The sequence below is a fragment of the Catenulispora subtropica genome, assembly GCF_039531675.1.
Lineage (GTDB): Bacteria > Actinomycetota > Actinomycetes > Streptomycetales > Catenulisporaceae > Catenulispora > Catenulispora subtropica.
This window is the reverse complement of the sequence record NZ_BAAAQM010000021.1, coordinates 1-111,411: the sequence shown is the minus strand read 5'-3', so window position 1 is coordinate 111,411 and position 111,411 is coordinate 1. Positions and strand designations below refer to the sequence as shown.

General features: G+C 71.2%; 105 protein-coding genes and 2 tRNA genes (1 of these 107 only partly in view). 53 read left to right on the top strand and 54 right to left on the bottom strand.

Going from position 1 to position 111,411, the window contains the following annotated elements:
* On the bottom strand, nt 1-380 hold the 5' portion of the coding sequence (locus ABD466_RS19700) for a TetR/AcrR family transcriptional regulator (RefSeq protein ID WP_344658562.1). The gene continues 271 nt to the left of window position 1, outside the view; the window shows 380 of its 651 coding nt (coding positions 1-380); it begins with the start codon at nt 378-380; its stop codon lies off the left edge, out of view.
* An 82-nt stretch (nt 381-462) separates the two neighbouring features.
* On the opposite strand from ABD466_RS19700, the gene ABD466_RS19695 reads away from it, so the two are divergent.
* Nucleotides 463-1,257, top strand: coding sequence for an alpha/beta fold hydrolase (locus tag ABD466_RS19695; protein ID WP_344658561.1), 795 nt, complete (start codon nt 463-465; stop codon nt 1,255-1,257).
* A 53-nt stretch (nt 1,258-1,310) separates the two neighbouring features.
* Complete coding sequence (locus ABD466_RS19690; RefSeq protein WP_344658560.1) at nt 1,311-2,243, top strand: NADP-dependent oxidoreductase; 933 nt, start codon at nt 1,311-1,313, stop codon at nt 2,241-2,243.
* Between the two features lie 115 nt (nt 2,244-2,358).
* On the opposite strand, the gene ABD466_RS19685 is transcribed toward ABD466_RS19690, so the two are convergent.
* Nucleotides 2,359-2,429: transfer RNA gene (locus ABD466_RS19685), tRNA-Gly, on the bottom strand.
* 159 nt (nt 2,430-2,588) lie between these two features.
* Here ABD466_RS19685 and dcd point away from each other — a divergent pair.
* The 4 genes from dcd (at nt 2,589) to thpR (ending at nt 6,683) form a co-directional block, all read left to right on the top strand.
* Nucleotides 2,589-3,185: a dCTP deaminase gene (gene dcd, locus ABD466_RS19680; protein WP_344658596.1), complete on the top strand. Its 597-nt coding sequence runs from the start codon at nt 2,589-2,591 to the stop codon at nt 3,183-3,185.
* A 98-nt stretch (nt 3,186-3,283) separates the two neighbouring features.
* The gene (locus ABD466_RS19675; protein WP_344658559.1) at nt 3,284-4,366 is read left to right on the top strand and encodes a hypothetical protein; all 1,083 of its coding nucleotides are present in this window, start codon (nt 3,284-3,286) and stop codon (nt 4,364-4,366) included.
* A gap of 134 nt (nt 4,367-4,500) precedes the next feature.
* Entirely contained in the window at nt 4,501-5,763 is a 1,263-nt protein-coding gene (locus tag ABD466_RS19670) for an MFS transporter (protein WP_344658558.1), read from the top strand.
* Nucleotides 5,764-5,990: 227 nt separating this feature from the next.
* Complete coding sequence (gene thpR / locus ABD466_RS19665) at nt 5,991-6,683, top strand: RNA 2',3'-cyclic phosphodiesterase (protein ID WP_344658557.1); 693 nt, start codon at nt 5,991-5,993, stop codon at nt 6,681-6,683.
* 236 nt (nt 6,684-6,919) lie between these two features.
* Here thpR and serC read toward each other — a convergent pair whose 3' ends face one another.
* Nucleotides 6,920-8,041, bottom strand: coding sequence for a phosphoserine transaminase (serC, locus tag ABD466_RS19660; RefSeq protein ID WP_344658556.1), 1,122 nt, complete (start codon nt 8,039-8,041; stop codon nt 6,920-6,922).
* 422 nt (nt 8,042-8,463) lie between these two features.
* On the opposite strand from serC, the gene ABD466_RS19655 reads away from it, so the two are divergent.
* The gene (locus ABD466_RS19655) at nt 8,464-8,694 is read left to right on the top strand and encodes a hypothetical protein (RefSeq protein WP_344658555.1); all 231 of its coding nucleotides are present in this window, start codon (nt 8,464-8,466) and stop codon (nt 8,692-8,694) included.
* Nucleotides 8,695-9,147: 453 nt separating this feature from the next.
* Here the strand turns inward: ABD466_RS19655 and ABD466_RS19650 are convergent, their stop codons facing one another.
* The 5 genes from ABD466_RS19650 to ABD466_RS19630 form a co-directional block, all read right to left on the bottom strand.
* Nucleotides 9,148-9,825 (bottom strand): response regulator, encoded by a 678-nt coding sequence (locus ABD466_RS19650; protein ID WP_344658554.1) that lies wholly within the window; start codon nt 9,823-9,825, stop codon nt 9,148-9,150.
* Complete coding sequence (locus tag ABD466_RS19645) at nt 9,822-11,162, bottom strand: sensor histidine kinase (RefSeq protein ID WP_344658553.1); 1,341 nt, start codon at nt 11,160-11,162, stop codon at nt 9,822-9,824. Before ABD466_RS19645 ends, ABD466_RS19650 begins: the two co-directional genes overlap by 4 nt.
* A 12-nt stretch (nt 11,163-11,174) precedes the next feature.
* Nucleotides 11,175-11,753 (bottom strand): hypothetical protein, encoded by a 579-nt coding sequence (locus tag ABD466_RS19640; RefSeq protein ID WP_344658552.1) that lies wholly within the window; start codon nt 11,751-11,753, stop codon nt 11,175-11,177.
* Nucleotides 11,754-11,873: 120 nt separating this feature from the next.
* Nucleotides 11,874-12,920: a hypothetical protein gene (locus ABD466_RS19635; protein ID WP_344658551.1), complete on the bottom strand. Its 1,047-nt coding sequence runs from the start codon at nt 12,918-12,920 to the stop codon at nt 11,874-11,876.
* A gap of 129 nt (nt 12,921-13,049) precedes the next feature.
* A complete protein-coding gene (locus ABD466_RS19630) occupies nt 13,050-14,186 on the bottom strand; it encodes a citrate synthase 2 (protein ID WP_344658550.1) in 1,137 nt (378 codons plus the stop codon).
* A gap of 212 nt (nt 14,187-14,398) precedes the next feature.
* Between ABD466_RS19630 and pdxH the strand changes: the two genes are divergently transcribed.
* Nucleotides 14,399-15,055 (top strand): pyridoxamine 5'-phosphate oxidase, encoded by a 657-nt coding sequence (pdxH, locus tag ABD466_RS19625; RefSeq protein ID WP_344658549.1) that lies wholly within the window; start codon nt 14,399-14,401, stop codon nt 15,053-15,055.
* Here the strand turns inward: pdxH and ABD466_RS19620 are convergent.
* Both ABD466_RS19620 and ABD466_RS19615 read right to left on the bottom strand, forming a co-directional pair.
* Nucleotides 15,045-15,788 carry a hypothetical protein gene (locus tag ABD466_RS19620; protein ID WP_344658548.1) on the bottom strand — a complete coding sequence of 248 codons (744 nt, stop codon included), beginning with the start codon at nt 15,786-15,788 and terminating at the stop codon, nt 15,045-15,047. The two genes, pdxH and ABD466_RS19620, sit on opposite strands and share 11 nt — an antisense overlap.
* A 30-nt stretch (nt 15,789-15,818) precedes the next feature.
* Nucleotides 15,819-16,487 (bottom strand): UdgX family uracil-DNA binding protein, encoded by a 669-nt coding sequence (locus tag ABD466_RS19615; RefSeq protein ID WP_344658547.1) that lies wholly within the window; start codon nt 16,485-16,487, stop codon nt 15,819-15,821.
* A 155-nt stretch (nt 16,488-16,642) separates the two neighbouring features.
* Between ABD466_RS19615 and ABD466_RS19610 the strand changes: the two genes are divergently transcribed.
* Nucleotides 16,643-17,842, top strand: coding sequence for a M48 family metallopeptidase (locus tag ABD466_RS19610; protein WP_344658546.1), 1,200 nt, complete (start codon nt 16,643-16,645; stop codon nt 17,840-17,842).
* On the opposite strand, the gene ABD466_RS19605 is transcribed toward ABD466_RS19610, so the two are convergent.
* Nucleotides 17,839-19,104, bottom strand: a complete 1,266-nt coding sequence (locus tag ABD466_RS19605; RefSeq protein WP_344658545.1) for an MFS transporter — start codon at nt 19,102-19,104, stop codon at nt 17,839-17,841. The two genes, ABD466_RS19610 and ABD466_RS19605, sit on opposite strands and share 4 nt — an antisense overlap.
* 81 nt (nt 19,105-19,185) lie before the next feature.
* Here ABD466_RS19605 and ABD466_RS19600 point away from each other — a divergent pair, with 81 nt between their 5' ends.
* The 3 genes from ABD466_RS19600 to ABD466_RS19590 all read left to right on the top strand — a co-directional run bounded on the left by ABD466_RS19600 (nt 19,186) and on the right by ABD466_RS19590 (nt 22,397).
* A complete protein-coding gene (locus ABD466_RS19600; RefSeq protein ID WP_344658544.1) occupies nt 19,186-20,187 on the top strand; it encodes an ArsR/SmtB family transcription factor in 1,002 nt (333 codons plus the stop codon).
* Between the two features lie 218 nt (nt 20,188-20,405).
* A complete protein-coding gene (locus tag ABD466_RS19595; protein WP_425558685.1) occupies nt 20,406-21,092 on the top strand; it encodes an iron-dependent transcriptional repressor DtxR in 687 nt (228 codons plus the stop codon).
* Between the two features lie 198 nt (nt 21,093-21,290).
* Complete coding sequence (locus ABD466_RS19590) at nt 21,291-22,397, top strand: LPXTG cell wall anchor domain-containing protein (RefSeq protein ID WP_344658542.1); 1,107 nt, start codon at nt 21,291-21,293, stop codon at nt 22,395-22,397.
* 79 nt (nt 22,398-22,476) lie between these two features.
* On the opposite strand, the gene ABD466_RS19585 is transcribed toward ABD466_RS19590, so the two are convergent.
* Nucleotides 22,477-23,148, bottom strand: a complete 672-nt coding sequence (locus tag ABD466_RS19585; RefSeq protein WP_344658541.1) for a bifunctional DNA primase/polymerase — start codon at nt 23,146-23,148, stop codon at nt 22,477-22,479.
* A gap of 134 nt (nt 23,149-23,282) precedes the next feature.
* Here ABD466_RS19585 and ABD466_RS19580 point away from each other — a divergent pair, with 134 nt between their 5' ends.
* Both ABD466_RS19580 and ABD466_RS19575 read left to right on the top strand, forming a co-directional pair.
* On the top strand, nt 23,283-24,698 hold the full coding sequence (locus ABD466_RS19580) for an NsdA family TPR-like regulatory protein (protein ID WP_344658540.1): 1,416 nt from the start codon (nt 23,283-23,285) through the stop codon (nt 24,696-24,698).
* 71 nt (nt 24,699-24,769) lie between these two features.
* Nucleotides 24,770-26,146, top strand: coding sequence for a YML083C domain-containing protein (locus tag ABD466_RS19575; protein ID WP_344658539.1), 1,377 nt, complete (start codon nt 24,770-24,772; stop codon nt 26,144-26,146).
* A 65-nt stretch (nt 26,147-26,211) separates the two neighbouring features.
* On the opposite strand, the gene ABD466_RS19570 is transcribed toward ABD466_RS19575, so the two are convergent.
* The 3 genes from ABD466_RS19570 to ABD466_RS19560 form a co-directional block, all read right to left on the bottom strand.
* Entirely contained in the window at nt 26,212-27,063 is an 852-nt protein-coding gene (locus ABD466_RS19570) for a hypothetical protein (RefSeq protein ID WP_344658538.1), read from the bottom strand.
* A 131-nt stretch (nt 27,064-27,194) separates the two neighbouring features.
* Entirely contained in the window at nt 27,195-28,295 is a 1,101-nt protein-coding gene (locus ABD466_RS19565; protein WP_344658537.1) for a DUF1648 domain-containing protein, read from the bottom strand.
* 13 nt (nt 28,296-28,308) lie between these two features.
* On the bottom strand, nt 28,309-28,695 hold the full coding sequence (locus ABD466_RS19560; protein WP_344658536.1) for a GntR family transcriptional regulator: 387 nt from the start codon (nt 28,693-28,695) through the stop codon (nt 28,309-28,311).
* 188 nt (nt 28,696-28,883) lie between these two features.
* Between ABD466_RS19560 and ABD466_RS19555 the strand changes: the two genes are divergently transcribed.
* The 3 genes from ABD466_RS19555 to ABD466_RS19545 all read left to right on the top strand — a co-directional run bounded on the left by ABD466_RS19555 (nt 28,884) and on the right by ABD466_RS19545 (nt 32,117).
* A complete protein-coding gene (locus ABD466_RS19555; protein WP_344658535.1) occupies nt 28,884-29,669 on the top strand; it encodes an SDR family oxidoreductase in 786 nt (261 codons plus the stop codon).
* A 173-nt stretch (nt 29,670-29,842) separates the two neighbouring features.
* On the top strand, nt 29,843-30,511 hold the full coding sequence (locus tag ABD466_RS19550) for a hypothetical protein (protein WP_344658534.1): 669 nt from the start codon (nt 29,843-29,845) through the stop codon (nt 30,509-30,511).
* Nucleotides 30,504-32,117 (top strand): LCP family protein, encoded by a 1,614-nt coding sequence (locus tag ABD466_RS19545; protein WP_344658533.1) that lies wholly within the window; start codon nt 30,504-30,506, stop codon nt 32,115-32,117. The genes ABD466_RS19550 and ABD466_RS19545 overlap by 8 nt, the downstream gene beginning before the upstream one ends.
* Here the strand turns inward: ABD466_RS19545 and ABD466_RS19540 are convergent.
* On the bottom strand, nt 32,111-33,007 hold the full coding sequence (locus ABD466_RS19540; protein ID WP_344658532.1) for a TIGR03619 family F420-dependent LLM class oxidoreductase: 897 nt from the start codon (nt 33,005-33,007) through the stop codon (nt 32,111-32,113). The two genes, ABD466_RS19545 and ABD466_RS19540, sit on opposite strands and share 7 nt — an antisense overlap.
* Nucleotides 33,008-33,111: 104 nt before the next feature.
* Between ABD466_RS19540 and ABD466_RS19535 the strand changes: the two genes are divergently transcribed.
* Genes ABD466_RS19535 through ABD466_RS19520 form a run of 4 tightly spaced genes read left to right on the top strand, consistent with a single transcriptional unit; the run spans nt 33,112 to nt 38,499 of the window.
* On the top strand, nt 33,112-33,864 hold the full coding sequence (locus tag ABD466_RS19535) for an SDR family NAD(P)-dependent oxidoreductase (protein WP_344658531.1): 753 nt from the start codon (nt 33,112-33,114) through the stop codon (nt 33,862-33,864).
* Between the two features lie 38 nt (nt 33,865-33,902).
* Nucleotides 33,903-35,030, top strand: a complete 1,128-nt coding sequence (locus ABD466_RS19530; protein ID WP_344658530.1) for an LLM class flavin-dependent oxidoreductase — start codon at nt 33,903-33,905, stop codon at nt 35,028-35,030.
* Between the two features lie 14 nt (nt 35,031-35,044).
* Nucleotides 35,045-35,881, top strand: a complete 837-nt coding sequence (locus ABD466_RS19525) for an LLM class F420-dependent oxidoreductase (protein ID WP_344658529.1) — start codon at nt 35,045-35,047, stop codon at nt 35,879-35,881.
* A 29-nt stretch (nt 35,882-35,910) separates the two neighbouring features.
* Nucleotides 35,911-38,499 (top strand): bifunctional FO biosynthesis protein CofGH, encoded by a 2,589-nt coding sequence (locus ABD466_RS19520; RefSeq protein WP_425558682.1) that lies wholly within the window; start codon nt 35,911-35,913, stop codon nt 38,497-38,499.
* A gap of 119 nt (nt 38,500-38,618) precedes the next feature.
* Here ABD466_RS19520 and ABD466_RS19515 read toward each other — a convergent pair whose 3' ends face one another.
* A complete protein-coding gene (locus ABD466_RS19515; protein WP_344658528.1) occupies nt 38,619-39,248 on the bottom strand; it encodes a hypothetical protein in 630 nt (209 codons plus the stop codon).
* Nucleotides 39,249-39,356: 108 nt separating this feature from the next.
* On the opposite strand from ABD466_RS19515, the gene ABD466_RS19510 reads away from it, so the two are divergent.
* Together ABD466_RS19510 and ABD466_RS19505 are read left to right on the top strand one after the other, a co-directional pair.
* Nucleotides 39,357-39,881 carry a SigE family RNA polymerase sigma factor gene (locus ABD466_RS19510; protein WP_344658527.1) on the top strand — a complete coding sequence of 175 codons (525 nt, stop codon included), beginning with the start codon at nt 39,357-39,359 and terminating at the stop codon, nt 39,879-39,881.
* A complete protein-coding gene (locus ABD466_RS19505; protein WP_344658526.1) occupies nt 39,878-40,603 on the top strand; it encodes a hypothetical protein in 726 nt (241 codons plus the stop codon). The genes ABD466_RS19510 and ABD466_RS19505 overlap by 4 nt, the downstream gene beginning before the upstream one ends.
* Before the next feature lie 9 nt (nt 40,604-40,612).
* Here ABD466_RS19505 and ABD466_RS19500 read toward each other — a convergent pair whose 3' ends face one another.
* Nucleotides 40,613-42,151, bottom strand: a complete 1,539-nt coding sequence (locus ABD466_RS19500) for a FadD3 family acyl-CoA ligase (protein ID WP_344658525.1) — start codon at nt 42,149-42,151, stop codon at nt 40,613-40,615.
* Nucleotides 42,152-42,268: 117 nt separating this feature from the next.
* Between ABD466_RS19500 and ABD466_RS19495 the strand changes: the two genes are divergently transcribed.
* Genes ABD466_RS19495 through ABD466_RS19485 form a run of 3 tightly spaced genes read left to right on the top strand, consistent with a single transcriptional unit; the run spans nt 42,269 to nt 44,658 of the window.
* Nucleotides 42,269-43,426 (top strand): lipid-transfer protein, encoded by a 1,158-nt coding sequence (locus ABD466_RS19495; protein WP_344658524.1) that lies wholly within the window; start codon nt 42,269-42,271, stop codon nt 43,424-43,426.
* A 25-nt stretch (nt 43,427-43,451) separates the two neighbouring features.
* A complete protein-coding gene (locus ABD466_RS19490) occupies nt 43,452-43,874 on the top strand; it encodes a Zn-ribbon domain-containing OB-fold protein (protein ID WP_344658523.1) in 423 nt (140 codons plus the stop codon).
* Complete coding sequence (locus ABD466_RS19485; RefSeq protein WP_344658522.1) at nt 43,867-44,658, top strand: enoyl-CoA hydratase/isomerase family protein; 792 nt, start codon at nt 43,867-43,869, stop codon at nt 44,656-44,658. Before ABD466_RS19490 ends, ABD466_RS19485 begins: the two co-directional genes overlap by 8 nt.
* A gap of 283 nt (nt 44,659-44,941) precedes the next feature.
* Here ABD466_RS19485 and ABD466_RS19480 read toward each other — a convergent pair whose 3' ends face one another.
* Nucleotides 44,942-45,445, bottom strand: a complete 504-nt coding sequence (locus tag ABD466_RS19480; RefSeq protein WP_344658521.1) for a hypothetical protein — start codon at nt 45,443-45,445, stop codon at nt 44,942-44,944.
* A gap of 117 nt (nt 45,446-45,562) precedes the next feature.
* Here ABD466_RS19480 and ABD466_RS19475 point away from each other — a divergent pair, with 117 nt between their 5' ends.
* The 6 genes from ABD466_RS19475 (at nt 45,563) to ABD466_RS19450 (ending at nt 52,190) form a co-directional block, all read left to right on the top strand.
* Entirely contained in the window at nt 45,563-46,339 is a 777-nt protein-coding gene (locus tag ABD466_RS19475; RefSeq protein ID WP_344658520.1) for an SDR family oxidoreductase, read from the top strand.
* Nucleotides 46,340-46,421: 82 nt separating this feature from the next.
* Nucleotides 46,422-47,075: a TetR family transcriptional regulator gene (locus ABD466_RS19470; RefSeq protein WP_344658519.1), complete on the top strand. Its 654-nt coding sequence runs from the start codon at nt 46,422-46,424 to the stop codon at nt 47,073-47,075.
* 210 nt (nt 47,076-47,285) lie between these two features.
* Nucleotides 47,286-48,794, top strand: a complete 1,509-nt coding sequence (locus ABD466_RS19465; RefSeq protein ID WP_344658518.1) for a class I adenylate-forming enzyme family protein — start codon at nt 47,286-47,288, stop codon at nt 48,792-48,794.
* A gap of 118 nt (nt 48,795-48,912) precedes the next feature.
* The gene (locus ABD466_RS19460; RefSeq protein ID WP_344658517.1) at nt 48,913-50,598 is read left to right on the top strand and encodes an acetate--CoA ligase family protein; all 1,686 of its coding nucleotides are present in this window, start codon (nt 48,913-48,915) and stop codon (nt 50,596-50,598) included.
* Between the two features lie 66 nt (nt 50,599-50,664).
* Nucleotides 50,665-51,486, top strand: coding sequence for an enoyl-CoA hydratase/isomerase family protein (locus ABD466_RS19455; RefSeq protein WP_344658516.1), 822 nt, complete (start codon nt 50,665-50,667; stop codon nt 51,484-51,486).
* Nucleotides 51,487-51,689: 203 nt separating this feature from the next.
* Nucleotides 51,690-52,190, top strand: a complete 501-nt coding sequence (locus tag ABD466_RS19450) for a flavin reductase family protein (protein WP_344658515.1) — start codon at nt 51,690-51,692, stop codon at nt 52,188-52,190.
* A gap of 34 nt (nt 52,191-52,224) precedes the next feature.
* Here ABD466_RS19450 and ABD466_RS19445 read toward each other — a convergent pair whose 3' ends face one another.
* From ABD466_RS19445 to ABD466_RS19425, 5 genes are all read right to left on the bottom strand, one after another.
* Nucleotides 52,225-53,145 (bottom strand): hypothetical protein, encoded by a 921-nt coding sequence (locus tag ABD466_RS19445; protein ID WP_344658514.1) that lies wholly within the window; start codon nt 53,143-53,145, stop codon nt 52,225-52,227.
* Nucleotides 53,146-53,216: 71 nt separating this feature from the next.
* Entirely contained in the window at nt 53,217-53,792 is a 576-nt protein-coding gene (locus ABD466_RS19440) for an RNA polymerase sigma factor (protein ID WP_344658513.1), read from the bottom strand.
* Nucleotides 53,793-53,842: 50 nt separating this feature from the next.
* Nucleotides 53,843-55,897 (bottom strand): hypothetical protein, encoded by a 2,055-nt coding sequence (locus ABD466_RS19435; protein ID WP_344658512.1) that lies wholly within the window; start codon nt 55,895-55,897, stop codon nt 53,843-53,845.
* A gap of 19 nt (nt 55,898-55,916) precedes the next feature.
* Nucleotides 55,917-56,996 (bottom strand): Zn-dependent alcohol dehydrogenase, encoded by a 1,080-nt coding sequence (locus tag ABD466_RS19430; protein ID WP_344658511.1) that lies wholly within the window; start codon nt 56,994-56,996, stop codon nt 55,917-55,919.
* Complete coding sequence (locus tag ABD466_RS19425; RefSeq protein ID WP_344658510.1) at nt 56,993-57,913, bottom strand: SDR family oxidoreductase; 921 nt, start codon at nt 57,911-57,913, stop codon at nt 56,993-56,995. The genes ABD466_RS19430 and ABD466_RS19425 overlap by 4 nt, the downstream gene beginning before the upstream one ends.
* Before the next feature lie 124 nt (nt 57,914-58,037).
* Here ABD466_RS19425 and ABD466_RS19420 point away from each other — a divergent pair, with 124 nt between their 5' ends.
* Nucleotides 58,038-58,973 (top strand): cyclase family protein, encoded by a 936-nt coding sequence (locus ABD466_RS19420; protein ID WP_344658509.1) that lies wholly within the window; start codon nt 58,038-58,040, stop codon nt 58,971-58,973.
* A 4-nt stretch (nt 58,974-58,977) separates the two neighbouring features.
* Here ABD466_RS19420 and ABD466_RS19415 read toward each other — a convergent pair whose 3' ends face one another.
* The 14 genes from ABD466_RS19415 to ABD466_RS19350 all read right to left on the bottom strand — a co-directional run bounded on the left by ABD466_RS19415 (nt 58,978) and on the right by ABD466_RS19350 (nt 74,832).
* Nucleotides 58,978-59,673: a prepilin peptidase gene (locus tag ABD466_RS19415; protein WP_344658508.1), complete on the bottom strand. Its 696-nt coding sequence runs from the start codon at nt 59,671-59,673 to the stop codon at nt 58,978-58,980.
* Nucleotides 59,666-63,448, bottom strand: coding sequence for an AfsR/SARP family transcriptional regulator (locus ABD466_RS19410; RefSeq protein ID WP_344658507.1), 3,783 nt, complete (start codon nt 63,446-63,448; stop codon nt 59,666-59,668). Before ABD466_RS19410 ends, ABD466_RS19415 begins: the two co-directional genes overlap by 8 nt.
* 146 nt (nt 63,449-63,594) lie before the next feature.
* Nucleotides 63,595-63,984 (bottom strand): hypothetical protein, encoded by a 390-nt coding sequence (locus tag ABD466_RS19405; RefSeq protein ID WP_344658506.1) that lies wholly within the window; start codon nt 63,982-63,984, stop codon nt 63,595-63,597.
* Between the two features lie 65 nt (nt 63,985-64,049).
* On the bottom strand, nt 64,050-64,562 hold the full coding sequence (locus tag ABD466_RS19400) for a TadE family protein (protein WP_344658505.1): 513 nt from the start codon (nt 64,560-64,562) through the stop codon (nt 64,050-64,052).
* Between the two features lie 5 nt (nt 64,563-64,567).
* Nucleotides 64,568-64,960: a TadE/TadG family type IV pilus assembly protein gene (locus ABD466_RS19395; protein ID WP_344658504.1), complete on the bottom strand. Its 393-nt coding sequence runs from the start codon at nt 64,958-64,960 to the stop codon at nt 64,568-64,570.
* Nucleotides 64,961-65,036: 76 nt separating this feature from the next.
* Complete coding sequence (locus ABD466_RS19390; protein WP_344658503.1) at nt 65,037-65,258, bottom strand: hypothetical protein; 222 nt, start codon at nt 65,256-65,258, stop codon at nt 65,037-65,039.
* 53 nt (nt 65,259-65,311) lie between these two features.
* Nucleotides 65,312-66,226: a hypothetical protein gene (locus tag ABD466_RS19385; RefSeq protein ID WP_344658502.1), complete on the bottom strand. Its 915-nt coding sequence runs from the start codon at nt 66,224-66,226 to the stop codon at nt 65,312-65,314.
* The gene (locus tag ABD466_RS19380; protein WP_344658501.1) at nt 66,223-67,239 is read right to left on the bottom strand and encodes a type II secretion system F family protein; all 1,017 of its coding nucleotides are present in this window, start codon (nt 67,237-67,239) and stop codon (nt 66,223-66,225) included. Before ABD466_RS19380 ends, ABD466_RS19385 begins: the two co-directional genes overlap by 4 nt.
* A 131-nt stretch (nt 67,240-67,370) precedes the next feature.
* The gene (locus ABD466_RS19375; protein ID WP_344658500.1) at nt 67,371-69,713 is read right to left on the bottom strand and encodes a TadA family conjugal transfer-associated ATPase; all 2,343 of its coding nucleotides are present in this window, start codon (nt 69,711-69,713) and stop codon (nt 67,371-67,373) included.
* A complete protein-coding gene (locus ABD466_RS19370; RefSeq protein ID WP_344658499.1) occupies nt 69,703-70,545 on the bottom strand; it encodes a CpaE/TadZ family protein in 843 nt (280 codons plus the stop codon). The genes ABD466_RS19375 and ABD466_RS19370 overlap by 11 nt, the downstream gene beginning before the upstream one ends.
* A 23-nt stretch (nt 70,546-70,568) precedes the next feature.
* A complete protein-coding gene (locus ABD466_RS19365; protein ID WP_344658498.1) occupies nt 70,569-71,282 on the bottom strand; it encodes a CpaB family protein in 714 nt (237 codons plus the stop codon).
* A 206-nt stretch (nt 71,283-71,488) separates the two neighbouring features.
* Entirely contained in the window at nt 71,489-72,376 is an 888-nt protein-coding gene (locus ABD466_RS19360) for a hypothetical protein (RefSeq protein WP_344658497.1), read from the bottom strand.
* A 204-nt stretch (nt 72,377-72,580) separates the two neighbouring features.
* Nucleotides 72,581-73,609 (bottom strand): acyl-CoA dehydrogenase family protein, encoded by a 1,029-nt coding sequence (locus ABD466_RS19355; RefSeq protein WP_344658496.1) that lies wholly within the window; start codon nt 73,607-73,609, stop codon nt 72,581-72,583.
* The gene (locus ABD466_RS19350) at nt 73,609-74,832 is read right to left on the bottom strand and encodes an acyl-CoA dehydrogenase family protein (protein ID WP_344658495.1); all 1,224 of its coding nucleotides are present in this window, start codon (nt 74,830-74,832) and stop codon (nt 73,609-73,611) included. Before ABD466_RS19350 ends, ABD466_RS19355 begins: the two co-directional genes overlap by 1 nt.
* 106 nt (nt 74,833-74,938) lie before the next feature.
* On the opposite strand from ABD466_RS19350, the gene ABD466_RS19345 reads away from it, so the two are divergent.
* Complete coding sequence (locus ABD466_RS19345) at nt 74,939-75,583, top strand: cysteine hydrolase family protein (protein ID WP_344658494.1); 645 nt, start codon at nt 74,939-74,941, stop codon at nt 75,581-75,583.
* Here the strand turns inward: ABD466_RS19345 and ABD466_RS19340 are convergent.
* The gene (locus ABD466_RS19340; protein WP_344658493.1) at nt 75,568-76,686 is read right to left on the bottom strand and encodes an LLM class flavin-dependent oxidoreductase; all 1,119 of its coding nucleotides are present in this window, start codon (nt 76,684-76,686) and stop codon (nt 75,568-75,570) included. The two genes, ABD466_RS19345 and ABD466_RS19340, sit on opposite strands and share 16 nt — an antisense overlap.
* Before the next feature lie 165 nt (nt 76,687-76,851).
* On the opposite strand from ABD466_RS19340, the gene ABD466_RS19335 reads away from it, so the two are divergent.
* Nucleotides 76,852-78,390 (top strand): class I adenylate-forming enzyme family protein, encoded by a 1,539-nt coding sequence (locus ABD466_RS19335; RefSeq protein WP_344658492.1) that lies wholly within the window; start codon nt 76,852-76,854, stop codon nt 78,388-78,390.
* Nucleotides 78,391-78,393: 3 nt separating this feature from the next.
* On the opposite strand, the gene ABD466_RS19330 is transcribed toward ABD466_RS19335, so the two are convergent.
* Both ABD466_RS19330 and ABD466_RS19325 read right to left on the bottom strand, forming a co-directional pair.
* Nucleotides 78,394-80,388, bottom strand: a complete 1,995-nt coding sequence (locus ABD466_RS19330) for a hypothetical protein (protein ID WP_344658491.1) — start codon at nt 80,386-80,388, stop codon at nt 78,394-78,396.
* A 207-nt stretch (nt 80,389-80,595) separates the two neighbouring features.
* Nucleotides 80,596-81,687 carry an FAD-dependent oxidoreductase gene (locus tag ABD466_RS19325; RefSeq protein ID WP_344658490.1) on the bottom strand — a complete coding sequence of 364 codons (1,092 nt, stop codon included), beginning with the start codon at nt 81,685-81,687 and terminating at the stop codon, nt 80,596-80,598.
* Between the two features lie 175 nt (nt 81,688-81,862).
* Between ABD466_RS19325 and ABD466_RS19320 the strand changes: the two genes are divergently transcribed.
* The 3 genes from ABD466_RS19320 (at nt 81,863) to purU (ending at nt 84,324) form a co-directional block, all read left to right on the top strand.
* Nucleotides 81,863-82,174, top strand: a complete 312-nt coding sequence (locus tag ABD466_RS19320; protein ID WP_344658489.1) for a hypothetical protein — start codon at nt 81,863-81,865, stop codon at nt 82,172-82,174.
* Nucleotides 82,174-83,355: a glutathionylspermidine synthase family protein gene (locus ABD466_RS19315; RefSeq protein WP_344658488.1), complete on the top strand. Its 1,182-nt coding sequence runs from the start codon at nt 82,174-82,176 to the stop codon at nt 83,353-83,355. The genes ABD466_RS19320 and ABD466_RS19315 overlap by 1 nt, the downstream gene beginning before the upstream one ends.
* An 84-nt stretch (nt 83,356-83,439) precedes the next feature.
* Entirely contained in the window at nt 83,440-84,324 is an 885-nt protein-coding gene (purU, locus tag ABD466_RS19310) for a formyltetrahydrofolate deformylase (protein WP_344658487.1), read from the top strand.
* Between the two features lie 71 nt (nt 84,325-84,395).
* On the opposite strand, the gene ABD466_RS19305 is transcribed toward purU, so the two are convergent.
* The 3 genes from ABD466_RS19305 to ABD466_RS19295 are packed head-to-tail and all read right to left on the bottom strand — an operon-like array spanning nt 84,396 to nt 86,627.
* Nucleotides 84,396-85,370 carry a hypothetical protein gene (locus tag ABD466_RS19305; RefSeq protein WP_344658486.1) on the bottom strand — a complete coding sequence of 325 codons (975 nt, stop codon included), beginning with the start codon at nt 85,368-85,370 and terminating at the stop codon, nt 84,396-84,398.
* A 23-nt stretch (nt 85,371-85,393) separates the two neighbouring features.
* Nucleotides 85,394-85,927: a SigE family RNA polymerase sigma factor gene (locus tag ABD466_RS19300; protein WP_344658485.1), complete on the bottom strand. Its 534-nt coding sequence runs from the start codon at nt 85,925-85,927 to the stop codon at nt 85,394-85,396.
* A 49-nt stretch (nt 85,928-85,976) separates the two neighbouring features.
* Nucleotides 85,977-86,627 carry a TetR/AcrR family transcriptional regulator gene (locus ABD466_RS19295; RefSeq protein WP_344658484.1) on the bottom strand — a complete coding sequence of 217 codons (651 nt, stop codon included), beginning with the start codon at nt 86,625-86,627 and terminating at the stop codon, nt 85,977-85,979.
* A gap of 171 nt (nt 86,628-86,798) precedes the next feature.
* Between ABD466_RS19295 and ABD466_RS19290 the strand changes: the two genes are divergently transcribed.
* The 6 genes from ABD466_RS19290 to ABD466_RS19265 all read left to right on the top strand — a co-directional run bounded on the left by ABD466_RS19290 (nt 86,799) and on the right by ABD466_RS19265 (nt 93,965).
* Nucleotides 86,799-87,644, top strand: a complete 846-nt coding sequence (locus tag ABD466_RS19290; protein WP_344658483.1) for a M24 family metallopeptidase — start codon at nt 86,799-86,801, stop codon at nt 87,642-87,644.
* Nucleotides 87,641-89,413, top strand: coding sequence for an SDR family oxidoreductase (locus ABD466_RS19285; RefSeq protein ID WP_344658482.1), 1,773 nt, complete (start codon nt 87,641-87,643; stop codon nt 89,411-89,413). Before ABD466_RS19290 ends, ABD466_RS19285 begins: the two co-directional genes overlap by 4 nt.
* A gap of 11 nt (nt 89,414-89,424) precedes the next feature.
* Nucleotides 89,425-90,372, top strand: coding sequence for a metal-dependent hydrolase (locus tag ABD466_RS19280; RefSeq protein ID WP_344658481.1), 948 nt, complete (start codon nt 89,425-89,427; stop codon nt 90,370-90,372).
* 115 nt (nt 90,373-90,487) lie between these two features.
* A complete protein-coding gene (gene cds1, locus ABD466_RS19275) occupies nt 90,488-91,615 on the top strand; it encodes an L-cysteine desulfhydrase Cds1 (protein WP_344658480.1) in 1,128 nt (375 codons plus the stop codon).
* 189 nt (nt 91,616-91,804) lie between these two features.
* Nucleotides 91,805-91,981, top strand: coding sequence for a hypothetical protein (locus ABD466_RS19270; protein ID WP_344658479.1), 177 nt, complete (start codon nt 91,805-91,807; stop codon nt 91,979-91,981).
* 136 nt (nt 91,982-92,117) lie between these two features.
* Nucleotides 92,118-93,965, top strand: coding sequence for a cell wall-binding repeat-containing protein (locus ABD466_RS19265; protein ID WP_344658478.1), 1,848 nt, complete (start codon nt 92,118-92,120; stop codon nt 93,963-93,965).
* 83 nt (nt 93,966-94,048) lie between these two features.
* Here the strand turns inward: ABD466_RS19265 and ABD466_RS19260 are convergent, their stop codons facing one another.
* Complete coding sequence (locus tag ABD466_RS19260; RefSeq protein WP_344658477.1) at nt 94,049-95,233, bottom strand: polysaccharide deacetylase family protein; 1,185 nt, start codon at nt 95,231-95,233, stop codon at nt 94,049-94,051.
* 135 nt (nt 95,234-95,368) lie between these two features.
* Here ABD466_RS19260 and ABD466_RS19255 point away from each other — a divergent pair, with 135 nt between their 5' ends.
* The gene (locus ABD466_RS19255) at nt 95,369-96,748 is read left to right on the top strand and encodes a threonine/serine exporter family protein (protein WP_344658476.1); all 1,380 of its coding nucleotides are present in this window, start codon (nt 95,369-95,371) and stop codon (nt 96,746-96,748) included.
* 141 nt (nt 96,749-96,889) lie between these two features.
* Nucleotides 96,890-97,489: a hypothetical protein gene (locus tag ABD466_RS19250; protein WP_344658475.1), complete on the top strand. Its 600-nt coding sequence runs from the start codon at nt 96,890-96,892 to the stop codon at nt 97,487-97,489.
* 109 nt (nt 97,490-97,598) lie between these two features.
* On the opposite strand, the gene ABD466_RS19245 is transcribed toward ABD466_RS19250, so the two are convergent.
* On the bottom strand, nt 97,599-97,823 hold the full coding sequence (locus ABD466_RS19245) for a DUF5302 domain-containing protein (protein WP_344658474.1): 225 nt from the start codon (nt 97,821-97,823) through the stop codon (nt 97,599-97,601).
* A gap of 133 nt (nt 97,824-97,956) precedes the next feature.
* Here ABD466_RS19245 and ABD466_RS19240 point away from each other — a divergent pair.
* The 4 genes from ABD466_RS19240 to ABD466_RS19225 all read left to right on the top strand — a co-directional run bounded on the left by ABD466_RS19240 (nt 97,957) and on the right by ABD466_RS19225 (nt 102,103).
* A tRNA-Arg gene (locus ABD466_RS19240) sits at nt 97,957-98,029 on the top strand.
* Between the two features lie 73 nt (nt 98,030-98,102).
* Entirely contained in the window at nt 98,103-98,633 is a 531-nt protein-coding gene (locus ABD466_RS19235; RefSeq protein WP_344658473.1) for a SigE family RNA polymerase sigma factor, read from the top strand.
* Nucleotides 98,633-99,799: a hypothetical protein gene (locus ABD466_RS19230; protein ID WP_344658472.1), complete on the top strand. Its 1,167-nt coding sequence runs from the start codon at nt 98,633-98,635 to the stop codon at nt 99,797-99,799. The genes ABD466_RS19235 and ABD466_RS19230 overlap by 1 nt, the downstream gene beginning before the upstream one ends.
* Nucleotides 99,800-99,844: 45 nt before the next feature.
* Nucleotides 99,845-102,103 carry a protein kinase domain-containing protein gene (locus ABD466_RS19225; RefSeq protein WP_344658471.1) on the top strand — a complete coding sequence of 753 codons (2,259 nt, stop codon included), beginning with the start codon at nt 99,845-99,847 and terminating at the stop codon, nt 102,101-102,103.
* 6 nt (nt 102,104-102,109) lie between these two features.
* On the opposite strand, the gene ABD466_RS19220 is transcribed toward ABD466_RS19225, so the two are convergent.
* Nucleotides 102,110-102,658, bottom strand: a complete 549-nt coding sequence (locus ABD466_RS19220; protein ID WP_344658470.1) for a hypothetical protein — start codon at nt 102,656-102,658, stop codon at nt 102,110-102,112.
* Nucleotides 102,659-102,836: 178 nt separating this feature from the next.
* Here ABD466_RS19220 and ABD466_RS19215 point away from each other — a divergent pair, with 178 nt between their 5' ends.
* Complete coding sequence (locus ABD466_RS19215; protein WP_344658469.1) at nt 102,837-103,337, top strand: universal stress protein; 501 nt, start codon at nt 102,837-102,839, stop codon at nt 103,335-103,337.
* A 94-nt stretch (nt 103,338-103,431) separates the two neighbouring features.
* Here ABD466_RS19215 and ABD466_RS19210 read toward each other — a convergent pair whose 3' ends face one another.
* The 3 genes from ABD466_RS19210 to ABD466_RS19200 form a co-directional block, all read right to left on the bottom strand.
* Nucleotides 103,432-103,956 (bottom strand): RNA polymerase sigma factor, encoded by a 525-nt coding sequence (locus tag ABD466_RS19210; RefSeq protein ID WP_344658468.1) that lies wholly within the window; start codon nt 103,954-103,956, stop codon nt 103,432-103,434.
* A gap of 48 nt (nt 103,957-104,004) precedes the next feature.
* Complete coding sequence (locus ABD466_RS19205; RefSeq protein ID WP_344658467.1) at nt 104,005-104,679, bottom strand: rhomboid-like protein; 675 nt, start codon at nt 104,677-104,679, stop codon at nt 104,005-104,007.
* 94 nt (nt 104,680-104,773) lie between these two features.
* Entirely contained in the window at nt 104,774-105,532 is a 759-nt protein-coding gene (locus ABD466_RS19200) for an SDR family oxidoreductase (protein ID WP_344658466.1), read from the bottom strand.
* A 91-nt stretch (nt 105,533-105,623) separates the two neighbouring features.
* On the opposite strand from ABD466_RS19200, the gene ABD466_RS19195 reads away from it, so the two are divergent.
* Complete coding sequence (locus ABD466_RS19195) at nt 105,624-106,508, top strand: sigma-70 family RNA polymerase sigma factor (protein ID WP_344658465.1); 885 nt, start codon at nt 105,624-105,626, stop codon at nt 106,506-106,508.
* Nucleotides 106,509-106,585: 77 nt separating this feature from the next.
* Here the strand turns inward: ABD466_RS19195 and ABD466_RS19190 are convergent, their stop codons facing one another.
* The 4 genes from ABD466_RS19190 to ABD466_RS19175 all read right to left on the bottom strand — a co-directional run bounded on the left by ABD466_RS19190 (nt 106,586) and on the right by ABD466_RS19175 (nt 110,380).
* Nucleotides 106,586-108,826 (bottom strand): MMPL family transporter, encoded by a 2,241-nt coding sequence (locus tag ABD466_RS19190; protein ID WP_344658464.1) that lies wholly within the window; start codon nt 108,824-108,826, stop codon nt 106,586-106,588.
* A gap of 164 nt (nt 108,827-108,990) precedes the next feature.
* Nucleotides 108,991-109,794: a sensor domain-containing protein gene (locus ABD466_RS19185; protein ID WP_344658463.1), complete on the bottom strand. Its 804-nt coding sequence runs from the start codon at nt 109,792-109,794 to the stop codon at nt 108,991-108,993.
* The gene (locus ABD466_RS19180) at nt 109,791-110,060 is read right to left on the bottom strand and encodes a hypothetical protein (RefSeq protein WP_344658462.1); all 270 of its coding nucleotides are present in this window, start codon (nt 110,058-110,060) and stop codon (nt 109,791-109,793) included. Before ABD466_RS19180 ends, ABD466_RS19185 begins: the two co-directional genes overlap by 4 nt.
* Nucleotides 110,057-110,380, bottom strand: coding sequence for an ArsR/SmtB family transcription factor (locus ABD466_RS19175; protein ID WP_425558681.1), 324 nt, complete (start codon nt 110,378-110,380; stop codon nt 110,057-110,059). Before ABD466_RS19175 ends, ABD466_RS19180 begins: the two co-directional genes overlap by 4 nt.
* 152 nt (nt 110,381-110,532) lie before the next feature.
* Here ABD466_RS19175 and ABD466_RS19170 point away from each other — a divergent pair, with 152 nt between their 5' ends.
* Nucleotides 110,533-110,721, top strand: a complete 189-nt coding sequence (locus tag ABD466_RS19170; RefSeq protein ID WP_344658461.1) for a hypothetical protein — start codon at nt 110,533-110,535, stop codon at nt 110,719-110,721.
* The last annotated feature ends 690 nt before the right edge of the window (nt 110,722-111,411 follow it).

The following is a 111,411-nucleotide window of genomic DNA, read 5'->3' as shown; positions in this document are numbered from 1 at the left end:
GCGCGCAGTTCCTGCTTGACGTCGTCGGAGGCCTCCGCGGTGTTGGTCGCCCCGTCGACGACGAGGCATCCCGGAGGGTGGCCGGGGCCTGCGTACTCTGCGGCGGCCAGGTGGAGCATCGTCTCGACGACGTCGTACGACGTGGTCTGCTCCAAGGCCTTCGCCCCGTAACTCCCGTGCGTCTCGGCATAGCGCCGTACGGCTTCGCTGAACAGTCTCCGCTTGTCGCCGAACGCCGCGTACATGCTCGGCGGGTTGATGCCCATCGCCTTGGTGAGAGCGGCCACGGACGTCGCCTCGTAACCGTGGCGCCAGAACAGGGTCATCGCGATGTCCAAGGCGGCGTCCCGGTCGAAGCTGCGCGGCCCTCGAGTCGTCATGCGAACCAGTCTATAGCGATCGCTACAAGTCAGTGATACCGTTCATCTGTAGCGATCGCTACAGACTTTGGAGGAGGCCCTCATGCCCGTCATCGCCATGCCCGGAGGCGCCCTCGCGCGCACCGTCCACGGGTCCGGCCCCGGCCTGGTGCTGGCGCACGGCGCCGGCGGAAGCACCGCCCTGAACTACGGCCCGATCCTGGAGGCTCTGGCGGCGGGACACACCGTCGTCGGCGTCGACTGGCCCGGCGCCGGCGACTCGCCGCGCCCGGCCGCGCCGCTGGACCCCGACCAGCTGGCCGACCAGCTGGTCGCCGCCGCCGACGCCGAGGGCCTGGGCACGTTCGCGCTGGCCGGATTCTCCCTCGGCGGCCCGATCGCGATCAGGGCCGCCGCCCGGCACCCGGAGCGCATCAGCGCTTTGATCCTGACGGCCACGTTCGCCTATCGCGACGCACGTTTGGACCTCGCGGCCAAACTGTGGGCCGACCTGTACGAAGCGGGCGACCGTCAGCGTCTGGCCGAGTTCCTGAGCCTGGTCGCCTTCAGTACCGAAGCCCTCCAGGCCGCGGGGCCTGAGGCGCTGCGCGCCGGGATCGACGCCCTGGCCGGCGTCATCCCGCCGGGCACACCCGAGCACGTCGACCTCGTCCGGCGCATCGACGTCCGCGGCGACCTCGCCCGGATCGCCGTCCCGACCCTGGTCGTCTCCACCACCGCCGACCCGCTCGTCTCCCCGGCCCTGCAGCGGGAGCTCGCCGAGGGGATCCCCGGCGCCCGCCTCGCCCCGATCGACACCGGTCATCTGCCGTTCGCCGAGCGGCCCGAGGAGTGGTCCGCGCTGATCACGTCCTTCCTCGCCGACAACGCGATCTGAGCGCCCACCCGCGCCATCGCCGCCACCGCATCGCAGAATCCAGGAGCCCGACCATGCGCGCTGTCATCCAGAACTCCTTCGGCGACCCGAACGTCCTGCACGTCGCCGAGGTGTCCCGTCCCGAACCGATTCCCTCAGAAGTGCTGGTCCGCGTCCACGCCGCAGCGGTGAACCCGGTCGACGCCATGGTCCGCTCCGGGGCTTTCCCGCTCCTCGGCGAACCGCCGTTCATCCTCGGCTGGGACATCTCAGGAGTCGTGGAGCAGGTGGTCCCCGGAGTGACGAGGTTCGAAGTCGGCGACGAAGTGTTCGGCATGCCGTTCTTCCCCCGAGCCGGACGGGGCTACGCCGAATACGTCGCCGTCCCCTCCCGGCAACTGGCCCGCAAGCCCGCCGCCCTGGGTCACGAGCACGCCGCCGCTCTTCCGCTGGCCGGACTGACCGCCTGGCAGGCGCTGGTCGACACCGCTGACGTCCGCCCCGGACAACGGGTCCTGATCCACGCCGGAGGCGGTGGGGTCGGGCATCTGGCGGTTCAGATCGCCAAGGCACGTGGAGCGCACATCATCGCCACCGCCAGCGCGGCCAAGCACGACTTCGTCAGAGCCCTCGGCGCCGACGAGGTCGTCGACCACCGCCACCCCGACGCGACCACCGCGGTCCGGGAGGCGGATGTCGTCCTGGACACCGTCGGCGGCGCCGTCGGCCACCGGTCGATCCGACAGCTGCGGCCCGGCGGCCTGCTGGTCACCATCGTCGACCGTGCGGACACCGCTCTGCGCGCCGCGACGATCGCGAGCGGACGACGCTTCGCGGGGGTCACCGTCGAGCCCGACCACGTCGGGCTCGAAGCTCTCGCGGACCTGGCCGACAGCGGTCGGTTGCGGCCCCACATCGAGCACTCGTTTCAGTTGGAGGACGCCGCCAAGGCTCACGAGCTCATCGAGTCGGGCCGCACACGAGGGAAGATCGTGCTGACGGTGTGAAGGCAGTCGGTGGACCCGGACCTGACCGGCGGCGGGCACGAACTGGAGAAACGGGTCGCAAGACGTTGCGAGCCCAGGTACCGGATAGCCGAACTACCTGGGCTCCACCTGTAAGAGCGGGCGACGAGAATCGAACTCGCGCTCTGAGCTTGGGAAGCTCATGTTCTACCATTAAACTACGCCCGCGCGTCGGCGCCCCGGCCGGTCGTCCCGAGCCGTGTGCCGTCGTTCGAGCGCCCACTGTACCCGATCGCGGGCCGATCGTGCGCGGGTGTGGTGTCGAACGTGGTCGCGCCGGGGCCGGGGGCGGGGCGGAGATCGGCCGGCAGGGTAGGTTTTATTTCTGTGTTGCTCTCAGACAAGGACATTCGGGCCGAGATCGGGTCCGGGCGGGTGGTTCTGGAACCGTTCGACGATGTGATGGTGCAGCCGTCCAGTGTGGATGTGCGGTTGGACCGGTACTTCCGGGTGTTCGAGAACCATCGGTATCCGTTCATCGATCCCGCTGAGGAGCAGCCGGAGCTGACGCGGGAGGTGGAGTCGGACGGGGATGAGCCGTTCATCCTGCATCCCGGGGAGTTCGTGCTGGCGTCCACGTACGAGGTGGTGCGCCTGCCCGACGACCTCGCCGCGCGGCTGGAGGGGAAGTCGAGTCTGGGGCGGTTGGGATTGCTGACGCACTCGACCGCCGGGTTCATCGATCCGGGGTTCTCGGGGCATGTCACGTTGGAGTTGTCCAATGTCGCGACGCTGCCGATCAAGTTGTGGCCCGGTATGAAGATCGGGCAGATGTGTTTCTTCCGGTTGTCGTCGGCGGCGGAGAATCCGTACGGGTCGGCGGTCAACCAGTCGCGGTACCAGGATCAGCGGGGGCCGACGCCGTCGCGGAGCTACCTGAACTTCCACCGGACGGACATCGGCGCCTCCGAGCGCGTGGGCTGACGCATCGCGGGGGTTCCCGGCACCCGCCGACCGGGTGAATCTGCCCCCGGACGCGAGTACCGGGCCCCTGCCGCTGACACAGTGACGATGTGGTCGCCTTGTCAGCCCGTTGGCCCTTCACGCGGATCGCGGATCCGTCCGCCGCTGCGCGCCCGGACCGCCTGCTCCGGGACAATCCCGCGCTGCTGCTCTCGGCGCTGCAAGCGCCGGACATCGTCGCGGGCCTGGTCGCGGAGTGGAATCCGGCGTGGGCGGGCGGGTGCGAGGTGACCGACGGCTTCGCCTCCGACACCGTGCCCACTCACGTCGGTGACGGCATCCGCTGGCACGGTCCCCTCCGTCTCACCCCCATGCTCCGTGCCGACGCCGGCCTCCCCACCACCGGCCCCGCGGCCTCCCTGGGCCTCGCCTACGTCGCCGAGGTCCGCCGGGAGCGCGCCAAGATCGGCGACAGCCGCCACGCCGACCACCTCCGCCGCCGCTACCCGCACGGCCTCCCGGTCGGTGCCGAGGCCGACGCCTGGCATCTGGTCCGCGGTCTCGCCAAGCGGCTGCGCGGCGTCGCCCGCCTTCCCGACGGCCCGGTGCACGCCCCGTACGAGGACCCGCCGCTGCCCGGTGACACCGACCAGTCCGTCTTCAGCCACGAGATGCTGCCGTGGGTCGTGCTGCGCGAGATCCTTCGGCCCATCGCCCCGGCCCTGGCCCGCGAGGTGGTCCCGGACGGCGGCGGCTACATCCTGCGGCACCGCGATCTGGTCGAGATCCGGGTGCGGCCGACGTGTCCTACCGGTCCGACGAGCACGACGAGTACGACGAGTACGACGAGCACGACGAGCCCGATGGGCACGACGAGCACGACGAGCCCGATGAGCCCGGGACGGCCGGCGGGCCCGACGACTCCGGCGCCCCCGGACCCCGCCGCTGCCGCTGCCGTTGCCCGAGCGACCCCCGCCCCCCGCCTCCCCCACGCCCTCCGCGACCGCGCGGACGAAGCCTGGCCCCGCAGCGTCTACGAGTTCTGTGATCTCTCCACGCCGGCCCCCGGCGCGCCGCCCGGCAGTACGCCGGCGGCTGCCGCGGTCCGTTCCGCCGCCGCCCTGATCGCCGAGGTCACCGGCGGTGTCCTGCTGGACGCGGACGGTTTCCCCCAGGAAACCCGGACGTTCACCACCAGATGAGCGGGAGTCGGCGGTAATCCCCGCGACGGGGGGATTGGGGGTTACCGGAAACCGCGATACTGAGGTAGGCTAAGTTTCGCGCCCGAGGCGTTCGGCCCGGGGGACGCTACGCCTTCAGGGGGGCCTGCCCAGCCGTGAAGTCAGCCACTTTCTCCTCGCTGTCGATCCGCAACTACCGACTCTTCGCCAGCGGGATGGTGGTCTCGAACACCGGCATCTGGATGCAGCGAATAGCCCAGGACTGGCTCGTCGTCTCGCTCACCGGCTCCGGCACCGACCTCGGCGTCGTCACCGCCCTGCAGTTCGGCCCGGCCCTCACCTTCAGCCTCTGGGGCGGCGCTCTGGCCGACCGCTACCGCAAGAACCGTCTGCTGATGCTCACCGCGACGCTCACCGGGCTGTGCGCGCTGACCCTCGGGCTGCTCATCGTCTCCGGCGCCGTCGAGCTCTGGCACGTCTACCTGATCGCCCTCGTCGGCGGCACGGTCACCGCCTTCGACAACCCGGCCCGCCAGTCCTTCGTCGTGGAGCTCGTCGGCCCCGAGGCGCTGCCCAACGCGGTCGCCCTGAACGCCGCCACCTTCAACCTGGCCCGGATGCTGGGCCCGGCGCTGGCCAGTCTGGCGCTGGCGGTGATGGACGTCGGCTGGGTGTTCATCGCCAACGCCATGGCCGGCGTCGCGATCATCACCGGTCTGGCGCTGATCCGCGCCGACGAGCTCCACGCGCCGATCCCGATCGTCCGCGCCAAGGGCCAGTACCGCGAGGCCTTCGTCTACCTGCGTACCCGGCCGGACCTGCTGGCCGTGCTGTTCTGCATGTTCTTCCTGGCCACCTTCGGCCTGAACTTCCAGATCACCAGCACCCTGATGGCGGTGCAGACCTTCCATCTCGGCAAGGGCACCTTCGGCCTGCTGAACATCCTGCTCGCGCTCGGCGCGCTGTCCGGAGCCCTGGTCACCGCCCGCCGGCGCCGGGTCGGCGTGGCGCTGGTGCTGCTCAGCGCCTGCGGTTTCGGCGTGGCCGCCATGGTGGTGTCGGTGATGCCGGACCCGGTGCTCTACGGGGCGCTGATGCTGCCCGTCGGCGTCATGATCATCATGGTCACCACCTCGGCCAACGCCACCATGCAGACCGGCGTCGAGCCGGAGATGCGCGGCCGGGTGATGAGCGTCTACATGGTGGTCTTCCTCGGCGGCACCCCGATCGGCTCCCCGCTGGTCGGCTGGATCGGCCAGCACTTCGGCGCCCGGTACGCGGTCGGCGGCGGCGGGCTGATATCGATCGTGGCCGCGGTGGCCGCCGCCTATGCGCTGGCCCGCGTGAAGGGCGTGTCGGTCCGCGAGCGCCTGGCCGCGCACACCCCGCCGCGGCTCGCCGAGCGCCTGGCCGCCTGACGGCCCCCGGTTCCCCATCGTTCCCACCGCTCCCGTCAGCCCCGTCGTCCCGGCGCTCCCGCAGCGCCAGGGCGGCGCGGGACGGCGAAGAAAAACCATGGTTGCGTATCGACACCACGCCGGTCACACGCCGTATTGTGGGTGCTCTCACAAGGTGTGAAGCGCGCTGAGCACTTGCGGGCGTCCGTGTGCGGTGCCGGTGCGCTGGGGGAACCTCAAGGAGACGCATGCGCTTGTTCGTGGCGATCACGCCACCCCGTGCGGTCCTGCTGGAGGTGCGGACCGCGGTGGACGCGCTGAAGCGGGGCAACACCCCCGGAGTCAACGCCCTGCTGCGCTGGACCCGGCCCGAGACCTGGCACATCACCGTCGCGTTCTACGGCGAGGTGCCCGAGGACAAGACCGACGACCTGGCCGAGCGGCTGGGCCGGGTCGCGGCCCGCACCACCCCGATGGAGCTGTCCCTGGCCGGCGCCGGCCGCTTCGGGCCGCGCGCGCTGTGGTTCGGCGTGCAGGGCCAGTGCGACCGGCTGGGCCGGCTGGCCGAGGCGGCCGGCGCCGCGGCGCGCCGCTGCCACCTGCGGGTCGAGGACCGCCCTTACCGGCCGCACCTGACGCTGGCCCGGGTCAGCGGCGTGCCGCGCGGCGCCGGCCAGGACGACCGCACCGGACCGGTGGACCTGGTCCCGCTGGTGGAACGGCTGCGCACGTTCCGGTCGCCGGGCTGGCTGGCCGGTGAGATGGAGCTGTTCACGGTGCTCGACGCCGGGGAGGCCGCGCACGTCGGCTCGTCGCCGGGCAGCGCGGCGGCCGCGGGGTCCCACGGGACGCAGGGATCGTACGGCGGCAACGGCGGCAACGGCGGCCCGCCCGGCAAACGCTACGAACGCGTCGCGCACTGGGCGCTGACGGGGCGCTGACGGGGCACTGACCGGGCACTGGCGCCGATCGGGCACTGGCGCCGATCGGGTGTGGACGGGCCCCGGCCGGGCCCCGACCGGCTGCCGTCAAGGCACCGTCCCGGTCGCATTACCCTGGAGCGGTGAACACACGTACCCGCTCCAGGGTCGTCACTTTCGTGTTGGTGGCGATCCTCGCCGTGGTGGTGGCCGCCTCCGTGCTGCGCTGAAGACGGCCTCCGGGCCTCGCCCGCCGGTCAGGCCAGGCGCTCCACGACGTAGTCGATGCTCGCGGTCAGCTTGTCGATGTCGTCCGGCTCCACCGCCGGGAACATCGCGATCCGCAGCTGGTTGCGGCCGAGCTTGCGGTAGGCGTCGGTGTCGACGATCCCGTTCTCCCGCAGCGCCGCCGACACCTTGTCCGCGCTGATCCCCTCGGCCAGGTCGATGGTGCCGACGACCTGCGACCGCTGCGCCGGGTCGGCCACGAAGGGCGTCGTGTACGCGGTGCGCTCGGCCCACGCGTACAGCCGCGCCGAGCTGTCGGCGGTGCGCGCGGTGGCCCAGGCCAGGCCGCCGTTGCCGTTCAGCCAGTCCAGCTGCTCGGCCATCAGGAACAGCGTGGCCACCGACGGGGTGTTGTAGGTCTGGTTCTTCGTGGAGTTGTCGATCGCCGTCGGCAGGCTGAAGAACGGCGGGACGTACCGGTCCGAGGCGCCGATCTCGGCGGCGCGCTCCAGGGCGGCCGGGGAGAACAGGCCGATCCACAGGCCGCCGTCGGAGGCGAAGTTCTTCTGCGGGGCGAAGTAGTAGACGTCGGTCTCGCTGACGTCCACCGGCAGGCCGCCGGCTCCCGACGTCGCGTCCACCAGCACCAGCGCGCCCTCGTCGGCGCCTTCCGGCCGCGCGATGGGCATCGCGACGCCGGTGGAGGTCTCGTTGTGGGTCAGCGCGTAGACGTCGACGCCGGCTTCGGCGACGGCCTGCGGGTGCGTCCCGGGTTCCGAGGCGATGATCGACGGCGCCTGCAGCCACGGCGCGGCCTTGACCGAGGAGGCGAACTTCGAGGAGAACTCGCCGAAGCTCAGGTGCTGTGACTTGGCCCGCACCAGGCCGAAGGCGGCGATGTCCCAGAACGCGGTCGAGCCGCCGTTGCCGAGCACCACCTCGTAGCCCTCGGGCAGGCCGAACAGCTCGCTCACGCCGGCGCGCACCCGCCCGACCAGGTTCTTCACCGGCGCCTGCCGGTGCGAGGTGCCCAGCAGCTGGGCGCCCTCGGTCGCCAGTTTGGCCACGGCCTCGGGCCGCACCTTGGACGGGCCGCAGCCGAACCGGCCGTCGGAGGGAAGCAGGTCGGCGGGGATGGTGATGTCAGCCACGCGGTTCTCCGAGAAGTGAGAGGAAAGGAGAAAACGGTGGCCCGGGGCGTCGTTGGCCAGGCCTCTACGCATCGTAACGGTCTTGTGTCCGGGATTCGGCGTCCAGTCCGTGAAACGAGACACGGAGTCCCTGTCAGCATGTCAGCGGACCGGGACTCCGGGGACTCCGGCGTGTCGGGGCGTGTCGGGCGTGTCCGGGCGCGGGGTCAGTGGCGGGGCGCGTCCACTTCGTGGCGGTGCAGGCACTGGAGCCACCGGCGCTGGGCCGAGGTGTACGGAGTTGCCCGGAGTATTGGCTACCCGCCAACGTCCTGCACCAGGCTGATCAGCGTTCAAAGGGCTCCGCCGGCGTAACTTGCGGCGGCGAGCGCATTCCGTCGGGAAAGGGAAGATTCATCATGCGAAAGCGAATGGCGTCCGCGATGGCGATCGCGGCGATCTCGGCGACGGCAGTCGTCGGTGCGGCCTCCAATGCGAGCGCTTCGACGATTCTCGCAGGTCCGTTTTCGGGCACCCTCGACCAGCAGCAGGCCAGTTGCTACACCACGGCCGCACTCTACGTGATCGCTGGACACTCCACGGCGCACTGCGTCTTCATGTCGTCGCCGAATCCGACTCAGCCGTCGCCTCCGGCCTGGTACGTCGTCGCCTGATACGCGTGCGTGCGGCAACGTGAGCAGGCATGCGCGCTCGCCGAGAAGCGACTGGGACGAGGCCCGGGCGATGGCCAGCCGATCATGGCCGACACCTTGCCGACCATGCCCGGTTCGAGCGCTCCCGCCTCCGTCCCGCTCGAACCGCGCATGCCTGGCAACGTCAGGGGCTGGAGACCGCGACGCCGCGTCTCTCGACCACGTCCACGGCCCGGCGCGTGTCCCGAGCTGGTCGAGGGCGGGCAGCAGGGCCAGCCGCGCCACCGGCCGGTCGGGGTCGTGGGCGGCGGCGGCCAGGCGGTCCGCAGCAGATGCCTCTGCCGTGCCCGCGCGTACTCGGTGAACTCGTCGATCCGAGCCACGTCGCCCATCCGTCGCTTCCCTCCCGTAGCCGTCGACCGGGACACATGAGTCACACCGCGCCGGGAAGGTTGCAGGCGGGCTCCGCCGGCGTCACGGGTTCACGAATCCCGACCGGTAGGCGATCACCACGGCGTGGGTGCGGTTGCGGGCGTCGAGCTTGGCGAGGATGTTCGCGACGTGGGTCTTCACGGTCTGCGCGCCGAGGAACATCTCCTGGGCGATCTCGGCGTTCTCCAGTCCGGCGGCCATCAGGCGCAGCACCTCGCGTTCCCGTTCCGAGAGCCGGTCGGCGACGGACTCGGGGTGGCGCCGCTGCTTGCGCGCGAGCTCGCGGACGGCTTCCGGGAACATCAGCGTGTCGCCGACCGCGGCCAGCCGTACCGCCTGCACGATCTCGGCCGGGCGGGACCGCTTGAGCAGGAAGCCGCTGGCGCCGGCGAGCAGCGCGTCGTAGAGGTGGTCGTCGTTCTCGAAGGTGGTGATGACGACGACGCGGGGCGTGGGCCCGGCTCCGGACCCGTCGAGGATCAGTCTGGCCGCCTGGATCCCGTCCAGCGCGGGCATGCGGACGTCGGTGAGGACGACGTCCGGACGGAGCGACCGGGCCAGCGCCACCGCTTCGGCGCCGGTGCCGGCCTCGCCGACGACGGCGAGGCCGGGTTCGGCGGCGAGGATCGCGTGCAGGCCGGAGCGGACGAGGGCTTCGTCGTCGGCGATCAGGATCCTGATCGGTGGCGGGGCGGCCGGGCCGGACGGCTCTGTGGTCATGTGTCCCCCTGGGAGATGGCGGAGTCCGGGAGCGGGGCGCGGTGCGCCGGGGCGAGCGGGAGGCGCGCGTGCAGGCGCCAGGTGGCCGCGGTCGGGCCGGCGGAGGCCGTGCCGCCGAGCAGCGCCACGCGTTCGGCGATGCCGTCCGCGCCGCGGCCGCCGTCGGCGGTCCGGAAGCGGGTGGCGGGGCGGCGGGTCGGCAGCGGGTTCTCGACCGTCACGGCCAGCTGCGACGCGTCGGCGTCGACGGCGAGGGTCAGGGCGACCGCGCGGCCGGGGGCGTGGCGGAGGGCGTTGGTGAGGCCCTCCTGCGCGATGCGGTACGCCTCGCGCGACACCACGGCCGGGACGCCGTCCAGGCCGGCGGTGGTCAGCGTGACCGGCGTGCCGACGGCGCGGGCCGAGGCGGCGAGGCGTTCGATGTCGCGCAGGTCCGGCTGCGGGGTGCGCCGGGCATCCTCCTCGCGCAGGAGGCCGAGCACGTGGTCGAGCTCGTCCATGGCACCGCGGGCCGCCTCCTCGATCGCCCCGAGGGCCCGCCGGGCGAACGCCGGGTCGTGGTCGAGGACCCGTCCGGCGGCCGCGGCCTGGAGCGTGACGATGCTCAGCGCGTGCCCGACCGAGTCGTGCAGCTCCCGCGCCAGCCGGTTGCGCTCGGCCAGGCGCAGCCGCCCGCGCTCGGCGGCGGCCAGCCGCTCGGCCGCCGACGGGCCCAGCAACCGCGGCGCCGCCCGCTCCAGTACCCGGCCGCCGGCCCAGGCCCAGGACGCCAGCCCGGCCAGCAGGAAGGCGGCGGCCGGCGGTCCGGCCCAGGCCGGCACGTCGCTCATCCACGCCCATCCGCCGCCGTCCACCGGCCGGAAGAGCAGCACGGTCGCGGCCGGCGGGACGGCGAGCGTGGCGCCGGCGACCAGCGTCCCGACACCGAGGTGCAGCACCGCCCAGGCGGCGGTCCGGCCGCGTGCCGCGGTGGTGGCGGTGGCGGTGGTGGCGGTGGTGCCGGTAGTGCCGGTACCGCCGGTGCCGTCGCCCTCCGTCGGCGGGACCTCGGCGGTCAGCAGGGCGCGGACCGCGGCGACCTCCAGCGGCCGGACGAACCGCGCCGCCACGGCCGCGCCCCCGGCCACCAGCGGCAACGAGGCGAGGAAGGACCCGAACTGCAGGGCCATCAGCGCCACGGGGCCCGGGTCCGGCACGAGCAGCCCGCCGAGGGTGTTCACCACGAGGTAGAAGGGCGTCACCAGAGCCCCGCCCAGGATCAGGAAGACCCATCGGCGCAGGGCCACCCGCCCGAGCGCGGCGACGGCCACCGACCGGAGCTCCCCCTTGAGGCTCATGGCGCGATCATGTCACGCCCGGTCCCGGCCGAGCGGCTCGTGGATCCCGGCCGCGCCCCTGGCCAGCGCCCGGGCCACCGTCGCCCCGGACAGCAGGGCCAGCGCGTGCAGCAGGGCCGCCACCCCGAGGTTCTCCGGCATCGTCACGTCGTGCGGGCGCGTGGCCGACAGGTACAGAGTGATCGCCAGTCTCCACCCGCCCCAGGCGAACAGACTGCCCGACCCCACCCAGGCCAGCGCCGCGACGAACTGGCGCGGCGCGCGCGGGGACGCCGGGCGTCGCAGCGCGGCCACCGAGGCCACCGTGATCAGGGCCCAGGCGCCGGAGACGCCGTTCAGCGCGCGCCAGCCGGCTTCGCGAGCGGCGAGATGGTCGATGGCGATGGGAGAGCCCGCCGTCCACGAGAGCCAGAACCCGCCCACGACCGTCACGACGACCAGCAGGTCGAGCCGGCGGCCGTCGTGCGCTCCGAGCCGGGGCGTGAAGACCCCGGGCCACCGGCGGCGCAGGTACGCGGGGAGGCCGAGGGCCAGACCCAGGCCCATACCGATGAACCCGGTCTGGATCAGGGCGGCCTCCCAGCCGGGCATCGCCGCCGGGTCGCGGGTCTGCGCGGTGTCCGGTCTCCACGCCCGGAGGGAGCGGTTCCGGCACCGGCTGCGGGTCCGGGCGCGACGCCGGTCCCGGCCGCACCCGCCGCCGGCCCGAGATCACCGCTCACTCCGGACCGGCGCCGCAGCACCCTGCTTCGCGGCCGCCTCGACCACCAGCAGCGCCAGCACCGTCGCCAGTACGGCTCCGGCCAGCATCTGAGCGCCGCCGACACCCGCCACACCGCGCAGGTCCTTGCCCGCGGTCACCGGTGTGCTGATCGTTCCCGCCAGCTGCCACCACAGGCCCCACGCGAACATCGTGGCGGTTCCGGTCCACGCCGAGATCAGCGCCCAGCGGGCCGGGGCCCCGTCCCGCCGGTGGACCAGGATCAGCGTGCCGATCACTCCCACCAGCGGCAGCAGGCCGAACACGCTCTCCAGCGCGAAGCGGCTCGCCGACCCGTCCGGGTCCGCCGGGTGTCCAGCCGTGCCGCCGGCCGCCCAGTACAGGTGGGCCGAGATCGGGATGAGCGCGAACACCGAGACGCCGGTGGCGAGAACCCGCCGCGCTCCGTCCACGGGCATACCCGTCCTACCCGGCGTACCCGGCGTACCCGGCAGATCACGCAGCGCCAGCCTGAACAGCCCGCCCCAGCGGGCCCGCGCATGCAGGACGAACCCCGCTCCCAAGCAGATCCCCTGCACCCCGAACCCGCCGTAGACGAGCGCGAACACCCAGCCGTCCAGCGACTCCGGAGAGTTCGAACCGCCGCCGACAGCCCCCTGTCCCGACACCATCGCCGCCAACGCCGCCGTCGGCGCCCCCAGCACCACCGGCGCCAGGAACCCCGTGGCCACCCACATCGGGAAGACCAATACCCACGCCGGCATCCGCAGCCCCCACGGCCGCACCAACGCCAGGGCCACCGCGCCCGCCACCGCTTCCATCCCCACGGTGAGCAGGTTGACGCCGACCATGGTTCCGCCCCGCATCGCCGAACCGTGCACCCCGACTTCGACCCCGGACACCCAGAGCAGCTTCAGCACCAGGTAGGGGAGGGCGGCGATGAGGGCCGTCGCGCAGAGGGCGAGGCGGAGGCCGCCCGGGGCCGGGACGGCGGCAGGCGCCGTGACGTGTGTTCGGAGCGGGTGTGTGATCGCCATGAGTCGAGGATCGTCCGGAAACGATCTGTCCAACTTCCCCCGCACAGGGGAAAGGGCTCCCCCAAACGGGGGAGCCCTCTCTCAGCCTCGCGGAGCGGAACGGAGCGCGTTCGGCGCCCGGCCGCGCGATCAGCCCTTGTACGTGTGGAAACCGCTCGGCGGCACCATCGTCTCGAAGCCCTCGACCGTCTCCGGCTTGCGGGAGGGCGGGCCGACGTAGATCGCAGAGGGGCGGATCAGGCGGCCGGTCTTCTTCTGCTCCAGGATGTGCGCGCTCCAGCCGGCGGTGCGGGCACAGGTGAACATGGAGGTGAACATGTTCGCCGGGACCTGCGCGAAGTCCAGGACCACGGCGGCCCAGAACTCGACGTTGGTCTCCAGGACGCGGTCCGGACGGCGCTCACGGAGCTCGGCCAGGGCGGCCTCCTCCAGGGCGGCGGCCACCTCGTAGCGGGGGGCGTTCAGCTCCTTGGCGGTGCGGCGCAGGACGCGGGCGCGCGGGTCCTCAGCGCGGTACACGCGGTGGCCGAAGCCCATCAGGCGCTCGCCCTTGTCCAGGACGCTCTTCACATACTTGCGGGCGTCGCCGATCTCCTCGACCGCCTCGACCATGTGCAGGACGCGGGCCGGGGCGCCGCCGTGCAGCGGGCCGGACATCGCGCCGACCGCGCCGGACAGGGCGGCGGCGGCGTCGGCGCCGGTGGAGGCGATGACGCGGGCGGTGAAGGTCGAGGCGTTCATGCCGTGCTCGGCCGCCGAGGTCCAGTACGCGTCGATGGCCTGGACGTGCTTCGGGTCCGGCTCGCCGCGCCAGCGGATCATGAACCGCTCGACGATGGTCTCGGCCTTGTCGACCTCGCTCTGCGGGACCATGGCCTGGCCGGGGTGCTCGATCGAGCGCGCCGACTGGGCCACGAACGAAAGGGCCATGACCGCGGCCCGCGCCAGGTCCTCGCGCGCCTTCTCGTCCGACGTGTCCAGCAGCGGCTGCAGACCCCATACCGGAGCCAGCATCGCCAGCGCGGACTGCACGTCCACGCGCACGTCGCCGGAGTGCACCGGCACCGGGTACGGCTCCGCCGGCGGCAGGCCCGGGTTGAATTTGCCGTCCACCAGAAGGCCCCACACGTTGCCGAACGTCACGCGCCCGACGAGGTCTTCGATGTCCACTCCGCGGTACCGGAGAGCGCCGCCTTCCTTGTCGGGTTCGGCGATTTCGGTCTCGAAAGCGACGACGCCCTCGAGGCCCGGTACGAAGTCGGACATGTGTACTCCCTCTGTTTCTTTTGTGTGCCGCTCTACGTGCTGTGGCTCGATGCGGCCAGCTGGCTTGCCACGGTGTCGCCTTCCCCGGCGCCATCGCGACGACACGGTGGTGTCGTGATTAGTGCGTCTCTCCTATAGTGACCCGCCACACAGCGTGCTCTGTACCGGGGGCGGTGCTGTGTCTGGAATGTCACACGCGTTACCGTGGCCTCGTGGACTCTGAAGCGCTCGCCGCGCTCCGCCGGGAATACGGCATCGGAACGCTCCGTGAACAGGACGCGGCTCCCGCACCCCACCTCCAATTCGCCACGTGGCTGGAAGACGCGGTCCGGGCCTCGTTGCCCGAACCCAACGCCATGGTGGTCTCTACCACTGACCGCGACGGTCAGCCCTCCAGCAGGTCAGTGCTATTGAAGGGGTTCGACGAAACCGGATTCATCTTCTACACCAACCTCGGCTCCCGCAAGGGCAGGGAGCTCGCGGACAACCCACGGTGCTCACTGTTGTTCCCGTGGTACACCCTGCATCGCCAGGTGATCGTCATCGGTTCGGCGACGAAGCTGGACCGCGAAGCCGATGCCGAGTACTTCGCCACCCGCCCGCACGGCTCGCAGATCGGCGCGTGGGCCAGCGAACAGTCCAGTGTCATCCCGGATCGGGAAGTGCTGGAGAAGCGGGCCGCCGAACTGGCCGAACAGTGGCCCGAGGGCGAGCAGGTGCCGCTGCCCGATTTCTGGGGCGGATACCTGGTCCGGGCCGAGACCGTGGAGTTCTGGCAGGGCCGCCTCGACCGGCTCCACGACCGCCTGCGGTACAAGCGCGACGCCGGCAGCGCCAGCGGCTGGGCCCTGGAGCGGCTCAGCCCGTGACGGCGCCTTCCGGCCGCACCGCCGCCGGATCGACCGCGATCCACACCGCCTCGGCGCTCGCCACCGGCTCCCCTGAAGGGCCGTAGAGCGCCGAGACCGTGAACGTCTTGCGTCCCTCGGTGCGCAGGTGTCTCCCCAGCACCACATGCGGTTCGCCGGCGATCAGCGGCTCACCGTCGTTGAGGAGCTCGACACTCATGCGCCCGAGGACCACGGGGCGACCTTCCAGGTCACCGGCCGACCATCCGCCGGGACAGTCCAGCGCGGCCCACACGAACTCCGGGTCTACGGTGTCCTCCGCCGGTGTCCACGGCGCCGCCACGACATCCCGGCGACCAGGCACGGGACCGGGGAAGATGTGCAGGCCGGTCGGGTGCTCCGGGCCGCAGACGAAGCACGTCGGGAACGGGTGGCCGGCGAAGCCCGCGTAGTCCTTGGAGGCCGCGACCGCCTCGTCGTACGAGACCGGCTCGACGAGCTCGCCCGCGGCCTCGACCAGCTCGGCCTCGGCGACGACGGTCGAGCCGTCCAGCAGGCGCAGCACTTCGGTCTCCTCGGGCTGCCGCAGCGTCAGCGGCTTGTCCAGCGGCGGCGGCTTGCGCAGCGTCACCTGAACCTTCGCGCCGGGCGTCGAGCCGATCTCCTCGAGGAAACGCCGGGCGAGCACACCGGAGACGTACCCGCCGTTGCCGGACTGCGGGGGACCGTTGAACCGTCGCGTGATCGTCAGCATGCCGCCAGACTCTCAGATTTTCCGGGACTCTTAAGCCAACAGGCGTGCGACCAACTGCAGATCCGCCACCAATTCCTTGTAAGCGGCCTCTTGGTTGTCCGCGCGCAGCACTGCGGACGGGTGCGACGTCGCGACCAACGACACCGCGCGCCGTCGCGACGGGTCGGACCCGAAACCGGCGTCGCCGCTCGGCGGCCACGGCATCACTTTGCCGCGGTCCCGCGTCACCCGGAACTGCGGCCCGACCAGCGCCCGCCCGGCGGTGGCGCCCAAGGCCACGATCACCTCGGGGTCCACTATGGTCAGCTCCGCGCGCAGCCACGGCTTGCACGCCTCGACGTGCGTGGCGTCCGGCGTCTTGTGGATCCGGCGGCCGTTCGGCCGGTCCTGCAGGAAACGGAAGTGCTTCACGCTGTTGGTGACGTATGCCTGCCGCGGGTCGATCCCGGCCTCGGCCATCGCCCGGTCGAAGAGCTGCCCGGCGGGTCCGACGAACGGCACCCCCGCGCGGTCCTCCATGTCCCCGGGCTGTTCCCCGACGAACACCACGCGCGCGGCCGGGTTCCCCTTGGAGAACACGGTCTGCGTCGGGCCGCTCAGCGAACCGGGCTGCGCCTGGTGCAGTTCGCACCCCTGGCAGGACAGCGAGGCGGTGCGCAGTGCGTCGATCGAGACCCCGCGTGGAATCGGCAGCGACATCGTTATCGTTCCTTGATTTCCGGTGGGTGTTGCCCGGCTGAACCAGGCCCCATTATTACGCGGTGGCACTGACAGGATCCTCAGAAACTGTTCAGTTCACCTGTCCGCAGTGCGGTTGGTCGGGGGAGTTCGACGCCAGGTTCGCGCCCTGGTGCATGCCCGGTGACCACGGACTCATCGGGCCGGAGGAACTGAAGAGACTCGATGCCGAGAAGCGGCTCGCCCGCCGTCGCCGGGAAGCGGGGCGGCGTCGCGCCGAGACCCTGGAACGGCGCTTGGCCCAGGCCGAAGACCTCAGGCCCGGCGGCCTGGCCCGGTTGTCCGCGCTCCTTTTCGGCATCGGCGTCCACGCGCTCACCGTCGCCGTCCTCGTCGGCTCGGTGCTGCTGCTGTTCGACGGCGTCTGGGTGCTCTGGATCGTCGCGCTGCTCGGCTTCGGCGTGGTGTGGCAGCTCCGCCCCCGCCTCGGACGGAAGCCCGGGGCCGGCTGGCAGCGGCGCGAGGACCTGCCCCGGCTGTTCGCCGTGCTGGACCGCGTCGGCGGCGCGATCGGCGCCCCGACCCCGAGTGCTGTGCGGGTGGACACCGGCTTCAACGCGAGCACCCAGCGGCTCGGGCTGCGGCACGAGCCGGTCCTGACCCTCGGCGCCCCGCTGTGGCAGGTCCTGGAGCACGACGAACGCCTGGCCCTGCTCGGCCACGAACTCGGCCACCACGTCAACGGCGACGCCGCGCGGGGTGTGCTCGTCGCCACCGCGCGACACAGCCTGAGGGAATGGCGCGTCCTGCTTTACCCCAGCTCCGGCGGCACGCGGGCCATGTCCGGACCGGCGGGGCTCGCGCAGTTGCTCGTGCCCGTGGTCCTGTTCCCGTTCTACATCCTGATGACATCGCTTGATCTGCTGTACGGCTGGATCCAGGTCCACGTGTCGCTGCGCGCCGAGTTCCTCGCCGACGAGATCGCGGCCCGGACCGCGTCCACCGACTCGGCGGTGCGGCTGATCAGCAAACTGGACGTCCACATGACGGTGGCCTCGCACTTGGCCCGGGTGAAGGCCGCCCGCAAGGCGTCACGGAAGCCGGTTCCGCTGGAGGAAGGCGCGGCGTTCTGGGACGGACTGCGTGACTACGTGGCCACCATCCCCGAGCACGAGTACGCCCGCCAGGAGCGGGTCTCGGTGTTCCGCGGCACAAGGGTCGACGCTTCACATCCCGCCCACTACCTGCGTAGGCGACTCCTTAAAGAGCGGCCTCACTACGAAGCGACGGTGACTGTCTCCGACGAAGAGTGGGAAGCAGTCGATCGTGAACTGAACCCCTTCATCGTGGAGGCTGGCCACCGCCTGATCCGCTAGTCCTGCCATTCCCTCAGGGGCCGAATCGCCAACACGGAGGCCGCCAACCGCAGCACTCCCCCGACCACCCACGGCGTCGCCAGCCCGTACCACCCGGCGATCAGCCCGCCGGCCAGCGCGCCCAGCGGCTGCATGCCCCACACCACCATGATTCCGGCGCTCGACACGCGGGCCAGCAGGTGCTTGGGCACCAGGCGCTGGCGCTGCGACACCACGGCCACGTTCCACAGTGAGGCGCTCATGCTGCCGACACCGAGCAGGACCGCCACGATGACTGGGTTCGGGCCGAACAGGCCGATCCCGAGGCCGGCCAGCGGTGTCACCGACGTCGTCAGGCGCACCACGGTGTGGCCGCCGAGGCGGGCCACGGCACGCCGGCTGGTCAGACCGCCCACGATCCCGCCGATCGCCGCGATGCTCAGCAGCAGGCCGTAGCGATGGGTGCCGACGTACAACACCAGCGTCGCGTAGCCCATCGTGTTCGCGAAGTTCGCGACCGCCGACAGCATCGTCGTCGTGCGGAGCAGGCGGTGGCGCCGCAGCCAGGTCAGGCCTTCCGCGACGTCGGCGCGCAGGCGGCGGCGCGGCGCGTCCGCGGCCGGGACCGTGCCGGCCGGTGACGTCGCCGGCCCGGGCAGGCGTGCGATGAGCAGCATCGAGACGGCGAACGTGGCGGCGTCGACCCAGAACGGGAGCGTCGGGGCGAGGGCGAACAGGACCGCGCCCAGAGCGGGTCCGGCGAAGTCCTTCGCGATGGACTGCGCCGTGAACAGACGGCCGTTCGCCGAGACCAAGTGCTCGCGCGGGACCACCGACGTCATCAACGGCTGCGAAGCGCTCTTCGCCAGCACGGCCGCCATCCCCAGGCCGAACGCCGACGCGTACAGGGCCCCGAGTCCCCATCCGGCGCCGCGGTCCAGTGCCAGCAGGCCGACGAAGACCACGCACAGCAGCTGCCAGCCCTGCGCGTGGATCGACAGCTTCCGGCTCTCTGAACGGTCCGCGATCGCGCCGGCCTGCAGGGAGAACACCAGCCACGGCAGCGTGCCCGCGACCGTGAGCCCGGATATGAGGCGTGGATCTCGGGTGTACCCGGCGGCGAGCAACGGCAGCGCGGCGACGAAGACGCCGTCGCCGAGCACGGAGATCGCGCCCGCGGTGAACAGCAGGTGCCAGTCACGGCCGAGCTTGCCGGTGGCGGGCCGCGCGTCCGCCTGCCGGGACGGGGGCGGTGCGGAGGGGCGTAAGGACACAGAAGTCATGCGGAAAGATTCAAAGATCGTCCCCCGCCGAAGCTACGATTTACTCCTGGCTAAATCCGCCGGGGCGAAGGGGGAACGATCGTGGTGCGTCCGATCCGCATACCGATCGCCGGCACCGAGATGGCCCGCGTCCGCTTCGCCATCTCCCCGGTCTACGAGGCCCTGCAGGCGGTCGACGTCCTGCACGTCCCCGGCCGTCACGCCGTCCACATGCCCTGGGTGCGGTGGGCGCGTCCGCTCCTGGACCAGGTGCCGGGCACGGAGATCCTCGCCGGCTTCATCGAGCGCAACCCCCGGCCGGGCGTGCTGGTGCCGGTGCCCGACGTGCGCATGCCGGCCCTGGAGGACGAGCTGGAGGCCATCCGCACCGCCGATCCGGCGCGGGTGCGGGGCTACTTCGACAACAACGAGCCGCCGAGGGACCGGTTCCAGCGCGCGTTCTACGACGACCCGGAAGCCGGCCTGGCCCGGATCGCCGACGTCCTGCACCGGGTGTTCGACGTGCTCGTCGCGCCCCACTGGCCGCGCATCCTCGGCGTGCTGGAGGCGGACATCGCGTACCGGGCCCGGGTGCTGGCCGACTCCGGCGTCGCGGCGGTCTTCGACGACCTGCACGCCGAGGTGCGCTGGTCCGACGGGGAGCTGCGGCTGAGCGAGCCCGGGAGCAGGAGGTCGTCGTGGTCGCCGGACGCCGAGGAAGACGCCAAGGAAGTGGTGCTGGACGGCCGGGCCCTGGTGCTGTCGCCGGGGGTGTTCTGCTGGCCCGACAAGTGCGTGGCCACCAAGCCGACCAACGCCGGCATCCTGCACTACCCGGCGCGGGCGGTGGGGACGGTGTGGGAGACGCGGCGGCCGGCGCCCGACGCGCTGTCCGCGCTGATCGGCCGCACCCGGGCTGAGCTGCTAGTCCAGCTCGCGGAGCCGGGGACGACCGCGCAGCTGGCGGGGCGTCTGGGGGTCACCGCCGGAGCCGTGTCCCAGCATCTCGGGGTGCTGCGCGGAGCGGGGTTGGTGGCGACCCGGCGGGACGGACGGGCGGTGCTGCACCTGCGGACCGAGCGCGCCGACGCGCTTCTGCGCTGACTCCGGGTGAAGCGTCAGGTCAGCCGGTGGTGGCGGTCGGTGGCGGCCGCGAGAAAACGCGTGGACAGTGCCCACCCCTGTCGGGGGAATGCGCAAGAATGAAGCACCGCTGTGCGTACCGGCTGCGAGAACCGGCGGCTTAGCACCGAGGACGGCGGCCGTCGGGCCCGCAGGAAGGGACGGAGAACGTGAGCAGCGACCTCATCGACACCACCGAGATGTACCTGCGGACTATTTACGAGCTGGTGGAGGAGGGCATCGTCCCGCTGCGGGCGCGGATCGCCGAGCGGCTCGGGCAGAGCGGCCCCACGGTGAGCCAGACCGTGGCCCGGATGGAGCGCGACGGGCTGCTGACCGTCGAGGGCGACCGGCACCTGGAGCTCACCGAGGCCGGGCGCGAGCAGGCCACCCGCGTGATGCGCAAGCACCGGCTGGCCGAGCGGCTGCTGACCGACGTCATCGGCCTGGAGTGGGAGGACGTCCACGTCGAGGCCTGCCGCTGGGAGCACGTGATCAGCGAGGCGGTGGAGCGCCGGCTGCTGGAGCTGCTGGACCACCCGACCGAGTCCCCGTACGGGAACCCGATCCCGGGGCTGTCGGAGCTGGACGCTTCGGCCGGGGAGCAGGAGGCGTTCCTGGACGGAGACGTGGCGAACCTGCGGGACGTCGTCGAGCGCGGCGGCCGTGCCGGGACCGCGCAGAACCTGGTGGTGCGCCGTCTCGGCGAGCCGCTGCAGACCGACCCGCAGCTGATGCTGCGGCTGCGGCGGGCCGGGGTGCAGCCGGGGCAGACGGTGCGCGCGACCGTCTCGCCCGGCGGTGTGCTGCTGGGTTCGGTGGGCGAGACCGCGGAGCTGGACCTGGATCTGGCCGGGCACGTCTTCGTGACGGTACGGGCCGCCTGAGAGCGGTGGGCGGAGCTTAGCCGGAACCGGGTCGGACTACAGGGGAAATTCGAGCCCAGATCCCCTGAGTGGGTGAATCCACGCTTTGTGATAGTCAGATCGCCGTTGGTAAGCAAGAATGGCGAGGCTGTCCAAGAGTCTTGGGGGTTCGCCACTATGTCCTCGATATCCGCTGCGGATGCCGACTTAGGCGGGTCGATGCCTTCTCCACGCACGCATCGGCGCCGTCGGCTCACTTCTCTCGCCGCCGGCGTCGCCGTGACGGCCGCCGCCCTGGGCGCCGGGCTCCCCGCGCACGCCGCCGATCCGACGACGTCCGGGACCGCGACCGCGGTCGCCGGCAAGGTCGACCTCGACGTCCAGCTGCTGAACGGCGTCCTCGGCGCCCTGCGTCTCGGCGGGCCCGACGGACTCGACATCCCTCTGGCGAACCTCTCCCTGGGCGAGGCCAGCGCGCCGAACGCGAGCGGCGACTCCGCGAACTTCACCAACTCGGTGCTGCGGCTGCGCGACAACCTGATCGACGAGCTGCACCTGCCCGGTCCGGAAGCCGATCTGCTGAAGGCCGACGCGGTCTCGGGCACGGCGCGGGTCGTCAACGGCCCCGGCGGCTACTCGCAGGCCTACGCGACGGTGGCCAATCTGCGGCTGTTCCTGCCGCTGCTGCAACTGCCCGGGGCGAGCGCGGACAACGGGATCCTGAAGATCGACGCGGTCTCGGCGCAGGCCACCTGCCAGCCCGGGCAGAAGCCCAGCGCCTCGGCGAAGCTGCCGACCACGATCGTGCTCCTGGGGCGCCAGATCCCGGTGCCGCTCAGCGGCGACATCCCGCTGGACATCGGGGTCGCGAAGCTGGACGTGCACCTGTCGCCGGTCTCGACGACCGACACGAAGGGCGCGTCGGCCGCCGTGGAGGCCCGGATCACGGTCGACGCGGTGGGGCTGGCGAAGGTGAGCGGTGCGATCGTGCTGGCCTCGGCGGCCTGCACGATGCCGGGCGCGGCGGCGGTGGGGAGCGGCGCGACCACGGGGGCCACCGGCTCCGGCACCGGGCCCGCCGCCGGGACGCCGACGACGACCGCCGTCGGGGGTACCTCGGTGACGACGGGTACCGCGAACGGGTCCGCCGGAGGGGCGACCTCGCCCGGGAACGCGGCGGGGAACGGCGACAAGGCGCTGGCGGCGACCGGCGCCAGCGGATCGCTGCTGCCGATCGCCGGGATCGCGGCCGTGCTCGTGCTCGGCGGCGCAGGACTGCTCGTCTATCTGAAGCGGAAGTCGGCGGGAGCGCCGCCGGAGGATTAGGGTTTCGAACCCTTCTCCGTGGGTCGCGGTCACCGACATGGTTCGGTGACCGCGACTTCTTGCCAGGCGCGACTCCTTGCTAGTACCGCTCGCGCCCGCAGGCGTAGGCGAGCGTCGGGATCAGTTCCGCGGCCTCGGGCAGCCACCGGTTCGACTCCCCCGGCGGACGGGCCCACTGCACCTGGCCGCCCGAGCCCATGCGCGAGGGTGGCGCCACGACGTAGTCCTTGTCGCCGTGGCAGACCAGGTCGAGTGAGGCGCGGCCCCAGCCGGCGCGCATGAGCATCTCCGGGATCTTGAGCTTGGCGCCGGGGAGGACGAAGAAGTACAGACGCCGGGTGGGCGTGGCCGCCACCGGGCCCAGGGCCGCTCCGGAGCGCTCGAGGCGGGCCAGCGCCAGACAGCCGGCCTGCTCCGGGACGTCGATCACGTCGAAGGTGCGGCCGGTGGGGAGCAGGATGCCGGCCTCCGGGTGGTCCTGCCACCAGCCGTGGACCCGTGAGGGCTGGGCCGTGATCTGCTTCTGCCAGTCCCGGTGCGCCGGGTGCGAGCCGAGGGCGGCGCACGCGGAGTTGTTGCAGGAACAGCGCCAGCCGCCGTCGGCGCGGATGACCGAGGCGCCCGGCAGGATGTCCCAGTGCCGCTCCTCGATGTAGGCCAGGGCGGCCGCCTTCAAGCCCAGATGGTCGCCGTCTGCGGGGTCGGGGGCGGGGGCGGCGAGGTCGCCGTCCGGCAGAGACAGCACAGTCATGTGCCCATAACGCGAGTGACAGGAGTCTGGTTACGGGTCGCATGTCACCTGATTGCCCGAATGTGCAAGAGGTCTGATATTTCGCGCGGTGCATCAGGGTTCGTCCGATTAGCCTCCCGGGTAAGACCGTGGTTATGGAGCCGCCCCATGGCCCGCGGGAACCGAACCGGAGACTCGCGGAGCTGATCGCTGAGGCCGGCTGCTCCAATGCCGGGCTGGCCCGCCGGGTCAACCTGGCGGGGGCAGAGCTGGGCCTGGATCTGCGCTATGACAAGACCTCGGTGGCGCGGTGGCTGCGGGGGCAGCAGCCGCGGGCCACCACGCCGGCCCTGATCGCCGAGGCGCTGGGGCGCAAGCTCGGGCGGCCGGTCACCGTCGAAGAGATCGGGATGGTCGACGACCGGGACGGGGCCTCGTCGCCGGCCCTGGGACTGGCCGCCGACCCGGAGGAGGCGGTGACGGTCGCCGCCGGGCTCTGGCGGGCCGACGCGGCCGGGCGCGAGCAGCTGCGGGCGGCGTCGTTCGCGGTCGCGGCGATGGTGGGGCCCAGCCGGGACTGGCTCATCATGACCGAGGACCCCGTGGTGGCGCGTGGTGCGGCCGCGGCCGGAGCCAAGAACGGGCACGCGCCGCTGCGGGTCGGTTTCTCCGACGTCGCCGCGGTGCGCGCGACGACTGACGCGTTCCGCACCCTCGACCACCGTTTCGGGGGCGGGCATGTGCGGGTGCTCGCGGTGCGCTATCTGGACGGAGTGGTCGCGGAGCTGTTGCGGGGCGTCTATCCGGAGAAGGTCGGCCGGCAGTTGTTCGCGGCGGCCGCCGCCCTCACCGAACTGGCCGGGTACCTCGCGTGTGACACCGGTCGCTTGGGCCTCGCCCAGCGTTACTACATCCAGGCGCTGCGGTTGTCGCAGGCGGCGGACGACCGCGCGCACGGCGGTCACATCCTGTCCGCGATGAGTCACCTCGCGAATTCGCTGGGCGCTCCGCGGGAGACGGTGCAGTTGGCGCGGTCCGCCGACGAGGGGTCGCGGGGTACGGCCTCGCCCCATGTGCTCGCCGAGTTCTACTGTGCGGAGGCGCGCGGGCACGCTGCGATGCGTGATCGGCGCGCCGCCGAGCAGGCGCTGGGGCGGGCGAGCGACGAGCTGGAGCGCAGCGACGGCGACGCCCCGGTCTGGTCCTCCTACTTCGACCACCACTACATCGCCGACGCCGCCGCGGCCTGCTACCGCGATCTGGAGCAGCCGCGCCAGGCGGCCGAGCAGGCGGCGGTCGCGCTGGCCGGGTTCGGTGCGGACAAGACGCGGCGGCGGGTGCTGAACCTCTTCACCCTGGCGTCGGCCCGGGTGCAGGGCGGTGACGTGGAGGCGGGGTGCGCGGCGGCGACCGAGGCGGTGAAGCTGTCGGGACGGGCGCGGTCGGCGCGGACGATCGAGGCACTGCATGATTTCGAGCGGCGGCTGGACCCCTACAGCACCGTGGCGGCGGCCCGGGAGTTCCGCAGCTTGGTGGCGTTGCGGCGGCCCGGTGAACCGATCAACGCGTGAACGCCCAGGGTCACAGCTCTGCCACTGATGTGATTCGTCGCATGTCCGATCAGGTAGGCTCGGCACCGCCTATGGATGAGACGTTTCACGAGAGCGAGTCGACCACCGGGGGCGCCGTGCCGCCGTCGGAGGACGCCGCGACCGCCGGGGCGGAAAAGCCGCACATCGCGCAATTCGCCCCCGTCGAGGCGCCTGAACAGGCCGTCTCCCACGCCGGTCCCCAGGGTGACGGCTACCCGGGCGGCGAGATCCCGGAGTCTTCCGGCTTCTCGTGGCGCCTTCCCGGCCAGCAGTTGCCCACGCAGCAGGTCCAGGGCGGCATCCCCAACGAGTTCGACCACCTCTTCCGGGACGCCCCGGAGGACGACCGTCGCTCGTTGATGCCGGGCCAGGGACCCATCGGCGTCTCGCTGTCCGGAGCGCCGGGTTACCCGCAGAACGGCGGGGCGCGTCCGCAGCCGCGTGCGAGCACCCCCGATGGCAACGACGGCTACGGTGCCAAGCAGGGCTATGGAGCCGGCAACGGCTACGGCCCCATGGGCGGTCCGCAGCCGACGCAGGCCCTGCCCCCTGCGGGCGCCACCGGCCATCAGCTTCCGGCGTACCAGCCGCCGACACAGGACCAGATCGGCTATCCGCAGCAGGGACTGCCGAGCCGCGCCTACGAAGCCGGTGGGTACCAGGCACAGGGGCAAGCGCAGGGCTATCCGCCCGGGGCCGGTCCCGAGCAGCACACTCAGGCGATACCGCGCGTCCCGTCCCCGTCGTACGGCGGCGCCCCCGGTGAGCCCGACCTGCTGCTGGCCACCGCGCCGGGCAAGCGCCAGGCGAACACCACGATCCTGGTGGCGATCGGCGTGTTCGTGGTGCTGATCGTCGTGGCCGCGGTGGCGTTCTCCGGCGGGGGCGACAAGGCGAAGAACGGCAGCGGCAAGAAGTCCACGACCCCTGACACGCCCGCCGCGTCCAGCAGCAGCGTCTCCGCGCCGCCCGGGGTGGACCCCGAAGCGAAGAAGCAGGCGGACGCGATCTACACGATCATCGCCCAGAGCAAGGAACTGCGCAGCCAGGCCAACGGCGCGGTGAGCGCGGTGCAGCAGTGCAAGAACATGGCCGAGAGCAAGCAGACGTTCCAGGACGTCGCCGCCAAGCGCCAGGGCCAGGCCGACGCGGTGAAGGGCCAGGCGGTCGACAAGCTGCCGGGCGGGCCGAAGCTGGCCCAGGACCTGATCAACGCGTGGCAGCTGTCCGCCGAGTCCGAGAACGACTACGTCGCCTGGGCCAACGACAACCTCAGCTGCACCGGCAAGCCGGGCGCGAACGACAGCCTCGCCAAGGCCAACAGCGCCGGCGGCAAGGCCGGTTCGGCCAAGGCCGAGGCGGTCAAGGACTGGAACGCGTTCGCGACCCAGTTCGGGGTGCAGCCGATCGGGATCAACGACCTGTAGGACGTGTCGGCGTGTGAGCCGGACGGCGGCTTCGCCGTCCGGCGGCAGGAGGTCCGGCCGTCCCGCTAGCGGAGCTCGTCGACGTATTCGTCAGTACCGGGCACCGTGGGGATGAAGGGTGCTGCGAACTCCAGCCGCCCGAGCCCCGACGCGCCGGCCGCGGCCCCGTCGCCGGTGAACAGCTCCCAGCAACCGGCCGGATCGGCTTCGAGGAAATAGAGCACGGTGATCCGCTTCCCGACACCCTCGACCGGCTTGACGTACGTCGGCGTGTTCCCGGGCAACGGCATCGGCTCGAACACCGTCGCCAGCGCGATCGGCGACCCCTCCAGCTTGGCCGGAAGGTGTTTCTCCGTCAGCCACGCGGCCAGCGCGGCCGGATCCTGGTCGGCGGAGGCATCGTAGACCTCGACGACGAGCCCCGCGTAGAGGTGGTTCAGGGCGTGGATGTCGCGCGGGCCGCGATCCCCGTCGCGGTAGACGACGCCGAGGTAGTTCTGGAACGACGTGAAGACGTGCGTCCGCTCCTGGAACACGCGCCCGTCGGGGTACAGCCGCCGGTTGATCGCCACCGTCCAGTCCATGTGGTCCTGGTAGCGTCCCTCGTTGATCCAGTACACGGTGATGTAGGCGCCCGCCGTGACCGGCTTGGCGACAGCGGATTCCTCCGGGTAGCGCAGGAGCTGGAGGGAACGCGGGGCTACCCAGCGGCGCCCGGCGAACATCCACGGCATGGACATGGCGCCGGAAATGTAGTGGTCGTCTTCGTACCAGCGGTTGTAGGCGTGCTCGTGGCCCGGGTGGGGCTCGACCATGGTGATCAGCGCCGATCCGATGCCCGGGCCGTACGGGCCTTCGCTCGCGAGTCTCGTGTAGAGACTCGGCTCCCGCTTCGGGTGCTCCTGCTTCTCCGACATGGCGCCTCCAGGTCTGGGCTTCCGCGTGATCTGACGATACGTCAGATTCGCGAAGGGTGGCCATACCTCCTCTCCGGTGACTGCACGCGCGGGAAGTACGCTCAGCGAGGAAGCTGATCGTCGCCGAGTCCTTACTTGATGAGCAGCGGGACGAGTATCGCGACGGCGGCGAGGCCGCCGAGGAAGGCCAGGGCCGCGGGGCGGGCCCAGTTGACGGTCCAGCCGACGCCGAAGCGCTTCTGGATCCAGACCGCGGGATCGTCGCGGTTGAAGTAGAACACGCCGGCCTTCCAGAGGCTGTCGTCGTCGCGGTTGACGGTGCCGGAGGGGGCGGCCGCGCCCGCGTGCTCCGTCTCGTCGAGGTGGAGGCGCGAGCCGCCCTGGCCCACGCGGACGAAGACCGCGACCAGGCCGATCGTCGCGAGCGCGACCGGGGCCACCAGCAGGGCGAGGGACCAGCCGGTGCTGCCGATGACGTCCCACATGGTCAGCGCGGCGAGGGCCAGCGTCAGGCTGATCGCGGCGGCGAAGAGGAGGAGGCAGCGGGCCATGACCGCGACGAAGCGGCGGTGGCGGGCGGCGGCCTGCGGGTCCTGCACGTCCAGGGTCGCCTTGCCGCGGACGGTGACGCGGGTCAGGACCACGATCAGGGCGCTGATCGCGATCTGCACGCCGACCGGGGCGAAGGCGGAGACGAAGGTCTTGTCGGTGAACGAGGTCGGGTGGCCGGAGAAGTCGTAGTGCGTCACCAGCCGGTCGGGCATGTGCGGGTAGCGGATCGTGCCGAAGACGACGGTGGCGACGACGATCACCGCGGCCGGCAGGCCCCACTCCCACGGGAAGCGGTCGGGCCGGGTGCGCAGCGCCGTATCGGCGACCGCGACCTGCTTGAGGCCCTCGAACCACCGGCCTTCGTGCTTGGCCGCGGCGACGTGGGCCCGCGCGACGAGGTAGACCGCGAACGTCCCGGCCACCTCGATCGCCACCCCGGAGAGCCGCGCGACGGTTCCGGTGGCGACGAACTGCGCGGCCAGCACCGCCACCACGGTCACGGCGACGATCCCGAGCCGGTACCCCCGGCGCGCCCCGGCCACCGCCGGATCCCCGGCCCGCTCCGCGGGAATCCGCACCCCGAACTGCACGGTCCGGGGCGTCATCAGCGGTGTGAGCAGGGTCAGGCCCCCGATGAGCACGATCGGCACCACCACGGGCAGAGATGAAGAACTTCGCATCGGAGTCATCCGTTCAACGACTTGAGAACTCGTCCAACAGGGCCTGGCAGCGCTCCAGCACCTCCGGCGGCGGCATCCCCTTCACGAACGCCTCCGCGAGCAAAGTCCGCGCTCGCCGCTCCCAGTCGGCGACGTCCTCAGCGACCGCAGGCCCGTCCCCCGGCCCCCGCACGACCACCGCCCCGGTCCGCCGCCCGAGCCGCACCAGCCCCTCGGCCCGCAACCGGTCGTAGGCCTTGTTCACGGTGTGCATGTTGATGCCGAGATCCGCGGCCAACTGCCGCGTGGTGGGCAACACGTCCCCGGGAGCGAGCTCCCCGGCGGCGATCGCGACCACGATCTGGTCGCGCAGCTGCTGGTAGATCGGATCGTCGCCGTCCGGCTCGACGGTGAGGAGCATGCGGCCTCCTTCGCTCTGTTGCTATAGAACAACTAGAACAATGGAGTCGTCAAGCGCGTCGAGTGTGTCGGTGGCGAGCGCGAGAATCGCGGGGGCGACCGTCGCCCCTGGCCAATTCGGCGCCCGCGGCCTAATCTGACGCACCATCAGATACCACTTTCGCCACCCGGCGGACGGAAGGGTCCACGATGTTGCTGCAGGGCAAGACGGTGATCGTGTCAGGGGTCGGGGAGGGGCTTGGGCGGGAGGTCGCGCAGGCCGCCTATGTGCAGGGCGCCAATGTGGTGATGGGGGCCCGGACGGAGAAGAACCTGGTGAAGGCCGCTGCCGAGTTCGACGAGGGGCGGGTGGCGTGGGCGGTCACCGACATCACGTCGGGGGAGGCGTGCCGGAATCTGGTGGAGCTCGCGGTGGGGCGGTTCGGGGCGCTCGACGGGTTGGTGAACGTCGCCGCGCAGGACCAGGTGTTCGGCGGGGTGGCCGATGCGGATTTCGAGGACTGGCGGAAGACGTATGAGGTCAACGTCGTCGGGACGCTGCAGTTGAGCAAGGCGGCGATTCCGCATCTGGCGCGGGAGAGCGGGACGACGACCGGGATCGTGCACATCCTGTCGCAGTCGATGTGGTTGCCGGCGACTGAGGTGAAGCAGGCCGCTTACGCCGCGTCGAAGGGGGCGCTGCTGTCGGCGACCTACGGGATGGCCAAGGAGTTGGGGCCGCGACGGATCCGGGTGAACGCGGTCGTGCCGTCGTGGATGTGGGGGCCGATGGTGCAGGGCTACGTGGCGTGGACCGCCGCCAGCCAGAAGATCTCGGAGGAGCAGGCTCTCGCGCCCATCACGTCGCGGATGGCGCTGCCGGAGATGGCGACGGACGGCGACGTCGCCAACGCCGCCGTGTTCATGGTCTCGCCGTACGCGGGCGGCATCACGGGGCAGTCGCTGGCCGTCAACGCCGGGGACTTCATGCGCTGAAGCGGTTCCAGAGGAGAGCGGGCTGTGGCGGTCTTGTGACGCCGCAGCCCACTCGTGCTTGGAAAGTCGCTGGTCGAGAAGCCGGAACCGCGGGCGCTGAGAGCCGATGCCCTGTAGCGCCGCTGTGACCTCGCCCGGATCGGCCGGTCGCATGCCCGGCAGAGGATTCCAGCATGTCCTCAGCCCGCACTCCGTCGGTGAGTCCCGGCGGTCATCGCGCCATGTCACGCAGCGGCACCCGACTCGGTGCCATCCGAGCCGAAGATGCCGAAAGCCGTGCGGACGGAGGCGGCTATGCCGATCGCGGCAGGCCCGATCGCGGCAGGCCCGATCGCGGTCGAGCTGATGAGATCCGAGGCCCGCGCAGCGGAGCCACCCGTGTCCGCAGCACCGATGTCCGCAGCACCGACGCCCGCAGCGCCATAGGCGCCGCACTCCTGCCCCACGCCCCGCGCTGGCTCCCGCTCACCGCTCTCATCGCGGGCCCGGTCCTCGGCGCCCTCCTCGGCAAGGTCCTCGGCGGCTACCACGGTCCCCTCTTCGCCCTCCTCACCATCGCCGGGGCGGCGCTCGCCACCGCGGCGGCCACGCCGAACGGCCGCTGGTGGGTGATCCCGGCCCTGCCTCCGTTCGCCTGGCTCGTCGCCGCGGGCGCCGAGCTCCTCTGGCACGACCCGCCCTACGCCGACGCCAAGGCGAAAGCCGTCGGCCTGGTCCACGCCACGACCCACGTCTTCCCCGTCATCCTCATCGCCCTCGCCGCGATGGGCCTGGTCGCCGCAGTCGCGGCCGTGCGCGCCCGCCCCCGTACCCACCACCCCCGTGGAGCCCGCCGTGCGTGACCGCCGTACTGCCCCGGGTCTCCTCGCGGGCCGCGTCCTCGCCTCCTTCCTCGGCCTCGCCGTCGTCGCCGCGACCGGCTTCGTCTGGTTCGAGAACAAGCAGCTCACCGACGGCGTCCACACCTCGAACTCGATCCAGGAGGTCAAGGCGGGTGACGACGGCTATGTGGCGCCGCACCTCGGCAACGATGTCAACCTCCTGCTGATAGGCCTGGACTCACGCAAGGACATGGACGGCAACGACCTGCCGACCCAGTTCGTCGAGGAGGCGCTGCACGCGGGGTCCTCGGGCATCGGCTACTACAACACCAATGTCCTGATCCTCATGCACATCCCCGCCAACGGCGGCCGCGTCACCGCCTACTCGATCCCTCGCGACGACTACGTCGAGCGCCCCGGCGGTGCCGCGGACGTGCCCGGGCTCGGCCGCATCCAGGTCCCCGACATGGGGCAGGGCAAGATCAAGGAGGCCTACGGCGACGCCAAGACGTTCGCGGAGAACAAGCTGGTCGCCGGCGGACTGAAGGACAAGGCCAAGATCGAGGCCGAGAGTCGCGAGGTGGGCCGGGAGGCGACGCTGCGCGCCGTGCAGAAGCTGACCGGCGTCCACGTCGACCACCTCGCGGAGGTCAACCTCGTCGGCTTCTACGACGTGGTGAAGGCGATCGGCACGATCCAGGTCTGTCTCAAGGCGCCGGCCGACGACCCGATCGAGAACCACGCCGGCACCGGCCTGAAGCTCCCGGCCGGGATCTCCACCATCGACGCCGCCACCGCCCTGCAGTTCGTCCGCCAGCGGTACCACCTGCCCAACAGCGACCTCGACCGGACGCACCGCCAGCAGGCGTTCCTGGCTTCGGTGACCCACACGCTGCGGCAGAAGGGCGTGCTCGGCGACATCGGCTCCATGCAGAGCCTGTTCAACGTCGTGAAAAAGGACATCGTGATCGACAACGGCTGGAGCGTCCTGGACTTCGCGCAGCAGGCTTCGAACCTCACCGGCGGCAACGCGACGTTCTACACGTTGCCGATCAAAGGCAACGCGGACGTCCCGGACGCACCGGGCAGCAAGACCCTGACCTCGGTGAACCTGGTCGACCCGGAGCTCATCAAGAAGATCGTCACGGACGCCTTCGCCAACGACGCCGCCGTGGCCCCGCCGCCGACGACGGCGTCGACGACGGCGCCGTCGACCCCTCCGGCCCCGTCCACCTCCGCGCCCGCGCCGAAGGCGACCGTCACCGTGGACAACGGCACGAAGACGACCGGCCTGGCTCTCAAGGTCTCGGGCGTCCTCTTCAACGAGGGCATCGCCGTCGCCAAGACCGGCGACGGCGGCAACAACGTCGCCCACACCACGATCCGTTACGGTGCCGGCGCCGCCGATCTGGCCAAGCAGATCCAGTCCACGCTCGGCACCAAGACGGCGCCGACCGCCGACAAGTCCCTTCCGGCGGACGGCATCGTCGTCGTCCTCGGCTACGACTACAAGCTTCCGCCGGACAAGCCCGCGTCCTCGTCGTCCTCGAGCGATTCCGCCGACGGCATCAACAGTGGCGGAGCACTGGACATGAGCTCCCAGAACGGGATCCCCTGTGTCTACTGAGCGACCTTCACGTACCGCTCCGCGAACGCCGCCAGCGCGTCCGTCATCTCCGCCAGGGACGGCCCCGGAGCCTGCATGTTCTTGATGTCCGCCATCCACGGCGCGTTCAGCAGGTCGGTGACGCCCCACTCCTCCAGCTGGGCGCACAGCTCCGGCGTCGGCTCGGCCAGGACCGCGAGCATCGTGCGGAACGGCCGGTCCAGCGTCCCGGCCTGCTCGCGGGCCGCGCGCAGCCGGTCCATGATCGACTTCGCCTCGTCGACCGAGTGGTAGATCCCGATCCAGCCGTCGTTGCGGGCCGCGCGCCGGATGGCGATGTCGGAGATCCCGCCGACGTACACCGGGATCGGGTCGTTCGGCGTCGGCGTGATCGAGCACGGCGGCAGCGTGTAGTGCGGGCCTGAGACCTCCACGACCTCGCCGGTCCACAACCGGCGCAGGGCGTCCAGCATCTCGTCCAGCCGCGCGCCGCGCTTGGCCCACGGCTGGCCCGTCGCGGTGAACTCGTCCTTGCTCCACCCCGGCCCGACGCCCAGGGCGACCCGGTGGTGGCCGTCCGGCGCGGCCTGGGAGATGTACGCGGCCGTGGCCAGCTGGTTGGCGACCGTCAGCAGATCCCGCGCCGGCGCCACGTAGATGTTCGTGGTGAAGCGCAGCCGCTCGGTCACCGCGGCCATCGCCGCGATCGCCACCCACGGCTCCGGCCAGTGCGTGTCCTTCGTCCAGTAGCGGGATCCGTCGGGCGTGTACGGGTAGGGGGAAGACAGCTCGACCGGATGGAAGAGGTGGTCGGGGATCGCGATCCCCTCGTAGCCGTGCTCCTCCGCGGCCCGCGCCAGGCCGGTGAAGTGCGCGGTGTCGCAGAACGCCGGCGAAAGCCAGAACTTCATGGGCCGCCTCCCCTTCACTTTTCGCTTGGGAGGAATCAATCTGACACCTAGTCAGATGTCAAGCGCGAGAGCGGCCGGACGGCCGAGGGAGACAGGGGACGCCGATGGGCAAGCTGGACGGGCGGGTGGTGATGATCACGGGGGCGGCCCGCGGCCAGGGCGCGGAGGAGGCGCGGCTGTTCGTGTCCGAGGGGGCGGAGGTGGTGCTCGCCGACGTCCTGGACGACCTCGGCGAGGCGGTGGCGAAGCAGCTCGGCGACGCGGCGAGGTACGTCCACCTCGACGTCACGGAGGAGGCGCAGTGGGACGCCGCCGCGGACTTCGCCGTCGCCGAGTTCGGCAAGCTGGACGGCCTGATCAACAACGCCGGCATCCTGCGCTTCAACCCGATCGAGCAGACCACCGCCGAGGAGTACCTGAAGGTGGTCATGGTGAACCAGGTCGGGGTCTTCCTGGGCCTGCGGGCGTGCCTGCCCCGCATCCGCGCGGCGGGTGCCGGCACCGTCGTGAACACCGCCAGCGTCGACGGCTTCGCCGCCATGCCGTGGCTGGCTTCCTACGTCTCCACCAAGTTCGCCGTCCGGGGCCTGACGAAGGTCGCCGCGCTGGAGGCCGGGCCGCACATCCGGGTGAACTGCATCTGCCCCGGCGGCGTGCACACCCCGATGATCACCTCGCTGAGCGCGCCGGACGCCGATCCGGACGCCGGCTTCGGCGGCATCCCGCTCAAACGCGTCGGCACCGCCGCCGAGGTCGCCAAGGCCGCGCTCTTCCTCACCAGCGACGACTCGTCCTACTGCACCGGCGCCGACTTCGTCCTCGACGGCGGGGCCCTCGCCGCCGTCCACTTCGGCTAGACCCGCGTTCCGCACCCCGCACCACGCCAGGAGGCGCCATGGAGTTCGGCATCTTCGTCCAGGGCCACGTCCCGCTCTCGAAGCTGGCCGCCGACCCGGACTTCGAGCACACCTCGCTCCTGAACGACATCGAGATCGCCAAGGCCGCCGACAAGGCGGGCTTCAAGTACCTGTGGGCCTCCGAGCACCACTTCCTCGACGAGTACTCGCACCTGGCCAGCAACGACGTGTTCCTCGGTTATCTGGCCGCGGTCACCGAGCGGATCCACCTCGGGTCGGGCATCTTCAACCCGCTGCCTCAGGCCAACCACCCGGTGAAGGTGGCCGAGAAGGTCGCCACCCTGGACCACCTGACCGGCGGCCGGTTCGAGTTCGGCACCGGCCGGGGAGCGGGTTCCCGGGAGATCCTCGGCCTCGGCCTGACGGACACCACCGTCACCAAGGAGATCTGGGCTGAGGTGGTGCGCGAGTTCCCCAAGATGTGGATGCAGGACTCGTACTCGCACCAAGGCACATGGTTCTCGATGCCGGAACGGAACGTGCTGCCCAAGCCGTGGAAGAAGCCGCATCCGGCGATGTGGTACGCCGCCGGGAACCCACCGTCGTACGAGATGTCCGCCCGCATGGGCCTGGGCGTGCTGGGCTTCTCGGTGGGCTCGCCGGCCGACGCCGAGGTCGCCGTCGCGTCCTACAAGAAGGCGATCCCGTCCGCCGAGCCGATCGGCGCTTTCGTCAACGACAACGTGATGGTCACTTCATCAGCGGTCTGTCTGGCCGACAAGCACCGCGCCCGTGCCGCCGCGGCGGGGATGGGCATGGGGCGCCTCCAGTCGCTGGTGTTCCGGTACCACGACACCTTCCCCCGTCCGGACTGGGTGCCGGAGTGGCCCGCCGTGCTGCCCGAGCCGACACTCGAAGAAGTCGAGTGGCGCCTGCACAACGGCTACCTGGTCTGCGGCGATCCTGATGAGGTGCTCGACCAGGTCAAGCGTTACGAGGCGACCGGCATCGACCAGCTCACCTTCGGGCTGCCGATCGGACTTTCGCTCGCGGACACCCTGGAGACCATCGAGCTGTTCGGCCGCCACATCATCCCCAAGCTGGACAAGGACCCCGTGCACCGGACGACCCGCTTCCGCGGCGCGGCCGCCGCTCTCGGGAAATGACGAAGGAGTCTTCTTTGCGTATCGGCGTCACGGTCTTCCTGACCGACCAGACCATCGGTCCGGCCGAGCTCGGGCGCGCGCTCGCCGAGCGCGGCTTCCAGTCCTACTACGCGCCCGAGCACACCCACATCCCGGTCTCCCGGGCCACCCCGGCCCCGTTGGGCGAGCCGCTGCCGGACTACTACTCCCGGACCCTCGACCCGTTCGTCACGCTGGCCACGGTCGCCGCCGTCGCGCCCGGGATCCGGGTCGGGACCGGCATCTGCCTGGTCGCCCAGCGCGATCCGCTGCTGCTGGCGAAGGAGACCGCGACGCTGGACCTGCTCACCGGCGGCAACTTCGACCTCGGCGTGGGCTTCGGCTGGAACAAGGAAGAGATGGCCGACCACGGCGTCGTCTTCGGTGAGCGGCGCGACATGGTCCGTGAAGGCGTGCTGGCGATGCGCGAGCTGTGGGCCGAGGACGTCGCCTCCTATCAGGGCGAGCACGTGCGCTTCGAGCCGTCCTGGTCCTGGCCCAAGCCCGCGGCCGGCGCGGTACCGGTCCTGATCGGCGGCGCGGCCGGGCCGAAGATGTTCCGCGCCGTGCTGGACTACGCCGACGGGTGGATGCCGATCGGCGGGCGCGGCCTGACACAGGCGCTCCCGGTGCTGCGCGCCGCCGCCGAGGAGATCGGCCGGGACCCGGACACTCTGCGCGTGGTCCCGTTCGGCACCGAGCCCACCCCCGGCAAGCTGGAGCATTACCGGAACCTCGGCATCGAGGAGATTGTGTTCAACGTCCCATCGGGACCGGCGGACAAGATCTTGCCGGTGCTCGACGACTACGCTCGCTATGTCGAACGGGAATAACCCCGCTTCACCGCCGCGTAGGAACAGGAATGACGATGCAGCCCACCGCCAACGCGATGCGCCGTGCCCTGCACCGGGCGGCTGAGGGAGTCGCGCTCTCCACCGAGGAGGCGTCCGTCCTGCTCGCCGCCCGGGGCGACGACCTGGAGGCGTTGTCCGCCGTCGCCTCGCGATTGCGGGACCAGGGACTGGAGGCGGCGGGGCGGCCGGGTGTCGTGACGTACTCGCGCAAGGTCTTCATCCCGCTGACGCGCCTGTGCCGCGACCGTTGCCACTACTGCACCTTCGTGACGGTTCCCGGACGTCTGGAGTCCCTATACCTGTCGCCGGACGAGGTGCTCGACATCGCGGCCAAGGGTGCGGCGATGGGCTGCAAGGAAGCCCTGTTCACCCTCGGCGACCGTCCCGAGGACCGGTGGCCGCAGGCCAAGGAGTGGCTCGACGCCCACGGCTACGACTCCACCCTGGACTACGTCCGCGCCATGGCGATCCGGGTGCTGGAGGAGACCGGGCTGCTGCCGCACCTGAACCCGGGTGTGATGACGTGGCCCGAGTTCCAGCGGCTCAAGCCGGTGGCGCCGTCTATGGGCATGATGCTGGAGACCACCGCGACCCGGCTGTGGTCCGAGCCGGGCGGCCCGCACTACGGCTCCCCGGACAAGGAGCCGGCGGTGCGGCTGCGGGTGCTGGAGGACGCCGGCCGCTCCTCGGTCCCGTTCACCACCGGGATCCTGATCGGGATCGGCGAGACGCTCGAAGAGCGCGCCGACGCGATCTTCGCGATGCGCAAGGTCTCGCGCACGTACCGCGGGATCCAGGAGATCATCATCCAGAACTTCCGGGCCAAGCCGGACACCGCGATGATGCACGCCCCGGACGCCGAGCTGGAGGAGCTGGCCGCGACCATCGCCGTGGCGCGCGTCGTCCTGGGGCCGTCGGTGCGGCTGCAGGCGCCGCCGAACCTGGTCGCGTCGCAGTACGCGCTGATGCTGCGGGCCGGGATCGACGACTGGGGCGGCGTGTCGCCGCTCACCGCGGACCACGTCAACCCCGAGGCGCCGTGGCCGGCCGTCGAGGAGCTGGCGGCGCGTTCGGCCGAGGCCGGGTTCACGCTGCGCGAGCGGCTCACGGTCTACCCGGAGTACATCCTGCGCGGGGAGCCGTGGCTGGACCCGCGGGTGCTGCCGCACGTGCGCGCCCTGGCCGACCCCGAGACCGGGATGGCCGTCGAGGGGCGGGTCCCGACCGGGATCCGGTGGCAGGAGCCGGACGGCGGCTGGGACACCTCCTCGGGCCGCACCGACCTGCACGCCTCGATCGACACCGAGGGCCGCACCGGAGACCGGCGGTCGGACTTCAGCGAGGTCTACGGCGACTGGGAGGAGCTGCGCGAGCACGCGTCGCGGACCTCGGTCGACCACTCCGCAGCCGGCAACTCCGCGCCGGAGCGGATCGACGCCGCCGTGAAGGCCGCGCTCGCCGCCGCCGAACGGGACCCCGGGAACCTGTCCGACGACGACGCGCTGGCGTTGATCCACGCCGACGGGCCGGCGCTCGAAGCCCTGGCGGCGCTCGCCGACGGCCTGCGGCGGGACGCGGTCGGCGACGAGGTGACCTACGTCGTCAACCGCAACATCAACTTCACCAACGTCTGCTACACCGGCTGCCGGTTCTGTGCCTTCGCCCAGCGGCGCACCGACGCCGACGCCTACACCCTGTCGGTGTCCGAGGTCGGCGACCGGGCCGCGGCCGCGTGGGAGGTCGGCGCCACCGAGATCTGCATGCAGGGCGGCATCCACCCGGACCTGCCGGGGACCGCGTACCTCGACCTGGCCGCCGAGATCAAGAAGCGGGCGCCGGGGCTGCACCTGCACGCGTACTCGCCGATGGAGGTGCAGAACGGGGTCGCCCGCACCGGGCTGTCGCTGCGCGAGTTCCTGACCGCGGCGAAGGAGGCCGGCGTCGACTCGCTGCCCGGCACGGCGGCCGAGATCCTCGACGACGACGTGCGCTGGGTGCTGACCAAGGGCAAGCTGCCCGCCGCGCAGTGGATCGACGTGGTGAAGACCGCGCACGAGGTCGGCATCCCGACCACCTCCACGATGATGTACGGGCACGTCGACAACCCGGCGCACTGGGTCGCGCACCTGCGGGTGCTGGCCCGGATCCAGGACGAGACCGGCGGTTTCACCGAGTTCGTCCCGCTGCCCTTCGTGCACTCCAACGCGCCGGTCTACCTGGCCGGCATCGCCCGTCCCGGACCGACCGCGCGCGACAACCGCGCGGTGCACGCGATGGCGCGGATCATGCTGCACGGCCGGATCAAGAACATCCAGACCTCGTGGGTGAAGCTCGGCGTCGAGAACTCCCGGCACATGCTGCGCGGCGGGGTGAACGACATGGGCGGCACCCTCATGGAGGAGACGATCTCGCGGATGGCCGGCTCGGAGTACGGGTCGGCCAAGGGCATCGCGGAGCTGGAGGAGATCTGCGCGCCGCTGGACCGCCCGACGCGCCAGCGGACCACGCTCTACGGCGAGGTGCCGGCCGAGCGGATCGCCGCGGCCCGCGCGGCCGACGAGCGCGGCCTGCTGCGCACCATGCTGCCGCTGGCATAGAAAGACTCCGCGGACCATTCGGCGGCGTGGAGGTGCGGCCGATCAGGGTACGAGGAAGCTCTGCTGTTCACCGACAACGACGTCGAACGCGACTTCCTCACCGCGGAGCTCGCCGGGCTTCAGAGGAACGAGGGGAAGTCATAGGGCTGGAACTCCACGTCCTGCCCCACGTTCAGCTGAATCACTTGATGCTGCCTGAGGACCAGCGTGCGCGGTTCGCCAAGGAAGGGCTTGCCGTCCACGAGCACTTTGACGGCACCGGTCGCCGGCCCGACCCGCTGCCGGGACAGCGGCTGCCCCCACATGTCGAAGAACTGCCCCAGCGTGAACGCGTGCTCCTGAGGCGCCTCGGCGTGGATCACGCCGGACTCGTCGTGGGTGTGCAGCCAGTAGAAGCCCTTCGCCCCGGTGATCGCCGGGTCGTTCCGGTGCGGGTCGAGCTCGAGCGGCCGGGTCACCCCGACCCCGGCCGGGATCCACGCTTGCACGCCGTTGACGAAGACCGCCAGGTGCGCGTGGATGTGGTAGCCGCCTTCGACCATCGGCCCGGGCGGGATCCCGTCGACCGGCGTGCCGTCCCGCACCGCGGCCGGCGCCAACACCAGCGGTCCGTCCTTGACCACGAAGGTGAGCGTCCCGGGGGAGCCGTGGGTGTCGGCCGCCACCCCGGCGGCCGACCCGAACACCGTGAGAACCAGGGTGCTGGCCACCGCGCCGAGCCGCTTCGAAGGGAGAAGTCCATGCCTCATGGGATCAGGATCATTCCATGTTTTGCCTGACCTGCCACTGAATGAACGTATTCCTCCGCATCGTCCGCGCGAGGTAAACGCATCTTCACCCGAAAGCGTGAAACCACCGTGGACCAAGGATCAGAGGACTTCGCAGCCTTCTACGAACGCCACCGCGACCCCTGCTTCCGGGCCGTCCTGGCCGCCGTGCCGGACCGCCACCAGGCCGAGGAGCTCACGGCCGAGGCGTTCGCCCGGGCCTGGGCGCACTGGCGCAAGGTGCGCCGCCACCCGGCGCCGGCGGCCTGGGTGGTGCGCACCGCGCTGAACACGCACATCTCCTGGTGGCGCCGGCGACGCCGCGAAGTGGCGTGGGATGCGCGGGCGGTCGCCGAGGACTCCGGGGCGGCGGCCCACGAAGGGGACGGCGACTCGACCGCCGTCGACCTCGTACTGCGCGACGCACTGCGCAAGCTGCCCGCCCGGCAGCGGGAGGTGGTGGTGCTCCGCGTCTTCCTCGATCTGGACACCCGGACCACGGCGGCCGCCCTCGGCGTCGCCCCCGGCACCGTCCAGGCCCACCTCCACCGCGCGACCAAGGCGCTGCGGGCGGAGCTCGTCGACCGCACCGAGCAGGAGGAAGTGAAGCGATGACCCTCGACGACAACAGCGCCATCGACGGCACCGGACCGGAGGACGGCGAGCTGTACGCCGGCCTGCGGCGCTCCGTGGCCGGCGCCACCCTGACCACCAGCGCCGCCGACGTGGTCGCGCTGGGCCGCCGCACCCGCAACCGGCACCGGGCCGTCGCCGCCGGAGTCGGAACCGGGATGGCGGCGGTGGTCGCCGCGATCGGTGTGCTGGTGCCGGGGTCGGGCGCCGGTGACCGCACCGGCGCCGCCACCCCGCCGCCCACCAGCCCGACCGCGCCGAGAGTCCAGGCGCCGAGAGTCCAGGCGCTGAGTGTCCAGGACGCCGGGTTCACCCTGGAGGCCAGGACCGACGGCACGGTCACGATGGCGATCATGGATGCCTTCGACCCCGTGAAGCTCCAAGCGGCGCTCGACAAGGCCGGAGTGCCGGCCGCCGTCCAGCGGGTGTCCGTCTCCGCGGACGAAGGCGGCTTCTCCGGGTGCGCGCCCACGCCGGGCGTCGGATCCGACCACAAGGCGACCCGCGTCGTCATCCAGTCGAACACGCGTCAGAAGGAGGGCGTCACGATCACCATCCGCGGCGACGAGATGCCGGCCGGGGACGTGCTCTCCCTGGTCCGCATCGACTACGTCAGGCCCGGCTCCGCCAAGCCCGAGAGGTCGCTGGGGATGTTGGACGTCCTCACCGGACGCCCCGGCAAGTGCGTTCCCACGAAGTCCTGACGACGCGCCTCACCGCAGCTCGCGCTTGAGCACCTTCCCCAGCGAGCTGCGCGGGAACGCCTCGACCAGCTCGACGTGCTTCGGCACCTTGTAGTTGGCGAGGCGTTCCTTCGCGTACTCGATCAGCGCCTCGGGGTCCGGCTCCCGGCCCGGCGCCGCGATCACGAACGCCTTCCCGACCTCGCCGAGGCGCTGGTCCGGCACGCCGATCACCGCCGCTTCCCGCACGCCCGGGTACGTCAGCAGCACCTGCTCGATCTCCGCCGGGTACGCGTTGAAGCCGCCGCAGATGAACATGTCCTTGATCCGGTCGGTGATCCGCAGGTTGCCCGCGGCGTCCAGTTCGCCGACGTCCCCGGTGTGCAGCCAGCCGTCGGCGTCGACCGCCTCCGCGGTGGCGTCCTCGTCCTCGAAGTAGCCGGGCATCACGTTGTAGCCGCGGACCAGGATCTCCTTCGTGTCCTCGGCGACGCGCACCTCGACGCCGTCGATGGCGCGGCCGGACGTGCGGGCCACGGTCTCGGGGTCGTCGCCGGCGCGGCTCATCGTCACCACGCCGGTCGCCTCGGTCAGTCCGTAGGCGGTGACGACCGTCTCCAGGCCGAGCGTGTCGCGCATCCGGTGGATCAGCTCCACCGGGATCACGGCCGCGCCGGTCGCCGCCGCCCGCAGGGAGCTGAGATCGTGCTTCGCGAGCCCGGGATCGGCCAGCATCATCTGGTACACCGCCGGCGCCGCCGGGAACACCGTGATCCGCTCCCGCTCGATGGTCTCGAACAGCGTCTCGGCGTCGAAGGTCGCCAGCGGCACCATGGTCGCGCCGCGCATCAGGCAGGCCAGGATCCCGGCCTTGTAGCCGAAGGTGTGCGAGAACGGGTTCGCGATCAGGTACCGGTCCCCGGCGCGCAGGCCGACGATCTCCGACCACTGATGGAAGGCGCGAGTGGTCTGGCCGTGGGTCGTCAGCACGCCCTTCGGGCTCCCCGTCGTGCCCGAGGTGAAGAACAGGTCGCCGGGTGAAGTGGTGCTCACCGAAGCCGCCGCCTCGTCGAACGCCGACGCCGGCACTTTCATCCCCGGGGCCCGGAACTGCCGCCGCGACACCACCGGCGGCAGGCCGCCGTCGGTGAACGCGGTCATCGTCTCCAGGTCGGGTAGTTCCGCGCGGAGCGACTCCATCTGCGCCACATAGTCGACGCCGAGGAACTCCCCGGACACCGCGACCAGTTTCGTCTTCGACTTCCGCAGGATGGAGCCGACCTCGGCGGCCTTCAGGCGGGTGTTCAGCGGCACCAGCACCGCGCCGGCCGACACCGCGCCGAGGGCGGTCACGATCCACTCGGCCGAGTTCGGCGCCCACAGTGCCACCCGGTCCCCGGGCCGCACGCCCCAGGCGATCATCGCCCGGCCCGCCTGCCTGACCCGCGAGGCCAGGTCGCCGAAGGTCAGCCGCTCGGCGCCGTCGACCACCGCCTCCCGGTCGCCGAAGTCGGCGGCGGCCCGCGCCACCAGGTCCGGGATCGTCGTCTCGCCGTGCTGCACCGTCATCACCGGGGGCCTTTCGCGCAGGGACTGCATCCGTGGGGAAAACCAGCGAGTGGCTCTGGCACCGTGCCGGGGCCCATGATAGGCAGATATCTGACGCCGCGTCAGATGGGAAGGTGCATGAATCCGAGCCCTTTGAAGGACCGGGCCGCCATCGTCGGCATCGGCCAGACCGAGTTCGCCAAACACCTGGAGCCCTCCGAGAAGGCGCTCGCCTGCCGGGCCATCGCCACGGCCCTGGACGACGCGGGCATCGCCGCGCACGAGGTCGACGCGTTCGCCGCCTACACGATGGAGGCCACCGACGAGGTCGAGGTGGCCAAGGCGGTCGGCGCGGGCGACGTCACCTTCTTCTCCCGCGTCGGCTTCGGCGGCGGCGGATCGTGCGCGACGATCGGCCACCTGGCCATGGCGATCGCGACCGGGCAGGCGAACGTCGGCGTCGCGTGGCGCTCCCGCAAGCGCGGCAGCGGGCCGAGGCCGTGGACCGACACCGTGCACCAGCTCCCGACCCCGGCGCAGTGGACGCGGCCCTTCGGCCTGCTCCGCCCGGTCGACGAGATCGCCGTGCTCGCCCGGCGGTACATGCACGAGTACGGCATGACCCGCGAGCACCTAGGCAACGTCGCCATCGCCTGCCGCAACCGTGCCAACGCCAACCCGGCGGCGATCATGCACGGCCGCGAGCTCACGATGGACGACTATCTCAACTCCCGGATGATCTCCGATCCGCTGTGCCTGTTCGACAACTGCCTGGAGACCGACGGCGCGCTCGCGGTCGTGATGGTCTCGGCGGAACGGGCCCGTGACTGCAAGCAGCCGCCGGCCTATGTGCACGCGTTCGGACAGGGGCTGCCGGCTCAGCACCACGGCATGGTCAACTACTGGAACGACGACCCGCTGGCCGGACCGTCCTGGATCGCCGCGCGACAGCTGTGGAAGTACTCCGACATCCGGCCGGCGGACGTCGACGTCGCGCAGATCTACGACGCCTTCACCCCGCTGATCCCGTTGTCCCTGGAGGGCTACGGCTTCTGCGGCAAGGGCGAGGGCGGCGCGTTCACCGAGGACGGCGCGCTCGAACTCGGCGGCCGGCTGCCGGTCAACACCTCCGGCGGCGGACTGTCCGAGGCCTACGTCCACGGGTTCAACCTGATCAACGAGGGCGTGCGGCAGCTGCGGGGCACGTCGGCGAACCAGGTCGCCGGGGCCTCGACATGCCTGGTCACCGCGGGTGAAGCTGTACCGACGTCGGCCGTCCTGCTGCGCCGGGACTGAGCTGGGACTGAGAGGGGCCTGTCAGATGCTCAAACCGCTCGTCGACGAGGACGGCGCGCCGTATTTCGAGTACGCGGCCAAGGGCGAACTGCGGATGCAGACGTGCGCACGCTGCGGCGAGGTGCTGTTCCCGCCCCGCCCGATGTGCCCGCGGTGCCAGAGCACCGAGTTCGCCTGGAAGCGCATGTCGGGGCGCGGCCACATCTGGTCCTACGCCGTGCCGCACCCGCCGCTGCTCCCGGACTACGCGGCGGTCGCCCCGTATCCGGTGGTGGTCGTGGAACTGGAGGAGGACCGGCGGCTGCGCCTGGTCGGCAACCTGGTCGCGTCCCCGGAGGCCGGGATCGACTCGGTCGACCCGGCCACGCTCGAGATCGGGCAGCCGGTGCGCGTGGTGTTCCGGGAGCTGGAGGGGCTGACCGTGGCGGCCTGGACGCCCGATGAGTGACCTCGCGTTCAGTACCCTGCTCTACGAGGAACGCGACGGTGTGGCGTTCGTGACGCTGAACCGGCCCGAGCGCCACAACGCCTTCGACCTGACGATGGCCGACGAGATCCACAGCCTGTGGAAGACGCTCCGGCACCGGGACGCGGTCCGCTGCGTGGTGGTGACCGGCAGCGGCGACAAGGCGTTCTGCACGGGCATCGACCGCGACGTCCAGGTCCCGCAGCCGTCGTCGCCGTTCATGGTCGACGACCCCGGCGTCGCGCTGGGCCCGAAGACGGCCGACCTCTGGAAGCCGGTGATCGCCGCCGTCAACGGCATGGCCTGCGGCGGCGCCTTCTACCTGCTCGGCGAGTGCGAGTTCGTGATCGCCGCCGACCACGCCACCTTCTTCGACCCGCACGTCAGCTACGGCATGGTGCTCGCCTACGAGGCCGTCCACCTCGCCCAGCGCATGCCGCACGGCGAACTGGCGCGCCTGGCGCTGCTGGGCACCGCCGAACGGATGACGGCGCGGCGGGCCCACGAGATCGGCTTCGTGAGCGAGGTCGTCCCGGACAACGAGGCGCTGGCGGACGCCGCAGCGTGGGCCGCGGCGACCATCGCGTCCAGCGAACCCGGCGCGGTCGAGGGCACGGTGCGCGCCCTGTGGGCCGCCCGCGAGATGGCGAAGGGCCAGGCACTGGGCCTGGCGCCGCACCTGGTGCAGCTCGGGAACATCAGCGCGGAGCGACAGGCCGAGCTGTTCCGGGGGCGGGCGAAGGGGGATGGCTGGCGGGCGCGGTGAGAGGCGCGGTGAGAGGCGCGGTGAGAGGCGCGGCGAAGGGCGCGGCGACGGGCGCGATGTGAGGCGCGGCGGGCGGGCCCGGACCCGCCCGCTGAGGTGGGCGAAGAGCCTTTCGCCCCAGGGCCGAAACGCTGGCGGGCTTCGAGCCCTGACTCGTACGCTGCTGCGGCAGGTCAAGACGTGGGTGGCCGCGGGATCGGCGCCCACCCCGGTTGACGATCCCCCCGGGTCAGCCGGGATCGCGGCTGGAGCCGTGTCGGGCTCCAGCCGCTTCTGCGTTCCGTCAGGCCGGCAGCCGCATCGAGTCCGACGGCGAGGGGGGCAGTCCGCCCGCCGTCCGGGGAGCCGCGGCGACCGGCGGCCCGGAGACCACCGTCGGGACCGGCACGTGGGCCGGGACCTGGACCGGGACCTGGACCGGGACCTGGACCGGCACCTGGACCGGCACCTGGACCGGCACCTGGACCGGCAGCGGGCAGCTTCCGGCCTCGCCCCGCACCGGCGGCGCCTGGCCGTAGACGCGTGGCTGCTGGGCCGCGCGACTCAGCGCCGCGGCGAGCCGCCGGGCCGCCGTCGGGCTGATCCGTCCCAAGGTCACCATCGGCCGGCCGTACACGTTCACGTCGCCCCGCAGGCGCGGGATCTCCTCGGCCAGGCCCAGCGCGGCCAGGGCCGAGCGCAGGAGTTCGGTGGCCTCGATGGCCTCGGCCCACGCCAGGCCTAAGAAGGGTTCGTCGTCTCCGCCCGCGGCGGGTTCGACCAGGGGTACAGCGGCGGAATCGCCCATCGTCATCTCCTCCGGACTGTGCAAGAGTCGACACCGCTGATCGGTCACGGTCAATCGTCCGACCGAGTGAAATAGTGGCGCTTCCGTGGAAAAGCCACCTCTGATACACAGTCCGGTGTGACGTCCTTCACCGGAAGGGTCGCCGTCGTCACCGGCGGGACCCGGGGCATCGGACGGGCGGTCGCGGCACGCTTCGAGGCGGCCGGGGCCACCGTGGTCACGCTGGCGCGTACCGAGCCGCGCCAGGCCGTCGGCCGCTTCATCGCCACGGACCTGGGCTCGCACGGCGCGGTGCGGGACGCCTTCCGGACCGTCGCCGAGGAGTTCGGGCGGGTTGACGTGCTGGTCAACAACGCCGGCGGCGCACGGCCCGGCGCGGCGCTGGACTACTCCGAGGCGGCGGCGCGCGCCGCGTTCGATCTCAACGTCCTCGGCGCCCTGTTCGCCGCGCAGTGCATGTACCCCCTGACTCCGGAGCACGGCGGCGCGTCGATCGTGAACATCGGCTCGGTGGCCGGGACCCGCCCCAGTCCCGGCACGGCCCTCTACGGCGCCGCCAAGGCCGCCCTCGCTTCGCTCACCAAGAGCCTGGCGCTGGAGTGGGCGCCGCGGGTCCGGGTGAACTGCGTGCTGCCCGGGCCGGTGCTCACCGAGTCGCTGACCGCGTACTACGGCGGGCCGGAGGCGGCCGCCGTGGTCGGACAGGGGCTGCCGATGGGGCGGATGGCCGAGCCCGCGGACATCGCCGACGCCTGTCTGTTCCTGGCCTCCGACGCGGCGCGGCAGGTGTCCGGCGCGGAACTCCTGGTGCACGGCGGCGGTGAGGCGCCGCGCTTCAACCGCGCCGGACACCTGCCGCGCCGGGCGGCCGGCATCGACGGAACCGGGGAGTGACGAGCATGATAACGCGTGCTGATCTTCGACGATCACCCAGGTCTGGGCGTTTTCGGCGCGCGGCACCGAATAAACTGACGGCATGACAGCTCAGCAAGTGCGCACCGTCGACGGGCGGATCGCGGGTAAGCGCGGCCAGGCCACCCGGGCCCGGCTGCTGGAGTGCCTCGGCGAGATGCTCGTCTCGCAGCCGTACCGCTCCATCACCGTGATCGACGTGGCGCGGCTCGCCGGCACCAGCCCGGCCACCTTCTACCAGTACTTCCCGGACATCGAGTCGGCCATCATCGAGATCGCCAACGACATGGCCAAGGACGGCGCCCACCTCAAGGAGCTCGCCGACGGCCGCACCTGGAGCGGCCGTGCGGGCATGCAGGCGTCCGAGGCGCTCGTGGACGGGTTCCTGGCGTTCTGGAACGAGCACGAGGCGATCCTGCGCGTGGTCGACCTGGCCACCGCCGAGGGCGACAAGCGCTTCCACAAGATCCGCATGAAGATCCTGAACAACGTCACCCTGTCCCTGGCCGACGCCATGACCGAGTTGCAGGCGTCCGGCAAGGCCGACGACGTGATGCCCCCGACCGCGACCGCCGGCGCCCTGGTGGCGATGCTCGCCTCGATCTCCGCGCACCAGCGCGTGTTCGAGGCGTGGAGCATCAAGCTCACCGAGCTGCGCGCGGCGATGATCGGCCTGGTCTACATGGGTATCACGCAGAAGAAGCCGGTCGCGGCGTAGCGGGGCCCGGAAGCGGAGCTCTGAGACGAGGGCTCGGCGGCGGGGCGAGTGGCAGAGGCCTGATTTTCGGCGGTCGACGGCGTTCCCGGCGCGGTCGACCGCCGTATCCATGTCGTCGCGGCCCTGTACGCGTGCCTCTGGATTAGCTCCCTGAGTCGAGGGAAGATCTGTGCCCGAGTCAGATCGGCACCCATCCCTCAGGGAGCTCCGATGACCTTCCTCGCCCACGCCGTCCGCAAAGCCGCCCGTGACCACGGACCGGCCTTGGCCCTCGTGGCCGGACGCGGTCCGCTCTCCTTGTCCTTCCAGCAGCTCAACGCCTCCTCCGAGGCGATGGCCGCGCGCCTGGCGGTGCGCGGCGTCGGGCAGGGACAGGTGGCCGCGCTGCTGCTGCCGAACTCGCTCGACTACGTCGTCGCCTACTGCGCGCTGGCCAAGATCGGGGCCGTCACCGCGGGGATCGGCGGCCACTACTCGCCGGCGGAGCGCCACGCGATGCTGGAACGGGCCCGTCCCGACGTCGTCATCGGGACCGAGGAACTGCTGACCGGACGCCTGCCGGACGCGCAGATCATCCCGGTGCGGCTGGCCTCGGACCGCCGGGAGTTCGCCGCCGGGCTGCCGATGCTGGGCCGCGAGCGCACGCATGTCGTGCCCAAGGCTCGCTCGCACAGTGAGTCGGAGGCCATCGTCTTCACCTCCGGGACCACCGGGCTGCCGAAGGGCGCGCTGTTCGGGGCGCGGCAGATCGCGGCGATCGCCGCGATGGACGCGCGCTCGCAGACCGGGCCGATGCCGTTGCTGGTGGCCACCGGGCTGAACCACGTCGGTTTCATGACCAAGCTCGCGGGTCACCTGCTGTCCGGCAACCGGCTGCACATGCTGCCGCGCTGGCGCGCCCGCGAGGCCCTGGACCTGGTCTGCGGCGAGCGCATCCCGGTGATCGGGGGCGTGGCCTCGCAGGTCGCCCTGCTGCTGCGGGTGCCGGGTCTCGGCGCGTACGACACCGCGGCGATCAAAGCCCTGATCATAGGCGGCGGCCCGTCGCCGGCCGACCTGGTCCGGCGGGCGCGCGGGACGTTCGGTGCCGCCTACTCGATCCGGTACTCCTCCACGGAATCCGGCGGGCTGGGCACGCTGACCGCGCTCGACGCCCCCGACGAGGAGCTCTTCCACACCGTCGGCCGTCCGCGCGAGGGGACCGAGATCTCGGTGCGGGACGAAGAGGGCAAGTGGATGCCGGCCGGGGAGACCGGCGAGGTGTGGATCCGCTCGGCCTCGGTGATGGCCGGGTACTGGCACGATCCGGCGGCCACCCGCGCCGCGCTGACACCGGATGGCTGGCTGCGCACCGGCGACCTCGGCCTGCTCGACGACGCCGGGTGCCTGCGGTTGGCCGGCCGCCGCGACGACATGTACATCCGTGGCGGCTACAACGTGCATCCGCAGGAAGTGGAAGCGGTGCTGCAGGAGCACGCGGGCGTCGGCGAGGTGGCCGTGGTTCCGCGGCCGGACACGGTGATGGGGCAGGTCGGGGTGGCCTTCGTGGTGCCGGCCGACCCCGCCGCCGCGCCGACGCTGGAGGAGCTGCGGCTGTTCGCCGGATCGCGGCTGGCCAAGCACAAGCTGCCGGAGGACCTGCGGGTCGTCCCCAGCCTGCCGCTGACCTCGGGGCAGAAGGTGGATCGTTCGGCATTGCGAAAGCGCGTGGGCCCATGACGAACAGCACCCTGTGACCAGAAGATCTCATGGCGGTTACCTCTGTGCTAATTCGCAGCCGCGTCCTAAACTGACACATCGTCAGGTTACTGTTCAGTTGCCTTGAGAGGGCGGTGCGATGCCTGCCACCAGTGTGATGACCAGCGAACAGAGCAAGGTGGCCCGGCACCGGCCCGCGCCGGAAGCCCATCGCCACCGGGTCCCGCCCCGTCCCGCGCAGCCCGCCGAACCGCCCGTCGCGGCTCCGGCCCTGGCCCTGGTGACGACCGGTGCGCACACCGGGTGCCCGCTGGTCACCGCCGAGGAGCTGGGCGTGCGGGTGGCCGGGGCGGTGCACTGCGATCCGGGGCCGGACGGCGACGGGCCGACGTTCGCGGACGCGGTCGAGGCGTTCGCTCAGGCGGACGGCGTCGGCGCCATCGCCGCGTGCGTCGACGCCATCGGCACCACCGCCGTCGGCACCGACCTGGACGGCCGGGCCCTGATCCGCGCCGCCGAGGCCGCGGCCGGGGCGGGCCGCCCGCTGGTGGTGCTGGCCACCGGCGGCGACCGGGTGATCGACGCGGTGCTGCGGCAGGCCGGCGTGGTCCGCGTCGACGGCTTCGACCAGCTGCTGGACTGCGCCGCCACCCTGGCCCGGTTCCCGCGCCCGGCGCAGCCCCCGGGCCCGGTGCGGATCGCGGCCGACTCCGGCGGTGCCGCCGCCCTGCTGGCCGATCTGGCCCGGCGCGCCGGCCTGACGGTGGAGGAGACCGGCCCCGCCGGATCCGGCGCCACCGAGATCGCCGAGCTCGCCGCGCGTCCCGGCGCCGGCATGCTGCTCTACGCCGTCACCGAGACCGGCGCCGCCGCGGAGTGGACGGCCGCCGCCCTCGTCGAGGCCGCGCGCGAGAGCACCACCCCGATCGGCGCGATCTGGTGCTCCTCCGGCGGCACCGAGACCGGCTACCGCCTGATCCTGCAGCGTTCTCCCGAGATAGCGACCTTCCGCACCCTGACGAACGCGGTGGCCGCCGCCAAGGCCTACTACGACCACTGCGACTTCCGCTTCCGCATCCCGGCTCTGGTCGAGGACAACGCGATGGCCGGCGTGAAGGCCCGCCAGGTCCTGGCCTCCGGCTCCACCGGGAGCCGCAAGAAGGACCCGGACGCCGCCAAGGGCCTGTCCGAGTCGCAGACCCACCAGCTGCTCCGCGCCTACGGCATCAGGACGCCCCGCGAACAGCTGGTCACCAGCGCCGCCTGGGCGGTCCGCGCCGCGGCGACGATCGGCTACCCGGTGGTGATGAAGGCGTCGGTCGCCGGGCTTCCCTCGGCCTCGGCGGCCGGCTTGACCCGCACCACCATCACCTCCGCCTCCCAGGTCCGCGAGAACTTCAAGGATCTGATGGACTCGGCCGGCCGCCAGGGCTTCGGCACCCTGGACGGCGTCCTCATCGGCCAGCAGATCACCGGCGGCGTCGACACCATGGTCGGCATCCGCCGCGACGACCGCTTCGGCCCCGCCGTCGTCGTCGGTGTCGGCGGCGCCTACGCCGAGACCCTGGGCGACGTCGCGATCCGCGTGGCCCCCTTCGACGCCCACCAGGCCCGCCGCATGCTCGACGAACTGCACTGCCTGCCGCTGCTCACCACGGCCGGCGCGGACCTCGACGCCCTCGCCGACACCGTGTTGCGCGTGCAGCGGATGGCGCTCGACCTCGGCGACGTGCTGGAGACGTTCGACATCGCGCCGCTGCGGGTGCTGGGGCGCGGCGGCGGCACGGTGGCGCTGGACGCCTCCGCGACGTTGATCCAGCGCTGAACCGGATCCGACTGAGCCCCAGTCAGTCAGGCACCGACCTCTACCGCCCGCCCTAGGAGACACCGCATGTCCGAAGCGCCCGAGCGCTCCGTGGAAGAGACCGTCCGCCACGAGCTCTCGGGCGGCGTCGGCTGGATCACGCTGGACCGGCCCGAGGCGTTGAACGCCGTCGACGCCGGCCAGCGCGACCGGCTGATCTCCCTGCTGCGGCAGGCCTCCGCCGATCCGGCGACCCGGGTCGTGGTCCTCACGGCCACCGGCCGCGGCTTCTGCACCGGCGCCGACCTCAGGCCGAAGCCGGGCGCCGCACCGGCCGCCCCTCCCGGCCCCGGCGACGTCGCCCGCACCATCCGCGACGGCGCGCAGGCGCTCATCGCCGCGGTCCTGGACTGTGAGAAGCCGGTCGTCGCCGCCGTGAACGGCATCGCCGCCGGCCTCGGCGCGCACCTCGCCCTGGCCTGCGACCTGGTCATCGCGGCCGAGTCCGCGAAGTTCATCGAGATCTTCGCCCGCCGCGGCCTGGTGCCCGACGGCGGCGGCGCCTACCTCCTCACCCGGCTCGTCGGCGTGCACAAGGCCAAAGAACTGATCTACTTCGCGGACGACGTGCCCGCCTCCGAGGCGCTGGCGCTCGGACTGGTGAACCGCGTCGTGCCCGACGCGGACCTCGACAAGACGGCGCGGGAGTGGGCCGAGCGGCTCGCCGTGGGGCCGACGCGGGCGTTCGCTCTGGCGAAGAATCTCGTCAACCGCGCGCTGGAAGTGGATCGCGCGACGGCCTTCCGCGAGGAGGCCGACGCCGTCGAGCTGAACATGGCGACCCATGACGGCAAGGAGGGTGTGCGCGCGTTCGCCGAGCGCCGTGCGCCGGAATTCACAGGGCGCTGACTGCTGTTGAAGGGTTCGTGACGGGGTACGTCAATGTCCGGAGATCGTTCGCCATGTCGAACGGCGTATCACTTGACGGGTCATCAGTTCCCACCCACACTGACCCTGTCCGTCCACGTATGCTGGGAAGAGCTGCACTTTTGGTATGGCGAACGAGTCGCGAACCGCAGCCGTTCACAGCGTGACACCTAGGGGCTGGGACCATGCCTGCACAGGCCACCGCACGCGAGCACAGTGAGACGGCCGTCGACGCCGCGGACTACCGCCGCGTCCTCGGGCACTTCCCCTCCGGCGTGACGGTGGTCGCGTCCGAGGACGCCGAGGGCCCCGTGGGCTTCGCCTGCCAGGCGTTCTCCGCCCTGTCGCTGGATCCGCCGCTGGTGCTGTTCTCGGTGGGCCACACCTCCACCACCTGGCCGCGCATCCAGGCCGTGGGGCGCTTCTGCGTGAACTTCCTCGCCGCCGACCACGCGGCCCTGTGCCGGGCGTTCGCGGTGAGCGGCGGCGACAAGTTCGACGGCGTCGACTGGCGCCGCTCCGAGCTCGGCTCGCCGATCCTGGACGGCGCCCACGGCTGGGTGGACTGCACGATCGAGGCGACGTACCCCGGCGGTGACCACACGATCGTGGTCGGGCGCGTGCACGGGCTCGACGCCGATCCGGAGTCGAGCCCGCTGATCTTCCACAAGGGGGCGTTCGGCTGAGGCCGCCTCCCGCCCCCGGCGCTCGCGACGCGCTCTAGCCGAGCGGCGTGTCGTAGAGCTTGGTGCCGTCGGCGGCGTACGCGTGGACGTAGCCGACCGGCGGGTGCGTGTAGTTCAGCAGGGGCGTCGAGACCGTCAGCAGGTAGGCGCCGCCGACCAGCCGGGCCGGGGCTTCCCGCTTCTCCGTGCCGTAGCTGACGGTGACCCGCGCGACCTCCGGTCCGACCAGGCCCCAGTTGTACATCAGGTAGTTCTTCCGGTCACTGGAGTCGGTGCCTCCGTCGTACTCCTTCAGGTGGCTGTTCCCGTTCCGGATGGTCGCCATCGTCAGCGCCGACGGCGACTGGTCCGCGTGTCCGGCGTTCCCGAGGCCGTCGCAGAACACATACTCGTGCTTCGCGTTGGTGCCGATCACCATCGAGTCCACGTTCGCCGTGGCGACGGCGGTCTTCACCGCGATCACCGGCTGCCAGGGCCCGCCGGACGGCGCGCACGAGGCGAGGACCGCCGCCGCCTGCTCGGCCGGCAGCGCGACCGGCGCGGGCTCGGTCATCACCGGATCGGTCGGCTCGATCTGCTTCCCGTCCGGCGCCGTGGTCTGCGTCGGCTCGCAGTACTTCGGGTCGATCGGCGCCGGCGTGGTCCCGCCGATCACCGTCGCCGTCCTGTCGTCCTTCCCGGCCAGCGCCAGCTTGCAAGCCGCCACGAGGTCCGGCCCTCCGGTCGGGGCCGGCGCGCCGGGTACGGTCGTCGCGCCGGTCGTCGGGGCCGCAGCCGTGGCCGTCGTCGCACCCCCGGCCCCGGGCCCCACACCGGCCCCGTCGGCCGTCTTCGCGGCACCGCCGCTGAACGCCATCGCCGCGACCACCCCGGTCGCGGAGACCGCGGCGGCCACCCCGAGCGGCAGCCCCCACCGCCGTTTGAGCCCGCCCCTTTGCTGCTCCTGTCCGATCATCCTCAGCAACTCCTCTCGCCGCCGCCCGTGACCGGGCAGCCGGCGCTCGGGAGGAGGAGCCGGCAGTCCTCTCATGCGCCCTCCTCCGATTCGATGAGATGTCCGAGGTCTGATGACAAGCGGCGCCGGGCCCGCGACAACCGCGACTTCACGGTCCCCACCGCGACTCCGAGCGCCGTCGCCGCCGCCCGCTGGTCGAGCCCCGCCCACAGGCAGAGTTCGACCACCTCCCGTTCATGGCGGGGCAGCCGCGCGAGCGCGCGGTGCACGTCCGACATCCGGCGCTGGTCGTCCACCCGGGCCGCCACGTCGTCGGCGTGGTCGGCGTCCGCCCGCGGCTCGTCTTGGATCACGAGCCGTTGGACGAGCGCCTGCGCCCGCCGCAGCCGCCGCCGGGTGTTCGACAGCGTGCCGTTGGCCACCCCCAGCAGCCACGGCAGCGCCGAGTCCCGGTCCAGCACCACGTCCGCGCGCCGGCGCCAGGCGTGCAGGAACACGGTCGAGGTCAGGTCCTCGGCCTCGCCCCAGTCCGCCGTCCGCCGGAACAGGTGGTTGTACACCGCCGTCGCGTGCCGGTCGAAGAGCTCCCCGAACGCCTCCCGGTCGCCGTCGACGGCCCGCGCCCACAGCTCCCGGTCACTCGCCATCAGTCCTCACACCGGATTCGTGTCCGGCACGGACCACGGGGTTCCCGCCGTCAGCCGGTGGGTTCCTTCCACACCACGACGCCGCCCTTGTGCACACCCGGTGCGATCGCCTGGTCCAGGAAGGACTTCACGGCGTCCAGGTTCCGCAGGTCGTCAGCGGCCACCACGCACTTCGCCCGCCAGGTCGCCAGGTTCTGCGCGACGATGTCCCTGATGGACTTGTCCACCTGCGGTGTGGCCCCGCCGCCGTTGTTGTAGATGTACGTCAGCCACTGGGCCGTCCACAGGACGTTCTCCTTGCCGAAGACCACGTGCTTGTTCGTCGGCGAGTCCGGCACGAAGGCCGGCCCCTGCGGGATGTCGAACGCCGTGTCGGCCGCGGTCGACCAGGTCTGCTCGGTGCGGTCCCCGTTGGCGGACAGCGGCACCCCGACGATCGTGTTGTGCCCGGGGGAGACGCATTCCTTCCAGGTGCCGGCCGTGAAGTAGTTCGGGATCGGGGCGCGGTCGATGACGTCGAACACGCGCGGGATCAGCGGCACCAACGCGGTCGCCACCGCGCCGGCCACCACCCCGCGCAGCCAGAGCAGCCGGTGCTCCATCGCCTTGTCCACGCCCAGGGTCAGCAGGATCCCGATGACCCAGCTCACCGCCAGTGCGCTGCGCATGGGGAGGCTCGAGGAGAACAACGGCAGGTCCTTCAGGTGCGTCCACACGCCTTCCGGGCCCAGACCCCACCACGTCAACGGCTTCGCGTCGTACTGCGGTGTCGTGCCCAGCGACAGCACCACCATCACCAGGCCCGTGACCACCAGGGCCCGCGCCGCCGCGCTCCGGAAGCACCACAGCGCCAGCGCCGTCACCACCAGCACCAGCGCCCAGCCGACCAGCGCCTGCTGTTCGGTCGCCCCCCGGGCCAGCGGGTCCACCGTGTCCGGGTCGCCCCACAGTTCCAAGCTCGGGTACACCAGGTAGGACTTCAGGTCCGAGGCGAAGTAGTCGGGACCGAACGGGATCCCCTTGAACGACATCGGGCCGATGAACTGGAACGTCAGCGGATAGGCGAGCAGCACCGCCGCCGTGGCGACCGCGACCGCCGAACCCTTCAGGAACGCCGGCCCGTCCGCCAGGCTCTGCCGGGGCCGCATGACGGCGTACGAGACCAGGAAGAAGGCACAGCCCAGCGCCGTCAGGAAGAGCACTTCCTCGCCGACGAACACCTGCGCCGTGATCAGCAGCCCGAGCAGCACGCCGTGGCGCACCGTGTGCTCACGGTCACGCAACCGCAGCATCCGGTCCAGGATCAGCGGCACCAGATACTGCGCGGACAGGTTCGGGTGCCCCAGCGAGTGCGACATCATCGAGGGCGAGAAGCCCATGAACAGGCCGCCGACGAACGCCGCCGTCTCGGTCCGCGCGGCGTGCTTGCGCAGGAACCAGCGCCAGGCGATCGCCGTCGCTGCCAGGTTGCCCACCAGCAGCAGCGCGAACGACACCGAGGACCCGAACAGGTAGGTGACCGGCGTCAGCACCACGGCCGGGCCGATGCTCTGCGGGTTCGCCGCCATGTTCATGCCGTCGGGGGCGTTCATGGCGTGGGTGAACAGCGGGTTCTGGAAGTGCAGCACCGCGTGCTGGACCGCGGTCAGCTGCCACTCGAAGTAGAGCTGGTCGTAGGGGTTGCCGCGGAGCAGCCCGGTCATCGGGTGCAGCAGCAGCTTCCAGGTCAGGACGACCGCGACGAGGATGTAGACCAGCGACAGGAAGAGCCCCGGGCTCGGGTCGAGGATCTCGTCGATGATCCGCTCGCCGACGCGACGGAAGGGGTTGCGCGACCGGGGACGGCGGTCGGCGTCACCGTCCTCGCCCTCGGAATCCTCGTAGGGCAGCGCCGGCGGGTAGTCCTCGTACTCCTCGTACTGCTCCTCGACCTCGACCTCGACCTCAGCCTCGGCCGGGTCGACCGTCTCGACGTCCCCGGTGTCCGTCCGGGCGGCGCGCGCCGCCTGCTCGGGGACGGCCGCCGGCGGCGTGGACGACTCGGTGAGCAACGCGGCCTCGACCTCGTGGTCCGGTGCGCCCTGCCCGCTCGGGCTCTCCGTCACGGCCTTCCCCTCGTTCGGCTCAGAGCAAGAGGACTCCCCTTGCCAGTGACCCGCTTTCCAGGTCGTGGATCGCCTCGTGGATGTGCTCCAGAGGGTAGGTCTTCGTCACGAGTTCGTCCAGGAGGAGCTCACCCGTCCGATACAGGTCGACATACCTTGTGACGTCGAACTGGGGATGAGAGGTTCCGTACCGGCATCCCATGATCGTCTTGTCCATGTACATCCCCGACACCAGGAACGAGGCCTCCGCGTCGCTGCGCGGCACCCCGAGCAGCACCGCCGCCCCGGACCAGCCCAGCAGGTCGGTCGCCGCCCGGATCAGCGCCGGATGTCCGACGCACTCGAAGACGTAGTCGGCTCCCTGCGGCAGCAGGTCCTTCACCAGCGCGACCACGTCACCGCCGGAGGGGTCGACGAAGTCGGTCGCCCCGAACCGCCGCGCGACCTCTTCCTTACGCGGGTTGGTGTCGACCGCGACGATCCGCCCGGCCCGCGCGATCCGCGCGCCCTGGATCGCGTTCAACCCGATGCCGCCGACCCCGATCACCACGACCGTCTCGCCGATGCCGACCTTCGCCCGGTTCAGCACCGCGCCGACGCCGGTCAGCACCCCGCAGCCGATCAGCGCGGCCGAGGCCATCGGCACGTCCGCGGGGATCGGCACGGCCTGGACCTCCTTGACCACGACGCGTTCGGTGAAGACGGACGCGTTCGCGAAGGACGCCAGTTTCTCGACCGTGCCGTCGGCCGCCGTCCGAGTGAACGGCCGGCTCATCTTCCCGAACGTCGCCCGGCACATCGTCGGCCGGCCCGCACTGCACGCCGGGCACACTCCGCAGTGGTTGATCGTGGTCAGGCACACGTGGTCGCCGGGACGAACCCGGGTCACCGCCGCGCCGGCCTCCTCCACGACGCCGGCACCCTCGTGGCCCAGCACCGCCGGCCCGGGGAACGGAATGGTGCCGTTCACCACGCTCAGATCCGAGTGGCACAACCCCGCGGCGCCGATCCGCACCACGACCTCGTCCGCCCGCGGCCCGCGCACCTCGACGCCCTCGACGACCTCCAGCTTGCCGTTCTCGAAGACCGCGGCCCTCACCGCCCGCCCCCCTGCTCCTCGGCCGCTTTGCGCTCCTCGGTGGCCTTCGCGTACGCGGCCAGCTTCGCGATCATGGGCATGGTCTCCACCCCCACCGCCTCCGGCAGCCGCTTCGCGATCGACTCCGCGGTCCACGCCTCCTCGCCGTACATGGACCGGATCTCCTGAGGCTGATTCCAGACGGCGATCCGCCGGCCCGCCACCGTGTAGATCTGTCCGGTGACGTCGCGTGCGGCGTCCGACAGCAGATAGGCGACCAACGGGGCCACGTCCTCCGGCTCGCCCATCTCCGCCATGTCGAACGGCACGTTCGCGCTCATCCGCGTCCGCGCCACCGGCGCGACGGCGTTGGCGGTGATGCCGTACTTGCCCAGACCGAGCGCGGCACTCCGCACCAGGCTCACGATGCCGCCCTTGGCAGCGCTGTAGTTGGCCTGCGAGACGCTCCCGGCGTGGTTCCCGGAAGTGAAGCCGATCAGCGCACCGCCCCCCGTCTTCCGCATCACCGCGCTCGCCGCCCGGAACACTGTGAAGGTGCCCTTGAGGTGGGTCTCGATGACCGGGTCCCACTCCTCCTCGGCCATGTTGAACAGCATCCGTTCACGCAGGATGCCCGCGACGCACACCACGCCGTCCAGCCGCCCGTAGGAGTCGACGGCGGTCCGCACGATCCGCTCCCCGCCCTCCATCGTCGTCACCGAGTCGGCGCAGGCCACCGCCTGCCCCCCGCCGTCCCGGATCTCCTGGGCCACCTCGTCGGCGACCTCGCTGGACGGTTCCCGCCCGTCGATCGAGACCCCGTAGTCGTTGACGACCACGGACGCGCCCTCGGCAGCGCACCCGAGCGCCACCGCGCGCCCTATACCCCGTCCCGCACCGGTCACCGCGATGACCTTGCCCGCCAGGAAGTCCGCCACCTGTGTTCGCTCCTCGTATCCGAAGCCTACGAATCTGACGGCATGTTAGCTAAGGTTCGCACCAGTGGACAGCGCCAACTGACGCTGTGTCAGATATCACCCGCCGCCCTCCGGGAGCCCCCTGATGCCGATGCCCGAGCAGTTCACCGACCTGGCCGAGCGCGTCAACAACTGGGGCCGCTGGGGGGCCGCCGACGAACGCGGAACCCTGAACCTGATCACCCCGGAAGCCGTCGTGCGCGCGGCCGCCCTGATCCGCGCCGGCAAGCGGTTCTCCCTGGCTCTGCCCCTGGACGAGACCGGCCCCCAGATCGGCCTGATCCCCGGTCGCGACAACCCCCGGCGCACCATGATCATGGTCAACGCCCCGGTGATGGGCGACCGGCATGCCTTCCGCACCTCGGACGACCGCGTCGAGATGGGCCTGCAGGCATGCACCCATTGGGACGCCCTCGCCCACGCCTCCTATGAGGGACGCCTCTACAACGGCTTCGATCCCGAGAGCATCACCGAAGCCGGTGCCGCCCACTGCGGGATCGACAAGGCCGGAACGATCGTCGGCCGCGGCGTCCTGTTGGACGTGCCCCGGGCGCTGGGTGTGGAGAAGCTCGGCGACGCCTCCCAGGGCCACGCGCTGACCCCGGCCGACCTGGACGCGGCGGTGGAACTGGCGCGGGCCGAGATCCGGCCGGGGGACATCGTGCTGGTGCGCACAGGCGCGATGAAGGTGCTGAAGGCGGGGGACAAGGGCGGTTACTGCTTCCCGACCTCCGGGCCGTCGATGCAGACGGTGCCCTGGTTCCACGCCCACGACGTCGCCGCGGTGGCCACGGACAACATCGCGTTCGAGGTGTACCCGCCGGAACGGGACGACGCCCAGCTGCCGGTGCACCTGCTGCACCTGGTCGAGATGGGGATGCTGCAAGGCCAGAACTGGGACCTGGAGGTGCTGGCGGAGGACTGCGCGGACGACGGCGTGTACGAGTTCTTCCTCTCGGCCTCCCCGGAGCCGTTCACGCACGCCGCCGGCGCACCGGTGAACCCAGTCGCGGTGAAGTGACGCGTCACCCGACCAGAAGCACGATGATCGCGCCGGCGATGAGCCCCGGGCCGTAGGGGAACCGCTTCTTTCCGCGCCGCAGCATCGCCAGGGCGATGACGAGGGTGATGACGTAGGCGAGGAACGTGCCGTTGAACACGTGCACCCAATCGCGGGAGGCGAGCAGCATCCCGGCGACCGCTCCCAGCTTCACGTCCCCGAGGCCCAGGCCACCACGGGAAAGCGCGTAAAGCAGCATGTAGAACAGTCCGAGTGCCAGCCCGCCCTCCGCCTCGCTGAGGAGCCGGTGCGGGTGGTGTTCAGCGAGTGCCTCGGCGATGAGCGCGCCGACCACGGCCGCCGCGGTCGGCGCGGTCAGGGCGTTCGGAAGCCGCAGGATCGCGAAGTCGATGACGGCCAGGGCGACGGCGGTCGCCGCGAACGCGACGACGGGCAGCGTCGACCAGTGGGGGCCGAGCCTGACGACGACGCCGGCCTCCAGCAGCACCGTCCCGACGGCGATCAGGACCCGCCATCGACCGACGACCGGCTGCCAGGGGCGCACCTCGGCCTCGGCGGCCTCGGCGGCCTCGGATCCGCCGCTGATGCCCTCGCTGCCCTCGCCGCCTTCGCCGTCCAAGGTCGCGGCGTGCTCGCCGCCCGCTGCCGGCTCGCTTCCGTTCCCGATCAGCTCGACGACGTCTTCGCGGATCTCAGACACCTGGCACCGCCTGAAGCACGTCCCGCAGCAGCGCCGTCGTCTCCGACTGCAAGTCGATGCCCTCCCGATCCGCGTAAGCGATCAGCGTGTCAGCGTGCTGCCTCGCGCTCGACAAGTCGTTCAACGCCGCCAGCGCCGTCAGCAGGTCCCGGTAGAGCAGCTCCGACTCCGGCGCCGCCTGCAAGCCCCGATAGGCCGCACTCTGGGCACCGCGCGGGTTCTGCTCGTGCAAGCAGGCCTCCGCCACGTAGTGCGCGGTGTCGATGATGAGCGCCGTCATCTCGTGCCGCAGCGCCTCGGCCCACCCGTACCTCCGCAGCGGCGCGTCCTCGAACGGCCGTCCCCGGACCAGCCCGAGGGCGCTGACCAGCTCCCCGCCCTGCACCCGCTGGACGAACTCGAGCCAGTCGCACGTCACCGACGGGCCCATGGCGTAGCCGTGCGGGGTGACCCGCAGATGCTGCTCACCGTACGCGTCCGTCCCGAGCCACTCCCGCAGCCGGGCCACCTGCGCGTCGCGGATCGTCACCGCGCCCCGGCGCCCCGGCCACAGCTCCGCGGCGATCTGCGCCGCGGAGCACCCCGGGTGGAGCATCACGAACGCCGCGACCTCCGCCAGGTCGGCGGCCCGGCTGCCGGCCGTCGCGGCCGTGCCCGAGAGTTCGATCGGCCCGAGGATGTTGATCGAACGGCCCATCGCCGCCGGGTCGAACGAGTGCCGCTCCGCCTCCGCGGCCTTGCGCTGGTTCCAATAAGCGTTCTGCCACTGTCCGGGCTTCCGGCGCGCGGGGCTCTCCTCGACGCCCGACGCGACCGGTTCGAGTCCCAGCCCCGCCAGCCGATCCTCCGGTTTCGGCGGTGCTTCGAGGACCGAGCCGGCCTCCAGGACCGGTGTGGCCTCAAGGGCCGCGGCGGCTTCGAGAACCGCCCCCACCCCGCCGGCGACCCCGCTCCCGGCCAGCGCCCCCGGCCCGGCGAACGTCGTCAACCCCAGCACCTGCGGCTGCTGGGCCCGCGCCTGCGCGGCGTTCGGCACCGAGACGATGCTCTCGGTGTCCCCGCGCCCGTGCCACGGCGCCACCACGAGGTCGAACTGCGGCAGATTCGCCGGGTTCAACGCGTGCCGCGCGTGCTTGGCCGTACCCGGCCTGGGAAGCGGGGGCGGGCCCTCCGGCGTCGCACCGCCCGGCGCCGGCGGCAGGGCCTCGATCCGGAACAGGTCGTCGACCGCCACCTTGAAACGGTTCGCGTGCTTCGGTTCCGGCGTCGCCAGCGGTTTGGCCCGCGGGGGGTCGGCGGGCTCGGTCACGTCGGGCTCGTGCGGCCGGCCGTTCCCGACGACCGACCCCGCCTCGAGCGACGCCGGCTTCCGGTGCGGCAGGGCGCGCCGGACCGGGCCGGCCGGCAACTGCGGCCGTGTCGCGGTCGCTCTCACCGCCATCCCGCCGGCGCCGTCGCCGTCGCCGTCAGCCTGGGTCCTGAACGACCCGTCCCCGAACGATCCGTCCTGCTGCGCCGACTCCCATTCGTCATCCAGATCGACACCGGAGAGATCACGGACGATCGCGGCGTACTGCTCATCGCGCAGCGCCTGCATCCGGATCTTGATCCCCGGCCCGCCCGTCTGTGAAGGCGGCGTCTGGAACAAGGGACCTGCGACAGCCCACGGCGACAGCAGGTGATCCGGCTCCTGGACCACCGCCACCACCGCCATCGACGTCCGCTGCCGTCCCGACAGCAACTGCCGGAGCTGATAGGCGGATCGCGGATCCAACGGCACCGCCGACAGCAGCACATGGGTCTTCGTGATCTGCGCCAGCTCCGGGTCGGGATAGGTGCGCGCCTCCCTGAGCGAGACGTCGTGCTTGTCCAGCACCGCGTCCACCGTCGCCGACCACCGCGCCACCGCCTCCACCGCCCGGGGGAGGCTGTCGGTGTGGGTCAGGCACCCCGGCGTGAACAACGCCGGCAGCTCCGACCCGAACCCGACGAGCGTGACCTCCACCTGCTCGGCCCAGGTGCCGGTGGCCAGTTCCACGGCCATCGCGCGCAGCACGCCCACCGATTCGTTCACCGGCGCCAGCAGCGAGACGCCGTGCGTGGCCTCCAGATCGACGAGCACGGCGTCGTCTCCCTCGTCGAAGCCCAGCGACACCAGCGCCGGATACGGGGCCTGCGGCACCTGCGAGGCATGCGCCGTCAACGGGGCCCCGAGCGGGCACACCCACACGCCCGGCCGTTGCGCGTCCGCATAGAAGGGCGAGATCGGCGGCTCCGTCCGCGCCAGGTGGATCTCCAACCCATGAGGCTTCAACACGGTCGCGGTGATGTCCGGCAGGATCCGGTCCACCTCGGCCAGCTTCGTGCTGAGGGTCTTGAGCGCCGCGTCGATGAAGACCCGCCCGGTGGGGTTCTCGATGGTGCTCATCTCGAGTTCCCACCTGTCCGGCTGCCGCACCGCGATCCGTTCGCCGGGCTTGCGTCGCATGACCTTGCGAAGCCGCTTGGCGGCCAGCGTGCTGAGCAGTCCCGCGGCCAGAAGCCCGCCGATCGCGGCGATGGTCTTGCCGGACTCGCTCTCGGTCTGGCTGAAGGTCAGGGTCTCGGGTGCGGCCGGCTCCGCGGCCTGTTCATGTGGTTCCCGGCCCGGATCAGCGCCCTGCGGCCGACCCGGCACTGACGGCGCCCCGCCCGGCCCTGCTTGTGCGGGAGGCGTCGCCGGTGCCGGGCCGGCGGCGGAAGGGGGACCGGTTTCCGGGGCGGCTGCGGCGGGTGGCTGTGGCGAGTTCGTGGTGTGTTCCGGCGGTCCCTGGATCTGCGACAACGCCGTCGCCCCGGGCGGCGAGCCGACGTTCGCGTCATCCGGCAGGACCAGCACGTCACCCGGCCAGATCAGGTCGGCGCGCCAGATCGGCGGCCCGCCCGCCTGCGGCCGGCCCCGGTTCAGCTCGAACAACTCGTCCCAGCGGCGCGCGTCGCCCAGGACGTTCTTCGCGATCGAGCTCAGGCTGTCGCCCTGCCGCACGGTGTAGGTCTTCGTCCCGTTCGCCGACGTGGCAGGTGCGGAGGTCGCGGGTGCGGGTGCGGGTGTGGCCGTGGGGATGGGCGCCGTCCGCACATCAGAATGCTGATCCACTCCCTCCACCGCCGGATGCCCCATGTCGCTGGGCATGAACAGCACCCACCCCGACTGCAGGAACTCCGAGTAGTGGAAGACCGTCCCGCCGGGCATGACCCGCCCGTCGTTCAGCTTCGCGATGTCCGCGAAGCGGTTCGGATCCCCCAGTTGCTCCTGCGCGATCCGCCACAACGAGTCCCCCGGGCGCACCGTGTACGTCGGGTTGTCCACCTCGGCCTCCTGCGTCCGCGCCCCGTGCGCGACTCCGTACCCGCCGTCCCCGTGCACCATCACCTGGGTGGCCGTGACCCCGCCGCCGCCCGCGTGCAGATCCGCGGGCGCGTCCGCCATCGCCGCCACCGGCGACGCGACGATCACGACCGCCGCGGTGACCAGCGTCCCCACGCCGCGCTGCAGCCAGCCCAGTCCGGGCAGCCGGATCGCGGCCCGGTGCCGGACCTGCGCGACGATCTCCAGGAACACCGAAAGAAAGAAGAGGAACCAACCGACCCAGGCGGCCAGATAAAGGCCCTGGAGAAAGAGATGCCCGTCGTCGGGACGCTTCAACGCGGCCCACATCACCGACGGTTTCACGACGGTGGTCGGCAGCAGATCCCGCCCGAACGCGAATAGCGCCGCGGGTACTCCGAATGTCAACACCATCAAGGTGAAGAGCGAAGCCAGGCCGGTCGCCGCCCCGGTGTCCGCCCGCCCCGGCCGCCCCGGGTGAACCGGGTGAACCGGGTGAACCGGCTGCTCCGCAGACGGTCGCTGCCCCTGCGCTGTCCGAGTACCCATATGACTCAGCCCCCTGCGTCAGTGACGCCCTGTGTCAGTTTGACTGTCGCGTGCCCGATGTATTTGCCGTCAAACCCGAATGCCGAGAGGAAGGCCACCGGCCGATCCACTTCGACGGTGACGGAAAGCGAGTCCCGGGTGGGAGACAATGTGATGTCCGTCAGCGTCATGGTGTAGCCGTTTCCCGCGGCGTTCACGAGGTCCGCATAAGGCTGGGCACAGGTCATCGCCTTTGTCGGATTGGGGATGACCGCCGTGCCCTTGATGAGGAAGGTGCTGACGCTCACGCACTGCGCCGCGGTGCGTCCGGCCTCGGCGGCGAGGTCGTCCGCGGTCTGCACGGAGCCGACGCCCCGGCCGCCGTCCCAGACGAACCCGATGAACGCCAGCATCATGCCGCCGAGGATGACGGTGACGATCGTGATCGCCCCGGCGTCGGCCTGGAGCCCGCGGAGTCGGCTCAGCATCCGCTGACCGCTTTGCACCGGTAGGGATCGAGAGGGCTGTACGCCGTCTCCGTCACGGTGAGGTCCGTGCTGAAGATGCCGAGCAGCCACTCCGACTTGAGGGTGCACGTCGCCTGGAAGGCGAACATCGCGCCCGCCGGGGCGCCGTTGACCGCGATGGAATCCGGCGATCCCGGTACCGTGTCGAAGCCCGTCAGTATCGGGGTCCCCTGCGGCGAGTCGCAGTGGATGTTGTTGCTCGGCAGCGTGCCGCCGGAGCTGTCGGCGACCAGCTGTGCCCAGGTCGCGGTCGAAGCGGTGGTCGCGAGGTCCTTGGACCGGCTCATCGATCCCGAGCGCGCGGCGGCCTGCACGGCCTGCTGCACCGCCTCATGGAACGTCGCGATCCGGCCCAGGACCACCGCGACCGTGATGAGCAGGATGATGACCGGCGCGATGATCACGGCCTCGATCGTCGCGCTGCCGGTGTCGGCGGGCCCGGGGCCCTGGCCGCGGCGCTGTCTCATCGTCGTCATCCATGCGTGAAGATCTCAGGGTTCGCGATGGCGGTCCTGGAGATCGGGAGGATCAGGGGTGGGATGAAGGGCAGGGGCTCCTCGTCCGCGGTCACCACGAACTGGATCTGCCCCTGGGCGGTCAGGCCGCCGCCGGGCGCCTGCGCGTCGACGGTCCGGAGGCGGCTGCCCCCGTTCTGGACGAGATAGTCGACGGCGGCGGTGCGGCCGTCGGCGATCGCCGTGGCCTGCGGGACGCCCGCGCCGAGTTCCACCGCCGTCCGTCGCGCGCCGACCTGCGCCGCCGCCAGCGCCACCTGCGCGGTGTAGTGGTACATCGCGGCCTGGAACACCAGCATCAGCGCGGCGAAGAAGACGGGGAACACGATGGTGATCTCGAGCGTGGACACGCCCTCGTCCCCTCGTGCGATGCGAGGGCCCTTCCACAGCCGTTCGATCATCATCGTGTTCCCTCGTGCCGCTCGATCAGGGCGCAGGTGTGGTGCCGGAGGTGGCTATGTTCCCCTTGTCCTTGTTCCAGATGGTGTTGAAGGCGGCGACGAGCAAGCCGGCGGCTGCGATCAGGAACCCGCCGATGATCACCATCTCCAGCGTGGTGACGCCCTCGTCCTCCTTGCGCCACCTCTGCAGCGCGCCCTGGAACATGGCCCAATGGAGCCGTAGGCTCTGGATTTCCTGGTAGAGCATCCTCTTCTCCTCGGTTCGATGTGTGTGTACCGATGTGTGGTGTGCTCCCCCGCTCAGCGGGCGTTGAGGATCTCGACGACGGCCGGGTAGCCCATCATGATCATGATGACCAGGCCCATGCACGTCACCGGAACCACCATGCGCTCGCTCCGTGCGTTCGCCACGGCGCGCTCCTCGGTCAGGACCGCGTCGCCGAGGCTGTCGGCCTGCGCGGTCAGCCGCTGGAACACGGCCGTGCCCTCCTCGCTGGCCGAGCGCAGCGTCTGGGCCGCCTCGACCAGGTGCATGACACCGAGCTCGGTGCCAAGTTCCTCCAGGGCCTGCCACGGTGTCGTGTTCGACATCTGCGAGGCCAGCAGCGTCGCGCGGATGCGGTGCAGCACCCACGAGTCGCCGACCGCGGCCGCCTCTGACATCGCTTGGACGATGCCGAGGTTCGCGCGGCGCTCGAGCGCGACGTTGATCAGGTAGGCGTGCAGGACCTTCTCGAACTCGGTCCGCGCCCGGGCCGCCTGGCTCTTGACCTCCAGGTCGGGGCCGAAGAAGCACAGCGCGCCCAGCAGCAGGGCGAACCCCGCCGGGATCGCGAGCGAGAGGTGGACCTTCGCCGCCGTCATCAGGATGGTGAAGACCAGCGGGAGCAGCAGCCCGAGCGCCCCCATGCCGATCTTCTGCGCGGTGTGCGCCGTCGCGTTCCGGCCCAACATGGCCAGGTCCTCGGGCGGCGCCAGCATCAGGCCGCTGCCCTGGATCCAGGTCAGCAGGCCCTCGGGCAGGATCGACTTCCCCTTCGAGCCCTCACCCGTGCGCGGGTGGCCCGCGGTCGGCGTGGCCTCCCGCAGCGGCGCGTTGAGCCGTTGCACCGCCGACCGGAGCTCCGGTGGTGGACTGGGCAGCAGCTGTGCGACGACCAGGGTCAGGCCGCCGCCCGCGGCGATCCCGGCCACGATCGGGCCCACGAGGCTCATGAACCGCCTCCCATCCCGAAGACCTTGCCCTGTTCCTCGGCCGGCGACCGGGCCGCGTCCGCGCCGAACAGCCGGGGCTCCGGCGCCAGCCGCGCGATGGACCGCGCCCACATCAGACAGCCCAGGAACATCGCGACGAAGATCAGGAACGCCACCTGACCGGCCGCTGTGCGGTAGCTCGCCACGAAGTTGACCTGTGTCAGCGGCGCGCTGAAGAACATCAGCAGCCCGATGATCGTCACCCACCGCGCCGTCGACGCGGGCCGGGCCCGGTCGGCCTCCAGCTCCTGCCGGACCTCCACCCGCTTCTTGACCATCGCCGCGAGCCCGTCCAGCGACTCGGCCAGCCCCTCGATCGACCGCCCGGAGACCATGATCAGCTTCTGGCAGGCGAAGTCGTAGGTCCCGTCGCCGATCTCCTCGGCGAAGGCCATGATCGCCGAGCTGGTGGGCATTCCGGCGGCGATCGCTGCGGACATCCGCCGCAGCTGCGGGGCGATGGCGTCGACGTCCCGCGCCGAGACGGACAGCGCCTGGTCCAGCGAGATGCCCGCCCGCATCCGCGCCGCGACTCCCCGGATCCACGCGTCCAGCGCCCGCAGCCGCGCGGTCTGCTCCTTGCGCGACCGGTCCGGCAGCACCAGCACCGGCACCACGACGACCAGCGCCATCGCGGCCAGCCCGAACACCGGCACCCGCGTCACCAGCCAGGTGGCGGCCCCGATGATCACCGACCCGAAGCCGACCGCCTGCCGCCGCTCCCGGGCGTGCGGCCCGTCGGCGGGCGCCACGAAGTTCCCGAGCCGGGTCAGCGGACCGTCCTTGATCGGCCGGGCCGCACCCGGAGCCCGCTCCTCGCGCGCGATCAGGCCGGTGACGAAGAGCAGCAGACCGACACCGACGCCGCAGCCCGCCGCGAGGGCGATCATGTCACTGGAGTCCATGGTCGCCTCCGATCCGGTCGGCGCGGCCGGCGGGTTCGATGCGACCGGCGTGACCGGCACGATCGGCACGGCTGGCACGATCGGGACGGCTGACGTGGTCGGCGTGACTAGCACGATCGGCGCGACTGGCACGGCTAACGCGACTGGCACGGCTAACGCGACCGGCACGGCTAACGCGACCGGCCGGCGACATGGTCAAATCACCGATGTCCACGTTCGCCTCCGCCCCGGTCGCCCTGGTCGCCGCGTTCACCGCGTTCGCCGCGTTCGCCGCGTTCACCACGGTCGGCGCGCCAGCTTCGGCCGGTCCGGTCGTAGCTCTGCCCACCGCCCCGGCCGTTCCCGTCCTCGCCGTCGGCGTACCGGTCGATGCGCTGCCGGTCCTGCAGGTACTGGCGGTCGAACTGGTCCTGGTCCGGTACGCGGCCGGCCTGTTCGCGATTGGTGGTGTGTTCGCGGTAGGCGGCCTGGTCGCGGTAGGCGCTCGCCGCCACCGGGTTGCCCATGCCCTTGAAGGGCGCCGCCACCGTCTCCGCGCGGTGCTGCGCCGGTGACGCCGCCTGGGCCTTCTGCTGTTGCTGTTGCTGCGCCGTGCTGCCGCCGACGCCGGCCAGGCTCCAGCTGTCGTTGCCGTGCAGCAGCCAGTTCGGGTCGAAGCCGGCCTTCTGCAGGCGGGTCATCTTCTCCGGGCGGTGGGCGAACACCGCGCGGCCGTCGGCGCCGGGGGCGAACACGTCGGTGGCCGACGGGTTCATGCCATCGCCCATGCCGTTCACCTCGACGATCTGGTCGACGTAGCGGCGGGCGCCGCGGGTGTTCTGGACGCCGGCCGCGGAGTCGGCGTCCATCTGGACGTTCACGATGTAGTGCAGGGACTCGGCGGCGAGCTGTACGGCCGAGTCGCGGGTCATGTTCGTCCTCGTGCACAGGGTGACGAAGCGGCCGAACACGTCGCGGGCGGAGTTGGCGTGCATCGTGCACAGCGAGCCGCGGCCGCCGGTGGACACCGCCTCCAGCATCGCCACGACCTCGGCGCCGCGGATCTCGCCGACGATCAGGCGGGTGAAGTTCATGCGGAGCGCGACCTCCATGATGTCGGTCAGCGTCACCTCGCCGGCGCGGCGGCCGTTGTAGCCCTTCTCGGCGGTGCCGACCAGCGACTGGTACGCGACCATGCGCGGGTGCCGGCCGACCTCGTCGAGGTGCAGTTCGTACTCCGTCTCCAGCGTCGCGTAGCGCTCCATCGGCGGGATCTCGGCCGCCATCGCGCGCAGCAGCGTGGTCTTGCCGGAGTTCAGCGGGCCGGTCACCACGATGTTGCAGTTGGCCAGCACGGCCGCCCGCAGGAAGGCGGCGATCGCGGGCGAGATCATCCCGCGCCCCACCAGGTCGTCCAGCGTCACGTCGACGACCCGGTGCCGCCGGATCACCAGGTTCGGCCGCTTGCAGGTGCCGATCGTGGCGGTGAGCCGCGCCCCGTCCTCCAGGGTGAGGTACAGGTTCGGGCTGTTCGCCGACAGGGTCCGGTTCTGCTTCGCCGCCCAGTACTGCAGGTCGCTCAGCAGCGCCTCGTCGGTGTCCGCGATCGCCGGGGCGCGCTCCACGCGGCCGTCGCTGTAGACGACGTAACCGTCGTCGCAGCCCCGGAACTCGATGTTCTCGATGTCGGGGTGCTCCAGCAGCGGGGTCAGCCGGCCCATCCCGAACACCGACGCGCTCACCGCGCGGCGCATGGTGTGCTGCTGGGTCTCCGACGGCGCCAGGCCCCGCGAGATGGCCCGCGCGTACCAGGAGTTGACGGCCTCCTCGATCATCGCCATACCGAAGGCGCGCCGCTGCTCCTCGGTGCCGACGTCGCGCGCCGGGAACTGCTCGGTGATCCGGTCGCGGACCTGTTTGCGCAGCAGGTCGACGGCGGTCCAGTCGATGTCGGCGAAGGCGTTGATGTCGCCGGCGGCCGCGCCCCGGTGGCCGGCGGTCCCGGCACCGGCGTAGGTGCTCGTGCCGCGGCGGTCCAGCTGCCGGCCGGGCGCGGGCTGGAAGGACGGGCTGAGCTGGGCGTGCTGCCCCGACTGGCTGAGTTGCGCGTGCTGACCGGATTGACTGAGCTGCGCGTGCTGCCCCGACTGGTCGGGCGCCGCGGGCAGGCCGGCCGGCTGCCGGGTCGCGGGCCACTGCGGGTGCGACTCGGTGGAGACCGGGAACTGCGCGCCGTTGACCACCGGTGTGGCCGCCTGGCCGGGATGCATCGTGGGCGGTCGCAGTTCCCTGACGGGGGCGAGCGGCGGCTCCGGCCGGTGCTGGCCGGTCTGCCCCTGCGCCTGGCCCGGCCCCAGCCCGGGTCCGTGCCCCTGCCCCGGATTCGGCCGGGCCTCCCACGGCGGCGCCTCGGGCGCCGGGAGCGAGACGCTCTCACGGTTCAGGAACGCTATGGCGTCGCGCAGACCTGAGCCCTGCGCGCTGCGGCCGGCGTTGTGTCCTCCGGAGCGCAGCCGCCCGGAGAACCGGTTGTCCGCGCTCTTCTCACTGCGGTCAGCCGACATGGGCCGCCTCCCCGTAGCCGGCGGGCAGCGACAGGTGCCCGGTGCGGGCGGCCGGCGCGGGCCGGCTCAGCTGCTGGTCGATCGATGCCTGCAGGACCCTGACATCCCGCATGTAGGCCGAGCGCAGATAGCCGCCGGGCAGATGGCGGCGGCCCAGCAACTCGGCGCCGACCCGTTCGTCGTGGCGCACCTCGGCGATGGTGTCGATCTCCAGCGTGTGCTGGATCGCCTTACGGCTGTTGTGGCGCTGCGACGACGGCGGACGCACCACCGCGGCCAGCCGCCAGCGCGGGTCGGCGTAGGGACGCGCGGCCATCAGCTGCACGGTCAGGTTCTGGACGGCGTCGTGCGCCGCGCGGATGTGCTCCAGGTGGTCGCCGGTCAGCACCAGCACCAGGTCGGCGTTGCGGATCAGCGGCAGCGGGGCGTACGGCGAGTGCAGCGAGCCGCAGTCCACCAGGACGTCGACCGGCCGCCGCTTCACGATCAGCGACGGCAGCAGGTGCGAGAGCGGCTCCCACAGCGCGGCCACGCCCGCGGCCTGCGCCGGGACCTGGACCCCGGCCAGCAGCCGGGCCTCCGATCCAGGGCTCAGCGGCTGCACGAAGTTGTAGACCTGCTGGGTGATGTCCGCGCGCTGGTGGATCGCGGCCAGGCCGAGCAGCCCCTTCGTCAGGTCGCCGGCGCCCTGCTGGTAGCCGGCGAGGATGTCCCCGTAGCGGGGGTCGCACTCGGCCACCAGTACCGGGCGCGGCCAGATCTCCGCCAGGGCGACCGTCGTCGTGGTCACCCCCGGCGCGTTCTTGGCCGACAACAGGCAGATCATCACCATGGTCCCGTCGATCCGTCCCGTCGCTACTGGCCGCTCGGCGGGACGATGACGCCCAGCCGCTGCTCGTCCGCGAACAGCTCGATGTTCGCCGCCTCCGCCGGGTCGACGGCGAACGTCACCTTCCCGGGCGCGCCCGCGGCCGACTGGGTCAGGCTGACGACGGTGACCTTGAACGTGGCGGTCTTCGATCCCGACAGCACGTGCGCCCCGGCCGAGTCCGGAACCACCGTGTACTTGCCGTTCGCGTCGCCGATGACGCCGTTCGCCACCAGGACCAGCTTCTTGCCGGGCGCGATGCCGGACGGCATCAGGATGTCCTTGAGGTCGACCACGACCAGCGAGGTCCCGGGCGGCGTCGGCGGCGCCGTGGAGACGTCGGCCGGGTTGAGCAGGGCCCCGGCGTGCAGCTGCGTGGTCGCCGACATGGTGAGCACCGTCGGCTCCTGGTCGGAGGCGACGTACCGGACACCGGTGGTGTTCAGCGCCACCTGCACCGTGGTCAGATCATCCGCGGTGATCTTGGTCCCGTACGGCACGTCCTTGGCCAGCATCAGCACCGAGCTCTTGGCCGCGGCCTGGTGGTTCCAGAACACGAAACCGACCGCCGAGGCACCCATCAGGGCGACACCGAGGGCCAGGACGGCGGGCTGCCGCCGGGCCTTCGGAGGGTCGGGCTGAACGAACGGCGTGGGCGTGAAGTTCCCGCCCGTCGGCGGTGTCGCGGTTCCGGTGCGCATGGTCGGTGCTCTTTCCCGATTGGCGGACCGTCGGCGGGCGGGGGTGCCGGGGCCGGGACGGTCGGTGCCGTGCTGTGGGGCGGTACGGGGATGGTGCCGGGGGCGGTGCCGGGGGCGGTGCCGGGAGTGCGTGGGTGGTGCCGCTTGCCTATGGAGTTCTAACCACTCGGAGGGTAATTCAGTCCTCTGATATTTACACCGACTGGTTACGGACTGGTGGCCAATGCCTGGATTTCTCCCACTCTTATCGGAGTGGAGGCTGTATCGACGGTCCCCGCGTATTTCGCTCCCGCCAGCAATGTCGGCGCGGCGCCGTCCACCGTGCACTCGATGTGCCAGGTGACGGTGGCTTTGAGGTTGTAGACCCCCGCGGCCACCGGCCCGCCCCCCTTCACGTAGAACGGCGCCGTGAAAGTGTTCACGCAGGCGTTCGGTGCGTCACTGGCGGTGGGATCGAAGGCGATGTCGTAGGGAATCCCGTAACCCTTGCCGGGGCTCGGGCTCGCCGTGCCGTTCCCACAGGTGAAGGCCGGGCCGCCGGGCACGTCGGTGGTCCAGGCGACCTTGTCGATCACCGCCCGGTCGATCACGACGTGGGAGGGGCCGCCGGCCACCGGTGTGATCGTCGTCTGCAGGGCCGGCGGCACGCCTTCGAGCCAGAGCCAGGTCGGCATGCCGACCACTTCGAGCACCGGCTTCGGGGCCGCCGGATTCTGCTCGGGCGTGAGGCCCACCGTGAGCTGGCCGGGGATGAACTTCGCGGCGATCGTGTCGCCCTGGTTCGTCTCCGTGGTGGGGACGTCCGTCGTGCCGGGCGGAAGGACGTTGGTCGTCGACGGCAACGCCGTGATCGTCGGCAGCACCGCCTGCCGCGCGGCGGCCGCCGGCGGCGTGTGCGGTAATCCGCCGTCCTTGGCCGGCGCGCCGGTGTCCTGATTGAACGGCGCGGCCATCCCGGTCGTGTTAGCGTTGCGCGACGCGCAGCCGGAACCGGCGAGCGCGACCGCGAGGACGGCAGCGGACAGCGCCGCCGGGCGTGGCGTGATGCCGCCGACGCCGCGACGCTCCGTTGCGCTGCTGCGACGCGCCGTCATCACCGGTGCTCCCGAGATCGCGGTTGCTGCTGAGCTGGGAAGTCGTCTTCGTTACGCTAGGGATCCAGGTATAGGCGCAGCGTTGCGGAGTGTCAATATTCGTAGTCAGTCAACGCCTGAGTGTGTACGAGCACGTACTCACACCGCCGCCGGTGTGCGGCCGTCGACAAGGTGTGACCAGGTGGGACCGTGGCGGGATTTCTCTTATAGGGCTTCGGAAATCAGGTCCGCGTGTTCGGCGGCGCGGCCGTAGGCGAGGGACAGCGCCCACGCCCGCTTCAGGAAGTAGTGCAGTCCCATCTCCCAGGTGCAGCCCATTCCGCCGTGGACCTGGATCGCAGCCCTCGCGTTCCCCACCGCCGCGTCGTCGGCGAGGATTTTCGCCGCGGACACCGCGGTCGCGGCGGCCGGCAGGTCGGCGCCGTCGCCGTCGGCGCGGTCGTCGTCGAGCAGCACCGCGGCCGCGTGCACCGCGGCGCGGGCCAGTTCGGCGCGGGCGAACATGTCCGCGCACAGGTGCTTGACCGCCTGGAACGAGCCGATGGCGCGGCCGAACTGCGCGCGCTGCTTGGCGTACGCCACGGCGCGCTCGGTCAGCACCGCCGCCATGCCGACCTGGTACGCGGCCGTGAGCAGCGCGCCCTCCCGCAGCAGCGCGTCGGCGGCCGCCGCGTCGCCGACGATCTCGCCGCGCAGCGGCTTCTGGCTCAGCCGGTGCAGCGGGACGCACGGGTCCACCGGGTGCGGGACCGGATCGGCGCGCAGCTCGATCGGCTCCACCCGCAGCACCTGGCTGTGACCGGGGAAGGCGTGGGCCTCGCCGTCGACGGCCTCGACGACCAGGAGCGCGTCCAGCGCGTCCAGGTGCTCCAGGTAGCAGGCACCGCTTGTCAGATCGCTGAGCCCGACGCGGTGCCGGCCGCTCGCGTACTCCGGCAGTAGCGGCGCCGCCAGCGCGGTGGCGGTGTACGGGCCGGTCGCCAGCCCGCGGCCCAGCTGCTCGAAGACGTGCACCGCCTCGGCGTGCCCGAGCCCGAGCCCCCCGGCGTCCTCCGGCACCCGCAGCCCGAACACGCCGAGCTCGGCCAGGTCCCGCCACAGCGCCACGTCCACCCCTCCGGCGCCGGGCTCGGGCCCCTCCTCGCCGGGGGTTCCCGGACGGGGGTGCTTGCCCAGCACGTCGCGCACCGCGCCGGCCAGTGCCAGCTGGTCCTCGGTCGGCCGGAAGTCCATTACCGCCCGCCCCCCTTCGCGGCCGCGGCCGTCGCCGACGGCTCCTTGGGCAAGCCGAGGATCCGCTCGCCGATGATGTTGCGCTGCACCTGCGACGTGCCCGCCGCGATGGTGTAGGCCAGGGACCTGAGACGCTCGTAGCCCGGCTCGCCGTCGTACGTGAAGTGCTCGTCGTCGAACGCCAGCGCCTCCCGCCCGCGCACCTCGGCGTGCAGGTCGTCGAGGTGCTGCCGGGCCTCGGAGAACCTCAATTTGAAAACTGAGGAACCGGGTCCGGGAACGCCGCCCGCGCCGTGTTCGGCCTCTGAGACGTTGCGCTTCACCAACGCCCACAGGGCGTCGAACTCCGCCGCCAGGCGGGCGATCCGCCGACGGATCTCGGAGTCCTCCCACGTGGCGTTCTCCCGCGCCAGGGCGGCGATCTCGGCCAGCCGGCGCCGGGCCCACACCACCTCGGAGACGAAGCCGGTGCCGCGTTCGAAGGCGAACGTCACCATCGCGATCCGCCAGCCGTCGCCCTCCGCGCCCACCCGGTTCGCGACCGGGATCCGGACGTCCTCGAGGATCATCTCCGAGAACTCCGTCGAGCCGCCCGCCGTCATCAGCGGGCGCAGGGTGATGCCCGGCGTGTCCATCGCCATGATGAGCCAGGTGATGCCCTGGTGCTTCGGGCCGTCGGGCGGCCCGGTGCGCACCAGCAGCTCGCAGAAGTCGGCGACCTCCGCGTGCGAGGTCCAGATCTTGCGGCCGGTGACGACATAGTGGTCACCGGTGCGGTCCAGCACCGCTCGCGTCCGCAGCGCGGCCAGGTCCGAGCCGGCGTCGGGCTCGGAGAAGCCCTGGCACCAGATCTCGTCGCCGCGCAGGATCGCCGGGATGTGCCGCTCGCGCTGCTCCGGTGAGGCCTCCGCGATCAGCGTCGGCCCGGCGTGTAGCAGGCCGACGAAGTTCACGCCGACGTACGGAGCGCCGGCCAGCTCGGACTCCTCCAGGAAGATCAGGTGCTCGGTCGGGGTCGCCCCGCGCCCGCCGTACTCGGCGGGCCAGTTGAGCCCGGCGTAACCGGCCTGGTGCAGCAGGGCCTGCCAGTGGGAGTCGTACGCCCGCCGCGCCTGCCAGTCGTCCTGGGACGGCTGCGGATCCAGGGTCGGCAGGACCGTCCGGAGCCAGGCGCGCAGGTCCTCGCGGAACCGCTGTTGGGCCGGTGTGTCGCGCAGCTGCACGGCGGACTCCTCGAAATCTGACGGACCGTCAGGTGAGCGTATTGCGGAAGATCCCGGCCGACAAGACCCGCTGCCGATCTGATGCCGGGTCAGTTACCGTGCCCGCATGCCTCTGGATCTGAGAGCCCTGCTGGAACCGTCCCGGTGCGCCGTCGTCACCTCCGAGCTGCAGAACGGCGTGATCGGGGAATCCGCTTTGTTCCCGGAGCTGGCCCGGCTGGCCCGGCGCCGGCTGCCGGCCATGGTGCGGGTGGTGGACGCGGCGCGCGCGGCCGGCGTCCCGGTGATCCACGCGACCGTCCACCGGCGCGCCGACGCCCGGGGGGCCAACACCAACGCCCGGCTGTTCGGCGCGGCGCTGAAGGCGGCGCGCAGCGAGGGCTTCGAGGATCTGCTCCCCGGTTCGCGGGCGGCCGCGGTCGTCGACGAGGTCGGCGTGGCGGACACCGACATCGAACTGCCGCGGTTCCACGGCCTGGGGCCGATGTACGACTCGGGCCTGGCCGCCGTCCTGCGCAACCTCGGGGCGCGCACGGTCGTCCCGGTGGGCCTGTCGGTGAACGTGGCGATCACGAACCTGGTGATGGACGCCGTCAACGCCGGATTCGACGTGGTGCTGCCCCGGGACGCGGTGGCCGGCGTGCCCGGGGAGTACACCGAAGCGGTGATCGACAACACCCTGGCGGTGCTGGCCGTGGTGACGACCAGCACCGAGCTCCCGAAGCTCTGGCCGGCTCAGCCGCCGAGCTGAGCCTCGCGCTGGCGCTTCGTCGAGTGCACCGGGTCGGTGTCGAACCGCGGCAGCACGTGCCGGCCGAAGGTCTCCACCGACTCGATCGCCACGTCGATCGGCATCGCCGTGGACAGCATCCCGAACACCAGCTGGTCGGCGCCGATCGCGCGCACCGCCTCGACCGCGGCCGCGACCTCCTCGGGCGTGCCGACGCACATCTGCTTGGCCTGGATGATCGCGTCGAGGGTGGGGACGTCCATCTCCGGGATCTTGCCGCCGAGGTCGTCGACCCACTGCGGCCGCGGGAACGTGTCGAGGTACTTCCACAGCAGCGTCTGGTGGTAGCCGGAGCCCATGGAAGCGGCGACCTCGCGGGCGCGGCGGCCGTCCTCCAGGCACATCAGCTGCGACGTGATCATCACGTTGTTGTTGATGTAGCCGCCGACCGGGTTCTCGCAGCGCTCGATCTCCTCCTTGTAGACGGCGATGAGCTTGGCGAGGTCGTCCATCGAGGCCTGAGCGAAGCAGAGCACGCCGATGCCCATCTCGGCGGCCTTCTTGAACGTGCCCGGCGAACCGGCCGCGACCCACAACGGCGGGTGCGGGTCGGTCAGCGGCTTGGGCAGGACGTTGCGGGTGGGCATGGAGAAGAAGCGGCCGTCGAAGGAGTAGTCCGTCTCCTTCCACATGCGCACGATCTCCGGCAGCGTCTCGTCGACCATCTCGCGGGTCAGCTCCGGCTCCTCGATGCCGAAACCGCGCTGCTCCGTGGTCGAGGAGCCACGGCCGACCCCGAACTCGAACCGGCCGCCGGACAGGTGGTCGAGCATCGCCACCTTCTCCGCGACCCGGGCCGGGTGGTTGACCGGTGGGGTGATGTTGAAGATGCCCGAGCCCAGGTGGATGCGCTCGGTGGCGGCCGCCAGGTAGCCGAGGAAGGCCTCGTTCGCCGACAGGTGGGAGTACTCGTCGAGGAAGTGGTGCTCGGTGGCCCACGTGTACTTGAAGCCGGAGCGGTCGGCCGCCTTGACGAGCTCGATCTCGTCCTTCAGGCGCGACGCCTCGGTGAGGTCCGGGTGGTCGCGCGGTACGTACAGGCTGTTGAAGAGGCCGAACTCCACGGTGGGCTCCTAGTCGTCGTCGTGGCGGCGTCTGCATCTGACGCACCGTCAGATATCGTACTGATCGGCTTTGCGGTCGCAAGGGGTACGACCGGGGACGGCTCTTCCCCCCGATGGCGGTCCGGGGTAGAACTGACCCACCGTCAGATCCGATGAGGAGGCGCAATGCTCGACGCACGGAGCCTGTGGGACCTGATCGAGCTGCGCGCCGAGGCCGCTCCCGGACGGGAGCTGCTGGTGGACTCCGGCGGCTCGCGGATGACGAACGGCGAGTTCCGGGACGCGGCGCTGCGGACGGCGGCCGGCCTGTACGGCCTCGGCGTGCGCGCCGGGACCGTGGTGTCCTGGCAGCTGCCGACCTGGAACGCAGGCTACGTCCTGATGGCCGCGCTGTGCCGCCTCGGGGCGGTGCAGAACCCGATCATCCCGATCTACCGGGACCGCGAGGTCGGCTTCATCGTGCGGCAGATCCGGCCGGAGGTCGTGATCACGCCCTCGGAGTTCGGCGGCTTCGACTTCGCCGCGATGATCGCGCGGCTCACCGAGGGGACCGGGACGCGGCACGTGGCGGCGGACCGGACGCTCCCGGAAGGGGACCCGGCGGTCCTGCCCGCGTATCAGGCCCCGCAGGAACGCGAGCTGCGCTGGTACTTCTACAGTTCGGGGACCACCGCCGACCCCAAGGGTGCGCGACACACGGACGCCGCGATCCTGGCCGCGGCCCGGGGGATGCACTCGTGCCTGGAACTGACCTCCGAGGACATCAACGGGATGGCGTTCCCGTTGACGCACATAGCCGGGCCGATCTGGCTGGGCGCCTCGTTGATGGCCGGGGCGTCGAACGTGCTGCTCGACCGGTTCGACCCGGCGGCGGCCGTGGAGCTGTTCGGCCGGGAGAAGGTGACGCTCGGCGGCTCCGGGACGCCCTTCCACCTGGCGTATCTGAAGGCCCAGCGCGAGTTCGCGCTGACGCATCCGGGGGAGCGGGCGTTCCCGACCTTCCGGCTGTGCAACGGCGGTGGCGCGCCGCGTCCGGCGACGCTGCACGCGCAGATCCGGGACGAGGTCGGCGGGCTGGGTGTGATCGCGGGCTGGGGGCTGACCGAGGCGCCGATCCTGACGATGTCGACCGTGCACGATCCGCAGGCCGCGCTGGACGACTCGGAGGGGCGGCCGATGCCCGGCGTGCGGCTGCGGGTCGTGACGCTGGAAGGGAAGCTCGCCGAGCCCGGCGAGGAGGGGGAGCTGCGGGCCAAGGCGCCGCAGATGATGTTGGGCTACGTGGATCCGGCTCTGGACGAAGATGCCTTCGACGTGGACGGCTACTTCCGTACCGGGGACCTGGGGACCATGGACGCGGACGGCTTCGTGCGGATCACCGGCCGGCTGAAGGACATCATCATTCGCAAGGGCGAGAACATCTCCGCCAAGGAGATCGAGGACCTGCTGTTCACCCACCCGCGGGTGGCCGACGTCGCGGTGATCGGGCTGCCGGACGCGGAGCGGGGCGAGCGGGTGTGCGCGGTGGTCGTCGGCGGCGAGGGTGCGGCGGCGCTGGAGTTCGTGGAGATGGTGGAGTTCCTGCGGGGCGCCGGGCTGATGACGCAGAAGCTGCCCGAGCAGCTGGAGGTCGTGGACGTGCTGCCGCGGAACCCGACCGGCAAGGTGATCAAACGTGACCTGGTCGCCCGGTTCCGGGACTGACTCCTATATATAGGACACACCCGGAACGTAGAGCACGGACAGTCGGCGCTCCGGCTCCCGCGCCGCGAACTGCTCGAGCAGCGTCGCGAAGGCCCGGTCGGCGACGGCGATCCGGATGCCCGGCGGACAGGTCCTGAGCCATGCCTCCACGGTGTCCAGCGCGGTCCGGGCGTCCTGGGGCAGCGGCCGGTCCGCCGCGTCGGCGGGCAGCCGGTTCAACAGATGGAGCGGCAGGTCCACACGGCTGACGCCTGGGGCCAGCACGGGATGGAGGAAATCCGCCGGGTCCAGAGGAGCCAGGTCGATCAGGCCCGACGCATGGTCGATCGCGATCCCGGCCATGGTCAGCAGCCAGCTCTGACGGGCTGTGCCGAAGGCGAAGACGGTCGGCACGCCGTCGCCGAACACCCCGCCCGCGCGGGCGTAGGCGGTGGCGTGGTCGGCCTTCCAACTCGGACCGATGTGCCCCCGGGACCAGACGACCATCATGCTCGTGCCCTGAGGCTCGTACGCGCTCCGCTCCCCGTGGGCGGACATGGGGAATCCGTTGGTCAGGGCCAGAGGCAGTGCGATCGAGACGGCGGCGAGGACGGCCTCGGTGCGGCGGGGGACGGGGCCGCCGACGAGGAACAGCCCCAGCGCGCCGATCCCGCACAGGGCGACCACCCATGCCGCGTCGACCAGTTTCGAGCTGTAGTACTGCGGGGCTCCGGCGCGGATCCGGCCGTCGAGCTCCGCGGCGACCGCGATCGCGAAGGACGCGCCGGCGCTCACGGCCGAGGCCCGCCACACCGGCGAGCGGCGGCCCGGGCGCGTCAGAACGGCCGCGACGGCCACCAGGACCAGCACGATCGACGACCCCCGGGGCAGGGAGACGAACCCGCCGAACTCCGTGAACAAGCCGGTGACCGGATGGTCCACCAGGCTTCCGGCGACGGGTACCGCCGACAGGGCCAGCGCGGGCGCGCCGACGCGGATGAGCAGATCGCGCGGTCCGCCCGGGGTTCTGAGCGCGGGACGCATCCGGAACGCGACGACGGCGGCGATCCCGGCGTTCACCAGGAACAGGGTGTAGACGTACGCGATCGCGGTGAGCAGCACTCCGGACAGCAGGATCTGCTCGGAGACGCCGGCCGGCGGCCGGAACAACACCGCCAGGGTCACGGCGAGGAACGCCAGCCCGAGGATCTCGGCGTCGAACGACTGCCAGAACAAGGCGCTGAGCTGACCGAAGACGGCGACGGCCGAGGCCGTGGCGGTGACGAGGACCCGGCGCCACCCCGTGACCGAAGGGCCGGCGACCCACCTCGCCGCCCACGGGATCGCGAGGGTCAGGACGCAGAAGCCCAGGGCCTCGTACTGCGTGTACCGGACCACCTCCGCGGTCGAGGTACCGGGTGCGGTCGAGGATCGGCGGAAGACGTCGAGCAACGTGTAGAGATAGTGGCTGCCCGGGGGATATCGCGTCATCCCCAGGAGATATGGCGACGCCTGCTTCGGGTGCAGCATGGGATAGCCGCCGATCCGGTGGATCGCGTCGAACAGCGAATAGTGGTTCGCCGTGTCGTGGCGCGGCATCAGGTACGGCAACGCGTCGACGAATCTCTTCCCGCGTACCGGCCGGCGCAGCAGGTACCACGCGATCACGGGCCCGGCGAGGATGATCGCGTCCGTGCCGCGGAGCCGCCCCGGGATCCGCGGAGTCCGTCCCGTGCGCAGGTAGACGATGCCGCCTGCCACCACGAGCACCGTGTTCCCGAACCCGGCCACCGCGACCGGGTGCAGATGCCAGGGCCAGAAGCTGAACAGCATCCCGGCGGCGATCAGGAGTCCCCCCAGGAGCGCGCCGGCGATCACCAGCCGGTCCACCAGAGTGCGGCCGACCCGCAGCAGCGAAGCGGTGCCGGCCAGGAGGACCAGCGGCGACAACGCGTCGCCGTGCAGCACGTGCATGAGGGTGGGGAACGCCCAAGCGGCCGCGACGAGGCCCATCGCCATCAGGGCATTGGTGCGTCGCGCACCCGACCCGCGACGATCTGTGACGGACACTCCCGAAGGATCGCAGAATCCTGCCTCGGCGGATAGACGTCGTGGACGAACAAGGGGTGGCGGTACCGGCGGGGTGTACCGGTACCGCCACCTCAGGCCGGGCTCCGTTGGCCGGCCCCGTCCGGGTGCTGCCTGGACGCTTCCTGATGCCGCCGCTTATGCCGCGGCGGCTTTCAGCACCCTCTCCGCCTCGGCCACCACGGCGCTCACTCCGGGCGCGAGGCGCGCCGCAGCCGCGCCCCGGTATGTCCGCAGTGGTGCGCGGCCTGAGAGCCGGTCGGCGAGGACGTCGGCCTGGTCGAGCACGACCGCGCTCGGCCCGGCCACCGTCCGGCGGTGCTCCGCGCAGGCCCCGAGGGCGTAGACCGCCGGGTCGGACACCGAGCGCAGGGTGTCGTCGACGACGATGCCGCGCGCCACCGCCAAGCCGGCGGTCCATGCCAGCGCGACGTTGGGCGCGGTGCCGCAGCTGAGCACGGCGAGGTCGGTGGTGAGGCGGTAGCCGTCGGCGAGGGTGACGGCGGCGAGTCGGCCGTCGGGCCCCTCGTCGAGGCTGCGGACCCGGCAGTCCTGGTACGCGACCACGCCGGCGCGGCGCAGCGCGAAGTACGCGTCCGCGGGCGTGATCTCGGGCGCGGCCGGAGTCTGGTCGACGAGCTCGACGTGCAGCGGCGGACGGTCCGGATCGTCGGCCCGCAGCGCGTGCAGGGCCGCCGCCACCCGCAGTCCGCCGGTGCCGCCGCCGATCACCACGGCGCGCGAGGCGGTGGCGGCGGCCTGGGCCAGGGCGCGGAAGTCGGCGGCCGAGTGCGCGGGGAGCACGCCGGGCAGCAGGCGCTGTCCGTCGGCGGTGCGCAGACCGCGGATCGGCGGCAGCACCGGGTTGGTGCCGGTGGCCAGAACCAGCGTGTCGTAGGGCTGGACGACGTGGTCGGTGGAGTGGACCACGCGGTGCAGGCGGTCCACGGCGGTGGCCCGGACGCCGGCGCGCACCTGGAGGCGCGGGTCCACGGGGACGGGCAGCGCCGACAGGGCGGCCTGGGCGGCCCGCGCGGTCTCGGCGGCCAGTCCCTCCGGGCTGGTGGCGGCGGCCAGCGCGTCCGGCAGCGCGTCCCGGTCGTGGGCGGTGGCGCCCTCGGCGGCGTAGACGGTGACCGCGAGGTCGGCGTCCGCGTCGGCGGACAACAGGCGGGTGACGAGGCGGTGGGCGGCCAGGCCCCAGCCGACGACGACGATCTTCCTGGTCATCGGGATCCCTTCGGTCGGCGACTCGGTGTTTTCGACTCTGGCCCACGCAGGTTTCCGTACCGCTTCGGCGGTGTTTCGGCCGATGTCCTCCGACGATCCACAGGAGTACGCTTCGAATGCCTGTCACGAGAGCGCGGCAGGCCGGGGGATGGAAGAAAGCGGGGAGGGGCGCGCGATGCGCGACCAAGTGAAGCGGCATCGGGCCAAGCTGGCCGTCGGCGGCATGCTGTCCGCCGCGGTGATCGGCTGGGGCGCCGCGGGGTGCAGCCACGACGACCACGAGCGGTGCGTCGACACCCGGGACAACACTGTGATCCAGGACCAGTACTGCAAGGACACCAGCACCGGCTACAGCTACGCGCACTGGTACCGCGGGGGCAGCGGCTTCAAGATGGGCTCGAGAGTCAGCGGCGGCGAGACCGGCGGACACGGCACGGTCCGCGGCGGCTTCGGCGGGCACGGCGGCGAGGGCGGGCACGGCGGCTGATGCGCAGGGTGGAGTGCCGTCCCCGGGACGGCTGGCAGAAGGCTGTCGAGTCGCAGGGCCTGGTCTTCCCGACCACCGTGAAGGAGGACGGCAGCGTCGTCCCCTACTGGTACGAGTCCGCGCACTACGCGCTCACCATGGACGAGGTCGACGCGCTCGAGGACACCACCGCGGAGCTGCACGCCATGTGCCTGGCCGCGGCCGAGCACATCGTCGCCCGGGACCGGTTCGCCGACCTCGGCATCACCGATCCCGTCGTCGTGCGGGCGATCCGCGAGTCCTGGGCCGCGCAGCCGCCCACGCTCTACTCCCGGTTCGACCTCCGCTACGACGGCGACGACGGCCGCACCGCGAAGCTGCTGGAGTACAACGCCGACACCCCGACGATGCTCCTGGAGTCCGCGATCTGCCAGTGGTACTGGCTGCAGGACACACGTCCGGAGCTGGACCAGTGGAACTCGCTGCACGAGCGGCTGGTCGAGGCCTGGCAGCGGATGCGGGTCCGGCTGGCGCACGGCCCGGTGCACTTCGTCTTCGCCGAGTCCGACGAGACCGGCGAGGACTTCATGACCTCCGCCTATGTCGCCGAGACCGCGGAGCAGGCCGGGCTGACGCCGATCCAGCTGCCGATCGAGCAGGTGGGATGGCACGCCGCCTCGAAGTGGTTCGTGGACCTGGACCAGACCCGGATCCGCACCGTCTTCAAGCTGTACCCGTGGGAATGGCTGGTCATCGAGGACTTCGGGCCGCTGGCGATCGAGACCCTCGACCGCACGCAGTGGGTCGAGCCGATCTGGAAGATGCTGCTGTCCAACAAGGCGCTGCTCGCCATCCTCTGGGAGCTCTACCCGGAGCACCCGAACCTGCTGCCGGCCTACCTCGACGGCCCGCGCGACCTGAAGGACTACGTCGCCAAGCCGCTGCTGGGCCGCGAGGGCGCCTCCATCAAGATCGTCACCGGGGGCGAACACTTCGAGCAGCCGGGCGATTACGGTGAGGAAGGCTACGTTTACCAAGCGTTCTCGCCGCTCCCGTCGTTCCCGGGCAGCGACGGCGGCGGACGCGCGGTGCTCGGATCGTGGCTGGTCGCCGGGGAACCGGCCGGCCTGGGCATCCGCGAGTCCGACGGCCTGGTGACCGACACCTACGCGCGCTTCGTCCCGCACGTCATCGACGGTTAGCGGGGCCGCGCCCGCCCACCCCGGACCAGGCGATCGTGTCGATTGCCGGACGCTTACTGGGACCAAGCGCCGCGATCAGCCACAATGGCGGGCATGGCCGAGCAGAAGAAGCAGCAGTGGGTCCTCACCCTGTCGTGTCCGGACACGCCCGGCGTCGTCCACGGCGTCGCGAACTACCTCCTCATGACCGGCTGCACCATTCTCGACAGCCAGCAGTACGGCGATCCGGACACCGGCCTGTTCTTCATGCGCGTCAGCTTCAGCCGGGTCCACGACGAGGTCACGCTGGAGCAGCTGACCAGCAGCTTCGAGGCGGTGGGCGCGACCTTCCGGATGACCTGGCGCTTCCACGACGCCGAGGAGCGGATGCCGGTCGTGCTGATGGTCAGCAAGTTCGGCCACTGCCTGAACGACCTGCTGTTCCGGGCCTCGACCGGCGCGCTGCCGGTGCACGTCGCGGCCGTGGTGTCCAACCACCGCGACTTCGAGGAGCTGACCCGCTCCTACGGCGTGGACTTCGTGCACCTGCCGGTGGCCGCCGGTGACGCCGAGGCCAGGGCGAAGGCCGAGACCGCGCTGCTGGACCTGGTCGAGGCGCGCGGCGTGGAGCTGGTCGTGCTGGCCCGCTACATGCAGGTGCTCACCGACGACGTCTGCAAGGCGCTGGAGGGCCGGATGATCAACATCCACCACTCCTTCCTCCCGAGCTTCAAGGGCGCCAAGCCCTACCACCAGGCGCACGCCCGCGGCGTGAAGCTGATCGGGGCCACCGCGCACTACGTCACCGCGGACCTCGACGAGGGGCCGATCATCGAGCAGGAGGTGGCCCGGGTCGGCCACGCCGTGACCCCGGAGCAGCTGGTCGCGGTGGGCCGGGACGTGGAGTGCCAGGTGCTGGCGCGCGCGGTGAAGTGGCACGCCGAGCACCGGGTGCTGCTCAACGGGCACCGGACGGTCGTCTTCCCGTGAGCCTCGGCTCGCGGGAGCACATGAGGCCCTGAGGAGATCGAGTTCTCCTCAGGGCCCGCATATGTGCCGGATCAGCTATGCGATCCGGATGCCGGCGGCCAATTCACCGGGGACGAACCCGTCCCGCCGCCGGACGGCATCCCGGAGCCGGTCGCGGAGGGCTGGCCCGTCGGACCGTCGGTGGGGCTCGGCCCCTGCAGCTGCAGCAGCTGCTTGCGGATCTCCTCCTCGTGCTTCCACGACTCCTTCGCGTACTTCACGTAGTCGGGGTTGGAGACGATCCGCGTGATGTCGTCGGCGGACAGCAGCCGGCCGCCGGTCGGCGCGGGCAGGCCGCCGACGTCTGACGTGCCGACGACGTTCACGCCCAGCAGGATCACCGGATCCTTCAGTCCGTCGGCCACCCACTCGGCGCTCTGTCCCTCGGACGGGTACTGGCCGATGACGCCGTGCCCGCCGCCCGCGCTGGTCTGCGTGCAGTCGTCTCCCGGGTGGGCGCAGCTCGGAGTGTGGCCGCCGAGGAGATTGGCCGCCGAGCCCGCCGACGGGAACAGGAGGTTCGTCTTCCCGTCCGGCGCGGTCAGCTGTACGACGTAGGAGTTCGCGGCCTTCACGGTGAAGCCTTGCGGCAGCTTCGCCTGGATATAGGGCACCGATCCCTTGGCGAACTCCGTGCTCCAGTCCACCTGCTCCTGCCACAGGTCGCAGTACTTCTTCGTCTGGCCCCCCGGCAGGTTGGGCGGCGGCATGCAGGTCGGCGAGAAGGACTGGAAGGGCTGGCCGTTGACGACCTTCGAATCCAGCATGCCCCCGAGGGTTTTCTGCGAATCGGCCCCTCCCGACGCCGCCGACGTGCCGGGGCCGGATCCGGTGCCCAGCACCGCGACCCCGGCGCCGACCGCGACCACCGCCAGCGTGGCCGCCCCGGTCAGCACCCAGTCCAGGCGCCGTCTGCGTTCACCCCACGCCATCGCGGCGCTGATGACGTCCCGCTGATGCGGCTCGTCCTCCGGCGCCGGGATGGCGTCGGACAACAGCTTGCGCATGTCGTTCACTCTTCATCTCCCAGCTAGTCGTGGATGAGCTCGCCGACGGCCGAACCGAGGTGCTGCCGCAGCATGGCGATCGCGCGCGATGTCTGGCTCTTGACCGTCCCGGCCGACACGCCGAGCGCGTCGGCCGTCTGCTCGACGGTCAGGTCCTCCCAATAGCGGAGCACCACGACGGCCCGGGCCCGCGGCGGCAACGTGTCGAGTGCGTTGCGCACCGCGAGTCGCAGGTCGGCGTCGTCCGGGCGCGCGGCGGGCTCGGGAGCGTCGTCGAGCGCGACCGTCCGGCGGTCCTTCTTCTTGAGATCCAGAAAGGCGCGGAACAGCACAGTGCGGGCGTACGCGTCGACGGAGTCGGCGCGCATCACCTTCGGCCAGGACCGGAACAGCCGACCGAAGGTCGTCTGCACCAGGTCCTCGGCGGTGTGCCAGTCCCCGCACAACAGGTACGCGCTGCGCCGCAGGTGCGGCTGCGCACCGACGGCGTACTCGCGGAACCGTTCGCGGGCCTCGGCCGAACCGCCCCGGGCCAACGTGCTCTTGAGTGTCCTCACACCAGGTATGACCGGAGGCGGCTCCATACGGTTGGAACCGGAGTTCCGGTCACACCGGGATCTCGTGCCCGATCGCCATCAGCAGGGCGCCGAGCTGCACGATCAGCTGCCGCTCGATCTCCTCGCGCGGCATGTCGCGGTGCTTCAGCCAGTCCAGCACGCCGGTCTCGGCGGCCGCGACCCAGCATTTGAGGGTCATCCGGACGAGCGGGTCCACCGGGGTCGGCTCGGACAGGCCTTCCACCAGGAGCTCGTAGACCGTCTCCTCCACGGAGTGCACGAGCTCGGCGGACTCGCCGCCGGAGCCGTACGCCGCCGATCCGCCGAGCAGCGCCACGAACCCGGCCGAGTGCGCCTCGGCGAACTCCACGAACGCCCGCACCGCGCGGTCCAGCCGCTGCAGCGGGGTGTCGCCGGGCTCCACCTGCGCCAGTCGCCGGGTGAGCTCGGCCGCCGCCTTGGACAGCGCCGCGGCGTAGAGCTCCTGCTTGGTCCCGAAGTAGTGGTAGACCAGCGCCCGCGAGGCACCCGCGGCCTGCGCCACGTCGTCGACCGACACCTCTTCCGGACCGCGCTTGGACAACAGGTCCAACGCCGCCTCGATCAGCTCGTCGCGGCGGCGGTCCACCGACAGCCGGCGGCGCGGCGCCGTGCGTGAGGGGGACCGGACGGGTCGGGAGCTGCGGGACTCGGACTGCACATCGCCATGCTGCCACGTCTGGCGTGGGGAGCGAATCGGGAAACCGCCGACGGCGATTCCCGTCAAGTTCCCGTGTGTGCCCGCGTCTTCCGCTCAATCCGTGGCCGGCCTTCGATAACGGCTCGTGAACAAGTCTTGTCGAGACGAGTGTGCCCGCTTACATTAGACGCCGTGTCCAATAAAACCGGCCCCACCCCCGAGGCACTGGAGCGCCACCGCGAAGCGCAGGCGCTCGCCTATCGCTGCGCCGAGACCGTCGGCGCGGGACTGGAAGCCGGCGTCACGGAGCGCGAAGCCGCGCGACGGATGCGCGCCTACCTCCGGGACAACGGCGTTGAAGACTTCTTCCACATCCCCTTCGCCTGGTTCGGGGAGCGCACAGCGTTCCGCTCGCTGAAGGGCCCGTGGACGCCGCTGCACTTCTTCCCGACCAACAAGCGCCTCGAAGAGGGGATGTCCTATGTCCTGGACTGCTCCCCGGTCGTGGACGGCTACGTCTCCGACATCGGCTACGCCGGCGTCTTGGGCACGAACCGCATCTTCGAAGCGCTCATGCGAGACCTCGGGGAGTACCGCACGCTGATCCTGGAACGGATCAAGGCCGGCGACACGCTGTCCGCGGTCTACGCCGCCGTGGACACCCTCATCGCCCAGCAGGGCTACGAGTCCCGGCACAAGGTCTACCCGGGCCGCGTCATCGGCCACCAGGTCGGCCACATGAGCCAGCGCCGCAACATGGGCCGCTACGCCTTCGGGTTCGGCCTGCGGACCCTGGAGACCCTCGGCCGCGAGATCGTCACCGAGGGCATCAAGGGCCGGTCCCCGCTGTGGGCCGGCGGCCGCGCCTCCCGCCACGCGCCCACTCCCGGGCTGTGGGCGGTCGAGCCGCACATCGGATTCCGCAACGTCGGCGTGAAGTTCGAGGAGCTGCTCGTCGTGACCGAGGACGACGCCTACTGGCTCGACGACGACCTGCCGCACGTGCGGCGCTGGCAACAGGAAGGCGCATACGCATGACCCAGGACGTCCGCACCCTCGCGGTGACAGTGGAGGGCGGCAAGCTCTCGGTCCGCACCTGCGGGGACCCGTCGAAGCCGACCGTGTTGCTCGTCCACGGTTACCCGGACACCCAGGCCGTGTGGGACGGCGTGGTGTCGGAACTCGTCGACGACTTCCATGTCGTCACCTATGACACCCGCGGTATCGGCGCCTCCAAGGGCCCGCTGTTCAAGCATGGGTACACCTTGGAGCGGCTTGCCGACGACCTCTATGCGGTCGCGGACATCGTCGCGCCCGGACAGCCTGTTCATCTGGTCGGCCATGATTGGGGATCCATCCAGGCTTGGGAAGCGGTCACACGTGCGGACTCCGCACAGCGTTTCCTCTCCTATACGTCGATCTCCGGGCCTTGCCTGGACCACGCGGCCATGTGGACGCGCTCAGGGCTCCGTAAGCCGACTCCCAAGGCGGCGGCGCGTTCTCTGAAGCAGGCGCTCGCTTCGTGGTACATCGTCGTGTTCCACCTTCCGGTGGGTCCGCGCGTGGTGTGGCGGCTCGGGTTGGCCAAGCAATGGCCGCGGATCATCAAGGCCATCGAGGGGACCTCTCTGACGGCCTCCGCGACGCTCTCCAGGGACGGCTCGCGCGGCGTTCTCTATTACCGCGCGAACATGCTGCCCAAGATGCGGCGACCGGAGGAGCGGCCTACGTCGGTACCGGTTCAGGTGCTCACCCCGACTGGCGACCGGTTCGTCACCCCGGCGCTCGCCGCGCAGGCGCCGGTGCCGTGGACGGAGCGCCTTTACGTGCGGAAGGTCAGCGGCGGCCACTGGATCGTCGTGAAGAAGCCCGCGCTGATCGCCGAACGGATCAAGGAGTTCGCGTTGTCCGGCATCGCGACGCCCGGCGGCCCCGAACCCGTGCGCTCGCTGCTGCGTGCCGAGGCACGGCAGGGGACGAAGGACCGGCGGGAGTTCGAGGACAAGCTGGTGGTCGTCACCGGCGCCGGTTCCGGGATCGGCCGTGCCACGGCGCTGGCGTTCGCCGAGAAGGGCGCGGACATCGTCGTCGCCGACATCGACGCGGTCGCCGCGGCCCGCACCGTGGAACTCGTGGAGCTGCTCGGGGCGCGGGCGTACCCGTACACGGTGGACGTCGCCAGCGCCGAGGCCATGGAGCAGTTCGCCGAGGACGTGAAGGCGACGGCGGGGGTGCCGGATGTCGTCGTCAACAACGCCGGCATCGGAATGTCCGGACCCTTCCTCGCCACCGAGGTCAAGGACTGGGAACGCATCCTCGGCGTCAACGTCTGGGGCGTCATCCACGGCGCGCGGTGCTTCGGCGAAATGATGCGCGAGCGCGGTGAGGGCGGGCACATAGTGAATCTCGCTTCCGCCGCCGCATATACGCCGTCGCGCACACTGTCTGCATATTCGACGTCCAAAGCCGCGGTGCTCATGCTGTCCGAATGCCTGCGCGCGGAGTTCGCCCGCTACGGCATCGGCGTCTCCGCGATCTGCCCCGGGTTCATCGCCACGAACATCACCCGCACCACGAAGTTCGTCGGGCAGAGCGCTGAGCAGCAGGAGCGGACCCGGCAACGCCTCACCGGCCTGTACCGGCGGCGCGACTTCGGCCCGGACAAGGTCGCCGAGCGCATCGTGGCCGCGGTGCGGCGCGACCAGCCGGTGGTCCCGGTGGCGTTGGAGGCCAAGGTGAGCAAGGCCGTTTCCCGGCTGTCCCCGGCGCTGGCGCGGCGGATGGCCAAGATCGACCCGACCGGCTGAGGAGCGGAACCATGGCTGACACCCCGGCGTTCCCGGATCTCGAACGCCACCCGGACCTGAAACCGCGGCGCGTGAAGTTCGACTGGGAGAACACCCCGCTGCACTGGGTCCCCGAGGACCCGTACGCGACCCACATCATCAACGTGCTCCACCTGCTGCTGCCGGCCGGCGAGCGCTGGTTCGTGCACGTCTACAAGCAGGTCCTGCCCTACATCCGCGACGAGCGGCTCAAGGCCGAGGTCAAGGGTTTCATGGGCCAGGAAGGCACGCACGCGGTCGCGCACCAGAACGTCCTGCACCACATGAAGGTCCAGGGCCTGGACCCCGACCCCTTCGTCGACCAGGTCGAGTGGCTCTTCGAGCAACTCCTCGGCGACGGCACCATGCCGCCGTCCGCCCGCAAGAAGTGGCTCCGCGAACGCCTCGCCATCATCGCCGCGATCGAGCACTTCACCGCGGTCCTCGGCAAGTGGATCGTCGACTCCCGCGGCCTCGACGAAGCCGGCGCCGACCCGGTGATGCTCGACCTCCTCCGCTGGCACGGCGCCGAGGAAGTCGAACACCGCTCCGTCGCCTACGACCTGTTCATGCACCTCGACGGCTCCTACGCCCGCCGCGTCCGCGCCATGCTCGTCACCGCCACAGCCTTCGCCTGGATCTGGGGCCGCGGTGCGAAGTTCATGGTCGCGGCCGACCCCCACGACATCCGCACCGGCCGGCCTCGACGCATGACGCAGCGCGAGTTCATGGCCCGCTTCCGCGCCGCGCACAAGCGCGGCCGCCTCCCTTCGATGTCCAGCCTGGTCCTCGAGGTCCCGAAGTACCTCAAGCCCTCGTACCACCCCTCACACCACGGCTCCACCCAGACCGCCCTGGACTACCTGGCGATCTCCCCGGCGGCGGTGTACGCGGCCGAGCTTGCGGCGGCGCGGAAGGACGGGACCGCGGAGCGGGCATAGCGGGCCCCCAAGGACGGCGGGGCCGTGGCAGATCAGGGCTGCCGCGGCCCCGCCTTTTTCAGAAGCATCCCATTTTGGGAAGGTATGCCCTTCCCCGGCGATCTAGCATGAACCCATGCAGCAAGCCATGGACGTCTCCGACCCCGTCTGTCAGTCCGGCCGCGCCTGGGTGGACGAGGCGATCCGCCGTGTCTCGGCGGACGCCAACCGGTCCGCGGACACCCACCTGATCCGGGTGCCGTTGCCCGAGCACTGGGCGGAGTGGGGGATCGACGTGTACCTGAAGGACGAGTCGACGCACCCCACCGGGTCGCTGAAGCACCGGCTGGCGCGGTCGCTGTTCCTGTACGGGCTCTGCAACGGATGGATCCGGCAGGGGACGACGATCGTGGAGGCGTCCAGCGGGTCGACCGCGGTGTCGGAGGCGTACTTCGCCAAGATGCTGGGTCTGCCGTTCGTGGCGGTGATGCCACGGTCGACGTCGAAGGAGAAGTGCGAGCTCATCGAGTTCCAGGGCGGCGTCTGCCACTTCGTGGACGATCCCGGGGCGCTGTACGAGGAGGCGCGGCGGGTGGCGTCCGAGGCGCCGGCCGACACCGGCGGCGGGCACTACATGGACCAGTTCACCTACGCCGAGCGGGCCACCGACTGGCGGGGGAACAACAACATCGCCGAGTCGATCTTCGAGCAGATGGCGCAGGAACGCTTCTCCTGCCCGTGCTGGATCGTGGTCGGCGCGGGCACCGGCGGGACCTCCGCGACCATCGGCCGGTACCTGCGCTACCAGCGGTACGGCACCCAGCTCTGCGTGGTGGACCCGGAGAACTCGGCCTTCTTCGAGGGCTGGCGCCGCCGCGACCCGGGGTACGCCACCGGCCGCGGCTCGCGCATCGAGGGCATCGGCCGCCCCCGCGTCGAGCCGTCCTTCCAGCCGGACGTGGTGGACCGGATGATCCAGGTCCCGGACGCCGCCTCGATCGCCGCGATGCGCCTGGTCTCCGGACTCACCGGCCGCGACGCCGGCGGCTCCACCGGCACCAACTTCTACGGCGTGGTGAAGCTGATGTGCGAGCTCCGCACCGCCGGCGCCCGCGGCTCGATCGTCACCCTGCTCTGCGACGGCGGCGAGCGCTACCGCAACACCTACAAGTCGGACACGTGGCTGGCGGAACACGGACTCGATGTGGCACCGTACGCGACGCGACTCCAGGCAGCGCTCACTACCGGAAAGTGGGCCGACTAAGGCGGGGAGAAGTACCGCCTCCCGATGATTGTTTCAAAGCTGTCGAGAAGTCTTTACCTGCGACAGCGCAACCATTGGCACTACGTATAGAGGCCGACGGATTTCTACGTACATCGCAGGATGCGCAGATGTCCGACCCCGGGCGAGGGTTGCGTGGGAACTTCACGTGCCGTCCTCGGAGGTAGCCACATGCATGTCACGACCAGAGCCCCTCGGGCGGTGTCGGCCATCGCCGCACCCGTCCCCGGCGCCCTGGCCGCGACCCCTGCGCCGGCCGCGCCGCCGAGCCTGAGCGTGAGCCTCGGCACTGTCAGCGACACCGCGTACCACCAGGTGGCCACCGCGGTGAGGGGCTCCATGCCCTGACTCGCAGACCGGCCGCACCTCCTCAACCGCCTCCCGATCAGAGGCGACCGAGGATCCCCATAACAGAACATGGATAGCAAATTCGCCGGAAGAGCCAGTCCCAGGCACCCGGCCACATCCGGAGGTCCCCCCGCTCATGGGAATCCAGAACAAGCCCTCTCTGGCCCGCAAGCGTCTTTCGACGCTGGCCGTCACCACCACCCTGGCCGCGGTCGGCGTCGGTGTCATCGGCACGGGCGCGGCGAACGCCGCGACGACGTCGGGCATCGCGCACTCGCAGGACGTTTCGGCGAGCAGCACGACGGCGCTGCTGAACTCTTACACCCAGCACACCGGCGCCGACTACCTGAAGGTGACCGTCGACATCGCCGGCACCGTGATCGACAAGACCCACGCCGATCTGGCCAACGCAAAGATCTGGATCAACTTCGGCGAGAGCGGCGAGGCCGACCAGGCCGTCTCGTTCGACGGGGATGGCAAGCCGGCGAACACTGTCGACTACACCTACAAGGCGACTGGCACCTACTCGGTCTCCCTCAAGATCGACAACGGTATGGGCGACCCGACCGTAACCGCCACCCCCCTCTCCGTCGATGTCAAGGCGCCGGTCGTCACCGTCGCGGCCCCCAAGCTGGTCGCCGACGTCTCCACCAAGACCCCCGCCGCGAACAGCCCGGTGGTCGTGAAGCTGGCCGGCTCGACGGTCGACCCCAGCGCCAAGGCCACGGCGAAGACCACCATCAAGTGGGGTGACTCCGCCGCCGACTCGGTGCTGACCGGCGACCCGGCGGCGATCCTCGCGACCGACGCCAAGCTGTCGCACTCCTACACCACCGCCGGCACCTACCACCTGTCGGTGCAGCTGGACGACGGCCTGGGCAACGCGAACTCGAAGACCGAGGCCCAGACCTTCGACGTCGTCGTGAGCCCGGCGGGCACCGTCACCGTGACCGTCAACCGCGCCGCCGGTGACGACCGCTACAAGACCGGTCTGCTGATCTCGCAGCACCAGTGGGCGGACAACGGCACCTCGGCCACCGACAAGCTGCACCGGATGCAGGCCAAGTCGGTCGTGCTGGCCACCGGCACCTCGTTCCCGGACGCGCTGGCCGGTGTGCCGCTGGCCAAGAAGGTGGGCGGCCCGCTGCTGCTGACCAACGGCGCGGACGCGACCACGAACCCGGACGTGCTCAAGGAGATCCAGCGGGTCCTGCCGACCAAGGACACCGTGATCTACGTCCTGGGCGGCGAGAAGGCGATCAGCGCCGGGATCAAGGCGGAGCTCGAGGGCAAGGGCTACACCGTCAAGCGGCTGTCCGGTGAGGACCGCTTCGGCACCGCGCTGGCGATCGCCAAGGACGGCATGGGCGACCCGTCGCACGTCATCCTGGCGCGCGGTGACAACGGCACCAACAACAACGGCTTCGCCGACGCGCTGGCCGCCGGCCCGTACGCGGCGGACGTGTTCGGCGGCGGCAACGCGGCCATCGTCCTGAGCAACGGCGGCGCGCTGGACGCGAACACCGCGGCGTACGTCAAGAGCAAGCTGAGCGACAAGGACATCGACGTCGCGGCCATCGGCGGCCCGGCCGTGACCGCGGCCAAGACCATCGCCGGCGCGGTGGAGCAGCACAAGGACGCCACCGGCAAGTGGGTCGGCAACTTCGCCGGCGCGGTCGGCAACACCCGCTACGAGACCGCCGCCATGGTGGCCTCGCGCTTCGACGCCAAGGCGCGGATCGGTCTGGCGACCGGCCTGGCCTACCCGGACGCCCTGACCGGTGGCGCGTACATGGCCACCGCCGGCGGCCCGCTGCTGCTGACCGACCCGAAGGTGCTGTCCGACGCCACCAACTCCGCGCTGAAGACGGTTGCCGCCACCACCTCCGGTGTCGACATCTTCGGCGGCAAGGTGGCCGTGACCGACGCCGTCGCCAGCGCGGTCGCGTCGATCATGAAGGTCGCCACCATCGGCTCGTTCTGAGCGTCACTGTGACAACTGAATAGCAGGACTTGACCAGTGCCCCGCCGGGCGATCGTTCGGCGGGGCACTGGTGCGTGCGCCACTCAGTGCTGCGAAGGACCGCCGGTACCACCGGATTGCTTGCCGTTGGGGACCCCCGGGTCGGCGCCCCCGACCGGACCGCTCGGCGGCCCCTGAGGCCCCTGCGGCGGCTGCGGCCCCTGCGGGGTCTGCGAGTACTGCGGAGCCTGAACCGACCCGCCCCCCGTCCCCGTCATCGCCGCCGGCCGCGTGAAGTACGACTGCCCGTTCTGCAGGTTCACGCCCTTCAGCAGCGTGCTGACCGTCACGAACGTGTACCCCTGCTGCTTCAACCGCTGGATCACCGCGGGCATCGCGTCGATCGTCGTCTTGTGGATGTCGTGCGACAGCACGATCCGCCCCGGCTGCGCGTGGCTGACGATCTGGTCCGCGACCCGCACCGCGTTCGGGTACTTCCAGTCCAGCGGGTCGACGCGCCACATGATGAACGGATATCCGGCGTACGTCCGCACCGTGTCGTTGACCGCGCCGTACGGCGGGCGGACCAGGGTGGGGCGCGGTATGCCGGTGGCGGCTATCGCGTCGGCGCCGTGCTTGATCTCGGCCTGGACCGCGGCGGCGGACAGGGTCGAGAGGTCCTTGTGGTCGTAGGTGTGGTTGCCGACCTCGTGGCCCTCGGCGTACTCGCGGCGGACCGTCGCCGGGTACTTCTCGGCCTGGTCGCCCAGGACGAAGAAGGTGGCCGGGACGTTCTCGCGCTGCAGCAGGTCCAGCAGCCGGCCGGTGTCCGGGCCGGGGCCGTCGTCGAAGGTCAGGGCGATGCACTTCGCGGTCGAGCAGTCGACGCCGGCGTTCTTGCGCGGCGTGGCCGGGGGCTGGTAGCCGGGCGTCGTGGGGATGACCGCGGTGGGGCTGGGGCCGCCGGAGCTGGAGGACGAGCCGCTCGGCGACGTCGTGCCGCCGCTGCTTCCGGTCGTGCCGCCCGACGACGGACCGTTGGACGAGCCGCTCGGCCCGCCCGGCGTCGCGCTGCCGGTGCCGGCGTGACCCGAGGTCCCCGAGGAGCCGTCCGCACCACCCGTCGCGCCCGACGTCCCCGAGCTCGACGCCGACGACGAAGGCCGCGTCCCCGCCGCTTGGGGCTTCCCGCCGGACCCGCCGCCCGCGCACGCAGCGGCTGCCACCCCTACCGCGCTGACGGCGGCGAGGACGGCGAGGGCCTTCTTGCGGTCGGGGAAACGGGACATCGACGGGCGAATCATTTGATAATAATCACTGATCGCTCGCGTGTTCCCAAACGTCACTGGTCAGCGCTTCGCACCTGGTCAAGCAGTGACTATGAGTAATGGGATCAACACACGTCGATTCGGTATCTTCGTCGCGTGCAATCCGACGAGCACCGGTCCAGGATCCGCGGCGCCGCGCCGCGGAACGGGCTGCCCGAGGAGCGTCCCGTCGAGCCCTCCTCGGCGGCGCGCGTCATCGACCTCGCGCTGCGGATCGGGGAACTGCTGCTCGCCAGCGGCGAGGGGAGCGAGGACGTCGAGGTCTCGATGCTCGGCATCACCGAGGCGTACGGCCTGGTGCGATGCGAGACCAACGTGACCTTCACCGTGATCACGCTGTCCTACCAGCCGGGCGTGACCGAGACCCCGATCTCGCTGGAGCGGGTGGTCCGGCACCGCACCGTCGACTACACCGGCCTGGCCGACCTGCACCGCCTCGCCGTCGAGATCAGCCTCGGCGGGGTGTCGCTGGAGGACGCGTACGGCCGCCTCGCCGCGATCCGGCGCAACAAGTACCCCTACCCGCACCGGGCGATCGTCGCCAGCCTCGGGGGGATCGCGGCCACCGCGGCCATCCTGGTCGGCGGCGGCTACCGGGCCTCGATCGTGGCGTTCGTCTGCGCGATCCTGGGCGACTTCCTCTACCGCCGCCTCGCCCGGCTCGGGCTGCCCCCGTTCTACCTCCTGGCCGTCGCCGCCGTCCCCGGCGCGATCGCGGCGATCATCCTGGACCGCCTCGGGGTGCAGGGGATCAACAGCTCGGCGGTGGTGGTCGGCGGGGTGTTCACGGTGCTGCCCGGCCGCGCCCTGGTCGCCGCCATCCAGGACGGGCTGACAGGCTTCTACATCACCGCGTCGGCCCGGTTGCTGGAAGTGGTGTTCCTGGTCGGCGCCCTCGTCAGCGGGATCACGCTGGTGCTGATGGTGGGCCGGCACGTGGGCGCGAGCTTCATCGTCGACGAGCAGCTCGCCCCGGTCCGGGCCGATCCGGCGTACGCCCTGGTCGCCGCCGCGCTCGGGGTGTCGTTCGCGGTGGCGGTCCACACGCCGCGCCGGATATTGCCGTTCGCCGCCGGCGGCGCCGCGTTCAGCTGGGCCGGGGCGACGTACGGAGTGCAGTGGGGACTGTCCCCGGTGATCGCCACCACCGTCACCGCGATGACGGTCGGCTTGATCGGCTACCTGATCGCCCGCCGGTACCGCACGTCCGCGCTGCCGTACGTGATCCCCGCGATCGGGCCGCTGCTGCCCGGATCGGCGGTGTACTTCGCGATGCTGCAGATCACGAGCGGGGACAGCGGCCGCGGCCTCGCCTCCCTGGAGACCGCGGTGTCGCTCGGGCTGGGGATCGGCGCCGGAGTGAACCTCGGCGGTGAGCTTGCGCGGGTCCTGGGACGGTCGGCGGGGCGCACGGAGCTGATCTGGCGGTTCCGCCGGCGGCTGGGTTCGGGCGGAAGCGCGATGGGCGGGGAGTAGCGGGAACCGCTGCCTGAGGCGGCGCGTCGAAGGCACATGGGCGGTGGCCGGGCGCGGGTGATCAGGGTTCTGGGGGTGGCGGGGGCCGCCGGCGCGGTCGCGGGTCTCGCGGCGTGTGGATCAGGTGCGCAGCCCCGTCCGGTGCCGAATCCCGCCGACGCCGCCATGCGGGTCGCGCAGTTCGACGAGCTCGGCGGGCTGATGGCCTGGACGCCGGGAGGCGGCATCCGGGTGCCGGACCTGGTCGTCTACGGGGACGGGACCGTGGTGGCGGGTGCGCGGCGGACGGCGACCTTGAGCCCGGATGCCTACGCCGATCTGGTGAGCACGGCCCGGACCGGACTGAAGGGCCTGCCGCAGGATCCCCCGAGCAAGCTCGTCATCACGGACGGCAGCAGCGCGACACTCGGCGTGCGCTTCGCCGATGGAACTTTTGGCACCGTCCGGGTGAACAACGGCTTCCTGGGAGCCGACACCGGCTACCCCGGCCGGCTGCTGACGGCCTATCGCGCGCTCAAGGGGCTACGGCTGCCCGAGACCCGGCCCTACACGCCCGCGTCGGTGGTCGTCGGCTACGGGTGTTCATCCACATGCTCCACGACCGAGACGCTCAACGGGTCGGCGGCGGCCGTGGCACGGGCTTCCTGCAAACCCGCCTACGAGGACCCCCAGCAGGGCGGCACCCGCACCTGCATCTGGCGTTACGCCCTCCCCGACGAGCTGACCTCCCCGGCGCGCTGACCTGCCGAAAAAGGCCCGGCAAGCACTGAGGGACATTCCCGCAGTCCCTCGGAAACGTCCCTCAGCAGCTCTGTGCGACCTCTATATATACGCCTGTCTGTGGCGCGGGTCACCCGCCACTCTTGCGCCGGAACTGACGCTTGGCCCCGGCCCGCCCGTGGGCGGAGTGGATCTTCGACTCGCCGGGCCCGCCCCCGGCGCCGCGGCCGGCGGCAGTCCGCTTGGCCTCCAGCGCCTCGAGGAACTTCTTCTTCTGCTCCTCGGCCGATGCCGTCTCCGGCCCACCCCCCGGCTCGCCGGGCTCCGGCTGCGATCCCGCCGCGGTGGTGTCCATACCGGCCTCCTGATGATGTGCGATGTGGCGAACGTACTCTTCCCGCCAGCCTGCCACGACCGGCGCACCCCGCACCACACGGATATCACGGGCCCCGACCGACGCCGCACCTAGTAAGCTGTCAGCGCTACGCGCCCTCGTAGCTCAGGGGATAGAGCACCCGCCTCCTAAGCGGGGGGTCGTTGGTTCGAATCCAACCGGGGGCACCTGCAACTCCGTGCAACTTCCCGCGCGCCGCGTGGTCTCTCCAGGAATATGGAGACCAGGGGGGAGGCGGCGTTGACCCGAATCGATCCCGCCGCAGTGGCGCCACCCGACCACGACGCCGAGTTCCGTGACTTCATGCTCGGCCGCTGGCCCGCGCTGGTGCGGTTCGCGTACGGGCTGACCGGGGACCGCGGACATGCCGAGGACCTCGCCCAGACCGCGCTGGCCAAGGCCTACGCGGGGTGGGGCCGGGTGCGCGCGGCCGATGATCCGGACGCCTACGTCCGCAAGATCCTGATCAACGCCAACCATCGACGCTTCCGCAGCCCGCGGGTGCCGGAGCGGTTCACCGCGGCGGTGCCGGACCTGGCCGTCGCCGACGGCACCCGGTTCCTCGACGAGCGCTCGGCGCTGGTCGCCGCGCTCATGGAGCTGCCGCCCAGGCAGCGCGCGGTCGTCATCCTGCGCTACTGGGACGGCTACACCGAGGCCCAGACGGCGGCCATCCTCGGCTGCTCCGTCGGCAATGTGAAGAGCCAGGCGTCGCGGGCCCTGGCCAAGCTACGGACGAGCGCGCAACTGCGGGACGGGAGCCCGGCGTGATGAACGAGGTGAACGAGGACTGGACCGCCGAGGCCGACCTGGCCGAGCGCCTGGCCGCCGACCTCGGGGCCTTCGCCGTCGGCGCGGCGCCGCTCGGGTCCGTCACGGGCTGGGGCAAGGCGATCAAGACGCGGCGGCGCGCGGCGCGAGCCGGCGTGCTGTCCGTGGTGGCGGTGGCCGGTGCCACCCTCCCCTTCGTGCTGCGCTCCCACCCCGCCGACGTCCCGCCGCCCTGGACCAACCACCCGGTGACCACCCACCACACGGTGACGGTCGACCCGCCGCGCTCCGCACCGGACGGCACCCCGATCTGGTCCGGGTCGATCGACGGAGCACGCTGGTCGGTCCAGGCGGGAGTGCCCGATCCGGAAGAGGTCTGCGTCGCTGAGGAGGGCTCCTGCTTCCTCTCCCCGATCTCCGAGGACTACCTCGCCAAGCCCGTGGGCGTCGCTGAGAGTGTCACAGGGAAGACCTCCGACGGGTACCTCATCGGGATGGACCAGACGGTGACCGCCGTGGACGTCTACCTGGACGACGGAACCGACCTGCACCTCGAACCGGCGGTCTTCCGCGGGTACCGCTACGCGGTCCTGCGGCTTCCCCACAGCTATCCGATCGACCGGTTGGTCGCTCGCATTCCCTCCGGAGATCAGGTCACCGTCGCCCTGAACCGTCCCGGCCACCCCTCCGATTGGGGCTTGTGGTATCCCGCCGGGGCGGTTCCCGACGTGCCGACGGCATATGGCGTCGTCGCGACCCGGACCGGCCAAGAACGCAGCTACCAGGCACACCAGGTAACCGCCTATGTCGGACCGTTCGGCGTCTACGTGGACGAGGGCATGTTCGCGCTCGGCCCCTCGAAGCCGGACCCGCTCAACGGGCTCGATCTCCGTTCGGCCCTGTCCGGAGTCAAAAGTGACCACACTTCCAGATGGGCGGCCAACGAGGTCACGGACGCCGTCGACCATGTCGTCCTGGAGTACCCGGACGGTACCCGGGAGACGGTCGAGCCAGTCGAGATCGGCGGGGTCCGTTTTGTCGCGGCCTTCGTTCGCGCGGACCGGCCGCCGTTGCGAGCGGTGTCCTACGACGCAGCCGGAGGGGTGACAGGCACCAGCTACGCCGGCAACGGACCCGGCGTCCCCGCCACCCCATCAGCTCCCTGAGGTGAGGACCGCTTGCCCGGCAGCCCGTAAAAGTATGCTCATCTCATGACGCGTCCCCTGCGTTCCACTGATCCCGGCACCATCGGCGAGTACGAACTGATCGGACGGATCGGTGGTGGGGGCATGGGAGACGTGTTCCTCGGGCGCTCGCCGGGCGGGCGGTTGGCCGCCGTGAAGGTGGTGCGGGACCTGCTCGCCGACGATCCCGGTTTCCGCGCGCGGTTCCGGCGGGAGGTGGCCGCGGCGCGGAAGGTCGGCGGGGCTTATACGGCGCCGGTGCTGGACGCGGATCCAGATGCTGAGCGTCCCTGGCTGGCCACCGCCTACATCGACGGGCCTTCGTTGGCCGACAAGGTCGACGACGACGGGCCTCTGGCCGCCGACGAGGTCCGGCGGCTGGGAGCCGGACTCGCGGAGGCGCTGCGGGACATCCACCGGGCGGGGCTGGTGCACCGGGACCTCAAGCCCGGCAACGTGCTGCTGGCCGCCGACGGACCACGGCTGATCGACTTCGGGATCATCCGGGCGGAGGACGGCGCCGGGCTCACTGAGACCGGCTTCGTCCTGGGCAGCGCCGGCTATATGGCGCCGGAGCAGGCCCTCGGCGGTGACGCGACGGCGGCCGCCGACATCTACGCGCTCGGCGCCGTGCTCACCTTCGCCGCCACCGGCAAGGGACCGTTCGGTTCCGGTCCGGCGCCGACGGTGCTGCTCCGGCAGGCGTCGTCGACACCGGACCTCGCCGAGGTCCCCGAGGGCCTGCGCGGGGTCGTCGGCCGCTGTCTGGAGAGCGATCCCAAGAGCCGTCCCTCGACCCGCGAGCTTCTGACCCTGTTCGGGGACGACGGCGGACGTCGTCAGCCCAACCGGGACACCCCGAAGAAGGCCCGCACCGAGAAGCCGCCCAAGGACGCGACTCTCCTCGGCCCCGACGCCATCATCGCCGCGACCCCGACGACCGTCATGCCGTTGGAGAAGGCGAGCCCCAAGGGCGACCCCCGGCGCGCGCACCCCGTCCCGCCCGCGCATCCCACGCCCCACCCCACCCGCCGCAAGTTCCTGATCTTCGGCGGCCTCGGCCTGGCCGCCCTGAGCATCGGCGCCGGCATCGCGGCCATGCCCGGCGGTGACACCAAGGCGACCGGCGGCGAGGTCGGCAAGGACTCCGGGGCGGACACCGGAGCCGAGCTCCCGACCCGCAAGGCCCCGGGTCTCCTCGGCGGTCCCCTCAAAGAGCCGCTGTGGTCCCAGACCGTCCCCAGCTATGCGGAGATCCTGACCGCCGCGAACGGCACGGTCCTGGTCGCCGGCTCCGGACTCGCCGTCCTCGACGGTGCCACCGGCACCCGGCGCTGGGCAGCCGACAGCCCCGTCGATCACACCTTCACCGAGCTCTACCGAGGTTCCCTCCCGGTCGCCGGCGACACCGTGTACGAGCTCTCCTACGGCTCCGGAGAACTGATCGCCCTGTCCACCGAAGACGGCACTCAGTCCTGGAGCGTCCCGCCACCCGTCGACTGGCTCCCGAACGGTCTCGTCGGCGCGTCCTCCGACGTCGTCGTGGTGTGGTCGTCGCCGAAGTCCGCGCCCGCGAGCTCTTCCGGGTTGTGGGCAGTGGACGCGCGGTCCCGCCGGCAGACCTGGAAGACCCCGCTGGACGCCTTCGACGGCGCGCCGCACTACAGCGAGGGCACCGGCCTCGTCCTCATCTCGCAGCCGGGCGGCTACCAGCTCACGGCCTACCGCGCCGACACCGGCACCCTGGCCTGGACCGCTCAGGACCTCTCTCAGCAGCAGGGCCAGGACAGCGCCTTCGCCACCGCCATCACCAGTCACGGCAAGACCGTCTACTGGGCCGCCAACCGGCTCTACGCCCTCGATGAGAACGGCCACCACCTCTGGCCGGTCGGCGCCTCCGAAGGCGGCGACCGCGGCATGTTCCACGCCGTGGTCGCCGACGACGACACCGTCTACGCCGCCGCGGAGGTCTCCCTCGGGGCTGATGTCATCACCGCCTTCAAGGCCTCCGACGGCGCCCCGAAGTGGCGCGCCGCCTGGCCCAAGGACTTCCGCAACCCGAACCTGGAGTGCGAGATGGCGCTCGGCGGCAGGAACCTCTACATCGTCGACCGCTACTCCCAGACCTTGGTCGCCCTGGACGCCGCCACCGGAGAGACCCTGTGGCAGTACCACGAGAAGGCTCCCAAGGACTCCGCCCACGACTGGCACTGGCACGTGGCCGCAGACGATGCCTACGTCTACATCGGCTACGCGTCCACGGTCCGCGCCTTCACCGCGAGGTGACCCCGCTCAAAGCTTCGTCTCGTCGCCCCACCCGGGCAGCGCGTAGTTGAAGTACGCGTTCGGGAACGTGAACTTGCCGTCGGCAAGCCCGTTGAGCCCGCCCGAGCTGTCGTACGCCTTGAAGATCTCGATCGACCGCGTCAGACAGTTGTCGGTGGCCAGGTCGTAGGGCCGGGCGAAGCCGGCTTTCATCGTCGTGTCGGCCGCGCGCGTGTCGTCGCCCGCCGTGTCCTTGCAGCGGTAGCTGCGGTATCCGCCGGATTCGTCCAAAGTCGCGAACTCGTGCAGCATCTGTTGCTCCGACCCGTGCTTGTGCCAGTTGCGGCTCTGCAGCGTCGCGCCGTAGTCCCAGTCGCCGCCGTCGTCGCCGTCCGCGGAGCGGTACGCCCACCCCACGTGTCCGAGCCCGAGCGCACCGTCCGGGGCGTCGAACAGACACACCCGGCCGGATGTCGTGACCGTCACAGCCGCCGACGCGGTCCCCGGTCCCGCCACGCCGGCGGCGGTCAGCGCCGCGGCCAGCAGAACCGCTGCCCTCTTCCCGCGCACACCCATCCTGACCTCCCAGTCCTCGCGGGGATCCCGACGATCCCGGGAGTATCAACGACTTACATAAGGCGGAGGGTGCGGTGGAATGTTCTCAACCGTGTGAGCGTTGCAAGCGTCGAACATGGATCACGAAGGACCACGAAGGTCTCAAGGACCACGAAGGTCTCACCGAAGGAGAACCACCATGGCCGGCACTCTTCTCATCGCGTACGACGGCTCCGCGGACGCCAAGACCGCCCTGGAATTCGCGGCCAAGACCTTCGCCGGCCGGGAGGCCGTGCTGGTCACCGTCTGGGAGCCGCTGATGGCGCAGATGGGTGTCGCCGAGGCCTTCGTCGGGGTCACCGTCTCCGAGGACGAGGAGGCCGTCGTCGCCAAGGGCGCGCAGCTGGTCGCCGAGTCCGGTGCCCAGCTGGCCTCCAAGCTCGGCCTGAAGGCCACCGCCCGCTGGGAGTCGGAGGGTGCGCAGTCCGTGGCCGACACCATCGACCGCCTCGCCGAGGAAGTCGACGCCGAGATCATCGTGACCGGCTCCCGTGGCCTCACCGGCCTGCACTCGCTGCTGGTGGGCAGCGTCTCGGCCAAGGTGCTGAAGCACGCCCGGCGCCCCGTGCTGGTGGTCCCGTCGGCACACCTGGCCGAGGCCCGCGCTGAGGCTCCCGCCTCCGAAGGCGCCGACGCCTGATCCGTCACCCCACCCCAAGCCGCGGCCGGTCGTTCCTCGAACTCTGCGACCGGCCGCTTCGCTGTATTCGCTGTATGCGGGACCTCGGCGCGGCTCAGTTCCGCAACTGCTTGGTCAACGTCTGCATCCCCCGGCTCGCCGCGGACTTCACCGTCCCGCGCGTTATGCCCAGCGTCCGCGCGATGTCGGCCTCTGAGAGGTCGGCCCAGTACCGCAGGACCATCACCTCACGCTGACGTCCGGGCAACGCCCGCACCGCTTCCACGACCTCGCGGTGCTCCAGCGGCAGCATCGCCGTCGCCTCCGCGGGCTCGACGTCCGGGACGAACATCGGGCGGTACTCCCGCTCCGTCTTCCGTCGCCGCTGCACCGAACGGGCGCGGTTCACGACCGCGGTGCGCAGATACGCCGACGGGCTCGCGATCTTGTCCAACAACTCTGGACGGGACCAGAGCTTGACGAACACTTCCTGGACCGCGTCCTCGGCGCTCGCCATGTCGCCGAGCATGAGCACGGCCAGCCGGGTCAGCGGCAGCCGGTGCTGTGCATAGAGCTCCGCCACGGTGTCGGGGCCGCTTTGGCGGTGGCATTCCGGGGCGGACAGAACCATCGTGGTCATACATCCAGGTTCGCCTGGGAACCCGGCGTACCGATAGCCACTGAAGGTCTATTCGACCCCCTCCCATAGGGGGGTCTGACTGTACGACTCAGGGCTCATTGCGATGTCCCGTGGTAGGAGTCGCAGGCGAATCACTACTGCGAGCCCCACAGCGGACGACAACAAGTGACCGATGGCCGTGTAGTCACCGCCGTCGATTCCCTGCAGCAGACTCGGTGTCGCCGCGGCCAGCGCCACCGCCCAGAGCAGGCGCACCCAGATCTGGCGCGCGCAGCCGATGGCCACGACCATCGCCGTCACCACCAGATACGACGGCCCGGTGTCCCACCCGTGGGCCTCGGAGCCCGGCAGCGAGCCGTGGTGGATCCGCCACCACACCAGCCCTTCGGTCACCACGCTCACGCCGACGTGCACCGACGCCAGCAACAGCACCGCCTTCCGCGCTCCCAGCACGGCCACGACGCTGAAGACCGACAGCGCGAAGAGCGGCCAGACCCCCGCCGACTCCTGGGGGACGAACGCCGACACCACGAAGGCCTCCGCCGGATGCCCCGACGGCCGCAGGTTGTCGAGGTTCGTCGAGGACCAGTCCATCAACCGCTGCAGCCGGTCCGCGGAGATCCGTTCCTCCACCTTGCCGACGACGGCGAGAACCACCACGTACCAGAACGCGGGGTTGCGCAGGAGCCGCAGCAGCAGACCGCGGACTCGGGCGGCGGACACGATGACCCCTTTCTGAAGCCGGGACCCATCCTGCCAACACCGCCGCCCGCACTGCGTAATCCTTCATACGATGTTCAGGTACGCACACTGCGTTTCAGACGTGCGCTGCCAGGAAGTCGGCCCACGTACCCCGTCCCACCAGCGCGCCCTCCAGCGTCAGGTTGTCTCCGGCCCGGTACGCCTTGCCCGTCTTCCCGGGGATGTGAACCGGCAGCAGTACGCGGTGCTTCCCGGTGGCCTTCAGGTAGGACCGCGTGAGGTCGCCCATCGCGATCACCTCCGGTCCCGCGATGTCCGGCACCAGGCCGGCCGGCGCGTCTTCCACCAGCTCCACCAGCCGCGCCGCGACGTCTCGCGAGTCCACCGGCTGGAACCGCAGGCCGCCGGGCTTGGGCACCACCGGCGACTTCGCCATGGCGCGCACCACGGTGAGCGTCAGGTCGTGGAACTGCGCCGCGCGCAGGATCGTCCACGGCACGCCCGACTCCTGGATCGCCCGCTCCGCCGCCGCCTTCATCCGGAGCCAGGCCACGGGCACCGTCTCCGCGCCGATCACCGAGACGTAGACGATGTGCCGGACGCCGGCGCGCGCGGCCGCCTCGGCGAGATTCCGGGTCGCGACGTCGTCGCCCTTCTTCCCGCCGGCCATGTGCAGGACGACGTCGACGTCGGCCAGCGCCGCGTCCAGGCCGTCGCCGACCAGCAGGTCGCCGGTGACGTACTCCACACCCGGCGCGGCCTCGCGCGGCTTGCGGCTCAGCAGCCGCAGCTCGTGGCCGGCCGCGCGCAGCAGCGGAACCACGTGCCCGCCGAGGGTGCCGGTGCCGCCGGTGACGAAGATCTTCCCAGTCATGATCGCTCCTGTCTGGCGTTTGGTATCTCTACTGGGAGCCCGTCCAGCGGGCTCACGGGGTAGACACGGCGGCCGAGGAGTGTGTGACCAGGTGGCGGACGAAGACTTTCTGGCCGAACAGTTCCGGCGGTATCGGCCCAGGCTGCGGGCGGTGGCGTACCGGATGCTGGGGTCCCTGAGCGAGTCCGACGACGCGCTCCAGGAGGCGTGGCTGCGGGCGAGCGCGGCGGCGTCCGAGGACATCCGGAACTACGACGCGTGGCTGATCACGATCGTGGCCCGGGTGTGCCTGAACATGTTGCGCGCGCGGACCCAGCGGAAGGAGGACTCGCTGGAGATCCACATCCCGGACCCGGTGGTGTGCGCCGAGGACGAGACCAACCCCGAGACGCTCGCGCTGACCGCGGACTCGGTGGGGCTGGCGATGATGATCGTCCTGGACACGCTGGCGCCCGCGGAACGGTTCGCCTTCGTGCTCCACGACATGTTCGCCGTGCCGTTCGAGGAGATCGCCGAGCTGCTGGAGAAGACCCCGGCCGCGACGCGCCAGCTGGCCAGCCGCGCGCGGCGCCGGGTCGAGGGCAAGGCGCCGGTGCCTGACCCGGATCTGGCGAAGCAGCGCGCCGCGGTGGAGGCGTTCTTCGCCGCCGCCCGCAACGGCGACTTCCAGGCGCTGGTGGCGGTGCTGCACCCGGACGTCGTGCTGCGCGCCGACGGCGGCCTGCTGCGGGCCGGCCAGACCGCGAAGCTGACCGGTGCCGAGACCGTCGCCTCGCAGGCGACACTGGCGCGCTCGCTCCAGCCGTTCGCCCGGCCGGTGCTCGTCAACGGGGCGCCGGGTGTGTTCGCCATCCGGGACGGCAAGCCGATCTCGCTGATGGCCTTCACCGTCGTCGACGGGAAGGTGGCCTCGATCGAGGTCATCCTCGACCCGGAGCGGCTCGCGGTGGTGGCGGAGTCTTTGGGGCTTGCCTAGGAAGAACGCATAAGCGAAACCCGCATAAGAGAACCGCGGCGTCGTGATCGACGCCGCGGTTCTCTTTACAGCCGTTCTTACGAGATCGGAACCCGCCCCGGCTCGTAGATCCGTGTGGGCACCGCCGGCGCCGCCGTCTTCTCCAGGGCGATGCCCGGGATCCACCGCAGCGCCCGCGGCAGCTTCCAGTTGCGCTCGCCCAGCAGGCTCATGATCGCCGGGACCAGGACGCCGCGGACCAGGGTGGCGTCGACGGCGATGGCGGACGCCATGCCGATGCCGATCATCTTCATCGGCGCGAACGGCATGATGGCGAACAGCGAGAACACCGCCACCATGATCAGCGCGGCGCTGCTCACCACCCCGGAGGACGAGGCGATGCCGCCGGTGACCGCCTGCTTCGTCGGCACGCCGCGCAGCCGCAGCTCGCGGATCCGGCTCAGGACGAACACGTGGTAGTCCATCGAGAGCCCGAACAGGATCACGAACATGAACAGCGGGAGCCAGGCCACCACGCCGCCGTAGGCGTGGAAGCCGAGCTGCTTCTCCAGGTGGCCGTCCTGGAAGATCCACTTCACGATGCCGTACGCGGCGCACACCGAGAGCAGGTTCACCGCGACGGCCGTCAACGGGATGGCCAGCGAGCGGAACGCGGCCACCATCAGCAGGAAGGCGAGCAGCACGACGAAGCCGACGACCAGCGGGGTGGTGCGGTGCAGCTGGTCTCCGAAGTCGCTCTGGCCGGCCGCCAGTCCGCCGACGTTGTACTCGATGCCGGAGACGTGGCCGAGGGTCGCGGGGAGCACCCGGGAGCGCAGGTCGCCCAGCGCGGCCGCGGAGGCGCTGTCCGCGCCGTCGCCGGCCAGCGGGACGGAGACGGCCAGGTAGTGGCCGTCGGCGCTGGTCTGCGTGGTGACCTGGGCGCCGTTGGGGATCATCCCCTGCAGGGCGGCGATGGCGCCGGTCATCTCACGGCCCTTCAACACGGCCGGGTCGCCGTGCACGAGCAGCTGCGCCGGGGCCGGCCCGCCGGGGAAGGCGGTCTGCAGCCGCTCCAGCGTGTGGCTGATCGGCTTGCCGTAGGTCAGGTCGATGCCGCCGGAGTTCTTCGCCTTCAGCCCGGTCGCCGGCAGCGCCACGACGAGGAGGGCGACCAGCGTCGGGACCCCCCACAGCAGCGGCCGCTTCACCACCTGCCGGACCAGCGACCGCCAGAACCGGGACTCGCGGGCGACGGTGCGGCGCTTGCCGAGGATCGGCACCCGGCCCTTGTCGACCTTGTCGCCGAACCAGGACAGCAGTGCCGGGACCACGGTGACCGAGCCGAGCATCGCCATGCCGACCACCAGGATGGTGCCGATGCTCCAGCCGGAGAACTCGTCGATGCCGGTCAGGAACAGTCCGGCCAGGCACGCCATCACGGTCAGCCCGGACACCACGATCGACCGGCCGGAGGTGGCGGCCGCGATCCGCAGCGCCTCGCGCGGCGACCGGCCGAGGGCCCGCTCCTCGCGCTCGCGGCGGATGTAGAAGAGCGAGTAGTCCACCCCGACCGCCATCCCGACCAGCAGCACGATCGAGGAGGTGCTCTCACTGATCGGCATCCAGTGGCCGGGGATCGCCAGCAACGACATCGCCGCCGCCACCGCGGTCAGCGCCAGCAGCAGCGGGATGGACGCGGCGACCAGCGCCCCGAAGACGATCAGCAGCAGCACCAGGGTCACCGGCACCGAGCTGAACTCGGCCTTCTGCAACCCCTCGCCGACGATGTCGTTGATCGCCTTGTCGACCGACGCCGTCCCGGCCTCCTCGACCCGCACCCCGGGATGCGCGGCCTGGACCTTCGCCACGGCGTCCAGCGCCTTGACGACGGTGGTCTGCGCCTTGTCCTTGTCGCCGGCCACGACGAAGGTCACCAGCGCGGACTTGCCGTCCTTGGAGACCAGAGCCCTGCCCTCCGCACCGGCGTCCAGCGGCGAACGGACGTCGGTCGCGGTGTCCGGCAGGGCGCGCAGCGCGGCGGCGACGTCCGAGACAGCGGCCCGGAACTCCTTGTCGGTGGCGAACGGGGCGCCGGACAGGCTCTGCGCCAGAACGCTTTCGCTCTGCGGCGACATGCCGGAGGCGTTCAACGCCCGCTCGGCCCGCCCCGCCTCGCCCGGGTCGTAGCTCTCCTTCTTGGCCGAGTGGGCCATCCCGCCGATCACGACGGCCGCGACGATCAGGGCGAGCCACCCGAAGACGGCTGTCTTCTTGTGGCGGGCGCTCCAGCCCGCCACCCTTTCCACCAAGGGCGGACGTGCTGTTAGCTTGGACATGAGAGATCCCCTCCATGGCTGGGCCATCGATGTGTGAGAGCTGACGTGACTGGCTGGTGCGGGGTCTTGCCAGGCCGGGCGGATGCTGCAACATCTGCCCGGCCCGCTTCTTCTTTCGGGGGCCTGCTGGTATTCCCGGTACTCCTGCTGATGTTCCCGGTGCTTCAGATCTCCGCTGTGTGATGCGGAGCCGCCGCTGCCGTGCTCAGCGGTCCCGGGGTCTCCAGCATCCGCCGGGCCGCGCTCAGCGGATCGCGGCCGGTGACCACAACGCGGATCGCGGTGGCGTGCACCCGGGCGGTGGCGACCAGGACGTAGTTCCAGGCCAGGAACAGGACCAGGGCGACGGCCGCTGCAACGGCCGCCGACAGGTCGCTGCCGATCCAGATCCCGATGGCGTCCTTGCCGTGCGGGCCGTGCGGGAAGTAGCCCCAGGCCATGCCGTGGATGCGCTGGCCGTCGAAGTCGTAGGGCAGGTAGCGGTACCAGATCGGCAGGGTGATCATGCCCAGGAAGGACAGCCAGATCGCGAAGACCACCGTGCTCAGGGCGAACAGGGGGACGTACAAGACGATGAAGTGGACCAGTCCGCGCTGTGTCACCCGGTCCTGCCACGAAGCCTTCAGGTTCGCGAAGAACCCGTCCGCGGCGCCCATCGGCTCCATCGCGGGGAGGCCTTCGGGGACGACCGAGCGGGCCCGGCCGCGCTCCATCACCACGCAGCCGCGGATGAAGTAGGCGGTGCCGATCAGCAGCGGCAGGCCGGCCCAGACGATGACCAGCGAGACGGACGTCGCCGCCATCGTCGTCACCGTCGAGAACACCACCGTGCCGATGATCAGGTAGCCGAACAGGTACCACGCCGAGGCCCAGACTCCGGCGGAGAACGCCATGCGGAGCGGATTGCGGTGCATCCGCAGACGGCTCCATATAGGAGTGTCGTACAGAGTGGTCTCCGTGACGCTCATTCGACGCTCCTCAGCAGGTGCTCGATCTCCCCGACCTTGAGGTCCAGGGTCCGCAGTTCGGTCAACAACTGGTCCTGCTTCTCCACCGCCTCTTCGGCGAGCTTGCGGTAGGCGGCGTACGCCACCGCGTCCGCGCGGTGCTTCTGCAGCTGGAAGAAGGACACGACGCTCACCGCGATGGCCGTGAAGATGATCGCGACGATCACCACCGCGATGACTCCGCCGTTCCCGCTGCCGCCGTCGGCGAGCACGACTCCCGTGTTCATCCGATTCCACCCTTCGTGTTCGCGTCCGTCGCGGACTCGGCATCCCGTGCCACGGTCTCGGCGATCGTCTCGGCATCGAGCGTCAGCGCGAACGGCATCAACTCGAAGTACTTCATGGCCTTGCCGTCCTCGGACAGCTCCAGGTGGCCGGCCACCAGGCCCGCCGCCTCCAGCCGCTCCAGGTGCATGTAGAGCAGTGGCCGCGACAGTCCCAGGCGCCGGGCCAGTTCGCTCACGTGCGCGCGGCTGCCGTCCCGGGCCGAGGTGTACAGCTCGGCGATGATGCGCAGCCGCTGGGCGTGGCCCACGGCGCCCAGCATCGCGAGCAGTTCCTCGGTGTTCAGGGCGGCCTCCTCGTTCTCGGTGACAGGCTCGCTATCACCTGTAAGACGAGACTGACAGGTGACCGAAGAGGCTGTCAAGTGTTCGGGGAACAGCCCGCAGCCACCCCCTCTGCCCTACACTGGTGGCCATGAGCGAGAACTCGGGCTGGGACGCCGACGAGCGCGTCGTGGACTGGGACGAGATGTTCGGCGACGTGCTCCCCGAGCAGACCGACGACGATCTCGGCGACCGCGACCCGTCCTCCACTACGGGGGCCGGCGACAAGGCGCGGATCCTGGAGCTGATGGCCGACCGGCCGCCGCACTACGAGGACTGACCCGCGGGCTGACCGCGGGCTGACCGCGGACTGACCCGCGGTTGACCCGTCCGTGATCAGGGAGCTTGACACGGCTCCGCTCGCGGACTAAGTTTTCACGACGTTGCCCCTTAGGGAAGCGCCGCGCGAGCGAGCGATCACCCGGGGTGATCTTCAGCGAGAGCCAACCCGATCGAAAAGTCGTCGCCTTCTCGGCGTCGGCCCCATCGTGTTCTCTCGGTGTCGGAACCGGGATTTCCATTCCGAACGGCCGGCGAACGGCCGATTTGGAAGCGGGAAACAAGTACCGATACAGTCTGGAGCACCGCAAGGGAGCGAATAGCCCCGAGCGAGCCGAAGGCCAGGTGGAAGCGCAAGACGCGGAAACGATCTGCTAAGATCGGGAATGCGGAAGGCGAAGAAACCGAGCCGGAAGCGAGAAAGCAAGAAATTGCAAGAAGCGCAGCGGATCTGCTAAGATCTAAAGCGAAGCAAGACAAAAAAACAAAGCAAGACCTGAGACAACGCCGGGTCGCAAGCGGTCGGAACGGAAGTTCTGATACGAGTGGTTCGGGCGTCTGTTACTTGAGAACTCAACAGTGTGCCGATTAATTTCGATGCCATGCGACCTCAGCGCCAGCGCTGAGTGTCTACTAAACACATGGTAGGCAGACGCTCTCCGACCCCCGTCGGGGATGACGATCTGTCCGC

What these genes read in the sequence shown, in the direction of transcription:
- ABD466_RS19695 (WP_344658561.1), top strand. Translation starts at nt 463, where the DNA reads ATGCCCGTCATCGCCATGCCCGGAGGCGCCCTCGCGCGCACCGTCCAC.
- ABD466_RS19690 (WP_344658560.1), top strand. Translation starts at nt 1,311, where the DNA reads ATGCGCGCTGTCATCCAGAACTCCTTCGGCGACCCGAACGTCCTGCAC.
- thpR (WP_344658557.1), top strand. Translation starts at nt 5,991, where the DNA reads ATGCGCTTGTTCGTGGCGATCACGCCACCCCGTGCGGTCCTGCTGGAG.
- ABD466_RS19655 (WP_344658555.1), top strand. Translation starts at nt 8,464, where the DNA reads ATGGCGATCGCGGCGATCTCGGCGACGGCAGTCGTCGGTGCGGCCTCC.
- ABD466_RS19650 (WP_344658554.1), bottom strand. Translation starts at nt 9,825, where the DNA reads ATGACCACAGAGCCGTCCGGCCCGGCCGCCCCGCCACCGATCAGGATC.
- ABD466_RS19645 (WP_344658553.1), bottom strand. Translation starts at nt 11,162, where the DNA reads ATGAGCCTCAAGGGGGAGCTCCGGTCGGTGGCCGTCGCCGCGCTCGGG.
- ABD466_RS19640 (WP_344658552.1), bottom strand. Translation starts at nt 11,753, where the DNA reads ATGCCCGGCTGGGAGGCCGCCCTGATCCAGACCGGGTTCATCGGTATG.
- ABD466_RS19635 (WP_344658551.1), bottom strand. Translation starts at nt 12,920, where the DNA reads ATGGCGATCACACACCCGCTCCGAACACACGTCACGGCGCCTGCCGCC.
- ABD466_RS19630 (WP_344658550.1), bottom strand. Translation starts at nt 14,186, where the DNA reads ATGTCCGACTTCGTACCGGGCCTCGAGGGCGTCGTCGCTTTCGAGACC.
- ABD466_RS19620 (WP_344658548.1), bottom strand. Translation starts at nt 15,788, where the DNA reads ATGCTGACGATCACGCGACGGTTCAACGGTCCCCCGCAGTCCGGCAAC.
- ABD466_RS19615 (WP_344658547.1), bottom strand. Translation starts at nt 16,487, where the DNA reads ATGTCGCTGCCGATTCCACGCGGGGTCTCGATCGACGCACTGCGCACC.
- ABD466_RS19610 (WP_344658546.1), top strand. Translation starts at nt 16,643, where the DNA reads ATGCCCGGTGACCACGGACTCATCGGGCCGGAGGAACTGAAGAGACTC.
- ABD466_RS19605 (WP_344658545.1), bottom strand. Translation starts at nt 19,104, where the DNA reads ATGACTTCTGTGTCCTTACGCCCCTCCGCACCGCCCCCGTCCCGGCAG.
- ABD466_RS19595 (WP_425558685.1), top strand. Translation starts at nt 20,406, where the DNA reads ATGTACCTGCGGACTATTTACGAGCTGGTGGAGGAGGGCATCGTCCCG.
- ABD466_RS19590 (WP_344658542.1), top strand. Translation starts at nt 21,291, where the DNA reads ATGCCTTCTCCACGCACGCATCGGCGCCGTCGGCTCACTTCTCTCGCC.
- ABD466_RS19585 (WP_344658541.1), bottom strand. Translation starts at nt 23,148, where the DNA reads ATGACTGTGCTGTCTCTGCCGGACGGCGACCTCGCCGCCCCCGCCCCC.
- ABD466_RS19580 (WP_344658540.1), top strand. Translation starts at nt 23,283, where the DNA reads ATGGAGCCGCCCCATGGCCCGCGGGAACCGAACCGGAGACTCGCGGAG.
- ABD466_RS19575 (WP_344658539.1), top strand. Translation starts at nt 24,770, where the DNA reads ATGGATGAGACGTTTCACGAGAGCGAGTCGACCACCGGGGGCGCCGTG.
- ABD466_RS19570 (WP_344658538.1), bottom strand. Translation starts at nt 27,063, where the DNA reads ATGTCGGAGAAGCAGGAGCACCCGAAGCGGGAGCCGAGTCTCTACACG.
- ABD466_RS19565 (WP_344658537.1), bottom strand. Translation starts at nt 28,295, where the DNA reads ATGCGAAGTTCTTCATCTCTGCCCGTGGTGGTGCCGATCGTGCTCATC.
- ABD466_RS19560 (WP_344658536.1), bottom strand. Translation starts at nt 28,695, where the DNA reads ATGCTCCTCACCGTCGAGCCGGACGGCGACGATCCGATCTACCAGCAG.
- ABD466_RS19555 (WP_344658535.1), top strand. Translation starts at nt 28,884, where the DNA reads ATGTTGCTGCAGGGCAAGACGGTGATCGTGTCAGGGGTCGGGGAGGGG.
- ABD466_RS19550 (WP_344658534.1), top strand. Translation starts at nt 29,843, where the DNA reads ATGTCCTCAGCCCGCACTCCGTCGGTGAGTCCCGGCGGTCATCGCGCC.
- ABD466_RS19540 (WP_344658532.1), bottom strand. Translation starts at nt 33,007, where the DNA reads ATGAAGTTCTGGCTTTCGCCGGCGTTCTGCGACACCGCGCACTTCACC.
- ABD466_RS19535 (WP_344658531.1), top strand. Translation starts at nt 33,112, where the DNA reads ATGGGCAAGCTGGACGGGCGGGTGGTGATGATCACGGGGGCGGCCCGC.
- ABD466_RS19530 (WP_344658530.1), top strand. Translation starts at nt 33,903, where the DNA reads ATGGAGTTCGGCATCTTCGTCCAGGGCCACGTCCCGCTCTCGAAGCTG.
- ABD466_RS19520 (WP_425558682.1), top strand. Translation starts at nt 35,911, where the DNA reads ATGACGATGCAGCCCACCGCCAACGCGATGCGCCGTGCCCTGCACCGG.
- ABD466_RS19515 (WP_344658528.1), bottom strand. Translation starts at nt 39,248, where the DNA reads ATGAGGCATGGACTTCTCCCTTCGAAGCGGCTCGGCGCGGTGGCCAGC.
- ABD466_RS19505 (WP_344658526.1), top strand. Translation starts at nt 39,878, where the DNA reads ATGACCCTCGACGACAACAGCGCCATCGACGGCACCGGACCGGAGGAC.
- ABD466_RS19500 (WP_344658525.1), bottom strand. Translation starts at nt 42,151, where the DNA reads ATGACGGTGCAGCACGGCGAGACGACGATCCCGGACCTGGTGGCGCGG.
- ABD466_RS19495 (WP_344658524.1), top strand. Translation starts at nt 42,269, where the DNA reads ATGAATCCGAGCCCTTTGAAGGACCGGGCCGCCATCGTCGGCATCGGC.
- ABD466_RS19490 (WP_344658523.1), top strand. Translation starts at nt 43,452, where the DNA reads ATGCTCAAACCGCTCGTCGACGAGGACGGCGCGCCGTATTTCGAGTAC.
- ABD466_RS19485 (WP_344658522.1), top strand. Translation starts at nt 43,867, where the DNA reads ATGAGTGACCTCGCGTTCAGTACCCTGCTCTACGAGGAACGCGACGGT.
- ABD466_RS19480 (WP_344658521.1), bottom strand. Translation starts at nt 45,445, where the DNA reads ATGGGCGATTCCGCCGCTGTACCCCTGGTCGAACCCGCCGCGGGCGGA.
- ABD466_RS19470 (WP_344658519.1), top strand. Translation starts at nt 46,422, where the DNA reads ATGACAGCTCAGCAAGTGCGCACCGTCGACGGGCGGATCGCGGGTAAG.
- ABD466_RS19465 (WP_344658518.1), top strand. Translation starts at nt 47,286, where the DNA reads ATGACCTTCCTCGCCCACGCCGTCCGCAAAGCCGCCCGTGACCACGGA.
- ABD466_RS19460 (WP_344658517.1), top strand. Translation starts at nt 48,913, where the DNA reads ATGCCTGCCACCAGTGTGATGACCAGCGAACAGAGCAAGGTGGCCCGG.
- ABD466_RS19455 (WP_344658516.1), top strand. Translation starts at nt 50,665, where the DNA reads ATGTCCGAAGCGCCCGAGCGCTCCGTGGAAGAGACCGTCCGCCACGAG.
- ABD466_RS19450 (WP_344658515.1), top strand. Translation starts at nt 51,690, where the DNA reads ATGCCTGCACAGGCCACCGCACGCGAGCACAGTGAGACGGCCGTCGAC.
- ABD466_RS19445 (WP_344658514.1), bottom strand. Translation starts at nt 53,145, where the DNA reads ATGATCGGACAGGAGCAGCAAAGGGGCGGGCTCAAACGGCGGTGGGGG.
- ABD466_RS19440 (WP_344658513.1), bottom strand. Translation starts at nt 53,792, where the DNA reads ATGGCGAGTGACCGGGAGCTGTGGGCGCGGGCCGTCGACGGCGACCGG.
- ABD466_RS19420 (WP_344658509.1), top strand. Translation starts at nt 58,038, where the DNA reads ATGCCGATGCCCGAGCAGTTCACCGACCTGGCCGAGCGCGTCAACAAC.
- ABD466_RS19405 (WP_344658506.1), bottom strand. Translation starts at nt 63,984, where the DNA reads ATGATGCTGGCGTTCATCGGGTTCGTCTGGGACGGCGGCCGGGGCGTC.
- ABD466_RS19400 (WP_344658505.1), bottom strand. Translation starts at nt 64,562, where the DNA reads ATGAGACAGCGCCGCGGCCAGGGCCCCGGGCCCGCCGACACCGGCAGC.
- ABD466_RS19390 (WP_344658503.1), bottom strand. Translation starts at nt 65,258, where the DNA reads ATGCTCTACCAGGAAATCCAGAGCCTACGGCTCCATTGGGCCATGTTC.
- ABD466_RS19385 (WP_344658502.1), bottom strand. Translation starts at nt 66,226, where the DNA reads ATGAGCCTCGTGGGCCCGATCGTGGCCGGGATCGCCGCGGGCGGCGGC.
- ABD466_RS19375 (WP_344658500.1), bottom strand. Translation starts at nt 69,713, where the DNA reads ATGTCGGCTGACCGCAGTGAGAAGAGCGCGGACAACCGGTTCTCCGGG.
- ABD466_RS19370 (WP_344658499.1), bottom strand. Translation starts at nt 70,545, where the DNA reads ATGGTGATGATCTGCCTGTTGTCGGCCAAGAACGCGCCGGGGGTGACC.
- ABD466_RS19365 (WP_344658498.1), bottom strand. Translation starts at nt 71,282, where the DNA reads ATGCGCACCGGAACCGCGACACCGCCGACGGGCGGGAACTTCACGCCC.
- ABD466_RS19360 (WP_344658497.1), bottom strand. Translation starts at nt 72,376, where the DNA reads ATGACGGCGCGTCGCAGCAGCGCAACGGAGCGTCGCGGCGTCGGCGGC.
- ABD466_RS19355 (WP_344658496.1), bottom strand. Translation starts at nt 73,609, where the DNA reads ATGGACTTCCGGCCGACCGAGGACCAGCTGGCACTGGCCGGCGCGGTG.
- ABD466_RS19345 (WP_344658494.1), top strand. Translation starts at nt 74,939, where the DNA reads ATGCCTCTGGATCTGAGAGCCCTGCTGGAACCGTCCCGGTGCGCCGTC.
- ABD466_RS19335 (WP_344658492.1), top strand. Translation starts at nt 76,852, where the DNA reads ATGCTCGACGCACGGAGCCTGTGGGACCTGATCGAGCTGCGCGCCGAG.
- ABD466_RS19330 (WP_344658491.1), bottom strand. Translation starts at nt 80,388, where the DNA reads ATGGCGATGGGCCTCGTCGCGGCCGCTTGGGCGTTCCCCACCCTCATG.
- ABD466_RS19325 (WP_344658490.1), bottom strand. Translation starts at nt 81,687, where the DNA reads ATGACCAGGAAGATCGTCGTCGTCGGCTGGGGCCTGGCCGCCCACCGC.
- ABD466_RS19320 (WP_344658489.1), top strand. Translation starts at nt 81,863, where the DNA reads ATGCGCGACCAAGTGAAGCGGCATCGGGCCAAGCTGGCCGTCGGCGGC.
- ABD466_RS19315 (WP_344658488.1), top strand. Translation starts at nt 82,174, where the DNA reads ATGCGCAGGGTGGAGTGCCGTCCCCGGGACGGCTGGCAGAAGGCTGTC.
- purU (WP_344658487.1), top strand. Translation starts at nt 83,440, where the DNA reads ATGGCGGGCATGGCCGAGCAGAAGAAGCAGCAGTGGGTCCTCACCCTG.
- ABD466_RS19305 (WP_344658486.1), bottom strand. Translation starts at nt 85,370, where the DNA reads ATGCGCAAGCTGTTGTCCGACGCCATCCCGGCGCCGGAGGACGAGCCG.
- ABD466_RS19285 (WP_344658482.1), top strand. Translation starts at nt 87,641, where the DNA reads ATGACCCAGGACGTCCGCACCCTCGCGGTGACAGTGGAGGGCGGCAAG.
- ABD466_RS19280 (WP_344658481.1), top strand. Translation starts at nt 89,425, where the DNA reads ATGGCTGACACCCCGGCGTTCCCGGATCTCGAACGCCACCCGGACCTG.
- cds1 (WP_344658480.1), top strand. Translation starts at nt 90,488, where the DNA reads ATGCAGCAAGCCATGGACGTCTCCGACCCCGTCTGTCAGTCCGGCCGC.
- ABD466_RS19270 (WP_344658479.1), top strand. Translation starts at nt 91,805, where the DNA reads ATGCATGTCACGACCAGAGCCCCTCGGGCGGTGTCGGCCATCGCCGCA.
- ABD466_RS19265 (WP_344658478.1), top strand. Translation starts at nt 92,118, where the DNA reads ATGGGAATCCAGAACAAGCCCTCTCTGGCCCGCAAGCGTCTTTCGACG.
- ABD466_RS19260 (WP_344658477.1), bottom strand. Translation starts at nt 95,233, where the DNA reads ATGTCCCGTTTCCCCGACCGCAAGAAGGCCCTCGCCGTCCTCGCCGCC.
- ABD466_RS19245 (WP_344658474.1), bottom strand. Translation starts at nt 97,823, where the DNA reads ATGGACACCACCGCGGCGGGATCGCAGCCGGAGCCCGGCGAGCCGGGG.
- ABD466_RS19230 (WP_344658472.1), top strand. Translation starts at nt 98,633, where the DNA reads ATGAACGAGGTGAACGAGGACTGGACCGCCGAGGCCGACCTGGCCGAG.
- ABD466_RS19225 (WP_344658471.1), top strand. Translation starts at nt 99,845, where the DNA reads ATGACGCGTCCCCTGCGTTCCACTGATCCCGGCACCATCGGCGAGTAC.
- ABD466_RS19220 (WP_344658470.1), bottom strand. Translation starts at nt 102,658, where the DNA reads ATGGGTGTGCGCGGGAAGAGGGCAGCGGTTCTGCTGGCCGCGGCGCTG.
- ABD466_RS19215 (WP_344658469.1), top strand. Translation starts at nt 102,837, where the DNA reads ATGGCCGGCACTCTTCTCATCGCGTACGACGGCTCCGCGGACGCCAAG.
- ABD466_RS19210 (WP_344658468.1), bottom strand. Translation starts at nt 103,956, where the DNA reads ATGACCACGATGGTTCTGTCCGCCCCGGAATGCCACCGCCAAAGCGGC.
- ABD466_RS19200 (WP_344658466.1), bottom strand. Translation starts at nt 105,532, where the DNA reads ATGACTGGGAAGATCTTCGTCACCGGCGGCACCGGCACCCTCGGCGGG.
- ABD466_RS19190 (WP_344658464.1), bottom strand. Translation starts at nt 108,826, where the DNA reads ATGTCCAAGCTAACAGCACGTCCGCCCTTGGTGGAAAGGGTGGCGGGC.
- ABD466_RS19185 (WP_344658463.1), bottom strand. Translation starts at nt 109,794, where the DNA reads ATGAGCGTCACGGAGACCACTCTGTACGACACTCCTATATGGAGCCGT.
- ABD466_RS19180 (WP_344658462.1), bottom strand. Translation starts at nt 110,060, where the DNA reads ATGAACACGGGAGTCGTGCTCGCCGACGGCGGCAGCGGGAACGGCGGA.
- ABD466_RS19175 (WP_425558681.1), bottom strand. Translation starts at nt 110,380, where the DNA reads ATGCTGGGCGCCGTGGGCCACGCCCAGCGGCTGCGCATCATCGCCGAG.
- ABD466_RS19170 (WP_344658461.1), top strand. Translation starts at nt 110,533, where the DNA reads ATGAGCGAGAACTCGGGCTGGGACGCCGACGAGCGCGTCGTGGACTGG.